This window comes from Cylindrospermopsis sp. CR12 (assembly GCF_001432185.1).
Taxonomy (GTDB): Bacteria; Cyanobacteriota; Cyanobacteriia; order Cyanobacteriales; family Nostocaceae; genus Raphidiopsis; species Raphidiopsis raciborskii.
Genome location: NZ_LMVE01000095.1, coordinates 609 through 111,985, shown reverse-complemented (window position 1 = coordinate 111,985; position 111,377 = coordinate 609). Strand labels below are relative to the sequence as shown.

Here is a 111,377-nt window from a genome sequence, read left to right as displayed (position 1 = left end):
ATCATCTAAAAAAATATTTACTCTTTCCCGTAGAAGAATATGATGGTTTTACTATTTTGGAATCATTAGTTGCCATTTCAACCCTATCTTTATTATTGATGGTGATTACTCCAATATGGATTATGTCCACAGCCATCCGTATGCAATCACGGCGTGTGGAAATGGCTGCTCAAGCAGCAACATCATTTGTTAATGGGGTGAAAATTGGTTCCATTGTCACACCACAAGTAATATCTGAAATTACTCCTAGTCAACAAGCTTCCAGAAATATTTCTACCAGTCCTCAAGATTATTTGATTACCAGCTCGAAAATGCCAGCACCAACATCAGCAAATGGCTTATATTGTTATAACCAAAATGGCATAATTGGTTTTACGGAATGCCAAAATAATTCCAATAATTTGTTTTATATTCAAGCTGGTACAATTGCCACAAGTTCCAAAAATGAGAGTTATCTTTTGTCCATACGAGTTTTTAGAGCGGATATTGATTTTACTCAACAAATCCCAATTAATAAATCCACCCCATCGCCCATAACTCATAATCTTGGCGATAAACAAGTGCCACTAATACAAATGACCACAGAAATAACCAATAATAAAACCTCTTTTTACTCTCTATGTCAGCGTTTAGGTGCGATCGCACCCACCACTTATTCTAGTTCTACCCTATGTCAATAATCTCCTTCCCTACTCCCTCAAAAAATCGTTCATTCTATGGATTTACCATAATGCAACTACTCGTTGGTTTGACCATAGGAGTCATCAGTATTACTCTTTTATTGAGGTTATTAATTAATGTGATGGAAATAAACCAACAGGAACAAGCTAAAATCACTACTGGAGCAGAAATTCAAACTGCTTTGGACTATATTGCCAATGATTTAAAACAGGCAATTTATATTTATGATGCTCAGGGAATAAATGCTATTAGATCCCAATTACCCTCTACTCCTACCGGTATAGATAGGGTTCCTGTGCTGGTTTTTTGGCGACAGGAAACAATAGAAAATGTTTTGCCAGTTCCCGGAAGTTTAATTAAAGATGATGCTTTTGTTTATTCTCTGGTTGTTTACTATTTAATTAGAGATACTACTGCATCCGTATCTGAGTGGTCAAAATCAGCTCGCATTGCTAGATGGAAAATTAGAGATGGTGTTCTGGCTAATACTAGAGATTTTGATCAGATAGTTCTTTGTAATGGATATACAGGAAGAGATTATATTAAGGGTCCTAACAATAACAAAAGAGAGCAAAACCCAGAATTTTGTCCTGAACCTGGTTTTGCTGCTTTTAATCTCAATAATTCGGGTAGTTTGGAACAAATCATGAATAGTTGGAGAAAGCATAGTGCTAAATATACTAATGATCCCATAGTTTTAGTGGATTATATTGACAGCAGAATTAATAATATACCTCCTGCAGTTTGCCCCCCGAATTCTACTAACCCTAAAATTACCTGGTCAAGGGTTACTTCGTCAATTTTTAGTCATACTACCACTGGTCGGATGACTAGTTTTTATGCCTGCGTAGATAGACTAAATGTAACGGCACAAGTATTTATTCGGGGAGATGCTTTAGCTCGCATTCCTAATAATTTAAATACCAATAGTAATCAACTAAGTCACTATTTCCCCACTGTTAGTACTCAGGTTCAAGGAAAGGGTTTTTTCTATAAATAAGTAAGTTGGCGTTAAAAGACCAAACTATGTAAAGATAAATAGGATAAGTGGGTCGGTGGAATTAAATACAAGATTAATGTAGGTTGGGTTGAAGTATGAAACCCAACACCCGCAGGGGTTAACCCATCCTACAAATAATTGTGCCTTTCTACTTAGTAGTTGTTGCTAAAGTCTTTTTCTACCAAAAGGGAACAATATCTATGAATTATCAAAGCTCCAATGAAGGATTTACTTTGTGGGAAAATCTCATAGTTTTAGCGATAATTGGTATTCTATCAGCAATACTAACACCCTCCTGGCTAAGTTTTTTCACAAACTATCGTCTCAATGTGGCCCAAGAACAAGTTTATCAAGCATTGCGTCAAGCCCAAAGTCAGGCTAAAAAAGAAAAATCTACTTGGCAAGCTAGTTTTAAACAAGAAAATGGTATAGTTAAATGGGCTGTTCACCCAATTTTAGTTCACCCTCCTAATGCGGTTTGGCATAGTTTAGATTCTGCTATTCAATTAGATCGGGAAACTACTTTACGAGAGTCTCATGGTATCAAATATATTCAATTCGATGATCTAGGAACTTTCAGAAACCCACCTTGGGGCACAGTTACCCTGTCTATGAAGTCGGGTGGAACCGCAAAACGCTGTGTTATTGTCTCCACTATTTTGGGTTCCCTCAGAACTGCTAGGGAAAATACTGTCCTCAGAAATAATGCTTACTGTTATTAGGTAAGTAGGGAGGCATGATTATTTATAGGATGGGGTGGGGGCGTTGGGTTTCGTTCCTCAACCCAACCTACGTTCTGTTATTAGGTAATACATTAAGTAATACGAGTTTCAGTTTTTAAAAACCATAACCAAGGTGATGGGCCAGTATGATCAGTATGATATATTTTATGGATGATGGTCATTAGACTTAGGAAAATATGGTTAATCGTCCTACCAACTCCAATACTTCCCTCACTCTCAAAGTAGTAGGGATAGTTTGTATTTTATCTTTTTTCATAGACTTTTTGATTTTGATGCTGGGATTCAACTTTACAGATAAAGAAGCACAAGTTGGTCTAACCACAGCATTAGTAGATCGTGGTGTTGTCCCCATGGTAGGTTTAGCAATGATTCTCATTGCCCATTGGTTGGACACCAATGACCAGGGAAAAAATCCGGGTATGGATTTTAAATTTCCTTCCCTAATACTTTCTAGCATTTTTGGTCTAATGTTTTTGTTGATTTTTCCCCTGCACCTGACAAATGTTGACCAGGTTAGCAAAGAAAAGGTTAATCAAATTGCCCAAGATGCTCAACAAGCAGAGTCTCAACTCAATACCCAGTTGGCCCAATTCCAGGGTCAGCTGAATAATGACCAGGGTCGCGCTCAATTACAACAGGCTCAACTTCAAGCGAAGGCACAAATTACTGAATTACTTAAAGATCCACAAAAATATAAACAAGCACTAGAAAACCCCCAACTTCCCCCAGAACAGAAAGAGTTACTCAAGAAACTGCAGGCCAACCCGCAAGACATAGATAAATTTATTGCCCAGCAGACCGATCCCAATGAAATTGCCAAACAAAAAATCGAGCAAATTCGCCAACGCCAAACGGAAGCGGAAAAACAAGCTAGAGAGAATGCTTGGAAGTCTGGACTAAGAATAGGAATTGGCAGTCTGTTGTTATCTATTGGTTATATTATCATTGGCTGGACTGGATTAAAAACTACATCTGGTACACGTAGGGTTTAATAAACCAAAATCTTGGGTGATCATTGGCTACGATTAACGCTAGGATTAATAATACCTCGAAAACCTGCAACAATAATTTACAGGCACTATATTCTTAATTCTTACTTGCCTATTTGCAGGCCTAAAGCAACTGATCATGAGAAATAAGTAATAAATCTTAAACTTAGGACTCATTTATCTGGACTGACAACAAGGATTTGTGGTATGGAAATCAATCACAAACATTCTAGTAGCCAAAAAAAGGAGAATCCGGGCTTGGTCATGGAACGGCTTAAACAGGACTTAAAAAATGACTTGATAGCTGGGTTGTTGGTGGTAATACCCCTAGCAACCACCATTTGGTTAACCATTACGATTGCCAACTGGGTAATTAACTTTCTCACCCAAATCCCTAAACAGCTTAACCCTTTTGATGGACTAAACCCCATATTAGTCAACCTATTGAACTTTTTAGTTGGTTTAGCAGTACCATTAATTAGCATCCTGTTTATTGGTCTGATGGCCCGGAATATCTTTGGCAAATGGTTGCTTGACTTTGGGGAGAGGATATTGCATGCAATTCCCTTAGCTGGTCAAGTCTACAAGACTCTCAAACAATTACTGGAGACTATACTCAAGGATTCCAATGGCAAATTCCGTCGAGTGGTGTTATTGGAATATCCTAGGAGGGGAATATGGTCTATTGGCTTTGTCACCGGTGCAATTGCCAGCGACATTCAGGCAAAATTGAGTCGTCCTATGTTGAGCATTTTTATTCCCACTACCCCTAACCCCACTACTGGTTGGTATGCAGTGGTTCCAGAAGATGAAGCAATCAATCTGACAATGTCTATAGAGGATGCGTTTAAAATCATTGTCTCCGGCGGTATAGTCGCGCCTAGTAATGGTGTAGTTATGTCCCAATTGCCCTTAACAACTCCAACATTAACCAAAGAAGGCAAAAGCCATTTGGTTGGTGTTGAACCTGATTTTTGACATACTGGTGAATCCTCAATTTATTACGGCTACATGTCAAAACCTGTTTGGTGATGATGAGTCTATGAACACAGGAACTACCGGGATAGTGGGAATTAATTTCCTGCAAAAATATCCTGGTTCTAACCTGTAATGATTGTTAATTTCTTATTCGTACCATATCTACCATATTATGTAAGATTATGCAACCTCGTAAACCCCAACAAATAGCTAGAGAACTAGCACTACTAAGTCTTAGTCAGTTGCCAGTTAATCCTAAAAAATTGCAGAAACTACCAGATGACCAACTAATGGCCAAGCTCGTTCTTGGTGCTGTCCGCACTTTAACTGCAGAAGTACAGGATACGTTGAATAGTGCTGCTGCTGAATTACAGCGCAGTAATGACCGATTATTAACTAGTCAAACCCGTGCATCCGACTTAAGTACGGCTAGAACAATGCTTCAAGAAGCCATTGGCTGCACGCAAACAGCTATTAATCAATTGGGTTTAGCTGTTGACTTCCCTGAGTTGATTCAATTAGCTAATCAAGATAAGGAAGTTCGCAATTACGCTAAGGAAATTGTGGTTACTGTTGATGAGAATCGACCTATTTTAGATCAGATTATCTCCCAGGCACTGGTAGACTGGCAAGTAACTAGACTAGCTCAAATAGATAGGGATATACTTCAAATTGCTGTGGCGGAAATGAAATTTATGGAAGTTCCTCCCAGCATTGCCATTAATGAAGCGGTAGAGCTGGCTAAACGTTATAGTGGCGATGATGGACATCGATTTATTAATGGTGTTTTACGTCGGGTCACAGATCAAAAACAACCTGCTTAATTCCATACCTTGGTGGTTCTGAGTTGTCAATCCTCCAAGGATTAAATCACAATAATCATACTTAATAAAGCTAAAATGTCATTTAATTGGTTTCGCCGTCAACATGATGATTCTTCCGCTAGTACGGAAACTCAAGTACAAAGTGAAACTTCGTCTAATCAGGAAGTGTCACCAGAATCAGTTCCGGAAACAATAATCGATCCAGCGGATCTGTTAGCCTATGCCAAAGCTGCTTATAAAAATATTCAGCAAAAACAACAGTCTCAAGATCAAGAAGGTACGACTGTAACTGATGAAGCGTCTTCAGTTACAACTAGTGAAACTTCGGAAATATCAGAAGACAGCTCTGTTATTAAAGATGAGATTCCGGTGACCAGTACGGATGTGGGTGAAGAATTGATTTCAGACACGGATCATACTCCACCGGAAGTGGGAGTTGATGGCCAGCCGCAATTATCCTTTTTAGAGAGAGCAACTGCAGATAGACAGGCTAAACAAGAGAGATTAATTGCTACTGCTGTGGAGGTTCCTGAACCAGAAACCACGGTTATGCCCAACGTTAGTATTATAGCAATTCCTGAATTAGAACCTGAATTAGAATTTGATGATGGCTTTGTTTGGTCAGCAGAAGTTTTAGCCGCCCAGGGTAGACGAGCAGAAGATATTTCCATAGAGGAAATTACTTGGTTGAAAAAACTGCGTCAGGGACTGGATAAGACTAGACGTAATATACTAAACCAGTTAAAAGCTATTGTTGGACAAGGTCCCTTAAATCAAGATGCAGTAGCAGAAATTGAGGGAATACTGCTACAGGCTGATGTAGGTGTTGAAGCCACTGATCTGATTATTCAGTCCCTCCAGAAAAAACTTCGCGATGAGGTTACCGCCCCCGAACAAGCAATTGCCTATCTCAAGCAAATCCTGAGGGATATGCTGGAGAAACCCCTGGAATCATCACCTAGATCGGGTTTTGCTCCAGAAAAAGATAAACTCACTATTTGGTTAATTACAGGGGTGAATGGTGCTGGTAAAACCACAACTATTGGTAAAATCGCTCACCTAGCTCAGAAATCTGGATATAACTGTTTGATTGCTGCTGCTGATACTTTCCGCGCTGCTGCTGTGGAGCAGGTCAAAGTTTGGGGAAGTAGAAGTGGTGTAGAAGTTATTGCTAACCCTGGTAAAAATACTGACCCTGCTGCTATTGTATTTGATGCGATCGCAGCTGCCCAATCACGGAAAACGGAATTACTGTTAGTAGACACAGCAGGGAGACTGCAAAACAAGAAAAACCTGATGGATGAACTGAGCAAGATTCGTCGAATTATTGACAAAAAAGCTGCTGATGCCCGTGTAGAGTCGCTGTTAGTCTTAGATTCCACCTTAGGACAAAACGGACTGCGACAAGCTGAAGTTTTTTCTCAAGCTGCTCAACTTAGTGGTGTGGTTTTAACTAAGTTAGATGGCACAGCTAAAGGGGGAGTGGCTTTAGCGGTGGTGCAACAGTTAGGTTTACCCATTAGGTTTATAGGTGCTGGGGAAGGAATTGAAGATTTACGTCCCTTCTCCAGTTATGAGTTTGTGGAAGCTCTTTTAAACTAAAAAAGAAACTTTTAAACCAAGATAGAGGGAGGTTGGAAATAAAAATTATCAAAAATAATTCTTTTTTTGGTAAAAACTGGACAACTTCTGGTATGATCTCACACTAGAACCGTTTTTTAGTCATCGGAGAGTGAGCACATACACACGATTCAAAATCTCCGCCTGGAATTTCTAGCCTAAAATACCCTAAAAGTTACATATTCGGTTATGATGCCCTTGCTAAAATGACTAATCTTAAAAGCTTGTTCATTTATTCTAAAACTTACAGAAAATAGCAGCCTGTGTCCCAATTTCCTTCTCAATCCACAGAAATCAATAGTAGTGCCACTAGAGATGTCACCCCAATGGTGGCACTAAAAGAGATTGTGGCTAGGTTACATCGGGAACAGAACAAAATTCAAGAGCTGCTGGGTTCTCTGGGATTTGCCTTGAGGAGTTTCAACAATTTAAATCAGTTCCTGGAACTGATTCCGTTTATGGCTGCTAAGGTAACGGATGCGGATGGTAGTGCCCTATTTCTGTATAAGCCCAATGGTCAAGTTACCTTAGAACAGTTACATTGGCAAGATAGTCAGCAAAGGAAAAGCATCCGTAAAGCTCTGGAAACTGCCAGTAGTCAAATTACCCTTTTCCCCAGTTCAGCGCCAGTCACAACTACTGGCATACTAGATGACCAGATGCAAATGTATTTGGGTCCGGATGTACAGGTTTTTGGTACGGCAATTATAGTTAAACACACAGAAAGGGGTTGGCTATATGTTCTAAGTCGGGATCCTGATTACAGTTGGACAGAGACCAGGCAAAAACTAGTGAGACTGGTTGCTGATCAAACTGGAGTAGCTATTGGCAATGATGAATTGTCTGTAGAGCTGCGGAAAAAAGAACTGTTGGATCAAGAACTGGAAATCGCAGCGGAGATCCAACGGAGACTTTTACCCCGTTTATGTCCTAATATTCCTGGTGCTGTCCTAGCTGCACGTTTTAAACCAGCTAATCGGGTGGGAGGAGATTATTATGATTTTATTGCCACCAATCACACCACCAATTACCCTCCCCACCATCTGAGTCAGGAAAACACCTGTTGGGCTCTAGTGATTGCGGATGTGATGGGTAAAGGTGTTCCCGCAGGTTTAATTATGACCATGTTACGAGGAATGCTCAGAGGTGAGGTACTTCATGGTAATTCAGCAGCAGGAATTTTGCAGAATTTAAACCGGGTTATGTATGCTGACTTAGAAAATTCGAACCGCTTTGTTACTATGTTCTATTCTGAATATGACCCAAAAACCCGAGTTTTGTCTTATAGTAATGCCGCCCATAACCCACCTCTGTGGTGGCATGCCAGATCCAAAACTGTGACTAGACTGGACACAATGGGTATGCTTATTGGTCTCGATGCTAACAGTCAATATGAAAATGGACAAGCTCTTTTAGAACCAGGTGACACTGTAATTTATTATACTGATGGTTTAACGGATGCTGCAGCTGCAAGTGGCGATCGCTTTAGTGAAGATAATTTCATTACTTCATTTAGTGCTGCTTGTCGGTATTGTAATGGGCCCCAAGAAATAGCGGATTATTTATTTGATAAGGTGCAGGAATTTATTGGAACTGATAAACAAAATACTGATGATATGACCCTAGTAGTTCTGCAAATTTCCCAGGATGAGGAACCATAATTAAAAGGATTAACAAAACCAGGTATAAACATGACAAGAAACGAGAAAATTAACTTTGCTACTCCCAGTGGGTTTCCCGAATTTCTCCCTGGGGAAAAGCGACTAGAATTATACTTACTAGACACCATTCGTAAAGTATTTGAGAGTTATGGTTTTACACCCATAGAAACACCAGCGGTAGAAAGGCTAGAGGTACTACAAGCCAAAGGAAATCAAGGGGATAATATCATATATGGAATTGAGCCAATTCTACCGCCGAACCGCCAATTAGAAAGAGATAAATCTGGGGAAACTGGTGCGGAAGCTAGGGCTTTAAAATTCGATCAAACTGTTCCTTTAGCTGCTTATATAGCTCGTCATTTAAATGAATTAACTTTCCCCTTTGCCCGGTATCAAATGGATATGGTATTTAGAGGTGAACGGGCAAAAGATGGGCGTTTTCGACAGTTTCGTCAGTGTGACATTGATGTAGTTGGTCGAGACAAGCTAAGTTTGTTATACGATGCCCAAATGCCAGCAATTATCACAGAAATATTTGCAGCCATTAATATTGGTGATTTTGTCATTCGTATTAATAACCGCAAAATTCTCTCGGGCTTTTTTCAATCTCTGGGGATTGCCCAGGAGCAAATTAAAACTTGTATCGGTATTATTGATAACCTAGAAAAAATTGGTGAAGCTCAAGTTCAACAGGAGCTAGAAAAATCCGGTATTTCCTTAGAACAAAGCAGAAAGATAATTGAATTTATCAACATTGATGCCAATGTGGATGATGTTTTAGACAAACTCAAACATCTGGCAGTAAATTTACCCCAAGCAGAAGGATTTAACTTAGGAGTAAGTGAATTAGAAGCAGTAATTGATGGAGTGAAGAATTTAGGAGTACCCGCCCAACGTTTCTGTATTGACTTATCCATTGCGCGTGGGTTAAACTACTACACGGGAACCGTTTATGAAACCACCCTAATTGGACATGAATCCCTCGGTAGTATTTGTTCTGGTGGTAGATATGAAGAACTAGTGGGAATATTTTTGGGTGAAAAAATGCCAGGAGTAGGGATCTCCATAGGACTATCTAGACTAATTAATCGATTATTAAAAGCGGATATTCTACAGAAATTACCACCCACACCCGCTCAAGTAATGGTAGTAAATATCCAAGAAGACCTAATGCCCATTTATTTACAGGTGTCACAACAATTAAGACGAGCGGGAATTAATGTTGTCACTAACTTTGAGAAAAAACAATTAGGTAAGCAATTTCAGTTAGCAGATAAACAGGGAATTAGATTTTGTGTCATCATTGGTAGTCAGGAAGCTGCTAACGCCAAATCATGCTTAAAGGATTTGAGTACGGGAGAGCAAATAGAAGTTCCTTTCTCTAACTTAGCTAAAACCTTGCAACAAATATTACAACCTACGCTATCCCATGGGGGGTAAAACCCCTTATGGGAATAACACTGCATCCTCCATTGTCTGGCGTTGATATACTATTATAAGAATTGATTCCTTTGGCTAGGTGTCAATTATTTAATTGGATAAAAGCGATCATTTCATCATGGTAAAGTTACTATGGGGTTGTGGTCGCTTGTTTTTAGTTTTATAGTGTTTTATGGTTCTGGTCTCCCTTCTCCTGAAAAAATAACTAACTTATTATGAGCAAATTATTAAACGAATCCCTGTCTTTACAGGTTGCTCAAACTATCAAAAGTCAAGCTAAGAAACCTTTTGAAAACGCATATAAAGCATTACTAGTAACAGATGGCGCTAAATATGTTCAGGGCTTTTTAGTCTTGACCGGACACCCCTATCAACCTATAGAACATGCTTGGATAGAATTGGAAGATGTCATTATTGATCCTAGTTTTACCTATTTGCAAAGAAAAGCCGAAAATATTTGGTATTTCCCCGCACAAGTTTTAACCCTGAAGAAATTAAAAGCAATTATCGAAGAATCAGAAGAGGACTATCCAGAAGATAATCCTTTACCAATATATAGTGATGCACCCTATCAGTATTACGGTGATTTAATGTTAGGTGATCAAGATTACTTAGATGCTTATGAGGCAGCTAATGCAAAGTGTCAGGAGCTAAAGCTATAAATCGGGGAATACTTCCTGTACCGCAGGGTGTAAGAGATGATGGTTTTTGATATTTAAACCTTTGGCTAAAGCTGAGTTAACCTCCAAGGCTTCCAATCCTAAGTTGGCTAGTTGTAACACGTATGGCAAAGTACTGTTGTTTAGTGCTTGTGTAGATGTCCAAGGAACAGCTCCTGGCATATTAGGGACACCATAGTGTAGAACACCTTCATCAACATACACTGGGTTGCTGTGAGATGTGGGGTATAAAGTTTCCACACATCCACCCTGGTCTACAGCTACATCCACAATTACAGACCCAGAACGCATTTGTTTGACCAAGTTCCGAGGAACTAAAATTGGGGCTTTTTTTCCTGGGATTAACACTGCACCAATTAGCAAATCAGCTTCTCTAACAACTGCTTCTACTTGAGCAGAATTGCTGTAGAGCAGTTCCACTCTAGAGCCAAATAGGGTTTCTAAATAGGAGAGTCGCTCCACATTTACATCTAAAATTTGTACCCCAGCGCCCATACCCACAGCAATTTTAGCAGCTTCTGTCCCTACTACACCACCGCCTAAAATTACCACTTTACCGGGTTTAACTCCGGGAACACCCCCCAAAAGCACTCCTCTCCCCCCCTGTTGACTTTCCAAAAACCTGGCACCAAATTGTACTGCTAATCTTCCTGCAATAATACTCATTGGTGTCAGTAAGGGGAGTCTATTAGCACCCACCTGCTCCACGGTTTCGTAAGCAATTGCACAAGTTCCCGAATCTATCAAGTGTTCTGTTAGTTCCCTGTTAGCAGCTAAATGTAAATAGGTAAACAGTAGTAAATCCTTTCGTAAAAATTGGTACTCACTTTTTAATGGCTCTTTGACCTTAACAACTAGATCTTGATGCCATGCTGACTCCGCAGATGCTACTATTTTTCCCCCTGCTGCTAGGTAATCTTCATCTGTAAAGCCCGCATGACAACCAGCCATAGTTTCGACAAATACACTATGGTTATTCTCAGTTAAAACACGTACACTAGCAGGGGTTAACCCTACGCGAAATTCCTGATCTTTAGTTTCTTTAGGAACACCGATTTGCATTTATAACCTCTAATTATAGTTGGTTGACTTATAGATTGCAGCATTCCTCCCATTAGTTCCGTATTGGATTAATCAAAATTCCCAAATTGCATCACGCATCTATTTTGGTTGATTTATTCCTAATGGCAATATAATTTAGGAGTATAATTTATAAAACAACATCATTGACACCAAGGAGCTTTTGATTATGACAGAACCACAACCAACCATCACCCCTAAATTGGAAGAACCCAAGTTTGGTTTCAATGAGTATGCTGAACGATTAAATGGAAGAGCAGCAATGATTGGTTTTATTTTAATGGTAGTGATTGAGTATGTGACTAATCAAGGTGTGTTAGCTTGGTTAGGCTTGAAATAGTTAGCCGTTCTAGCTGGGGAAATGGGGACGGTCCATTAATAATTTAGAGTAACACCGGGAAAGTAAGCTGTTATGAACGCTATATTACCTCAATTTTTGAAGTCATTCTATAGAAAAGATCCCATCATTAGTGTGTTAATCACCATGGGTATTATGGATGCACTTATTGGTGGACTGGATGATAGTTGGTCATTATTTGCTTTTGGTTTAGGGACAACAGGAGTAGCTTTGGGTTTGAAACTGGCTTCTAAATTGTCGCGTTCAACTCGGGAGGAAGAAAGGACCTTCCAATATTACCTACCACCCACTTCCTCCAGCTCCTCATTGCCAATTATAAAAGCAACTAAAAATAAACCACACTACTAGTTTTGTGTTGACAAGGTTAATACCTGTGGGGGAGATGCATCCGGGGGATAAAGAAAATCCACATCCACTAAGGAAGAAGCTCCCGGTTTAATGTTTACAGATATGAGAGGAACCCCGACTTGACCTCTGGTTTGAACTAAATGCACGAATTTGGTTGCAGGTTGACCCTTTTCGTTTTGATAGCGTATGCGCACGGTCCCCCTAAAAAAAACTTGCCGTTGGGGAGTGGTAAAAAACCGTAAACCGGGATTTGTGAGCTGATTTTCTTTAATCGGTGTTTGTAAAGCTAGGGTGACATTCTGTTGGGTGGTGGAGTTATTCCACAGAGGTAGTCTTAAACTATATTGAATGCCATAGTTACCATGGGCAAAATAAGCAGTGTCAGCATACCTAACTAACATGGGTGCGCTTTGAATTTGCCCTGTGCCTAATGTGCCACCATGTAGGGTACTTAAAACATAAGAAAAAGCCCGACCTGGTTCGGGAATAGTTAGATATGCGCTCTGGGGAGTGTCTGCTAGGAATCCTCGCCATTGGGAACCACGAGCAACTCCTGCAACCCTACCATAAATGGTTGGTTTAGCAGTTCCCTCAATGGGGGTGGGAACTTTATCCCTAGGAGTGGATAAATCCTCATTATTGAGTAAATCTTCCCATTCCGCTTGGTTTGGAGCCCGTTCACTACCATCAGCATTTAATTTAGCAAACATGGCTAAACTGGCAGCATAAACAGTTTCATTACTCCATAATCGCATATAAGTTGAACGTCCATTGAGGGGGGGTGTCAGTCCCCTCGTGGGAATTGGTAAATTTAATAAAATTCGACTTTCCCCTGGGGGAATGATGATTTGAGGGGGGAATTTTTCTTGTCGTTTCCCTCTTAATATGTCAGACATTACCCGACTACCAGGACCTGCAAAAACCATTCCAGAGTAGTTAGGAAGTAAAGATTCTAAGGGAATGAAGGGTGCATCGGGCTGACTTAAATAACTAGCAGCGTGCAGTATGTTGACAGTGGCGATCTTTTGACTAGGGTTATGTAAAATTATAGCGTGATACAGGGAACGTAGGTTTTCTGGTGGATCCGCTTTAGCCACGTGATGGGAAAAAACATCAAATCGCCCACGAAATGGGAAATTTAAATGGGCCTTGGGATTTTTTTTGTCTTGCGGGGGAAAAGTAGAAAGTAAAATTCCTTCTCTTAACACCAGTTCGGGACTATTGCTATTAAAAACTGGAACGTCATCTAAACTTCCTGGTAAAGACCGCACTTGTTGATTTTGTATCACCTCTGGTGATGCGATGGGATTTGCTTGGGCAAGGATCAGATCCGGTAATACTAACAACATAAGAAACTAGAAAACCAGCAGCAATAGTACAATAACTACACAATTATCTCCCAAATAATTGGATAAATCAATAGTACAATAATAGTACAAACCTGGTCCAAATAATCCTAAATAATAATATCCCTTGATTTGAGTTGATTGATTTTGGAGAGAATACACAGAAGTAGCCAGAACAATATCTACAGGTAATAGCTGCCAAAAAGTGAAATTATCGGCAAAACCAGCCATATTGGCTAGTTAAAGTAAGAACTGGTGGCGCAGAAGGATTTTTCTAGCCAACTGTCAAAAGAAGTTAATAATATTTTTTCCCACATAACAAATATTATCTAGAATTAGAATATAAATGTTTTCCCGAACCAATTTACAAGGAGTCACTAAATGCCAGTCGTTGCAGTCGTGGATTACGATATGGGAAATTTACACTCGGTCTGCAAAGCTTTGGAAAAAGCTGGAGCAATTGCCAGGGTAACTGCTTGTGGCAAGGAATTAGCTCGAGCAGATGCTATAGTTTTACCAGGGGTAGGAGCTTTTGATCCGGCTATGCAAAATTTGCGCTCCCGCAATTTAGAACAGCCTATAAAAGATATCGTCACCTCCGGGAAACCTTTCTTAGGTATTTGTTTAGGACTGCAAATTCTATTTGAATCCAGTGCAGAGGGAAACGAACCAGGACTGGGAATTATTCGAGGAAAGGTACGACGATTCCGCCCAGAAGCTGGTATTGCTATCCCTCAGATGGGTTGGAATCAACTACAACTGACCCAACCTAAAAGCATTTTGTGGGAACACTTGCCATCTCAACCCTGGGTCTATTTTGTCCACTCCTACTATGTTGATCCCCTTGAACCAGAAGTTCAGTCCGCAACGGTTACCCACGGTAGTCAAACTGTCACCGCTGCGATCGCTCGAGAAAATCTTCTGGCGGTTCAATTCCACCCGGAAAAATCCTCTAATATTGGATTGCAGGTTATGTCAAATTTTGTCGCTCAAGTTCGTGAAAAAATTCCTGCTTAATAAAAATTAACAATAAAGACCAAATTAGTAATAATGCCTTGTCAATGAGCTTGAGAATTTACGGGAATCGTCTGTTGAAAACTTTGCCAGGAAAAAACACTAGACCCACTAGTGGAAGAGTGCGCGAAGCAGTTTTTAATATTTGGCAGGGAAAGATTGACCAGTGTTGCTGGTTAGATCTATGTGCTGGCAGTGGTTCTATGGGTGCAGAGGCTTTATGTAGAGGCGCTAAGTTAGTTGTGGGTATTGAAAAGTCTAGTCACGCCTGTGCAGTTATTCAAGAAAACTGGCAACATCTGGTTGCTGAACAGCAGGTATTTCATATTCTGCGAGGAGATGTTCTTCAACAGTTAAAAAAACTATCGGGTCAAACATTTGATCGGATATACTTTGACCCCCCCTACGCAAGTAATTTATATGACCAAGTTTTAAATGCGATCGCAGGATTTAAACTTTTACATAAACATGGAGAAATAGCAGTGGAACATAGCAGTGATTTTAAAGTGCCAATAATACCTATATGGCAGGTTATTCGCCAGAGGAATTATGGTAACACATCATTAACTTTTTATAGCTGTAGAGAAGAGTCTAAAAGTGATGGGGTAGTGTATTATGATATCTCCCCATCACTGGGAACTCACATCAGTTGTGAGGGATTAACCACCTAATCCACTAGGTCGTTTGTACTGCCTGTAAGCAGCATAAAAAAGTCCGCTCAGGGTGACGAAAATCAAACCCAGAACAATTCCGGAAAGTAGGGGTTCAACCACTATAAATCTCCTCTTGAGAAATATTCAAATTAGGTTCTTTTCTGATTTTACCGAAAAACTGGTTAAAACACAGTTCTTGGTGATCGGAGTTATGGATAGGTTTTAATTACCAGATATGAATGAAAGTTTTTTGTCATAATTTAGGTGGTAAGGATTGGGAGTGAAATAAAGCTCCCAAGGGCCGATAAATGATCACTGATCACAGTTTTGTGTAAACCTAGACCTGAAAAACTTTTGGATAAGCAGCTAACAAAAACCGAGATTACCGTTCACTGGATACCCTTATTGGCTTTAGTGATAATAATTGTTATTCCTATAACTATTTTTACGGTTGATATAGTAGTAAATATATCAGATCCTTATGTAAAAAATGTGCTATCTCTAGTAGGAGATCCAGCACGAGGAGAAGCCATTTTTCGAACCAATTGTGCTGGTTGTCACGGTTGGCAAGGAAGTGGACTGGTGGGTCCGAGCTTAAAAGAGGTGTCTAAGCGCAAGTCCACCTATGGCTTGATTCACCAAGTAATTAGTGGGGAAACGCCCCCCATGCCTAAGTTTCAGCCTGGTTTCCAGGAAATGGCAGATCTGTTAAGTTATTTAGAAGCTATTTAAAACAATTTTGATGATTAAGCGTAAAATAAGGGAGACTACAAGTGCCTACACTGGGTGTAAATATTGATCATATAGCTACCATTCGTCAAGCCAGACGCACGATTGAACCAGATCCCATAGTTGCGGCGATGCTGGCGGAGTTAGGGGGTGCAGATGGGATTACGGCCCATTTAAGGGAGGATAGAAGACATATTCAAGATAGAGATGTGCGGTTATTAAGAGAAACGGTGAGAACCCACCTAAATTTAGAAATGGCCGCCACTGATGAAATGTTAGCCATAGCTTTAGACATCAAACCAGATTATGTCACCCTAGTTCCGGAAAAACGTGAGGAAATCACCACGGAAGGTGGCTTGGATATTCTGGGACAGATTGCTAGAATAGGAATGATAGTGGACAAATTGCAAAGTGCTAACATTCCGGTGAGTTTATTTATTGATGCTGAACCTGCACAAATTGCGGCTACTGTCAAGGTGCAGGCGAAGTTTATTGAACTACACACAGGAAAATATGCCGAAGCTAAAGATGAAACTACTCGTCACCAAGAACTAGCTTTGTTAGCCAAGGGATGCGAGCAGGCCATTGCTGCTGGTTTACGTGTTAATGCTGGTCATGGACTCACATATTGGAATGTATTTCCTGTAGCAGCACTTCCAGGGATGGAGGAGTTAAATATTGGTCATACTATTATTAGTCGAGCTGCATTAGTGGGAATGGAAAGAGCAGTACGAGAAATGAAACAGGCCATGGGGAATTAACTGTGTTATCCAGCTTAAAGTCAAATTTATTGCGCAAGGAACTTATGACTTCCAAAGTATCCAATAACTTACCTCTTTGGTTACAAGAACGGGACACAGTAATTGAACATAGTGCGAACGTACAGTGGCGCTATCAAACACCTCCAGACTATACCCGCTCAAAAGAAAATTTGGCGAAAGAAAGCGTCTGTAATCACCTAGAAGGCTCCCTAGAGGCTATTGTACAGAACCTAGTGCGAACTTTTGAGATGGAGGCTTCTTTTAAGAGCAACCATCAAGAATGGTTATCAGTAGTGAAGGACAAGTTTCGGGTTATTACCAATGGAGGTAAAGAATTTACAGCAGCAGATGTGTCTATTCAAGGAACTTATAATACATTTATGGGTGATTCTGAACATTACACAGCCTCCCAAGAAACCTTTGAATCCTCAGCTAAATTGTTTCAAACCACATTTCCCCAAGGTTTTCCCTGGGAACTGCTGGAAGTGTACTCAGGTCCACCAAAGGTGGCATTTAAGTGGAGACACTGGGGACATTTTCGGGGTGCGTATAAGGATTTTGCTCCCACAGGGGAAACTGTGGAAATTATCGGGGTCAGCATAGCTCATGTAACTGATGATTTAAAGATTATTTCCTTAGAACACTATTTTGACAACAACCTGTTCCTGCAAAAACTCACATCAGGTGGTAAGATCAACACATAATTGTCCAGAAATTGTCGAACAGTAGCCAACCCTAAAACCTAAATAAACAGATCAGAGCAAAAATGGGAAAGTATCATTACGTGTTAGCTAGTCAAAAGTTTCTCCTCGAGGAGGAACCACTAGAAGAAGTTTTAAGGGAACGCATCCGTAATTACCACGAGCGGGAAAAAGAAATAGACTTCTGGCTAGTAAAAAATCCTGCTTTTTTGGAAGCGCCCGAAATGTCGGATATTAAGAAAAAATGTCCCCAACTACCAGTAGCTATTATTTCTACCGATTCTCAATTTATTACCTGGTTAAAATTACGCTTAGAACATGTTATAGTGGGGGAATTTACTACTCCTTTGGGAACTGACCCCCTAGCTTCTTTGACTAATGTGTAAAAGGTGAACATATAACCTAAGAATAATTACTTTGGTGCAATTTTACTATGCAAATACGTTTACCCAAAACTAAGCTAAAACTGAACCTACCAAATAATTTATCACTTGCCCTTGTTTCTTTAGGTGCATTTCTAGTTCCGACAGTTATCTATCCTAATTACGTTCTGTCTCAACCTACCCTTGCTGCTTGCCAACCGCCCAATGCGGAGGAGTATTTGTTACTGTTTCTGACCCCGACAGCTAATAATCAAGAACAGTTGCGTACTGTTTTGCCATCGGAACTAAAATCTGTAACTTGTAAATACTTAGACCAGGTAGTAACAAGAGTAGGTGGTTTTAAGAAAGTTGAAGATGCTAATCGCTGGGCGAAATATGTCAGTAACGTTATAGGTTTGGCCTCCATTATTACCCAAGTTACCCAACCGATGGGATCGGAACCGCCGAAACCCAATTACAGTTATAATCCAACCGTATTAGGAGATGGATTTGCGGTCTTGGTAGATTATTTCCGACGCCCGGAATTGGCCAACAATATACAAAAGATAGTCGGGGGTAACGTGGGGTTAGTTTCCTACGGAGAACGTCCCTACTTATTGGCCGTATATACTACTAATCAAACAGAAGCCTACAGAACATTACAAAAGCTGAATGAAAATGGTCTATTTGCCATTTTAGCTGATGGTAAAAAAGTAATGTTACTCCGGTCAGTAGTAACATTAAAATGAGTGTGAGGGCCTGCTCAAATGATAACTGCAGGCCCAAAGGTTTAAGAAGGAGCCTTAGTTAACCAATAACTTGCCAAGCAGGAAATAGTGGCTCCTAGAATCGAGCCAGCTACGACTTGAAGGGGCGTGTGTCCGAGAAGTTCTTTAAGACGGTCTTGAAAGAATTCCGGTTTTTCATGGAAGAGCTGATCAACCATTTGATTGAGGATGCGGGCCTGCTTACCTGCTGCTTGGCGAACCCCTGTAGCATCGTACATAACAATAATAGCTACAACCGCAGCCAAGGCAAAATCTGGAGATGACCAACCTATAGTTTGTCCTACACCAGCTGCTAAAGCTGTAACTAGAGCTGAATGGGCGCTAGGCATACCTCCAGTGGTAACCAAAACACGGAGATCTAATTTACGATGTTTGATAACTTCAAAAATGAGTTTTAATCCTTGTGAAATAAAACAAGCCACAAGTGCGACCAGTAGCACTCGGTTGTAGAAAATATCGCCGATGTCCTGCATGGTATTTTGGTGGGGTGATGGAATTAAGAGCAGCTTGACTGTAGGTGGACAATTTCAAATCCAAAATCTCAATTGCCACCTAGTGATTGCGATTAATAATAAAATGAGCTATTTCCTGTAGAGGGACTGCCTTATCCCCATAAAAATCCAATTGGGCACAAGCTTCTTCCACAAGTTCTTGGGCCTTCAACCTTGACTCTTCAATTCCCCACAAACTAGGATAGGTGAGTTTTGCACTTTCAATATCCTTACCAGCGGTTTTGCCGAGTTGTTCCTTGGTAGCAGTGATATCCAGAATATCATCTATAATTTGGAATGCCAGACCAATATTTTGAGAGTAACGTGTCAATTTTTGTATGTCTTGTGGAGCAGCACCAGCGATAATTCCCCCACAGACCACGGATGCTTCTAATAGTGCTGCTGTTTTGTGGTTATGGATAAAATTGAGGGTTTCCAGTGAAATATTTGACTGACCTTCCGATGCTAAATCTACCACCTGACCACCGACCAACCCAGGAGCCCCAGAAGCACTACCCATTCTGGCAATTACCCGTAAAGTCCTCTCAGGTGGTACGGTTTGAGGTGTTTGGGTGGCTACAAGTTCAAAGGACAAAGCCAACAGACCATCACCAGCTAAAATGGCTACGTCTTCCCCATAGACCTTGTGATTTGTCAACTTACCCCGTCGATAATCATCATTATCCATAGCTGGCAAATCATCATGAATTAGGGACATGGTATGAATCATTTCCATAGCACAAGCGGTTGGCATAGCCATTTCTATAGTGCCACCAATCATTTCACAAGTGGCAAGACACAGAATGGGACGTACACGCTTACCTCCAGCTAGGAGGGAATAGCGCATGGCTTCATAGATTGTTTCTGGATACACTAGCGGAATGGATTTATCCAGAGCTGCATCACAAAGCTGCTGTCGTTCTCCAAGATAGGCATAGAGGTTAAACCGGGCTGGCTGTGATGTTTTTTGAATGTTATCCGTTGCTACCATGCTGGGAGTCCTAAAAGTTTGAGTTGATGGTGATAAACAATAATCAATACTAATTACTGCTGATTAGCTACTTGTAAATAGCTACAAACAGTATTTTGCAGCAACATGGCAACTGTCATGGGGCCAATACCACCAGGAACAGGGGTAATATATTTTGCCACCTGAGCAGTGGAGACAAAGTCAATGTCACCAACTAGGCGACTTTTACCATTGCCATCAGTAATGCGGTTTATTCCCACATCTATCACAACTGCGCCCGGTTTTATCATTTCTGCTGTGATTAATCCGGGAATACCAGCTGCTGCTACCAGAATATCAGCGTTTTGGGTAATAGTTGTTAAGTTTTGGCTGCGAGAATGGGCAATAGTAACTGTAGCATCAGCTTCCAATAACATTAATGCCATGGGCTTACCCACTAAAATACTACGTCCTATTACCACTGCTTGTTTTCCTGCTAGGGGAATTTTATATTCTGCCAACAGTTTCATTACTCCAGCAGGGGTACAACTGCGCATTCCCATTTCTCCCCGGACTAAATGCCCTAAATTAATTGGATGCAGTCCATCAGCGTCTTTGCTAGGCAGAATTCTATGTAGTAGAGCAATAGAGTCTAAATGCTGGGGTAAGGGTAACTGGATTAAAATGCCATCTACCCGCTGATCATCATTGAGTTCCTCTATGATTTGTTCTAGTTCATTTTGGCTAGTTTCCGTGGGAAAATGTCTACCGAAAGTAGCAATTCCCACCTGATGGCAGGCTTTTTCTTTGTTAGCTACATAGGTGGCTGAGGCGGGGTTATTTCCCACCATCAACACTGCTAAACCGGGGGGGCGGCCTATTTTAGGTTGTATTTCTGTGATGGTTTTAGCCAGTTCTTTTTGAACTTTTGCGGCTAGTGTCTTACCATCAAGGATTTTTGCAGTTTTTGTTTCCATTTTTATTCATCTTTTCCCTATCTTAGTGAGAAAATAGGCGTTTATCTCCTAATTAGATTTGTAAAAACTTCTGGGTTTTTAGTAACGAAACATAGATAATATAAATCAAAATGGGCAAAATGGGCAAAATGGGAAAAAGCTTTATGCCACAATTCTCTCCTCTGACTAACTCTAGACTACTTACTAATTTGAGCAATCTCGGTTTTATTTACCAAGTATTAACCTGGGCTTTACTTTTAATGATTGGTAGTTGTGCCAGAGGTAACTTAATAAATTTCCATACTCTGGGAACTAATATTACTCCTATTGCTAAGATTAAACCTATGGGTCAGCCAGAAACTACAGTTTATATCCAAGGAAAGATTGAAAAACATGCTCCCTTGATTGGCCAGCACGCATATCAAATTGCTGACTCTACTGGTAGAATCTGGGTTGTGATAAATCAAAATAAGTTACAATTGGAGCAGGAGGTGGTAATAGGAGGTAAAATAAAGCACAAAAGTATTAAGTTGAATGAGCAAGAGTACGGAGAAGTATATTTAGAAGAGGAATAAGGTCATTATGATTAATCATCAAATACCAGAGGTTTCTATAGTTATTCTCTACCAAAATGACCAGTACCTCATGCAATTAAGAGATAATATTCCCCATATTGCCGCCCCCGGTTGTTGGGGATTATTTGGTGGGCATTTAGAACTGGGTGAAACCCCAGAAGTAGCACTAGTGCGGGAAATCAAGGAGGAAATAGATTATCAATTAGCAACCTTTGCAAAATTCGGCATTTATCCTGATGACAACGTGACTCGTCATGTTTTTCATGCACCATTACTAACAGAGTTATCACAACTCACCTTGTATGAAGGTTGGGACATGGGCTTATTAACAGATCAAGATATTATGGCGGGTAGTTGCTATTCTCACAAAGCTGGTCAGATAAGATACTTAGCACACATTCACCAGAAAATCATGCTGGATTTCATTTATAGCTAATTGGGGATTGGTATGTACTTTTATGGAAATGACAAATAAATTACCTCGTTGGTTAACCTTTGCCTTGGCTTTCCCCATAATTATTCTGAATGGATGGTTGCTCATTCAGGTCATAAAATATTTTCAACCGTTAGTTAGTGTTGTTGTTCTAGCTATTCTACTATCTTTTGTCTTAAATTATCCAATCAAATTTTTTCATAACCTGGGGATTCCCAGAATATTAGCTATTGTGGGTGTTTTACTTCTTACAGTAGTGATGTTGGGAGCCATAGGCGTGATTTTACTACCTTTGATTTTTCAGCAACTGAATGAGTTAATCAATATTCTTCCCGCTTGGATAAGTTCTGGAACTCAACAATTACAAGCATTTTTGGATTGGGCAGCTACCCAACAGGACTTACCTGTTAATATTATTGGTATAGCCACACAATTGTTGGAGAAAATTTCTAATCAAATCCAATCTTTTACCGGTAAAATCCTAACTTTTGCATTTGATACAATTGGGTTTTTGTTAAACTTAATCCTGACTATTGTTTTAACCATTTACCTCGTATTAAACGGGGAGAAATTGTGGGATGGTCTATATGGATGGTTACCCACCTATTTAGGGGTGAAAGCCAGAGCTTTACTAAAAGAAGATTTTCAAAATTACTTCATTGGACAAGCCACCTTGGGAGCGGTTTTGGGAGTGACCGTAACTCTAACATTTATAGCTCTGAAAATTCCCCTAGCCTTATTATTTGGAATTACCATTGGCTTTTTCTCCCTCTTTCCATTTGGCACAGGTATTGGCATTGGGATTGTAAGTTTATTGATAGCTTTAGAAAACTTTTGGCAAGCGGTAGAAGTGGCATTAATAGCAGTAACAATTGACCAAATTAATTCTAATATTGTTGCCCCTAGACTATTGGGAAGTTTGACGGGTTTAAATCCTGTTTGGGTAGTAATTTCTTTATTGGTTGGAGCTAAATTGGGTGGAGTTCTGGGACTGTTAATAGCTATTCCTATTGCCAGTTTTATCAAGGATTTTGCTGATATTTGGCGAGAGGGACAACTACAGACTGATTCTATGCAGGGAAAAATCACCACGCCTACCCCACCCTAACCTTCGGGTCCAAGCTATGAGTTAAAAAACATTAATAAGAAACATTAAATAATCATCAAATTCCCCTACCTAAAGCTATAATGGCAAACAGTGCTAAAAAACTCTGCATCTCCTATGACCACACCAGAAATTCAACCACCCACCATCCCTATTAATGATATCCACCTGGTAGGAGACCGTAGTAAGCTGAGTAAAATGTATCAGCACTACGTAGAAATGAAAGATAAATATCCTCACGCGCTGCTAATGTACCGTGTGGGCGACTTTTTTGAGACTTTCTTCCAAGACGCAATAACCGTATCCAGAGAATTAGAACTAGTTTTAACCAGTAAACATGGTGGTGATGTCGGTCGGATAGCTATGACAGGTGTGCCTCATCATGCTTGGGAGCGTTATGCTACTCAATTGGTAGAAAAGGGTTATGCTGTAGTAATATGTGATCAAGTGGAGGAAGCATCCCAAGCAATAGGTTTGGTAAAACGGGAAGTTACCCGTATACTCACACCAGGAACTGTATTAGAAGAGGGTATGCTTAAAGCTAGTCGCAATAACTATTTAGCAGCTGTGGTAATTGCTGCAAATCATTGGGGTCTAGCATACGCTGATATCTCAACAGGAGAATTTTTGACGACCCAGAGCAGTGAGTTGGAGAATCTCACCCAAGAGCTGATGAGATTACAACCTGCAGAAGTGCTCTTTCCCACCAATGCGCCAGATCTGGGAACTCTACTTAGACCAGGAGAAACTTCACCTTCCCTTCCTCAATGTTTACCACCAACATTTTGTTATAGTTTGCGCTCTCAATTGCCCTTTTCCCAGGGGGAAGCTAGGAGTAAATTATTACAAAAATTTAAATTACGCTCCCTAGAAGGTATTGGTTGTGAGCATCTCCCCCTAGCAGTTCGCGCTGCAGGTGGACTGTTGGAATATATTGAGGACACCCAAAAGCAAAATTCTGTACCTCTCCAGCTATTACGTAGTTATACTCTCAATGACTATCTAATTTTAGACCACCAAACCCGCCGAAATTTGGAAATTTCCCAAACGGTACGCGATGGAACATTTCATGGCTCTCTCTTGTGGGCCCTAAACCATACTACCACCCCTATGGGAGGACGAGCTTTAAGAAGATGGTTGTTACAACCTCTCATTGATATTAAGGGGATTAGGTCACGACAAGATACTATTGAGGAGTTGGTGGAAAACACCCCCCTGCGTCAAGATTTACGGAAATTATTACGGCAAATTTATGATTTGGAACGATTAACGGGCCGCGCAGGTTCTGGAACCGCTAATGCACGAGACTTACTGGCATTGGCTGATTCTTTTTCTCGGTTACCCGAGTTGTCACAACTGGTAGCAGATGCGCGATCGCCATTTCTCAAGGTTTTACAAAAAGTTCCACCGATAGTGGAAGAGCTGGGGAAGAAGATACATGCTTATCTGGTGGAAGCACCGCCAACCCAGTTAAAGGAGGGTGGTTTAATTCGTTCAGGAGTTGATCGTATATTAGATGAGAGGAAAGCTACGGTAGAAGCAGATCAACATTGGATAGCAAACTTAGAAGTTGATGAAAGAGCAAGAACGGGAATTCCCACTTTAAAGGTGGGATTCAATAAGACTTTTGGTTATTATATTAGCATTTCCCGTTCTAAGTCTGACCAAGTTCCTGACAATTACATTCGTAAACAAACACTAACCAATGAAGAACGTTATATTACGCCCGAATTAAAAGAAAGGGAGGCTAGAATATTAACAGCTAGAGATGATTTAAATCAGTTAGAATATGAAGTATTCGCTAACCTACGGGATGAGGTTGGTTCCCATGCAGAAACAATTCGGGATATTTCGCGTGCGGTAGCTGCTGCTGACGTATTATGTGGTTTAGCAGAATTGGCAGTACATCAGGGTTATTGTCGTCCCCAGATGTTACAGGGAAGGGAGTTAGAAATTATTGATGGTCGTCATCCCGTAGTTGAAAAGTCCTTACCTGCAGGATTTTTCGTTCCCAACTCCACTGGACTAGGTGGTGGAACAACTCAGGATTCCCAAGAGCTGTCCTATCCTGACCTAGTCATCTTAACTGGTCCTAATGCTAGTGGCAAAAGTTGTTACCTACGTCAGTTAGGTTTAATTCAGTTAATGGCCCAGATTGGTAGTTTTGTACCCGCTAAATCTGCTCGGTTGGGAATTTGCGATCGCATTTTTACTCGTGTGGGGGCGGTAGATGATCTTTCCACGGGTCAGTCCACATTCATGGTAGAAATGAATGAAACCGCTAACATACTAAATCATGCCACTGCTAATTCTTTAGTGTTATTAGATGAAATTGGTAGGGGAACAGCAACATTTGACGGTTTATCGATTGCATGGGCAGTAGCGGAATACTTAGCAGCAGAGATTAAAGCTAGAACTGTTTTTGCCACCCACTATCATGAATTAAATGAGTTAGCGAGTATTCTTGCTAATGTAGCCAACTATCAAGTAACCGTCAAAGAATTACCAGACCAAATTATCTTTTTGCATCAAGTGCAACCTGGTGGTGCGGATAAGTCTTATGGGATAGAAGCGGGGAGACTAGCGGGTTTACCAGCAGTAGTGATTGAAAGGGCCAAACAAGTAATGGGACAAATTGAAAAACACAGCAAAATTGCCCTAGGATTAAGATTGGGTAACTAGAAACCATTTAACTTTCTAATTGTTTTCTAGCTGCTGCGAGAATCAGTCTTTGTTCAGCACTAGCAATTGTGTGATAAGTTCTTTCCACTGCTTCTGGTTCTACAGAAATAGAATCTATACCCCATTGTATTAGCTGATCAATAATTTCTGGATATAAAACGGGAGCTTGACCACAAATAGAACAGGAAATACCACCAGCTTGAGCCATTTTAATTAACTGAGAAATAGTCCCCATAACAGCAGGATGACGTTGATTAAGTAGGGGGGATAGGTCTCCTGTTTCCCGGTCCACACCTAAAATTAATTGGGTTAAATCATTAGTACCAATGGAAATACCACGCACACCAGACTTAATATATTCCGGTAATAAAAATAAAACGCTAGGAACTTCCGCCATGATCCACAATTGAAACTGGGGATTTTCAGTTAATCCAAACTCTACAACTTTGCGCTGGCAAAATATAAACTCCTCTACTGTTCTTACAAAAGGAAGCATTAAATAAATATTACTGTAGCCATCTTTTTGTAACCTAGCTAGGGCTTTTAATTCTAGTTCAAAGACTCCAGGATTTTTTAAATAACTAGCAGTGCCATGTTCCCCTAAAATGGAAGCAGGTGGATTTTCCCTACCATGATAGGAAGATAAATCTTGATGATACCAATCTAAAGAACGATAAAAAATTGGTCGTGGTGTAAAAGCTTGGACAAACTCCTGAATTTGCTTTGATAACCTGTCTAATAATTCTGTTTCTCTACCATTGGCAATCCAATTGTAGGGATTTTCTCCATGTAGAATATTTAGTAACATTAGTTCAGAGCGTAATAGTCCCACCCCGTCCACTGGCAAATTTCGTACTTTTTCAATCAAATTTGGCTGACTAAGATTCACCAGCAATTTAGTGCCAATCATCGGTAATATTCGATGGTTACTAAACCCATCATGAACATCACTTTTCTCATGGGAAAAATCAGGATCTTCATGGTCACGCTGAGGGATTTTTTCACCATCTCTCAAACTATCTTCTGAACCTGAACTATAATACACCTCCCCCCGATCACCATCCAGCAATATTCTCTCTCCAGTTTGAATTATATTGGTCGCATTCCTAGCGTTGACTATAGCAGGAATCCCCAATTCCCTAGACAAAATTGCCCCATGACTGGTTAACCCACCTTTTTCAGTAATAATACCCATAACATTATGTAAGATAGGAAACCATTCAGTTGTAATTGTTGGGGCGACTAAAATGACATCTTTAGGAATTTGCAAAGGTTTGGGCTGGATGTTACCTATTACGTAAGCACTGGCATTTATTTTTCCTTTAGCTGCACCAATCCCTTTAAGCAATAGATGGGGCGTTACGGATCTAGGAACATTAACTTGAGTTATGTACAGTTTTGGGGAATTGGCAGTAATAGTCCATTTAATAGTTAATTTTCTACCCAATTCCCTAACTAATTGATTGCCTAAAGTAATAATTTCCTCTAAAAATTCATCTGGTAGTGCATACTGCTTCTGCTGTTCTTGGCTTACTGTATAAGAAAATAAACAGTTGTCATTGGTAGTTGCTTTAGATTCATCTACAGAATATGCTAGAACCTTATTTCCCAAATGCTTCTCTTCAATCCCACCCGTATTATGGTTAATGTAATAAACGTCTGGCAAAACCTCTCCCTTGGTAATAGCCATTCCTAATCCGTAAGTAGCTTCTACTTCTAATCCAGAAGTATGAAATTTTGTTGACCCCGATGCGATCGCATTTTCTACCGGTTGTACTAATACTGCCAAATTAATATGTTGTAAACTAACACCTACACTGTGCCAATACAGAATGCTTCGCGCCCCAAATATTTGTCTCCAGGTCTGCTTTAATCCATTTGCAATAGACTGTTCGTTAACGGCACAAAATATTGGTTTAAACAAACCAGAAATATTACCTACAAGATAATTAGCCGATGATATGCTCAAACTAGGACGTAGGATTAAACAATTATCTGTTAGATCTCTACCAGCTTGATAAATTTGGCTAATCCAAGAACTGGGCAGACTAGCACCAATCACTTCTTGTCGTAAACGACTAGCTACTTGTTGAAGTTGTCGCCAATTATTGACATCCAAATGTAAGGAGGAGTTGGGTAAATCCGCAACTAGGGATTCAGAACTGGTGAGATTTACCACAAATTCGCGCCACAGACTTGCGGAAAGCACGAAACCAGGAACAACCGGATAGCCCTTTTGGAAAATTTTGCTCAGGTAAAACGCCTTATCTCCAACCAAGGGACAGTCTTCTGGATTGATTTTTTCTAGCCAGTAGAGGTTTTCCACTCAAACAATCACATATAAGCTGAGTCTGTACTCTCAACACATTTACCCAAAGTGTTTATTTTTGGGCAAAGGTAAACATTTACTATTTTGGGGTGGACTGTGCAAAATGTCAATTTTTTTGGGAATTTTGTTTTCCGTTCTAGGTTTACCTGGGGAAAACTCCAAGAATTATCCATTTTGAAGTTTCTTTAAATATTCCCATCCTCTTTGAGGATAAACATTTCTATTTAATATTTTACTCATCCATTGAGACACTTTAGCGCCATTCCATGCACCCCCATCTTCAGGTTCAGACTGTAAAACTTGCTGTAAATACTGAAGTTGCTCATCGTTCAATAATGGCTTTGTCCCTCGGTTGTTTCTGCGTAGGTCTCCCAGAATCTCTGGACCGTAACGGTTATAACTACGAACTAACTCATAAATCCAGGAAACACCATATCCAGTAACAGTGGACACTTCTAGAGTTGTTTTCCCCAGTGCTAACAACCAGATGATTTGATAATGACCGCGTTCAATGCTATCCTGTGACTGTCGATAACGGTTTTCTAAGTCTCCAGTACTTAAATGAGGTTCTATTACAACACGTTTTGGCATATTCCCACCTAGTAAAGATAATAAGCGTATATTGTGTCCAATGAGTCCACCGTTTTTTATAGGTAGCATGAACCTATCAGGAAGTTATAAGGAAGTTATAAGGAATTTGTGAATAAAAAATATAGCTTTTTTGGTTCAAGAATCTTATTGCACTATTGTTTAGATTTAAATAGTGATAGGCAAGTAGTTATGTTTTTGCATGGTTTCATGGGTAATATTTACGAATTTGACAATGTCATAAAATTACTAAATAACAATTTTTCCTATTTAACTGTGGATTTACCAGGACATGGGAAGACTGAGGTGTTAGGGGGTAGTGATTATTATGGAATGGAAAATACCGCTCAGGCTATTATTAATCTTCTGGATGAACTAAAGATAGAAAAATGCTTTTTAGTAGGTTATTCTATGGGAGGAAGAATAGCATTATATCTCACCATAAATTTCCCGGAGAGATTTATGAAAGTTGTGCTAGAATCTTCCTCACCTGGCTTATCAACTGATTTCCAGAGAATAATGAGAATAAAAAGCGATGCTGGAATTATCCGGAAGTTAACCAGAATTAGCACCAGAAATGAGTTCGGTGTTTTTTTAAATAATTGGTATAGTCAGCCGATTTTCGGTCAGATAAAAAATCATCCAGCATATCCAAAAATGATAGAAACCAGATTAGCAAATAGTCCCTTGAAAATAGCTAAATCCTTACAATTTATGGGTACTGGATATCAACCTTCACTATGGCACAAACTAGAATATAATCAAATTCCCCTACTTTTATTAGTAGGTGAATATGATCAGAAATTTATTGATATTAATACTGTTATATACAATTTAATTCCGGGGAGTAAATTGGTGATAATTAACCGATCTGCACACAATACGCACTTAGAAAATCCCTTAATGTTTGTGGAATACATCATGGAATTTTTTAGAGTTTTTTAAACCTTAGAGAACTTTTACTTTGTTTCCATCCAGTTTTCACCCACATGTACATCCACTACTAGGGGAACGCTTAATTTCATAGCATTCTCCATAACTGACTTAATTTGTAATTGTAGCTCATCCCACTCACTGGGGGGAACTTCAAAAACTAACTCATCGTGTACCTGTAACAGTAGTTTTGTTTGATAAGGCCTTAATACCTGATGTAACCTGACCATAGCAATCTTAATAATATCCGCACTAGAACCTTGAATTGGTGCATTAGCAGCAGAGCGTAATAGTCCTGCATCATAGGGACCTAAATTCTTTAACTTGTTTAGTTCTATTTCTTGTAAATCTTTACCTTTGAACTCCCGTAGGGTTTTATTAGTGAAATCAAAATAACGTCTTCTTCCTAGAATTGTTTCCACATAACCTTGAGAAATAGCCTGTTTCTTAATGGTTTCTAAGTATGTAAAAACTAATGGGTACCTTTGATTAAATTTCTGAATAAATTCATTTGCTATATTCTTGTCTACACCTGTGGAGCGAGAGAATTTTAATACACCCATTCCATAAATCACACCAAAATTAATAGTTTTAGCAAAGCGCCTTTCTTCTGATGTGACATCCTCTTTATCAAAAAGTAGTTTTGCGGTGAGAGTATGAATATCCTGATTGTTGCTATAGGCTTGAAGTAACATTGGTTCTTGACTTAAATGTGCCAATATTCTCAATTCAATTTGGGAGTAATCAGCAGCAACCATTAGCCAACCAGATTCAGGTAAAAAGGCTTTTCTAATTTGTCTACTAAAAGCCGTACGAATGGGAATATTTTGCAAATTAGGATTGGAAGAAGATAATCGACCAGTTGCAGTTGCGGTTTGGTTAAAGCTGGTGTGAATTCGTTGAGTTTTGTGATTTACTAATTCTGGTAAAGCATCCACATAGGTTGATTTTAATTTAGCCAATGTTCGATATTCAATAATCGCGTCTACGAAACCAGTTTCATCAACCTCTTGTAGTTTTTCTAGAGTTGCTGCATCTGTAGAATAACCTGTGGAGATTTTGCGAGAGTATTTGGTACTTAAACCGAGCTTTTCAAATAGAATATAGCTAAGTTGTTTTGGAGATCCTAGGTTAAATTTTTCTCCGGCAATTTTTGTTGCTTTAATTTCTAAGGTAGCTAAATCTGATTCTATATATTGGGACAATTGTTGTAGATAAGCAGAATTTATTATTACTCCCCTATGTTCCATTTCCGCTAAGACTACTTCTAGTGGTTGCTCCACATCTACCAACAACTTAAATAAGGCAGGAATTTTATTTAATTCCTCTCTTAATTTACCTACCAGTTGCCAGGTTGCATAAACCTGTTTGCCACAATAATTGGCAACTGTATGGATACTAATATCAGCAATAGTTTTTTGTGGTTCTTTTTTACCTGACTTTTGCACAATATGATCATATTCTGTCAACTGCAATCCTAAATATCTTAATGCTAGGTCAGTTAAGTTGTGTGTGTGATCGGGATTTAGTAAGTAACTAGCCAACATGGGATCAAATATCACACCATCCAAGGTAACTCCTTGGTATTTAAAAATTAATCTATCAAATTTAGCATTTTGAAATGTTTTAGGATAGTCCCTACTGGCTAAAATTTTATCCAGGGTTGATAATACCGTATTTAGTTGAAGATTCTTCTCTAGGTTAGTTGTTATGTTATGTCCCAAGGGGATATAGGCCACATCATTTTCTCCCATCCCCCAACAACAACCTATTCCCACTAAATTTGCATTTCTTGGATCTAAATCTGTGGTTTCTGTGTCCCAGGCGACGGGATTTTGTGGATCTTTATGCTGTTCTAGTATATTAACTAATTCTCCCAATTTTTCTTCTGTATCTATAATACGGACTTTAATCTCCGAACTACCTTGTTTTAATGTTTGTGATTTTTGTGCATTTACCGTATCTGCTGCACTGAAAAACCATAAATCATCATCTGGTGCTAAGTTATCAGTGTTAGATTTATTAGTCTCCCCGGTCAAGGAAGCTGACTGGGAGTGGCTAAATTTTTTCTCTATTTCTTGAATCCTGTCTAGAAATTTCTTGAATTCTAGCTTCTCCAGAATGGGAATTATCTTAGCAGTATCAAAACCTTTTAAATCACAGTCTTGTATTTTGATTGTTATAGGTACGTCGGTAACTATCTTGGCTAAATATTGGGAATGGAGGGCATTTTCTTGACCTGCAATTAGTTTTTGCTGATTTGTACCGGTGATTTTATTGATATTGGCATAAATTTCCGTCAGGGATTTATAGGTATTTAATAATTTAACCGCCGTTTTTTCTCCAATTCCCTTAACTCCAGGAATGTTATCAGATGTATCACCACAAAGAGCTTTGAAATCTACAACTTGAGTAGGTAAAACCCCTAATTTTTCCTTAACGTCTAGGGTGTGAAATTCTTTGATTCCGTTGGCAGAACTTTTTAATGCTTCCGGGGTAAAGTTTAAAACTGTAATCCCTTTATTTTCATCAATCAGCTGAAATAAATCCCTGTCTCCTGATAGGATTTTCACTCGATAGCCACTACAGACTGCTGTTTCGGCTAAGGTACCTAATATATCATCTGCTTCGTAACCTGGCTGTGTGATAATTTGTATATTTAATGCTTTTAATAAATCATATAAGTTGAATAAGTCGGGAATGAAATCTTCCGGTGTATCTGCCCTATTTGCTTTGTAGTTACTATCTGCTTCATGGCGAAAGGTGGGCGCAGCTAAATCAAATGCTATTGCTATGGCTTGTGGCTGTTCCTTTGCTATTACATCTAATAAGCATTGAATGAAGCCAAAGCAAACATTGGTAGGAATACCTGATTTTGTGCGTAATCCACCTGCTCTACTTTTGGCAAAGGCAAAATAGGAGCGGAAAGCGAGGGAGTGTCCATCTACCAGAATGATGGTAGGATAACTTTGGTCTACAGAATCTAAAATCACTGAGTTGGCCTATGGTTGATAATTTGGTGTTGAGATTGAGAACAATCAATAATGGAAGTATGTTTTATTATGGTATCTATCAACAATCAACCGGTAATTAGTGGGGCGATTAAGCTCCTGGTATTGGACATAGACGGTACAATTGCTGGACATGACAATCAAATTAGTGAAACTGTTAAAATGGCTATTGCCAAAGTTCAAAGTCAGGGAATTCAGGTAGCTATAGCTACTGGAAGGATGTATTGCTCGGCTTTGCGATTTCATCAGGATATTGGGTCTAGCTTACCACTAATGGCTTATCAAGGAGCTTGGATTCAAAATCCTCACACGGGTGAGTTACATCGTCACCTAGCTGTTTCTAAGAGCATTGCTGATCAGTTGTTAGATTACTTTGAACGGCCAGATTTACGCCCTTTGCTTTCTGTTCATTTTTACGTTGGTGATCAACTTTACGTGCGGGAGATGACAACCGAAACCACAATGTATGTGGAGCGTTCTGGAGTTACTCCTTTAGCTATTGGCGATTTACGTCAATTGTTAACTGATGGGGGTTCAGGACCCACTAAGGTTTTGGCTTTATCCCATGATGTGGATTTGATTCAGGAACTTTTGGGTAAGTTACGTCTCCAATATACTCCCGCAGAACTTTATATGACAACTTCTGTTTCCACTTTTTTGGAGGTAACTAACCCTTTTGTTAATAAAGGTACTGCTGTGAGATATTTGGCGGAGGAACTACTTGGATTAACCAGTGATAATGTGATGACTATTGGTGATAATTTCAATGACCTGGAAATGCTGGAATATGCTGGCATTGGTGTGGCCATGGGTGATGCACCTCAACCAGTACAGGCGATCGCCAATTGGGTTACTTCTAGTGTGGAAGAGGATGGGGTAGCAATTGCCATAGAAAAGTTTTTGCTCAAATAGTTACTACAGCTGAGAAATAGCAGTGACATTCAACTTAACCTCCAAAATATACTTTATAACTACCTGAGTCAAAATCAGCATTCCTATTCTCGCTTTAGCTAGTTCCAGATCATGAATTTTTACATATCCCCAAATAGGACAGTTAGACCAAAATTTCTCAAACGCGGAACTTAATTTTTCAGCGACTGCTAACCAATTAATAGAACGCTGAATATGGGGGAATGCCAAATCATCCACAGTTCTCACCAACAGGTGAATGAGATGAATTTCATCTGGTTGATAAAAACGGAGTTTTTGGCAGTGGTCTAACCAAGGTATGAAACTGACTGATAATAACGGTTGACCCTCAGTGTCATTTTCGACAATTTTTATCCAGCCTTCACGTTTTGCTAAATTAATGAGCGAAACACATCTGGCGTAAGCATGTTGAACAGCAAAAATACTCAACGAATTATAGACAGAACAAGCATGGCTTTGAATTTGGGAATTCACCCCCCAGTCTAGAATAGGTTGCCAATTATGATCTTTAATTGTGAGTCTATGTAGCCAAGATGCTATAGTCAAGTCAGTTGGTTGTATATGAATGGAACCAGTTGTGGGGACCTGAACGTCAAAAATATCGGTGTTGCTGGCGGAAAAATGGCTTGCAATCAAATTAACCAGATCAAGCTTATGATCAGTTAGTTTACCAGGTGCTAAAAAATTAGTCCCAGGGAAGACCTGCAAAGCTACATCAGCAATATATAATATTTTTTTACCATTTGTATCTTGGTATAGAGGTAATTTTCCTCGTTCCATCCATAGAATTTTCTCATTCTTAGTATAAACACTTAGAAAATTCACCAAATGGATATATACTAAATGTTTAACTGAGGTATACTTCTGAAATAGTAGCGAGTGTTGCACGTAGTCAAACAGAAAACTCTTAGGGTTATCCCAATTTTATCCTGTTCCATCTGTCTTAAGATAGAAATTTACTCTAAGTGGAGGAAAATGAGGGTAGGATAAAATTTCATGAGTAATCCATGAATAATCGGTAAACTTCACTACTCTCATGGCTAAGAAGTATAACAAAATAGTAGATAGCAACATATACCCGCTGTCTACATTTTGGATGGCTGACACCACAGGGTGTTAGGCCCACCCTGTTAACACCAAGACACTCCTTGCGCCTTTTAATTTAATCTTTGTCTTGAGTTGAACGCTATTTGTGACCTATGCAATCTCAATCATCTTTTTCCGAAGCATCACGCCCATTTTTAACCTGGCAACGAATTCTTGACTGGGCACAAGAACACTACCGCTGTCGCACCTTCAGTAAAGACGAACGCATTCCCGCTAGACCTGGTTTGCTATATTTAGTTCAAAGAGGCGCCATCCGCATGGTGGGAACAGCACAAGTAAGTGCTACTGCTAGTCAACTAACATCCAGACGTATCAACAGAACTCCTGAGGAAGCATTTTTGGGTTTTGTAGGAGCAGGACAACCATTTGAAATAGTTGCCCAGTCCCCATTTACACTCCAAGCTTATGCCCACGTTGACCAAACTGCGGTTCTGTGGATGTACTGGCATGATTTAGATAACTGGCCTCACTTCCGCCGTGAAGTTATGGATGCTTTTAGATACCAACATCAACGCAAGTTGTTATGGTTAAGTGCTTTAGGTCAACGCCGCACCATCGATCGACTCCTCGGATTTCTTACCCTGTTGATTGAGGAATACGGAGAACCAGCAATGAGTGAGACTGATCCTGATGTCATTCGTGGCTATTGTTTACCTTTCCCCCTTACCCATGCCCAAATTGGTAGTGCGATCGGTTCTACCCGGGTCACTGTCACCCGCTTGATGGGTAAGTTACGTCAACGTGGACTAATTCTTACCCAGGGTGATAATTTGATTTGCTTACCAGCAGAATCAATTAACAGAGTTAGTTAAAAGCGCCATCAACACTAAATGCGAAATCCACAGTTCCCTCTGTGAAAATTGTCATCTATAGCAAGCAGGTATGAGTGAAATATAACACCTTTACATGTTTTTATTTCTATACCTGCCCTAACGCATTTAGTGATACCCTGGCTGGAAAATTCAAGGGTTGTGACAACGCTTTTGGTAGTATCCTAGGATCTGCTGAATTCGTTGAGAATCACTATCAGCTTGCCAGGAAATACACAGAGACTTGATTTGACTTTGGTGATAATCAAATTCTGGGGATGTTTGAGTGACTAACTCCACGTGGACACCCTTTACCTGGCATAAATGGGCAGCTATTTCTTTATATACAGCCAAGGGTAAACAGGGGAATTCAATTTCAATTTTGGTTTCGGTTTGTGTTATAGTCAGCATTGTTTCCATATTTTTTGATATATATACGTTATAAACGGAGTTAGAAGCTTAACAAAGTTCACTCCCATTATCTTGTGCACTGATAACTTTCCTGACTTCTACCCCAAACCGTTCTAAAACGACTACTGGGTTGTTGCACAGATTAACTTCTATCCGCTTAACTAAAACACCATTAGCTAATCTTTCCCCAGCTTGCACGTAACGACTGTTTGAATCATCTGGTAGTTTAATAATTGCCTGGGCTTGTTGATTCACTAGAATTACACCACTTACTAAAATGGAATGGGCCAGTTTAGTATCTGGTGGTTTTGGTAGTGAAGGTTTTATAGGCTTTTTATCCCTAATTTCTAGGTCAGCTTGGGGAATTACCAGTGGTTTTTTAGAACTACTAGTATTGTTAGTATTGTTGCTCTTTACCACAGAGGGTAATGGGGAGACTTTTTTAGGGATTGGCTGCGGAACCTGGATAATTTGGGCAAAAGGGTCACGTCTAGTTTTTACCAAGGATGGGACAGACCTGTTTTGGGTGGTTGATGGAATCCCCTGATTTTTTACCGGACTAACCTTAATTTTAGCAGGAACGACAGGATCGGTAAACTGGACAATGGCGGGGGGTTTTTGGCCTTCTCCTCGGGAATTGTTTCCTAAACCGCACCCGCTCATAGCCAAAGTTGAAATAGCTAAGGCTATAATTTTCGCGCTCATTGAGGTTTGATAAGGTTGTAATTAGTTGGGTAAGGGACAAGCCCCGGTTTAGAACTTCTAAATCCAGGGCTTGGATCTGCTTTTTTGGTCAAGTCTTAACTGTTTGTTGATACGCGACCATAGAATAAACCGCGAATCTTCACTTCCTTGGGCTCACCAGCACCCAAATCCGTATCAGAGGGTTGCTCACTCTCGAAAGTGCCAGCTATTTCACCAGTAGAATTGTCCACTCTAGATACTTGTAAAGAAATCTTGCCTTGGAGAATTTCTGTGCGCTTCACATTAGTACGAGTTAAATCATCAGCATCGGATTGAGCTGGTAAAGCCACAGCATTGTCATAGCCACTTACCACCCCACGACCTTTAGGATCAAGGAAAGCAGCTCCACGATAGGAAGGAACCTTAAACTTACCTTCAAAGTCAGTGGAAGTATTGATGTTAGTCGAGTCAGGTTGTGTTTGTGCAACTAAATCTTTAATAGTAAATAGGAAAGGTACTAGTTCGCCACCAGGTAGTTTCACGGTAATAGCTTGGAAGTCAAAACCATCTTTTTCCACAAAAGTCAAACTATTATCTGGATTTATTTTTAGGTCCCCTTGCACTTGGTCAATGGTGGATGTGTATCTAGTCAACAATCTACCAGGTACAAATTCCGCTTCTTGTCGTTTATTAGCTGGTTCTTCTTTGACAAAGTAACTAGTAGGTTCTAAGCAAAGCTCACTAATGGTATAAGACTGGTTACTTTCTAAATTAATAGAGCCACGACTAACCTCTGATAACTGAGGACACTTGTTAGCTAAACCAGTTCCTCTAATTTCTTCATAAGTTAGTAGATCCTTGCTGCTGGATGAGGGAGCATCACTGCAAGCGGTGATCAGACCCAAGCATAAAGCTAAGAAGGCAATTATTAAAGCACGATATCTCATGGTCAACCTCAATGTCGTTAATATCTAAGTTGTAAAACTGCTCTACATTCAAACTACCATTGAGGGGAGCATCAATCAATTGACCAATTAACGATGATAATTAATCAAGTAAGGTTAAACCGGGAGTGTTAGCCCAATCTCTGGGCTAAAAGCGGTTTATCGGCGTTTTAAATAGGCAGTTTGTATGGTGATGTTATCCTGGAGTAAGGTTCTGTTATTCCAGCTCCTGCAAATTTTCGAGGAGCGAGCATAGCAAAAAGTGCCTCAAATGTCAAGCCGTCCACAAGGACGGGGTCTAAAACCCGTAATTTCCGATGAAGAAAGACCAAAATCTGCCGTTGGAAGATTCATCCAGCAGTTTACAAGCAATTAATAATGCAGTTAGGGAAGCAGTTACAGCTTGTCAAGGTGAGACAAAAAACTTACTAAATTTATTAAGAGAATTAGAGTATTTACATAAAGAAATTCGTGATGGAGTTTTTCAGGATAGTCTACCGGAAAATCGTCAAGAACTATATAGCCTTCTGAAAGATATTGAATCTACTGGTGGATGGCCCTATATTGAGCGTATGCGATTGCAATGGTTTTTAGTAAACTTAGCTACTAAAACAAATGGCTGTGATGCGGAAATAGAAATTTCCCATCCTCAACCTCGTACTGATGATACTCAAAGCAATATAGAATAGTAAGCCAATCATGGTTGTGTCTGATACCAAGAATTGCAAAAACTAGAAAGGGGTTGTAATGACAGACATGTTATCGGTTTCTCGTCGGGATTTGCTCAAACGGAGACAAAAATTGCGTCGCCATAGACAGATGAAAATTCTCACAGGTGTTTGGCGAATTCTAGCCACTAGTAGCATTGCAGGGGGAATGTTTTGGATAATATTGGGACCTGTTTGGGTGATCACAACTCCCGGACAAATTTTGATGAGGTCGGGGAATCAACTACTACCCCAGAAAACAGTCCAAAGACTGCTGCAATTTTCTTATCCCCAGTCCCTATGGCGAATTAAACCTGCTGCAATTGCCCAATCCCTGGAAAGACAACCAATTATTGCCCAGGCAATAGTTAACCGTCGTTTGTTTCCACCTGGGTTAAATATTGAGATTCAAGAAAGACTACCGGTAGCAATGATTCAACTTTCGTTAAAAGCTAATGCAACAAATTGTGTCTCCAATTCTCAGGTCTCTTCAAAAAAAGTCACCTCACCCGCAATTCCGTGTTCCCAAAGTCCCAAAGGTGATGATATAAATTTAATAGATGCCAGTGGAAACTTGATCCCCTGGGAAAAATATACCGCCTTCAATCCCCAGGGTAAATTACCTGCTTTGAAAGTATTAGGTTCACCAGAACAATATCGCCCTTACTGGGTTCCGGTGTATCAAGCCATCCAAGACAATTCTTTAAACGTAATGGAAATTGATTTTCGAGATCCGACAAATGTAATTTTCAAAACGGAATTAGGTACTGTACATTTGGGGATTCCTGTGGTGCAATTAGATCAGAAAATACAGAGGCTCAGGGAAATGGGTAATTTAAAAGCAAAATTTAAATCCGGGGAAATAGTGTATATTGATCTCCAAAGTCCTGATTACCCATTAGTACAATTGCATCAATAACCACTAATTTTTCTCAGGGTTGCACATTCGGTATTAGACTGTTTGTGGAATAATTTGTGTCCATAGATGATAATAGTTTTCACAGACTATAGTTAACTCTATGTTTGATTTTCGGATTAAGAACAGCATAAAAAATCGTCCATGTAATTTTGTAAACTATGACACTTGATAATAACCAAGAGCTTACTTATAAAAACTCCCAATCTTTTGGACAACCGGGGTTATCCTTATCAGTTAATTCTAGTAATCCTTTTGGCGGTTCTGGGCTAAACTTAGGACAGGGTAGCGATAATACAAAGATGTTGGAAGCTAAACGGATTGGGGAAATTGTTCCTGGAAGGGTCGCCAATATTAAGGTAATTGGTGTTGGTGGTGGCGGAGGTAATGCAGTGAACCGGATGATTGAGTCTGATGTGACCGGGGTGGAGTTTTGGTCCATTAATACTGATGCTCAGGCTCTAACCTGGGCTAATGCATCAAGTCGTCTGCAAATCGGGCAAAAATTAACTAGGGGTCTAGGTGCTGGGGGTAATCCCTCCATTGGTCAAAAAGCAGCGGAGGAGTCCCGTGATGAAATTGCTACCGCTTTGGAGGGGGCAGATTTGGTATTTATTACTGCTGGTATGGGGGGTGGTACAGGTACGGGTGCTGCTCCCATAGTGGCGGAAGTAGCTAAGGAAATGGGTGCCCTGACAGTGGGGGTGGTTACCAGACCATTCGTCTTTGAGGGACGACGACGGACTAGTCAAGCAGAACAGGGTATTGAAGGATTGAAAAGTCGAGTAGATACTTTAATTATTATCCCCAATAATAAACTTTTGGAGGTAATACCTGAACAAACTCCCGTACAGGAGGCGTTCCGCTACGCTGATGATGTATTGCGTCAGGGGGTGCAGGGTATTTCTGATATTATCACAATCCCAGGTTTAGTCAATGTTGATTTCGCTGATGTGCGGGCAGTTATGGCTGATGCTGGATCTGCTTTGATGGGAATTGGTGTGAGTTCTGGAAAATCCAGGGCCCGGGAAGCAGCAATTGCAGCTATTTCATCACCTTTGCTAGAATCCTCCATTGAGGGTGCGAGGGGGGTAGTGTTTAATATTACCGGTGGCAGCGATCTCACACTTCATGAGGTGAATGCAGCTGCGGAAACTATTTATGAAGTAGTTGATCCCAATGCTAATATTATTTTTGGGGCGGTAATTGATGATAGACTACAAGGAGAGGTAAGAATTACTGTGATTGCCACTGGCTTTACCGGGGAAGCTCCCGTGCCCACCCCCCAGACTACTATTAGTTCTAGAGGGTCTGGTACACCAGCTAAAAAACCAGCACCTCAACCTCCGGTTAATCAACCACCACAACCAACTAACCTAACTCCCCCGCCCTCCAACAAGCTTCCCGACATACCCGACTTTTTACAAAGGAGACGTCCTAATCCCCGCAATAATGAGTGACAACACTTCCCTAGATACATGGGTGCCATTGAGACGGTCTATTTCCCTGATTCCTGTGGGACTGGTAACATTGACTTCCGTCAAATAGCCACCAATGATGTCAATGCCAACAAAAATTAACCCATGCTGACGCAGTTTATGGGCTAATAGTTGACAAATTTCTTCCTCTCTGGTGGTGATTTCTGTTTTTGCTACTGTGCCACCCGCAGCCATGTTATTGCGAAAATCATTGCCACTAGCTAGACGATTGAGCGCCCCCATAGGTTGACCATTAATTAAAATGATTCGCTTGTCCCCATTTTTCGCCTCTGGCAAATAGGTTTGCACCATGACTGGTAATCGCCCCCGCATGGTGCTAATCTCAACTATGGAATTAAAATTGCGATCGCCTGCCTGTACAATTAGTATTCCTTCCCCGGCCTTATTACCTAAGGGCTTAATAACTGTTGTGCCTTTTTTTTCCACAAAGTCCCGAATTACATCTTTATCTGCACTAACAATAGTTTCAGGAATTGCTTCTTTGAATTGTAGTGCATACATTTTTTCATTAGCAGATCTGATACCACTAGGAGAGTTAACCACCAGAGTTTTGCCAGGATCAATGTAGTCTAAAATATAAGTAGCATAGAGGTAGGAATCATTAACTGGGGGATCTGTCCTCATAAATACAGCGTGCATAGATTCCAAGGGAGCAAAAACAGCCTGACCCAAATTATACCAAGGATTTGCTGCTACCCAACGTCCCTGCACCAATTCGACTGGAGTTATTTCTATAGGTTGAAGTAGGGCCCAGGCTTGACCGTGGATAACATTCAGTAGGTTAACCTGAGTTATCCAGACCTCATGTCCTAGGATTTGTGCTGCTTCCATCAAGGCCACACTGGTATCATGACAGGGGTCTAGCTGATGGATAGGATCAATAATAAAAGCTAATTTCACTGCTAGTCCTCAGAATTTTGCAGTAGTGGATCCAGACCCCCTCTACGGTCTAGGGCGTGAATATCATCACAACCACCAATGTGGACGTCATTAATAAAAATTTGGGGTACAGAGCGTTTTCCATTTGCCCGCATAGCCATTTTCCTCCTTGCTTCCTCATTCCCATCAATTTTGTATTCCGTAAATTGCACCCCTTTAGATGTAAGCAAGCCTTTGGCACGTATACAAAATGGACAATCACTCCAAGTATAAATTTCTACTTTTGCAGTCATAACCTTCCTAGATACTCCCTAATTCTAGATAATTTCCCAACTTAACCTTATGAAAATTCTACATCATCAATTTGACATTGCCATGTTTTTAAAATCCTTGTTCTTGTATCATTGGTTCTAGAGCATATTCAATCAACTGTGACAGTCGTAGTCTGAGAGTTTCCAACCCCAAACGCTGACCAGCTGATATAAACACACTCAAAGGAAATTCCTCCCGTGCGGAAACTAGTACTTCATTATTGACCCGATCAATTTTATTAAAAACAACCAAAGCAGGTCCAGGAGTAATAGGCATTTGAGCTAGAATTTCTCGTACTGATCTAATGTGACTTAACCAAGCAGGGTGAGATAAATCCACTAGATGTATTAAGGCATCTGCTTCCGTAACTTCCTCCAAAGTAGCACGAAAGGCATCCATCAAAGAATTGGGCAACTCATGGATAAACCCCACGGTATCCGTAATTAAGGCCTCCCGAACTTGATGGTTTTCCCCTTGGGGAATAACTAAACGACGGGTGGTAGGGTCAAGGGTGGCAAATAGCTGATCAGCTGTATAAACCTGGGCATTAGTTAGGGCGTTAAGTAGAGTAGACTTACCCGCATTAGTATATCCCACCAAAGCCACCGATGGTATTTCCCGATGTTGTCGTTTTTGACGCAAACGGCAACGATGGGCCTGCAATTGGTTAACTTCCTGTTGTAGTCGGGAAATACGTCTTTGAATGGCTCGTCTTTCCGTTTCCAGTTTAGTTTCACCAGGTCCACGAGTTCCTATTCCACCTCCCAACCGTGACATAGACCTCCCCCTACCAGTTAATCGTGGTAGCATATATTCCAGTTGGGCTAGTTCTACTTGTAACTTCCCAGCTCCTGATTGAGCCCGCTGGGCAAATATATCTAATATTACTTCTGTACGGTCAACCACTCTAACACCAATTTGGGACTCTAAATTTCGTACTTGAGCGGGTGATAAATCTCGATCGAAAACGATTAGATTGGCTCCCCGTGTTTGAGCAGTTAAAGCCACCTCCTGAACCTTACCCTCACCAATAACCGTTTGGGGGTGAATGCGGGAGCGCTTTTGCTGGATGCTTTCCAACACCTCTCCCCCTGCTGTATCTACTAACCTAGCCAGCTCAGCTATAGTATCTTGGAATTTTTGGTCACTTACATCATCAGTGAATACTCCTACGACGATGACTCGGTCATGATCGCCATTTACTTCCTGTCCAACATATTCCCGCTCAAATTCTGCCTCTAAACCCTCTACCAAACCCAGAAAATCCATTTGGGCAATTGCATCTAAGCTTAGGGGAGGTGAAACGTGAAAATCAGGAGATCTCGATTCCCCAACAGTCATAACCGATGACGGACTAAAAGACAGTCTTGTACTATTACACACCAAATGAGCTAAGTACACCCCTTTAACATAACCAGTTGCTCCCCCACCTCTTTTTGTAAATCCTGTGCCCGTAAGATTTAAAATGACCAAAGCATCCAATCGCTGTAACAGCATTGCTGTGAGTGCTGCTTCATGGGGAGGTTCTGATTTGAGATTTGTTGCTATGCAGCGAATCCCACTGAGTCTTTCTGAACCATAGCGTGGAATTTCCATGGGAGGAATTTGAGTTTGACGCACAGTGCCTACACCAACTCTAATCACTTTTCCTTTACGATTAATGTAAGAGCAAATAGGTTGGTTTATTTCTGTACTAATTGCTGCCAGCCTTTGAGCAAACTCAGATGTAGTAATCAAATTACCTGGTACGCGCTGATGATACAGTCGTTGTAATTGTCTGAGTTGGCTGGATTTTAAACCCTGTAGATTTCCGAAAATAGTCTCTATAGGCCCATGACCAGTTACCTGGCCCTCCAAATCATGTTTATATTCTAACAAAAAGTTGAAATTTACAAAAGGGTTGCTAGAGCTTCTCTAAATTCCTGGATTCCCTGAATCAGGGGGTGAATATCATACCAGCGCTGTATTTCCCCTTCTTTATCCAAATAGCGATATTCTAATAAGCAACGATTAAACATTAGATTGCGATACTGATCATCATTAAGGATGCGTTTGGAAATGGATACCTCTGCTAATAAATACCATTGATGATTTTCTACAGCACGGCGGTAGGTATCTCTAGCTTGAGTAATAGCTCGTCGAACTGCTCTTTCAGATATGGGTAAATCTTGGGTGCGTCCAATGGCATCCTGGGTCAATAGTAATAGATTTCGGACATGACCTCCGCTCATTAAACAAAGTTTTTCTAAAGTGTCTGGACTGTCAAAAATTTCGGTTTCTATAGATATATTTGGTGCAAATTGCCGAACTCGTCTCCCAATTACCTCGGTTAACCTTTTCAAACCTGGTTGATAAACTTCTCCTTGAGGAGTGCGCACCATCACCATTGGTAAAACTTGGGGATCACCATAAATGTCGCGTAGATCAGTAGCTCTAGTGGAATAAACCATAGCAATGGGAACTGTGTAGATGAGGTGACAGTCCAGAGACTTGAGCTGCTCACACCGGTCTAGAAAAACCTCTTCATAATTAGTCCGATTTCCTTCCTTGACCAGTATCATCCGATCTAAGTTATCAACAATTACTGCTAATTGGTGTTGTTTCGATGGCAATCGTTTCTTCGCGTCTCCAATAAATTCATTTAACACCCTAATTAAAGTTACCGTGTGGGGGTTTACCTTCTCTCGAATCTGTTGACGTAATTCGGGGACTGCTCTTAGGTTAGCTGTTAACTTAGCAAACTGAGTAATTTGCATCTCTATGTTCATATCCTCAAGATGAATTTCTGTCAGTGCTAAATCTTTTAGATCTTGCCAACGCTCTTTCAGCCAGTTTAGTACTGGTTGAGGATTACCTATTTGTTGTAAATCTTTAAGTAACCTGCGGGTACAAGCCAGAAGAATATCGGTATAATGAGCATCCTCTGAATCTATATCCTCTTCATCGGCGGCAAAATAAATTACGTAAAACTGCCTCTCTTCCAGATATTTCTTCAATCTTAGTAATTCAGTAGATTTACCTGCTCCTCTGTGTCCAGAATACAGTTGACAAGTATTTCCCCGTGCCAGCTGAATGCGATTTCCCAATTCCTCTAAAATATCTGCCTCACCTCTGACGTCTTGACAGTCTACATAGTTAGGATCTCCTGCTGACAGAGGTTGGAACGGGTTAAAGGCATTATAAAGGTTTTTGAGCAGTTCCGCATTTTGGGACATAAGTAAACAGCCTGGGTTAATTTGAGGTCAATCGTGAAAAGTTTTATTAATTAGGGCCTGAAAGCGTGCATCTTCTCTAATGCGATCAAAATCAGGATCAGCTTTTGCCATTTGTGTAAATTGTTCAGGTTTAAGACTAACTGCATTTTCTAAGTTTTCTAGTGCTTCTTGAATTTTACCCTGAACTGCATAACAACAGGCTTTGTTATAAAAAGCATATTGATCATCTGGCTTGATTTTCAGAGCTTGATCATAAGAAAAGATAGCTTCTTCTATGTGTCCTAGATCCTCCAATGCATTGCCTCTATTGTTCCAGCTATAGTGGTCATCTGGTTTCAGTTTCAAGGCCTGATCATAAGATAAAAGTGCCGCTTCGTTTTGTTTGAGTTTTTTTAGTGCAACTCCCCGATTATACCAAGCATAGTAGTCATCGGGTTTCAAGCTTAGCGCCTGATCATAACAAAAAACTGCCTCCTGATATCTGCCTAAACTTCTCAAGGCAATGCCTCTATTGTTCCATACATTACTCTCATCGGGTTTAATTTTTATGGCTTGACCATAAGATAAAATTGCCTCCTCATTACACCCTATATTCCTGAGTGCATTACCCCTGTTGTACCAGAAATAGTGATCATCGGTCTTAATTTTTATAGCTTGATTGTAAGATAAAATTGCTTCTTGATCTCGATGTAGTTTACGCTGGCAATTACCTAGTGCATACCAGCAAAACGGGTCATCTCGTCGTAATTTCAGGGCCTGGCGATAGGATACAATGGCGGCTTCATACCTGGATAAACTAAACAGTGCATGTCCGTGATTACACCAAGCACCATGATCATCTGGTTGAAGTTTCAGTTCCTGCTCATAAAATGTAATGGCTGTTTCGTATTCGTTAGCGGAATACAGTAGATTCCCCATTTCAAATAACAATCTAGCTTTGTTACTATCATTTTGGTATTTTTCTGTCAGCAGTTCTTGAATTTCCAACATTGTTTCGATTTTCTGTTGGGGAGTAAGCTCTAAATATTTTTTATAGTCTCCCTCCATAATTAAACGACGAGATTCTTCGTCTACCAATTCTGCTGTGGTTGGTAAATCATACACTCCAGATCGCCAATCAAAAAAGTCTGGGGCGCGATGAATCAAATAATTTAGAGAAAATGACCGTAGTAAGAACACAAAGCAAAATGAGAAATCATCTCTGAATCTTTCTCGCTGTTGATTGAGATGATTTAGTATGGGGGGCACCTTGGTCAAGTTGGTGAACTGTCCCTCCGTAACTTCACCAAAATTCCTTTTCTCATACTTGTATAGGGAGTATTCTAAACCTTTAACTAGGAGGATATCAATAGTTTGTCCCTGCACATAGTTTTTTACATGCTCATAGAACTTCTCTATTGGTTCCCATAAGTTTAGTAAGGCTATTTTTTTGTTAGCTAGGTCACGACTAATATGTTGAGCAAAGTTATCAGCTTCAATAGGTGTGCACTGCACAAAGTACAGACCAAATCCCACTTTTCGTTCCAGAGTGGAAATTAAATCCTGATATATTTCCTGTGGATCTGGTGGTAGATCATCATCCCAGTTAGAATAGTTGGGTTTCATAATTCAATAGTATATGCTATGGAAGAAAACAGGACTTATCTGGGAACCATCTGGTTTTGTGGTTTCACACCTCTCAACAAAAGAGAGTTAGTCACCACGCTAACGGAACTAAAAGCCATAATCGCAGCAGCACTAGAGGGAGTTAGGACAAAATGTAAGCTGGGTAAGAGAACCCCAGCAGCTAAGGGGATGGCAATGGTGTTATAGGCAAAGGCCCAAAATAGGTTTTGACGAATTTTAGTGAAAGTTTTACGAGCAAGTTGGATAGATGCTACCACATCACTCAAGCTGTCACCCATAAGGACAATTTCCGCACTTTCCATAGCTACGTCTGTTCCTGAACTCAGGGCAATTCCCACATCCGCTTGGGATAAAGCGGGTGCATCGTTGATACCATCTCCCACCATAGCTACCACACAGGAATTATCACCTACATTTAAGCTACCCTGCTGGAGAGAACGAATTAGTCCAGCTTTTTGCTCTGGAGTAACGCCAGCAATAACATTGGTACTATCGAGACCAAGCTGTTGGGCAATCACAACTGCTGCTTCTAACCTATCACCGCTGAGGACTATAACATGTAAACCCATTCTTTGCAAGTGGTTTACTGTTAATTTGGCATCGGGTCTAATGGTATCACTAACAGCTATTAAACCTGCCAAAATGTCATCCACAGCAACACCAATGACTGTTTTTCCTTCCTTTGCCAGTTTTTGTCCTTGTTCTTGGGTAGTTGTATTGATAGTAATTCCATGACTGTTTAACCATTCCCAGTTACCCAACAGCACACTTTTCCCCTCTACCATAGCGGAAACTCCCATACCTGGTTCCGTGTAAAAATTCATGGCATGGGGGATGGGTAAATTTAGCTTTTCTCCCGACTGCTGTATGGCTTTCGCTAGGGGATGACAAGTGCCTTTTTCCACCGCTGCTGCTAATTGCATCAAATTGGTAGTGTCTATATCTGTTAGTGGTAGACAGTCTGTAACTATGGGATTACCTGTGGTAAGAGTACCAGTTTTGTCAAATACGATGGTGTTTAAATGGTGAACCTTTTCTAATACATCCCCACCCTTGATTAGTAACCCAGATTCTGCTCCCACACCAGTCCCTACCAAGATAGCTGTGGGTGTGGCTAGTCCTAAAGCACAGGGACAAGCTACTACTAAAACTGCGATCGCCAGTTTTAAACTAATGAGCAGTGCCGAATTTTGATCATTGAGTAGGGGGATAGAATGATTACCCATGACCATTCCAGAAGTAATATACACCTCTGGCCAAACACGAGTTCCTATAAAATACCAGAATGCCCAGGTTAGAAAAGAAGCTGTTAAAACAGCATAAGTAAAATAACCAGCAATGGTATCAGCCAATTTTTGCACAGGAGCTTTACGAGTTTGGGCACTTTCTACCAGAGCAACAATCTGAGCTAGGACAGTATCTTCACCGATTTTCCTAGCTACAATTGAGACAGTTCCTGACTGATTAATAGTTCCCGCTGCAACAGAATCTCCTGGTTGTTTAATTACAGGAACAGCTTCCCCAGTCAACATTGATTCATCAACGGTGGTTTGTCCAAACTGCACCTGACCATCGACGGGAATTTTATCCCCTGGTAGTACTTGTAACCACTCTCCCACTCGTACCTGGTCAGCTGGTATTTCAATAATATTAATGTTGGGACTAACTGCTAATTTCTGGCCATCAGGGTTGACAATTAGTCTAGCAATTTGTGGTCTTAGGGCTAACAATTGATGAAATGCTGATGCAGCGCGCCCTTTAGCTTGTTTCTCCAAGGTTTTACCCAAGAGGATAAAGCCCAACATCATTACTGGTTCATCAAAGAAACAGTCCCAACCCATCCGGGGAAATAAAAGTGCAACTAAACTAGTAATATAAGCAGTTAAAGTTCCTAAAGCGATTAAGGTATTCATATTTGGGGATCCTCGTCGCCAACCCAACCAACCATCTATAATGATTGGACGACCAGGAAACAGGAGTGCAAGGGTTGCCAATGCACAATGAAACCAAATGTTATTTAACCCAATGGTACTCAAAATAGGAAATAAATGACTGCCAAAGTGTCCCAGTCCTGAAAACAGCAACAGTCCAGAAGCAACTATTAACTGCATAAAAGCAGATCTCATTTCTTGGTCTTGCTTTCCAACCCTGCTGAACCCTTGAGAGTTTCGCATTTCTGAGGGGAACCCTTTCGCTGTTAATACCTGTGCCAGCGTATCCCCCTCAACAGCATCTTCTATTTCTACCACAGCAATTTCTGTAGCTAGATTCACACAGGCGCTTTTTACCCCCGGGTGTTGGGTTAACTGTGTTTCTACCGCTTTTACACAGCCAGCACACTTCATACCGCTAACATCGAGTATGACTTTTCTAGTTGTTGCAGCGCTTTCTTCTGTCAATTCATTTTTTTGTGCAAGTTGCATAACAAGCTATATGGCTAAAACTAGTGCCATCTCTAGGATAAACAAAATCTGGAGATTTAAGTGTAAGTAGGGAAGCACAATTATTTCTAGGATGGCCTTATGATTTCAGTGCTTATGGTTCATGTATATTAGAGATACTACTTGTATAGGCAACATCAAAATTATGCTTTTAACAAAATAGTTAGTTTCCCAAGTAGACATAGCTGTAAAATAAGTGACGGACACAATAAATAGTATAAGTGCAGCCAGGTTTTGATGTCTGAGTATCCACATATTTGAAATAATTGGTAACAATAGAAAATAGGGATGATTAGGGCGTATTAAAACCAGCGCTGTTTACCTATAAAATAAGTATCAACAAAATCCTCATGGTTTTTATTCAGGTAAATCATACCTTCAATCAGACCAATCAGTTGCATAATAATCAATGTCAATCCAAAGGTGAGAGAACCCCCAACTACAGAAATAACCAACATAATAAAACCTTCGGGCGCATAACCAAGGATAAATTTATGAATACCAAATCCACCGAAAATAATACCACAGTAACCTGCCAAAAGCTGTTTACTGCCATGGGACGGGTTGAGATTAGCCATATTCAATCACTCCTAGACAGGGTTTGCTGAAAATGTAGATAGGGGAATGGAGAGTTAAATACAATTATTGATGATAATTATTTTGTCTTCAACGCAAAATTGGCACAGAAAATAAAATTTTCGGTAGCAAATGAGCAAGAACCGAGGATGAAAGTATCTTGCCGTGTGCAATATTAAGTAAAGGTGTCGTCAATCTTGGTGTTTAACTAACCACCTTTACGTTTACAATTGAAACTAGATGAAGTCCGGAAATTTTCCAGATCGGTTTTTAAAAACATCTGGCTCTAGAAACTATAACTAAAGTCCTCAACCAACATTCCGGGTACTAAACTACCACCCAATTGACGTTTGGTGTATGTACCTACTTCGGGGATTAGATCTTGAAAGTTGGTAAAATCAACTAATTTTTCTCCCCAAAAGTCATACAAACTTTCATCGAAACGTAGATTTTCTATGGGGGCGACCATCTCTCCATCTTCTACCCAAAAACAAGCATATCGGGTCATTCCGGTGATTCTACCAGTTTGACGGTTGCTCCAGTTTAAATAATGTAAATTGGAAACATATAACCCAGTTCCTAAACTGGCCAGAATATCTCCAAAATCCAAATTGCCCATCTTGATTTCGGGGGAGCGTAATGTTTCTGAACTGTTTGCAGCATTGCTGACTTTATTATATTCCTTAGCAGTGCGGGAATTGACCAAACTATTGACTAAACCCCCATTTTCGATTAGGGTTAATTCCTGTGGTGATATTTCTCCTAAACTGTTAAATCTGGGGGTCAAACCAGCGCTAAAGTTCTCCTTTAAATTAAACTTGGGTGAAAGCTGTTTTTCACCTCTTGACAATGGTGCTAAAGCACTATTACCCTGCTGTATAGAAGATTCACTAATAGCACCCCAAGATAACATATCCAATAGTTCAGCTACCGCACCAGGAGCAAAGTAGGTTCTATATTTACCCCTGGGCAGTTTCCTAGGTTCACGGGATAATAAAGACAATTGTTTTTTGCCATCCGCGATTTTATCAATGTATGCTGATTGTTTCCATTCTCTCCCAGCAAAGGTGGCTTTGACTGCTTTTTTCGGTGCAATAATTAAAGAATAATCTAAATTAAAAGAATTGGTAACAAACCAATGGCTTTTTCCTCTAGAATCTCCATATCCCCTTATAATGATACCCCCAGCATACATACCAGTAAAATCTAAATTTTCTAGGGATGTTAAAATGCTATCGGGCACTTTTTCTGGTGCTAATAATTCACCTCTATGTATTTCCCTAATGCTTCCCTCTCCTCCGGGTAAAACTATGTAGGGATCTACTGGTAACATGGAGATTTCTTCCCTTAGTTCTTCTAAATTTTGACATGCAACTTCCCGATCTATCTCCCAATTACCAGTGAAGGGAAAATGACAAAAACTACTGCGATGATCAGCCATTAAAGTTAAATGCACAGAACCATCATACACTACTCCCGTTTGTCTAAGTTTTCCCTGATTAAACCGGGTAAACTGACTCCTTTCACTGCTAAGATTAAGTGTAAAATCTTCCTGATCTGATTTTTTGCTTAACAGCATTTCCCTAAGATTATGAAAGTTTTTTTCTAATTTGAAACCATCTACTTCCATCTTACCCTCCACCAAAAACTTCTATATTTGTAAACACACAAGGGGGTGAACCATGACCTACCCATATAGCTTGATTTGGCTCTCCCTTCCCACAAAATGGCGTGCCATACATTTGCCAATTCTCAAAATTACCCACCTGGACTAAACTATGCCAAAATTGTGGTGTTGTTGCTCTGTAATTGGGATTTCTTAAAGTTTTTGTCAGTTGACCATTTTCAATTAGTTTGGCATATTCACACCCAAATTGGAACTTATGGCGAAGATCATCTATGGACCAAGAGCGATTGGACTCCATATAAACACCATGTTCTATACCCTCAATCATTTCCCCAAAACTAGTATCCCCTGGCTCTAAATTAAGGTTAGCCATTCTATCAATTGGTGGACGATTCCAAGAGCAAGCGCGAGCACAAGCTACTCCTGGTAAACCAGAACGAGCTTGACTTTCTAAACTGCCCAAACCCCTTTGCAAAATACCATCTTGAATTAGATATTGTTTTGTAGCTTTTGCACCAGTATCATCAAATTGATAACTGGCCGATTCTCCTTCAACAGTGGGATCAAAGGTAATATTCATTAAAGGTGATCCATATTGTAATTTGCCAAAATCCTCTGGGTTCACAAAACTACCACCCGCGTAGTTCCGTTCATCACCTAAAATGCGGTCTATTTCTAAAGGATGTCCCACACTTTCATGAATTTGTAGCATCATTTGATCTGGTGCTAAGACCAAATTTGTCTCTGTATTGGGACATTCTGGAGCATTTAATAATTCTATAGCTTGTTCAGCAACTTGTTGAACCTTATCCCATAATTTATCTTGTTTTAATACTTCCCATCCGCCTTGATAACAATTGGCGTGCATTCCATGATTACTTCGCTGTTGCACCACCCGACCATCCTGGGCTATTACCCCAAAATGATTGCCTACAGAAGTGATTTTTTGGTAAATTTCCGAGCCATTGCTACTAACAAACCAGGTCTCTTTTTCACTTGCATTAATGTGGCCACTGGTTTGGACTATTTGATCACTAATTTTTAGTCCATGACAAATACGGATGAGTAAATCATTTATTTCCCCTGGACTCAGAAAATTTAACGGTTGATCCAGGGGTGTATTATATTCACCAACCATTGCTGGACGGGTGTTTTTTTCCAGTGGATATATCCGAAATTTACTAGCTGCAACTGCCTGTTGGTAAGCTATTTGAGCCGCGTGCTTGAGTGACAATGAGGTTAGGCAATTAGTAGCTGCATAACCGATGCTACCATTAACCATCACTTCTATCATTGCTCCCCTTGTTAAGGATTTACCGTTGCTTCTAGGTAGACCATCTCTCACATAGTAGTCTCTAGCAACTTCTTTAACAGCACGAATTCCCATCCAATCAACGGTGGTATCAAACTGATCAATAGCTTGTGTTAATTCTTTCCACATGTTACTAATATCGGTTTAGTTGATTAATGCGTTAAAAATCCTGTTCCCTTTGCCAACGAGTCCCCTCTTTGCTGTCTATCAGGGTGATACCCTTTGCTTTTAGTTCCTCCCTGATGCGGTCAGATTCAGCAAAGTCTTTGGCTTTTCTTGCTTCCTGTCTTTTCTGTACTAGGTTCTCAATTACTTTGTCACTTAAACTTTCATCTATGGTTTTTTGCTCCTCTGGTTTAGCTATTAAACCTAAAACACTGGTCAAAGTCACTAGTGTTTGCCATTTTGTCAATAGTTTTGCACAGGGGGTTTGTGTTTTTCCTTCATGAACAATAATATTCCCTTCTTTCCTCAGTTCTTTGGCTATTTCAAAAATAACTGCTAACCCACCAGGAAAGTTAAAATCATCATCCACTGTTGTGGTGAATTTCTCAATCTCCACTTGGTCTATATTAGTGTTATCTTTGGCTGATTGCAAATCCCAATCTAATTTTCCACCATGATGATAACCAAATAATAAACCCTCTTTCAGGGTATGCCAACCATTAGTTGCTGCTAAAATGGCCTCCTCGGTAAAATCTAGGGGTTTGCGATATTGGGCCATGAGGACGAATAATCTTAATGCCATGGGGTCAACCCCCCGATCTAATAAATCCCTAATGGTGGTAAAATTCCCTAGGGACTTGGACATTTTCTCCCCATCTACTTTTACCATACCATTATGTAACCAATAATTGGCCAGTGGTTTCCCTGTGACTGCTTCTGATTGGGCAATTTCGTTTTCATGATGGGGAAATATTAAATCCGCACCACCCGCATGAATATCTATCGTATCTCCTAACCTATCTCTCACCATGGCTGAACATTCTATGTGCCATCCTGGACGACCTTTACCCCAGGGCGACTCCCATGCTGGTTCACACGGTTTTGCGGCTTTCCACAGGGCAAAATCAAAGGGATCTTTCTTTTTTTGATATTCTGGATCTTCTATATTAACTCTCTCACTCGCACCCGCTTGTAAATCTGCTAATTTCCTTCCTGAAAGTTTACCATACTCATTAAACTTTCTCACAGCATAATAAACGTCTCCATCAGCAGGATAGGCATAACCTCTTACTTCTAAGTCTTGAATCAACCTTTTGATGCCATTCATGGTGTGTGTCGCCCGGGGATATTCATCTGCTTCCCTTACCCCTAAGCGCCCCATATCCTCAAAATAGGCTTGAATATAGCGCTCTGCTACTGTTTCCATGGTGGAGTTTTCTTTTCTAGCACGGTTGAGGATTTTGTCGTCAATATCTGTAAAGTTTTGGATATAACGTACCCTATAACCAATAAATTCTAAGTAACGCCTTACCACATCCCATACTATACAAGCTCTAGCATGACCCAAGTGACAATAGTCATATACTGTCACACCACAATAATACATCCTAACCTGACCAGGCTCGACGGGTTTAAATTCCTCTTGACGACGGGTGAGAGTATTGTAAATAGATAGGGTCATAATCGAGAATTGGGACAATCTGATGATTGGCAATTATAGCCCACCAGGGGTTAAGTTGGTTGGGTAAATGGCAATTTTTCCTGATTTCTGTCAATTTGCCAAAACTCTTCCTAGTCTCTAAAATGGTTTGTAGGTAAGCTGCATATAACTGGCTATAATTGGCTATAAGTACGAATCTACCTAAACCCTCATTCTCAAATTGATTATTATGACTTCAGCAGTTGCTATTGAATCTCCCAAAATGCCTGTTTCTAAACAGGGTTTACCAGTGACGATTATTACCGGATTTCTGGGAAGTGGTAAGACTACCCTACTTAATCACATTTTGACTAATCAACAAGGTGTAAAAACTGCTGTTCTCGTGAATGAATTTGGTGAGATTGGCATTGATAATGAGTTGATCGTTACTACTGACGATAACATGGTAGAATTGAGCAATGGCTGTATTTGTTGTACTATTAACAATGACTTAGTTGATGCTGTTTACCAGGTCTTAGAACGAGAAGAAAAAATAGATTATTTGGTGGTGGAAACTACCGGTTTAGCAGATCCTTTGCCTGTGGCTATGACCTTTTTAGGCTCAGAACTAAGAGACCTAACTAGACTAGACTCTATTATAACTGTGGTTGACGCTGCAAACTATAGTTTAGATCTATTTAATTCTCAAGCTGCCCACAGTCAAATCGTTTATGGCGATGTAATTTTGCTGAACAAAGTAGATTTGGTTGACGAAGCAACTTTAACAGTCTTGGAAAGGAAGATTCATGATGTTAAGGAAGGTACCAGAATTATTAGAACTAAAAATTCTCAGGTTCCCCTGGCCCTAATTCTCAGTGTGGGCTTATTTGAGTCTGATAAGTATTTTGATACGTCAACTGATAAACATGAGCATCATGATCATTCTAGTTGTGACCATGACCATCATGAACACGAACATCACCACCATTCTCACCATCTAGAAAATGACGGGTTTGTTTCCATTTCTTTCCAGAGTGATAAACCTTTTGCCATTCGTAAATTTCAATATTTTTTGGATAACCAATTGCCAACCAATGTATTTCGCGCCAAGGGTATTATGTGGTTTGAGGAGAGTCCCAACCGTCATATTTTTCACCTCTGTGGTAAGCGCTTCACCATTGATGATGATCAATGGCATGGGGAAAAGAAAAATCAGTTGGTTTTAATAGGTCAAAATTTGGATGAACGGGAGTTACTACAACAAATAGAACACTGTCTTTGTCTCCCCTCCGTAAATAAGGGTAAAGGTTTCAAGGGGGGCTAAAAGCGGTTGTGGATAAAATGTCCCCATGATGGGAAAATATTAAAGATGGGTCACAAAACTTAAAATGATTAATTATGGCAAGCATCCAGTTTTCTAAAGGTACTGATGAGAAAGTAGTTCCAGATGTAAGGTTGACCAGATCCCGCAGTGGTGACCAAGGTACAGCAACTTTCACCTTTGTCAACCCCGATATCCTCCAAGAAGGCAATACTGACGGAATCACTGGAATGTATATGATTGACGAGGAGGGCGAAATTGTTACCCGCGAGGTAAGAGGGAAATTTGTTAATGGTAAACCAGAAGCTGTGGAAGCGGTGTATTTAATCAAAACCTCTCAAGAGTGGGATCGCTTTATGCGTTTTATGAATCGCTACGCTGAAGAAAATGGTTTGGGTTTGAGTAAATCTGAGTAACTACTTCATACCTGGAATCATGGAAATACAACCACACCATGACATGACAGCAATTATTGCCAACTGCGCAGTGATTACTGTTAGTGATACCCGTAACATCCAAACAGATCGCAGTGGTCAACTAATTCAACAACTATTATTGACTGCTAACCATGTTGTTGCTGATTATGTGATCATCCCCGATGATCCTGCAACAATTCAATCCCATCTCAATTACCTCAGTAATAAAACAGAGATTAATGTTGTGATTTGCAATGGTGGTACGGGTGTTGCTCCTAGGGATACCACCTACGATGCGATCGCCAGTTTGTTAGAAAAGACCTTACCGGGGTTTGGTGAGCTATTTCGTTGGTTAAGTTATCAAGAAATTGGTTCCCGGGCGATCGCTTCTCGTGCTGTAGCTGGTACATACAGAAACAAACTAGTTTTTTCCTTACCAGGATCTAGTAATGCAGTGCGTTTAGGGATGGAGGCGTTGATATTGCCTGAAATTGCTCATCTTGTCAAGCAGATGGAACAATAAGCTGGGCGCTTCAGGTGCAGTTACCAAAACAATAAATCTGTTGTGTTTGGAGACAGTCTTGAAGGGATGAGGGTTTAACATCAGAACTAATAAGCTGGCGATCTAACTTTACCTGTAAATTACTCAAAGGGTCACTACCAGATGAGACTAGAAATTCCAACTTATGGATGTATGGTAGCGCAATGAGCTGATCCAAAATCTGACCCAGGGCTTGTAGATAGGGATGACCTTTTTGTTGATACCAATTTACATCAGCCACGTTTGGTTGATCAAATCCCAAATGTACAATCAGTGATACTTGATCAAACAAAGCAATTCCTAAAGGTCTAGCTTCCTCCTGTAAAAGAAGATGATTACTTTTAGCCAGGTATCGTAATTTTTCCAACCTTTCATAGCGTTGGGCGATGGATTCTGGTTCATCTCCCCAGTGCAATGCGACAGTGGCCAGATAAGTTTGTAACAACATGTGTCCTAACTTCTTAGCTTTAGTGGCTAAATAATAGGAATTAAAATCATTGGATTCTATGAGCAAAGGAACGCGGTCAACCACTTCCAACCCATAACCTTTAACTCCAGCAATTTTACGGGGGTTATTAGTAATCAGACGAATTTTCTTAATTCCCAAATCCATTAAAATTTGCGCTCCCATACCATAATCACGCAAATCCGCTGGAAATCCTAATCTTTCGTTAGCTTCCACCGTATCCAGTCCCATATCCTGCAAGGAATAGGCTTTCAGTTTATTAATTAAACCTATACCTCTTCCCTCTTGACGCAAATAAACAACCACCCCCTGACCAGCATTTTCAATCATTTTTAATGCTGCTTGTAATTGCATCCTACAATCACATCGTAGGGAACCCAGAGCATCCCCAGTCAAACACTCCGAGTGCATGCGTACCATAATTGGGCGCTCCCCAAATTCTGCGGGGTCTCCCTTGACAATAGCAACATGATCTGTATTATCCAAAGTGTGACGATAACCATAAATATCAAATTGCCCAAACTGACTGGGTAGTTTAGTCACTATTTCCCTATAGATGAGGCGATCATTTTGTAGTCGGTAACTAATTAGATCTGCAATGCTAATAATTTTCAGGTGATGTAGGGTGGCATATTCCATCAACTGTTGTAATCTAGCCATAGACCCGTCAGGATTTTGAATTTCACAAATCACACCAGCGGGATATAATCCGGCCAATCTTGCTAAGTCTACAGCAGCTTCTGTATGACCTGCCCGTTTTAACACACCTCCTGCTTTGGCTCGAATGGGGAAAATATGACCTGGGCGGCGCAAATCCAGGGGTTTGGTGGCTGGATTGAGGGCCACTTGAATTGTACGTGCCCTATCTTCTGCGGAAATACCCGTGGTCACTCCCAAATGGGGACCAGCATCAATACTTACGGTAAAGGCAGTTTGGTTAGTATCTGTGATATTGCTAACCATTAATGGTAAATCTAATTCATCCAGGCGATCGCCTGTCATGGCTAGGCAAATCAACCCTCTTGCTTCTACCGCCATAAAATTAATCATATCCGGGGTAGCGAATTGAGCAGCACAGATTAAATCGCCTTCATTTTCCCGGTTTTCATCATCTACTACTACAATGGCGCGACCAGACTTGAGATCTGCTAAAGCGGCATTAATAGGGTCAAATTTAAAGGTTTGGTGATTATTGGACTCAGACACGGCAAATTTCTAGCTACCAAAGTGAATTTTGTAAGACCTTCCAATTTCTAATTGTAGACTATTTGTGGTGAGGTAGTTGGCAATAATTTTAGTTTGGGTGTTGAGAAGACTCAACCGTAATATTATTAGGTAGTATTATATGACATTACTGATATTACCGAAACTGGATGAGGATTTTACAAAATGAATAATTTTAGGCGCATACCAGTTGGAATTGTTGGCGCCTCAGGTTACGGGGGAGTGCAACTGGTTAGACTACTGATGGATCATCCACAGATAGAACTGGTATACCTAGGTGGTGAAAGCAGTGCTGGTAAAACATTTTCTGATTTATACCCTCATGTAGGAAGCATACTCAATCTAAACATTGAAGCGGTAGACACAGAAGTGATTGCTAGTCGCTGTGAAGTGGTATTTCTTTCCCTACCTAATGGTTTGGCTTGTGACATTGCACCAAAACTTCTAGAAAAAGGTTGTAAAATACTAGACCTAAGTGCTGATTATCGTTTCACTGATTTGACAACTTATACAACTTGGTATGGTATACAAAGGAGCGATCGCCTGACAGCACAGAAAGCGGTGTATGGACTACCGGAACTATATAGAGACAAAATTGCCGAATCAAGTTTAGTGGGTTGTCCTGGTTGTTATCCCACGGCGAGTTTATTAGCATTAGCTCCCCTATTGAAACAGGGTTTAGTTGTGCCAGAAACAGCAATTATTGATGCTAAATCAGGAACCTCCGGTGGTGGTAGACAGGGCAAAATTAATCTCTTGTTAGCAGAAGCAGATAATTCTCTAGCTGCATACAACATTGCTTGTCATCGTCACACCCCAGAAATTGAGCAAATTTGTAGTGACTTAGCCAGACAGGAGGTGACAGTTCAATTTACCCCCCATTTAATTCCCATGGTTAGGGGAATTCTCGCCACCGTCTACGCTAACCTAAGAGATCCTGGTCTAGTCAGAGATGATTTAAGAACTATTTACACTGCATTTTACCGTAATTCTACTTGGGTTAAAATCTGTGATAGTGGGGTTTATCCGCAAACTAAATGGGCCTGTGGCAGCAACACATGTTATATAGGTATAGAAGTGGATCGGAGAACTAGTCGTGTAATTGTGACATCAGCCATTGACAACTTAATTAAAGGTCAAGCAGGACAGGCAATTCAATGTATGAACATCATGATGGGATGGGACGAGACTGTGGGACTACCCAAGCTAGGGTTTTATCCTTAAAAACAACTGGTTGAGAACAAAGCGAATGGACTGGCAACATTCCAATTCCATTCGCCTTATTGAGTCAAGTCCGAATTTATGCACAGGAGAGTTAAATCAAACAGATAATTTAATCAGCTGCATCCATTGCTGCTGCTACTGTTTCATCATCTTCACCCTTAGATGGTCTTTGTTGGAACCTTCTTTGCATTTTTCCTGTAGTAGTCCGTTTACGAAACTTTCTGGCATAAGCCTGGTTCCGTAGCGCCTTTTCTTTTTTGGGGTTACGGCGCTTGGCCATATTCACCTCATGAATAAACAACAAGAGCAACCACACTTAGGTCATATCCAGCTACCCATGTAATTGATACACCTTGGTACTTAGTGTGGAAAAATCTTTAAACAGTGCTCTAGTATATCCTATGTGAATGGGGGATGTCAAGCCAAATAAAGAATTCTAACCATATTCGGAAACCATATTAAGATGACTGTAATTGATTTTATCCAAATTTTTATGACAATTCCTAAAACATTGGCATAATTGTCAACAAGTACCAGACAAACCTTGAAGAATCAGTAAACAGTGAACTTTTTTAAGTCGTTGATTTATTCCCCGCCTAAGTTGTGGCGTGTTGTAAAAACTATATTAGGCATTATTTTTCGTCACCCCATTCCGGGAACGAGTATTATTGCGACTTTATCCGATGGCAGAATCGTCTTGATTCGTCGGAGTGATGATGGATGTTGGGCGTTACCTGGTGGTATGGTAGATTGGGGAGAAGATATTCCCAGCGTAGTGCGTCGAGAGTTGAGGGAAGAGACGGGACTGGAACTAGTAAGAATTCGACGCTTAGTGGGAGTTTATTCTTCTTGGGAGCGAGATCCTAGAATTCATTCAATTTGTGTTGTAGTGGAAGCAGAAGTAGAAGGAGAAATGAACATTCAAGATCACCTAGAAGTGCTAGAAATTAAAGCCTTTCCTCCCACTTCCCTTCCCCTAACCCCCATGTCCCATGATCACTATCAGCAGTTACAAGATTACCTGAGTGGGTTAACCACATTGGCTTAGTTTAAGCTTATAAACTTTTTAATTAATCTTTTGATTTTACCCAAAATTCAACCTTAGTATTGCTTCAATGGATTATGCCGTATACAACCCCATTCCGCAACTCCCGCATCAAACTTCCCCAAGGACTTCTATTCTGGCATGAAATCGGTGAAGGAATCCCCATAATCTTCTTACACGGACCTTGGAATGATGGTAGTCAGTGGACACAGGTAATGAGTTTAATAGCTGATAAATTCCATTGTTTTGCACCAGACCTATTAGGTTTTGGTACATCCGCAAATCCCAATGTACATCATTCAATCAGCTTACAAGTAGAGTGTTTGAATGAGTTTGTAAAAGCTTTGAAGCTGAAGCGATTCTATTTAGTAGGGGATTCCTTGGGAGCTTGGATTGCCACTAGTTATGCGCTGAAATATCCTGATTATATTATTAGTTTGTTGTTATTACAACCAGAGGGCATAAAGACAGATAAATTAGAACCAACTTGCTCAAGTATGCGGCGTTTAGCTAATACACCGTCCTTATTATTTGCAGTGTTTAAGTGTTTAGATAAGAGATTCAATCCAATAATTAGAATATTAGGTTGGCAAAACAAAATAAATAAATACTTGGAATTACACCGCAAATTCTTGGATCATCCTACAGCGTGCCAATTATTATTCAATAGGCAATTTCGGGAAATTGACAGGGAATTATTAGACAATAATTTAGTTACCCTAGAACTACCTTGTTTGATTTTGCAAGGTGGTCAGGATGAGAGGGAAAATCTGGAGAAGAGTAAGATCTATTCATCCATGATTTCCCAATCCCAGTTAAAAATCATCACCCATGGAACAAACAATTTACCCCAAACCTGTACAACTGCAGTAGCTCAATATATCCTAGACTTTTTCACTTGTTAATGGTTTCTCAGGACTTCTTCAATCCCCCACAGGATGAGATGTGGGTCTGAAATTAACCTTTTTCCTAGGGAGGGAGATAGTTGAACTAAAAGGTCTTTTAATAAAGTTCCATCCCCTCCAGTGATTGCAATGTAAGTGTGGGGGAACGAAGACAACCAATAATCAATAAAATCCTGGATTCCCGCCAACAATGTGTAAATAACTCCACTGAGAATTGCTGTTTTCGTCTCCAGCGCAAAACGTGGTGGTAAATTGAGAATTTCCCCCGTTGTCAATAATGGCAATTGCCCAGTATTTTCTCCCAAACTGGCTAGTTGTAAACCCAGACCCGGTAAAATTGCTCCACCAACTAAAGACTCATTTTCATTTACACCTGTAAAAGTTAAAGCTGTACCTGCATCAATTACTAAAGCTGGGAATCCATACTTTTTACCCGTACCCAATAAAGCTAAAGCGCGATCAATACCCAGGGTAGGATATATTTCTTTCAGGGGGACTTGATTTAAGGTGATCACTTGTATGTTAGGGTAGGATAGCCATGTTTGAGTTTCCTGGGGAACCACGGAAGCTAAAAAAATGGGAAGAGGACAGTAAATAGCTGGGGAGTGAGAGGGAAAAGAAAATTGGGTGGTCAGGGTAATCAGTTCATCCAGGGTTTGACATTGAGGGATCTGCAAGATCACATCTTCCGGTAAATGTTTACTATCCCAGGTGAAGCATAACTTTTTCCCCAGAAATAAACCCCAGTGTAAATGGGAATTGCCAATGGCCAATCCTAGCACAAAATCATCCCTAACTTCTGATCTGCTATTCAGTTTCACAGTTTTAAGTTTCTTAACTCAGCCATAGGTTTTTCAATAAACAGTAACATTAAAACCGTGTCACAATCAAGAGTAGAGGAATTAATGCTCAAAAGAAATTAAGGAGGGGAGTTATGGTATTGCTCACCGATGCTGGACAGGAAAAACAAGCTCCTGTCAAACGTCTGACCACACAGACTGTAGAAATTGCTCAAGACACCACAGCTATCCGCTCCTTAGACTGGGATCGGGACCGTTTTGATATTGAGTTTGGGTTACAAAATGGTACAACCTATAACTCATTTCTGATTCGCGGTGAACAGATAGCTCTAGTTGACACGTCTCATGAAAAGTTCCGTCACCTATATTTTGACGCACTCACTAGCTTAATTAATCTTCAAGATATAAACTATCTCATCATTAGCCACACAGAACCCGATCACAGCGGATTAGTTAAGGATCTGCTGCAAAAAGCTCCTGATATCACCGTGGTTGGATCTAAGGTAGCAATTCAATTTTTAGAAGATTTGGTACATCAACCATTTAAACGTCGGATAGTGAAAAATGGCGATCGCTTGTCTCTGGGAAATGGTCATGAATTGGAATTTGTCATAGCTCCCAATTTACACTGGCCCGACACTATTTTTAGTTTCGATCACCATACAGAAACTTTATATACCTGTGATGCTTTTGGCATGCACTACTGCTCAGATAGCACATTTGATGACAATTTAGCCACCATTGAAGAAGACTTCAAATACTACTATGACTGTCTCATGGGACCCAACTCCCGCTCTGTGTTATCTGCTATAAAGCGGATGGCAGAATTGAAACATATCAAAATGATTGCTACCGGTCATGGACCTCTGTTATACCACAACGTGGAGGAATTAACGGGACGTTATCGCACCTGGAGTCAAAGTCAAACCAAAGCGGAAAGCGTAGTAGGGATATTCTATCTCTCTGAGTATGGTTATAGCGATCGCCTGGCCCAATCCATTGCTAACGGGGTGATGAAGACGGGTCTAGGGGTAGAGATGGTGGATCTAGGTGGAGCAGTAGACCTACAGGAGCTACGGGAACTAGTGGGACGGTGTAAGGGATTAGTTCTAGGAATGTCGCCAGTTTCCACCACTAATTCCAGCATGCAAGCTGCAGTGAGTACGGTTTTGGGGTCAGCTACTGAAAAACAAGCCATTGGTATTTTTGAAACTGGTGGTGGAGATGATGAACCCACCTACCCACTGTTAAATAAATTCCGAGCTGCGGGTTTAATGATTGGTTTCCCTGTGATTGAGATACGAGAAACACCGACAGAAAACACATACAAAAAATGCGAGGAAGCTGGGACTGACCTGGGACAGTTAGTTACCAAAGAGAAAAGCATCAAAGCGATGAAATCCTTGGGTGCTGATTTAGATAAAGCCCTGGGGAGGATTAGTGGTGGGTTATATATCATCACCGCCAAAAAGGGTGATGTTTCCAGTGCTATGTTGGCCTCCTGGGTAAGTCAGTCCAGTTTTAAACCCCTAGGTTTTTCCATTGCGGTAGCTAAAGATCGGGCCATAGAATCTTTGATGCAAGTAGGAGATCGGTTTGTCCTCAATGTTTTAGAAGAAGGTAACTATCAAACATTGATGAAGCACTTTTTAAAGCGATTTGCTCCCGGTGCGGACCGGTTTGAAGGTGTAAAAACCCAACCAGCAGAAAATGGCGCTCCGATTTTAAGTGATGCTTTAGCCTATATGGAATGTGAAGTGGTAAGTCGGATGGACTGTGGTGATCATTGGGCGGTATATAGTACCGTCTATGCGGGAAGAGTATCTAAGCCAGACTCACTCACAGCAGTTCACCATCGTAAAGTCGGTAATCACTACTAATCCCTAGTTCGCCAGTTTTGGGTGCGTTTAACGCACCCCATAAACTTTAAATCACACTTAAAATATTGGAGATACTATGTCAATTACTAAACCCCGTGATGTACAGATAATACCTATTGGTACAAATACCATCATATTACGCTCCCGCAGTTGGACAAGATTGCGGTTTGAAATTGAATATGGTTTAGCCAAGGGGACCACAGCTAATTCCTTTGTCATTAAGAGTGATAAAATTGCCATAATTGACCCCCCAGGGGAAACTTTTACCAAGATTTATTTGGATGCATTACAAGATAGAATTAACCCAAAATCCATTGACTATATAATTCTAGGTCACGTCAATCCTAACCGAGCTGCAACTCTAAAAGCATTAAGAGAAATTGCTCCTCAAATCACTTTTGTTTGCTCTAACCCAGGAGCAAAAAACCTCAAATCAGCACTGGAAAATGACGATTTACCCATTTTGATCATGCGGGGTGATGAAACCCTAGACTTAGGAAAGGGTCATCATCTCCAATTTATTCCCACTCCCAACCCCCGTTACCCAGACCAACTGTGTACCTATGATCCCCAAACAGAAATTCTCTTTTCTGATAAGTTGTTTGGATCTCACTTTTGTGGTGATCAGGTTTTTGATGAGGGTTGGGAGGTTTTTACCGAAGATCGTCGCTATTATTTCGACTGTCTCATGGCCCCCCACCCAAGACAAGTGGAAACCGCTTTGGATAAACTGGCAGATTTACAAATTCGACTATATGCTACCGGTCACGGACCATTAGTAAGATATGGGCTGCAGGAGCTAACGCACTCTTATCGAGAATGGATTAAACAACAAACTAATTCAGAACTTAGTGTAGCATTGATCTATGCTTCCGCCTATGGTAACACCGCTACCCTATCCCAAGCGATCGCTCGTGGTATTACCAAAGCAGGTGTTAGGGTGGAGTCCATTAATTGCGAGTTCGCAGACCCAGAAGAAATTAAAAGTGCGATCGAAAAATGTGCGGGTTTTGTTATTGGTTCCCCCACCCTAGGTGGACACGCACCTACACCGGTACAAACAGCCTTGGGTATTGTTTTATCTACTGCAACTAATACTAAGTTAGCAGGGGTGTTTGGTTCCTTTGGTTGGAGTGGGGAAGCAGTGGATCTGCTGGAAGGTAAACTGAAAGATGCTGGTTTTAGATTTGGTTTTGAACCTATTCGAGTCAAGTTCAAACCTAACGAGTCCACTTTACAAAACTGTGAGGAAGCAGGTACGGATTTTGCCCAAGCGTTAAAACGGTTTACTAAAAAATCCTTAGTAGCAAAACAACCTGCAACTAATGTAGAACAAGCTGTAGGTCGCATCATAGGTTCTTTATGTGTGGTCACAGCAACTCAAGGAGAAATCAAAACTGGGATGTTAGCATCCTGGGTAACCCAAGCCAGTTTTAATCCTCCTGGACTGACTATTGCGGTAGCTAAGGACCGCGCTATGGAAAACCTAACTCATACAAGTAATCCATTTATTGTCAATATTCTAGCTGAAGGACGGGAAATACGTAAACATTTTATGAAGGTTTACGAACCCGGACAGGACAGATTTAAGGGTTTGGACATCACCGAGGGAAATGGGGGTGTAATTTTAAATGGTGCTTTGGCGTACTTGGAATGTACCGTGCAAAGCCGCATGGAAGTGGGAGATCACTGGTTAGTTTATGCGACTGTGAATGATGGTAAGGTACTCAATCAAGATGGTATGACTGCTATCCACCATCGCAAGTCCGCAAGTTTTTATTGAGGGCGAGATCCTGTAACCAACTCAAGGGGATTAATGGGAGACGGCAAATTTTCCTGCTTTTTAAAAAATGTCAGTCCATTTTCTCCCTTGTCTATAACAATTACGTCCCCAGCAACAAAGCTGTTTTCTAATATCTTGGTCGCTAGGGGATTTTCTATTTCCCGCTGGATTGACCTCTTTAATGGACGGGCACCATATACTGGATCGTACCCGATTTCTACTAAATAATCACAGGCATTGTCGGTTATATTTAAACAGATCTTCTGTTCTTTTAATAATTTCTCCACCCTTTGCAATTGAATGCGAATAATCTGACCCATCTCAGAACGATTCAAGGTGTGGAACAAAATTAGGTCGTCAATCCGATTAATAAATTCAGGACGAAAATGCGATCGCAAACTATCCATTACCCTGTTCCGCATCAGTTCGTGCTTATCCCCATTCCCGGAAATATCAATGATATATTCACTACCAATATTACTAGTCATCACTATAACAGTGTTCCGAAAATCCACCACTCTACCCTGACTATCAGTAATTCTTCCGTCGTCTAAGACCTGGAGTAAGATATTAAATACATCGCCATGGGCTTTTTCCACCTCATCCAACAAAACTACAGAATAGGGGTGACGACGAATAGTTTCTGAGAGCTGACCACCCTCTTCATAACCAACATATCCTGGGGGAGCGCCCACCAAACGGGAGACAGAATGCTTTTCCATATATTCGGACATATCCAACCTAACTAAAGCATCCTCGGAATCAAACAGAAATTGAGCCAGGGCACGAGCAAGTTCGGTTTTCCCCACTCCAGTTGGGCCCATAAACAAAAAGGAACCTATGGGACGGGATGGGTCTTTCATACCTGCGCGGGCACGACGAATAGCAGCTGATACTGCGAGTACAGCTTCTTCTTGACCAATCACCCTCTCATGGAGATGATGTTCCAGTTTGAGTAGTTTCTGACGTTCCGATTCCAACAGACGATTAATCGGGATCCCAGTCCATTTAGCGACTGTTTCTGCGATATCCGCTTCCGTGACCTGTTCTCTTAATAGAGTAGAACCCTGATGTTGAATTTCTAATAACTGGGTTTCTTTAATTTCTCGTTCTCTTTGCACCCCTTCCAGTTTGCCGTATTTTAATTGAGCAGCTTTATTTAAATCATAATCTCTTTCCGCTTGCTCAATTTGTACCCTGAGTGCATCTTCTTCTTTCTTCAAACTACTAATGGCTTCTAATAACTGCTTTTCTCCTTGCCATTGTTCATTCAATTTTTGTTGCTTAGTAGTTAAATTAGAGATTTCCTGTTCAATTCTGTCCAATCGTTCCTTGGTAGGAGCGGTAGCTTTTTCTTCTCCCGACAGGGACAATTTTTCCATTTCCAGCTGCATTAAACGTCTGTCAATGGTTTCCAGTTCTGAGGGTTTGGAGGTGATTTCCATTTTTAACTTGGCCGCTGCTTCATCAACTAAATCAATGGCCTTATCAGGTAAAAACCGATCTGCAATATAACGAGCTGATAAAGTAGCTGCAGCAACCAAAGCGGAATCGGCAATTTTCACATTATGATGGACTTCATAGCGTTCTTTAAGACCGCGCAAAATAGAAATAGTGTTTTCTACCGTGGGTTGATCCACAAAAACCTGTTGAAACCTTCGTTCTAAAGCAGCATCTTTTTCTATATATTTGCGATATTCATCTAAAGTAGTTGCGCCAATACATCTAAGTTCACCACGAGCTAACATAGGTTTGAGGAGATTGCTAGCATCCATAGCTCCCTGTTGATTGGAACCAGCTCCCACCACTGTATGTAACTCATCAATAAACAAAACTACCTGACCATTAGATTCAGTAACCTCCCGGAGGACATTTTTTAATCTGTCTTCAAATTCACCTCTATATTTAGCACCAGCAATTAAACTGCCAATATCCAGGGTAATCAACTGACGATTTTTCAGAGATTCAGGAACATCGCCATTAATCATTCTTTGGGCCAGAGCTTCAGCGATCGCCGTTTTACCCACCCCTGGTTCACCAATAAGAACCGGGTTATTTTTACTACGTCTGGATAAGACTTGAATTACCCGTCTAATTTCATCATCACGACCAATAACAGGATCTAATTTTCCAGCTTTTGCTTGTTCAGTTAGATCTTGCCCAAAACGTTTTAGTGCTGGTTCAGAACCATCCCCAGACCCATTGTCTTTTCCAGAAACCTTTTGAGTCACACGGACAGTTTGGACAGCAGATTCTAACTTAGAAATATCAATATTTAAACCTTTAAAGATCCGTCTACCAACCCGTTCATCTTCTGCAAGAGCTAATAAAATATGACCTTCAGAGATTTCCCCATCCTTAATTCTCCCGCGAATTTCCTCTGCTCGGTCCAGGAGTAAATCTAAACTGCGCCCTAAATAGAGTTGATCCGTCTTTCCCACTTTCGGTTGGCGTTTAGTGTAGGCTTCTAATTGTTCTTGTAATCTAATTGGATCAATTTCAGCGCGAGTCAAAATACCCGAAGTAACCGCACTAGAAGTTTCTAGAATGGCTAAAATTAGGTGTTCTACTTCTAATTGTTGTTGTTGATAAGCACGGACTATATCTTGAGATTTAATTACAGCATCCCATGCTGTGTCAGTAAATTTATTTGGATCTGTAGGCTGCATTTTTACGACTTGCAATTTAAGACTTTGAATTTAGGACTTGCTAAATAAATATAACCTCCATATAACTTCCCCAAATCCCCATGTCCATATTAACTCTTGGCCATCTGAATCAACTCCACTTTATACCCATCTGGATCTTCAACAAAGGCTATAACCGTTGAACCATGTTTCATAGGGCCAGGTTGACGTACAACCTTACCACCACGGGTTCCAATGGCTTCACAGGTGGAGTAAATGTCATCAACTCCTAAAGCAATATGACCATATCCAGTACCCAATTCATATTTTTCCACTCCCCAATTATAAGTTAATTCTATAACAGCATTGTCACTTTCATCTCCATATCCCACAAAAGCTAGGGTGAATTCTCCCGTGGGATAGTCCTTGCGACGCAATAATTTCATTCCCAGGATATCACAGTAGAATTCCAAAGATTTGTCTAAATTTCCCACCCGGAGCATGGTGTGTAACAATCTCATAATTGACCTCTTCAATCTGGATTTGTAATGTAAAACAAGTAACAGGATAGCGGATTTGGTAAACTTAGGAGCAACTGCTGCACAATTACCGAAAATATTCCTTAATCTCAACCCATTTTGCCCGATCACCCCATAAACTAATCTGTAAACCAAGGATAATACAGACTGAGGAAAAGGAATGACCAATTATCTGGATACTGCTATCAATGCTATTGTAGCTCGGGAAATTCTTGATTCCCGAGGGAGACCTACCCTAGAAGCAGAATTACATCTAGCTGGGGGTGCGGTGGGACTGGCCCAAGTTCCTAGCGGTGCTTCCACAGGTACTTTTGAAGCTCATGAACTGCGAGATGGGGATAAGAGTCGTTATGGTGGTAAAGGAGTCCTCAAAGCTGTGAAAAATGCCAATGAAATATTGGCTCCCAAGTTGTTGGGGTTGGATGTTCTTAACCAAGAACTTTTAGATAGAACCATGATTGGCATAGACGGATCCCATAACAAGGCTAATTTGGGGGCCAATGCTATTTTAGGAATTTCCCTAGCAGCAGCAAAAGCAGGTGCAGCAGCTTTGGATATTCCCCTCTATCGTTATTTAGGTGGGCCTTTAGCCAATTTATTGCCAGTTCCCCTTATGAATGTGATCAATGGGGGCGCCCATGCAGCTAATAATGTGGACTTTCAAGAATTTATGATTGTTCCTGTGGGGGCTCCCTCATTTAGTGAAGCTTTGCGCTGGGGTGCGGAAGTATTTGCCACCCTCAGTCGGGTTCTGGATGACCAAGGTCTATTGACTGGTGTGGGTGATGAGGGCGGTTTCGCACCTAATTTAGAGTCCAATCAACAAGCTTTGGAGTTGTTGGTTGCTGCGATCGCAAAAGCTGGTTATAAACCCGGTGAGCAGGTCGCTTTGGCTTTAGATGTGGCCGCTAGTGAATTTTACAAAGATGGTCAGTATGTTTATGATGGTGAGTCCCATACTCCAGTAGAGTTTATTGATTATTTAGCACAGTTGGTTGGTCAGTATCCTATCATTTCTATTGAAGATGGTTTACACGAAGAAGACTGGCATAATTGGCAATTACTAACCCAGAAGGTCGGTTCCCAGGTGCAGTTGGTAGGTGATGATTTATTTGTAACTAATGCCAATCGCTTACAAAAGGGTATTGAACAAAAGGCTAGTAACTCAATTTTGATTAAGTTAAATCAAATCGGTTCCCTGACGGAAACTCTGGAAACTATTGATTTGGCCACCCGTAATGGTTTTCGTTCTGTGATCAGTCACCGCTCCGGTGAAACTGAAGATACCACTATTGCCGATCTGGCTGTTGCTACCCGTGCAGGACAAATTAAAACTGGTTCTCTGTGTCGTAGTGAACGAGTAGCTAAGTACAATCGTTTATTGCGAATTGAGCATGAATTGGGCGATCGCGCTATTTATGCTGGCACAGTTGGTTTAGGTCCGAAATAGGGTAGTCCTTGGAGGAAAAGTCAACTTTGTAAAATTTGACTATGGGCACTGGCGATCGCTTGTCTAACTTGCTCAAAGCCAGTGCCGCCATAGCTGTTACGCGCAGCTACTACTTGGCGTGGGGAAATAGCTTCATAGATATCACTCTCAAAGGATGGGTGTACTTGTTGCCATTCTTCCAAGGTTAAATCTTTCAAGAGCTTACCAGCAGAAATACTAGTTTTAACTACTTTACCAACTATGTTATAAGCTTCTCGAAAGGGTACTCCTCGAGCTGCTAAGTAGTCTGCAACATCAGTAGCATTAGCGAAGTCCTCCGTCACTGCTGCAGCCAAACGCTCTTGGCGAAACTCCATACCTTCTCTTAATAGAATTGTCATTGCCTGCAAGCAAGACTTGACAGTGTTTACACTATCAAATATACCTTCTTTGTCTTCTTGTAAGTCTTTGTTATAGGCTAGGGGTAGTCCTTTCATAATCACTAACATAGACTGAAGATGACCAAAGACCCTACCTGTTTTACCTCTAACTAACTCAGGAACATCCGGGTTTTTCTTTTGTGGCATAATACTGGAACCGGTAGCACAGCTATCCTTTAGGTGGATAAAACGGAATTCTTCACAGGCCCATAGAATTACCTCTTCTGACAAGCGACTGAGGTGCACCATAATTGTACTAGCAGCAGCCAGAAACTCTATGGCAAAATCTCGATCACTTACCCCGTCCAAACTGTTAGCATAAATACTGTCAAAATTCAATAGCTGTGCGGTGTACTTCCTGTCAATAGGAAAGGTAGTACCTGCTAGAGCGCCACTACCTAGGGGGCAAATGTTTACCCGTTTGTACACATCCCCTAATCTTTCCCAATCCCTTTGTGCCATTTGAAAATAGGCTAGGAGGTGATGAGCCAAACTTAGGGGTTGGGCCCTTTGTAGGTGGGTGTATCCAGGGATGAGAGTTTCAATATTTTTCTCAGCTAGATCTAATAATACCTGCTGGAACTCCCTTAGGTGTTGACGGATTTGTTGGATTTGCTCCCGTAGGTAGAGTCTCGTGTCAGTTCCTACCTGGTCATTACGAGAACGGGCGGTGTGTAGTTTTTTTCCTACATCACCCACAATTTCCGTAAGTCGTTTTTCTACCGCAAAATGTACATCCTCCGCATCAATACCGGGTTGGAATTTTCCTTGTCGATATTCCTGACGTACCTGTTCTAAACCGGTCACTAATTGCTCTGCTTCCTCTGGAGTAATGATTTGACTGTGACCCAACATTTTCGCATGGGCTTGGGAACCAGTAATATCATATTCTAATAGTTCAATGTCAAAAGTAATACTAGCATTAAAACGGGCGATAGTCGGGTGTAGTGCGGATTCAAACCTTTGGCTCCAAGTTTGTTTTGCGGTCATAAAATCAATTTTAGAAAATCTATTGTTTAGTTGTATTATATGGTTTAAGTTGGTTCTCTCTTCAATTTCTGGGCGGTACGTAGGATTTGACCTGCTAAAACTGCTGCGCCAAATCCATTATCAATATTGACCACTCCCACACCAGCAGCACAAGAGTTGAGCATGGTGAGTAGGGGAGCCAAACCCGCAAAATTTGCCCCGTAACCAATACTGGTGGGCACGGCAATTATGGGACAATCTGCTAAACCAGCTACTACACTGGGTAGGGCACCTTCCATACCTGCTACAACAATTAGGACAGATGCTGAATTGAGCAAATGACGATTATTGAGTAAGCGGTGAATTCCTGCTACACCCACATCCCAGAGACGCTGCACTCTAAAACCATATAGTTCAGCAGTTATAGCAGCTTCTTCAGCTACGGGTAGGTCAGCAGTACCAGCGGAGAGGATTCCTATTTCTCCAGGAAATCGCGGTGGGGTTTCATCGGGAGAAAGGGCACAAATCCTTGCTAGGTCGTAGTATTTTAGTCCCCTTACTTTTTTTTGTAGTATGGAATATATCTCAGGAGTAATTCGGGTAGCCATGACTACGGAAGCGCGTGGACGCATAATTTCCATAATTTGGGCAATTTGGTCAGGGGTTTTACCAGGTCCCCAAATGACTTCTGGAAACCCGGTTCTTAAATGACGATGGTGGTCAATTTTGGCAAATTCACCTACAGATTCGTATGCTAGATTTTTGAGAGATTCTAGGGCTAGATCAGGACTAATTTTACCATTAGCTACAGCTTGTAATAGGGATTGCAAATTTTCTGGTTGAGTCATTAATTTATTCCCTAATTTTAATTTCATGAATATTCCAGAATGGACCACCGAGTGCGGAATATTTAATTCCCGTAAATCGATTACGCACTGCTACCAAGGAGGTGGAATTTATTAGGTAAATAAATGGTAAATACTCCTGGGTTAATTTTTGACTCTGGGCGTAAATTTCTTTCACCTTAGTTTCATCAAATTCCTGGGCTCCTTGAATATATAGTTCATGAATTTTCTTTTCCCAGGGTGCTACTTGCCATCCTTCTATGGGTTTTTGTCCCGGTTGCGGTTTTTGATTAAACATGTGTAATCCTCCCTCAGGAGACCAAACGTTAGCACCATCATTCGGTTCTAAACCACCGGTTAAACCTAATAGGGATGCTTCCCAATCTAGGGTGTTAGATAGTTTGTCTAAAAATGTACTCCATGCTAATGGGGTAAAATCAACTTGAATGCCAATTTTACTCAGATCTTGTTTGATTTGGGCACCCATTGCTTCCCGGATTTTATTACCAGCATTGGTGAGCAAACTAAATCTTACCTTGTTTCCTTGACCATCTTCTAATTGGTTTTGACTGTTGTATTTAAATCCAGCTTCTATCAGTAATTCTTTGGCTTTTTCGGGATTGTAATTATAGACTCTTAATCCCTTTTCTGGTGGGAGATAGTAAGGACTTTGCACGGAAATCGGGGAATTTTGGGTTTGACCTAAACCACGGTAAATATTATTAATCATGGTTTCCCTGTCTACTGCATAGGCGATCGCTTGACGAAATTTTACCTGGTTAAACCACTGGGATTTAATCGGATCCACTAAGGGTTTGTTATTTCTTTTGCCCTGGTTTAAGTTAAAGGAAATAAAACTAGTACCAGTGGAGGGTCCGCCATTATAAATCTGGAAATTTCCTTGTTTTTCCTGGACTTTTAACAATGAGAAATAATCAGGTGTGACTGATATAGCATCCATTCCAGCGGATCTAAATTGGAGCAAAGCTGTATCTGTTGATTCCACAATTTGCCAAATAATCCGTTCAATGTAAGGTTGGGGTTGACCCTGGGAATCTTGACGCCAATAGTAGGGGTTACGACGAAAAATGATTCTTTGACTAGTTTCGTAGCGTTCTAGTTGATAGGGACCGTTAACGATGATTTTTTCTGGAGGAGTGTCCACACCCCAAATACTCAGGAATTTCGGTTTACCATCTTGGTCTTTTGTCACCACTGATTCTTGTAAGATGTGCGCTGGTAATATGGCAGCACCTACGCTTTGTAGGAAGGGTCTAAAGGGTTCGGGAACAGTAAATTCTACTCTCCTATTGTCTATTTTTGTTACTTTAGGTAGTTTTCTTTCTTTACCAATTCTCAAAATATCTCTTATATCTGTGGGTATTTGTTTATTTAGATAAATTTCATTATAAGTGAATACAACATCATCCACGGTGAGGGGTTGACCATCAGACCATTTTAAGTTCTCACGCATGGTGAAGGTAATTTTTAGTTTATCCTCGGAAAGTTCCCAGGATTGGGCTAAATTTGGTTCTATCTCCCCCGTCAGGGGATTTTGGCTAACTAATCCTTCGTAGGTATAACCAAATATATTGGGAGACTCAGAACTTAAAGCGTAGTTAAAAGTTTTTGGATCACTGAGAATACTGGTTACTAATTGGGGCACATCCCTAACATTAGGGTTTTTAAAGTTACTAGGATTGCAACCGGTTAGGGGTGTGGCTATAAAGCAAACTATAATGATAAATAATAGGTTTCGTTTTGCTGATTTGAGATACTTGTTGATTAAGGACATACTATAATATACTATTAAATACTAGGGATTTGCCACCAACAAAACGACCGCATAAGCACAAATACCTTCTTCCCTACCAGTGGGACCCAATTTTTCATTGGTTGTGGCTTTTACCCCAACCTGATGGGGTTGTATTGCTAAAGTAGATGCTAACTGCTCACGCATTTGATGAATATAGGGTTTTAACTTGGGACGTTCAGCTACCACTACAGAATCCACATTGCCCACTTCCCAACCTTGATTGAGAATGAGACCATGAACCTGTTTTAATAATACCAAACTGTTGGCCCCTTTCCACTGAGGATCATTAGGGGGAAAATAATGACCAATATCCCCCAAAGACAGGGCACCCAACATAGCATCCATAATTGCATGGGTTAACACATCAGCATCACTATGTCCTAACAAACCCAATTCATGGGGTATGTGAACACCACCAAGAATTAATGGGCGATCGCTCACCAATTTGTGAATATCATAGCCGTTACCAATTCTGATATTTGTAGTCATTGTCTGTTTATTTATTTGGGTGTTCAGTAAATTAATCCTCTTTCTCCCTGGGGGTGGGATCTAGAGAATCAGAGCGTTCTCGTTGCCATTTTTCCAGCAGATCAGGACGACGAGAAGCAGTCCGTTCAATTTGTTGTTGAAAGCGCCAGCGAGAAATTTCCGCGTGATTACCACTAAGCAAAACATCGGGAACCTTCCAACCTCGAAACTCAGCGGGACGGGTGTATTGGGGGAAATCCAATAAACCCGCTTCAAAACTTTCAGCCTTGAGAGATTCTACCTTACCCACAGTACCCGGTAGAAGACGAACCACACCATTCAATAGGGCCATAGCGGGGATTTCGCCACCTGTCAGAATAAAATCACCCAAAGACACCTCACGGGTAACTAAATTGAGAACACGCTCATCAACGCCCTCATAATGTCCACAAATGACAACTAACTGATCATAGCTAGTAGCCAATTCTCTCAAAAGGGGTTGATTGATAGTTTGTCCCTGGGGACTCATAAGAATGATATCCCGACGAGGTAAAATCGGTAGGGACTCAACCGCAGTAAAAATCGGGTCAGGTTTAAGCAACATACCCACACCCCCACCGTAGGGTTCATCGTCTACTTTACGATGTTTATCCTTGGTGAAATCCCTGGGATTAACCAAATAAACCTCAGCAATACCCCTATTTAGAGCCTTCCCTAAAAGACCAGAACTGAGAATGGAACCAAAACAGTCGGGAAAAAGTGTAACTATATCAAAACGCACAGTATCAAAACGCACAATATTCCAGAGCAGAAGCAGGTAAAATGACCGTGCAAATAAGTCTGGTCATATATCCCTATCAAGTAATCTTTTGAGAGCAGGGTTATTAATTCCCTGCATGTTTTAGATTATCATAAGGGTTGACTAAAAAGTAAGAGAACTATATTTATCATCTAGTTTATGTTTGAATCTATGTTTAAATAATTATCACGACTGAATTTATAACCGTAGCCACCCGGGGGGAGGCGAGCTTGAATCTCTAAGGGCCACCTAAAGTGAAAATGCCCTAAAAAACTAGCGATCGCAAACCTGAAAACACCGTAAAATCTATTTTATTTCAGACAAACAAATAGAAAGGTAAACGGTGATGGTGATGAGGAAAAGTAACGAACATGACAGAAAATAGGCTTCGTGTGCGTTTAAGGAAAAATTAGGGGGTTCGCTCCCAAAAGTTCATTAATGTCCTCTCAAAAAAGCAAAGGTCGGAAATCAAGACGGTAAGAAACCTGATTAAATGAATTCACTTGCCATTCGTCACCAACTAACCGTTTAAGGCGAAGGCCACTGAAGTTGTTGAACCAAGAAACACAATGCAGCAATTAAAAGCTAAAACGCTGGAAATGAGGACACCCCAAGCAACTAAAACTGCCGTTCTAGTGATCGGAGGCGCAGAGGACAAAGTTCACGGACGTGAAATTCTAAGAACTTTTGTTGCTCGTGCTGGCGCTAGTAAGGCTTATATTACAATTGTTCCATCTGCTTCAAGAGAACCAGCCATAATCGGTGGTCGTTACATTCGCTTGTTTGAAGAAATGGGTGCCCAGAAGGTGGAAATTTTGGACATTCGTGAGCGTGAACAATGTGAAAACCCTCAAATTAAAGCATCTCTAGAAAACTGTACTGGGGTGTTTTTAACCGGGGGTGACCAATTGCGACTCTGTGGAGTCCTAGCGGATACACCAGCCATGGACTTAATCCGGCAACGCGTAAGAGCAGGACAATTAACTCTAGCAGGAACAAGTGCAGGAGCAGCCGTTATGGGACACCACATGATTGCTGGTGGGGGAAGCGGGGAAACGCCTAACCGTTCTTTAGTAGATATGGCAACAGGTTTGGGATTTATTCCTGAAGTGATTGTCGATCAGCACTTTCATAATCGAAACCGTATGGGAAGATTAATTAGTGCTATTGCGGCCCATCCAGACCGTCTTGGTATTGGTATTGATGAGGATACTTGTGCCGTGTTTGAAAGGGATGGGTGGTTACAAGTGGTGGGCAAGGGTAGTGTGACCATTGTGGATCCCACTGAACTAACTCATACCAATGAGCCTCATGTTAGTGCCAATGAACCTTTGAACGTCCATAACTTACGCTTGCACATTCTAAGTTATGGAGATCGGTTTCACCTCTACCAACGTACTGTTTTACCAGCAGTGCATCGTCTCCCTAGTTATGGTGACAATGTGTCTTAACCCGCCAGCTATGATTTATCACCAAAAGATCAGCCTATTCCTAAGTAAAGGGAAAAAACCGTTCACCATGAACAGTTTACCGGTTAACTTGAGTAAGAAACTAAAATTTTGGTTCCGAATCTCCATCTACCTACACCCATGAGAATCCTCAAGATCCAGACCTTACGCGGACCAAATTATTGGAGCATTCGACGCCATAAACTAATCGTCATGCGCCTAGATTTGGAGAACTTAGCAGAAACGCCATCCAATCAAATTTCAGGCTTTTATGAAGGATTGGTGGAAGCCCTACCCAGCCTAGAAGGTCATTATTGCTCACCAGGCTGTAGAGGCGGTTTTTTGATGCGTGTACGAGAAGGGACCATGATGGGTCATATCGTAGAACACGTAGCCCTAGAACTCCAGGAATTGGCTGGAATGCAAGTAGGCTTTGGCCGTACTCGTGAAACCGCCACCCCTGGGATTTATCAAGTTGTGATTGAATATCTCAATGAAGAAGCTGGACGCTATGCTTCCCGGGCGGCAGTTAGAATATGTCAAAGTATTGTTGACAGGGGACGCTATCCTAAAGCCGAATTGGAACAAGATATTCAAGATCTAAAAGACTGTTGGCGAGATGCTTCCCTCGGTCCTTCAACGGAGGCCATAGTTAAGGAAGCCCAAAGGCGAGGTATTCCCTGGATGCCATTATCCGCCAGGTTTTTGATCCAGGTGGGCTATGGTGTCCATCAAAAGCGGATGCAAGCCACCATGACTGACAACACTGGCATTCTTGGGGTGGAACTGGCTTGTGACAAGGAAGCTACTAAACGCATTTTGGCTAATAGCGGAGTCCCCGTACCCAAGGGGACTGTAATCAATTTTCTGGACGATTTGGAAGAGGCCATTGACTATGTTGGTGGTTATCCCATCGTCATTAAACCCCTTGATGGTAATCATGGTCGTGGGATTACCATTGATATTAGAAGTTGGGATGATGCTGAAGCTGCATATCACTCCGCTAGGCAAGTTTCTCGCTCAATTATCGTAGAACGTTATTATGTGGGGCGTGACCATCGGGTTTTAGTCGTGGATGGTAAGGTTGTGGCTGTGGCTGAACGTGTTCCCGCTCACGTGGTTGGTGATGGTAAATTAACTATTGCTGAATTAGTTGAAGAAACCAATAAAGATCCTAATCGCGGCGAAGGACATGACAATGTGCTAACCAAAATTGAACTCGACCGCACTAGCTATCAATTATTAGAAAGGCAGGGTTATACCATTAATACTGTGCTTGGTAAAGAACAGATTTGTTATTTACGAGCTACAGCAAATTTGAGTACAGGTGGCGTTGCTGTAGACCGTACGGATGAAATTCATCCGGAAAATATCTGGTTAGCCCAAAGGGTGGTAAAAATTATCGGTTTGGATATCGCTGGTTTAGATGTGGTAACCACGGATATTAGTCGCCCTTTGAGAGAAATGGATGGTGTAATTGTGGAAGTTAATGCCGCCCCTGGTTTTCGGATGCACGTTGCTCCCAGTGTGGGTATTCCCCGCAATGTGGCTGGTGCGGTGATGGATATGCTGTTTCCCAATGAAAAACCTACCCGCATTCCCATCCTTAGTGTTACTGGTACTAATGGTAAAACTACTACCACTCGTCTGTTGGCTCACATTTATAAGCAAACAGGTCAAATTGTGGGTTACACTACTACTGATGGTACTTATATCGGTGATTTTTTGGTGGAAGCTGGAGATAATACTGGTCCCCAGAGCGCCCATCTCATCCTGCAAGACCCAACCGTGGAGGTGGCCGTACTGGAATCCGCCCGTGGGGGTATCCTCCGCTCTGGTTTGGGCTTCGAGTTCGCTAATGTGGGTGTGGTTTTAAATGTGGCCGCAGACCATTTAGGCATTGGTGATATTGATACTATTGAACAGTTGGCTAATCTTAAAAGCGTTGTGTCGGAAGCGGTCTTTCCTGATGGATATGCGGTATTAAATGCTGATGACTATCGGGTAGCTGCTATGGCGGAAAAGACAAAGGCTAATATTGCTTACTTCACTATGAATCCCGATTCTGAGCTTGTGCAACGGCATATTCAAAAGGGAGGAGTGGCAGCAGTATATGAAAATGGTTATCTATCAATTGTCAAAGGTGATTGGACACACCGGATAGAAAAAGCTGAAAGTATACCCTTAACAATGAGTGGTAAAGCACCATTTATGATTGCCAATGCTTTGGCGGCAAGTCTAGCAGCTTTTGTACAAAATGTCACTATTGAACAGATTCGCGCTGGTTTAAGATCTTTTCGGGCTTCTGTAAATCAAACACCAGGTAGAATGAACCTGTTTAATTTGGGTAAATACCATGCCTTAGTGGATTATGCCCATAATCCCGCCAGCTACCAGGCTTTAGGTTCTTTTGTACGCAATTGGACAAGCGGGCAGCGTATAGGAGTGGTTGGAGGACCAGGAGACCGCCGTGATGAGGATTTTGTTACTCTAGGAAAATTAGCAGCTGAGATCTTTGACTACATCATTGTTAAGGAAGATGATGACACCAGGGGAAGACCTAGGGGATCAGGATCGGATTTGATTGTTCAAGGTATCACCCAAACTAAAGCCAATTGTCGTTATGAGTCTATCCTAGACGAGACCCAAGCCATTAATAAAGGTTTGGACATGGCTCCGGATGGTAGTTTAGTGGTAATTTTACCGGAAAGTGTTAGTAGGGCTATTCGGTTAATTAAGGTGCGCGGTGTTCAGGAAGAACCTGTGTCACAACCCGCTGTTAATACTCCCGCCTAATTTTGAGTAGAGACGCTAATTCGTCTCTACTTGTCAATTTTGTTGGTGTTAGGATTTGCGTGCTACCCATTGGGTAACCGGAGACATTGCCTTCCAACCCAAAAATTTGCCCAGGGGTTGGGCCCGTTGAATGGAAATCCGGGTAAAACTACCTCCCACCTGTTCATACCACGTAAATAATGTTTTTTCTCCCTCTAAGGTGACCACATTAGCCATTATTCTCCCCCCAGGAGATAGAGAATTCCAACATTCCTCTAGCAATCCTGGTGTGCTGATTCCTCCACCAATAAAAATGGCATCAGGGGTGGGTAGATCCCCCAGCACCTGGGGTGCTTGACCACGAATAATTTGCAAGTTCGGTGTACCCAAAGCATTGGCATTATCCGCTATGTAGTGCGATCGCATGGAGTTTTGTTCAATAGCTACTGCTGCACATCTAATATTAGTTCGCATCCACTCTATGGAAATAGACCCACAACCTGATCCAATATCCCACAGCAGTTCCCCAGGTAAGGGAGCTAAAGTTGATAGGGTGAGGGATCTGACTTCTCGTTTAGTTAACTGTCCATCATGATGAAAAGCATCATCAGGCAAACCAGGTAGTCTGGATAACCCACATATTCCCCTCTGGGCAATACATTCTACGGCCATGGTGTTTAAATCGGCAATTTCTGTCTCGTGCCAACTTTGAGCTAAACCGGTTAAAATCCTCTCGTTCACACCACCCATCTTTTCTAAAACCGTAATTTTACTACCACCATAACCCCGGGTAGTTAAAATATTAGCCACTATTGCTGGTGTGTGTTTACCCTCACTTAAAATCAGTAGTTTGGCATTAGGGTAAATATAAGATGCCAGTAAGGAAACTGGACGACCACATACACTTACGGTTTCCACTTCTGAGTAGTTCCAGCCTAATCGAGAACAAGCTAAACTAAAAGCTGAGTTGGTGGGAATAATAGTGATTTCTTCTTTAGGAATATACCTAATTAAACTGGCTCCCACTCCATAGCACATAGGGTCTCCACTAGATAGAACACATACTAACTTGTTCTGGTTTCTATATTGTATAACCTGTTGAATAGAATTACCAAAGGGAGAGTTCCAGGAAATTTTTTTCCTCCCATCATCCGAAGGTAACATAGCTAAATGACGCTCCCCACCTACCAAAATCTCAGCTTGATCAACAAATAAAATAGCCGTTTTACTTAATCCAGCAATTCCGTCTTCACCTATACCTATTATTGATAACCACTTGTGCATATTTAAGAGAGAAAATAAAAGTAACAGAGAGTAATAATATACCTAGATATCCACCATAAAAAAATTATAGCCTTAGCCATAACACCATAGACCGGGTAAAAGTGATTGTTGGATAGGCGTTAACTATTTATTTATGAGATTATGAGATTGTTGCTGAAAATGAGTTAAGATCAAATACATTAGGGTGAAAAGTACAACCCATTCCCCAGACTTCCTAGAAATGCCAATGACTACAAGTAGGCAACCTAAACAACCGCAATCAACACTAGCTTTTGAGTGTTATTTGTTACATGATGATAGTAAGGAATCATTACCACACATTCACCTGGTGGGGAGAAAACCAAAAGATGTTGAAATTCTATGAGGTAAATCCCCAACAGAGTCCCTAAATCACCCACAGTCAAGAACTAAATTATTACTGATGGCATCCAACTTTGTTATCACTAAGTTGGGTAGAAACAGATAATAGTTGACAAAACTTGATATTGATTCCCCGGGACTTGAGCCCATGCTCCAATTTTCACAAGTTTAACTACGTAGTTTAAAAAGGTAGAAGTACTACATGCTACACCGCAAGATTTATCAACTGTGTTGCGATGGGCGGGAGGTATGTGTTTTTTTGCGGGATCAGCAACGCTGGATAGAGCGGGCCCGCATTATTGATATAGAGGGTGATCTCGTGACTCTACGTTATGAAACCGACGAAGAGGACGAAGTCTGTTCTTGGGAAGAAATGGTTCGCTTGGAGAGTATTGGCTCTGTAACTCAGAAGTTAGCTTCTGTACCACGCGGAAATGTGGACCCCTTGATGACAGAGGACTGTCCTGAGTCTGAACGTATCCATAACCGATTTACAGATCTCAATCCTGATTCCTAGGATTCATTCTCAGATAAGCGCTCGAAAGCTGGACAGTATCCTTCAAGAGTAACCTTAAAGTTATATAACGGGGCAGCGGCATTCCAACACCGTTGTCCTCTTTGGTGCTTACAAGTTCCACAGCATTCAATTTCAGACCAGTTATATTGGTATTTATTTTTGGCGGTGTCTAAGCTGTTCCTGTTTAATAAATCTCGTTGAGATAAACCTTTTAGAACCAAATCTTCTCCCTGCCAACGGGCTTCTACTAAGCCAGTATCAGCAAAATCCTGCCAACGTGGATCCTCTCTAATTTCTCTGGGCAAGATAATGGTAATAATTGTTTCTAGTTCGGTTAATTCTCCCTGATAATTGGCTTCTGGGACTGGGGATTGTATTAGTGTTTCCCCAATTGGCAATTCAACTAAGGTTCCCCCAGGGGGTGAGTGTACGTGATAACGATTTTGTAGTTCTTCTAGGGTAGTTAGGTCAGCTAAGTAAGTGGGATCACCATGAATAAATACTACATGCTGGGGACGTAAGTTATGTATTAATTGGGTTGTCCCCGGTCCATCACTATGCTGAGCTAAAAGGTATGTTTCCGTTTGAACCAGGGGGTTGTCTAGATCACTGGCCATCTTTTCTGGGAATAGAACTACCCAGGAAGCACCATTCCCATGATTAATATATTTATTTAAATCCGATTTATAATCCGTTAGGACAATGCAGGGTGAACTTCCCAGGGTGTCTAAATCCTCAACCTTTAGTCGTCGCACCCGAGGACGCACTCGCTCATCCCAAAATAAGGGTTGGTGACGAGCAAAATTCTGTACTGATGCAGGTAAATGGGATAAAAGCTCTAAATAAGCATCACAACCAGTTCCTACTTCACCATCAACCCAAATATCTATGTCCTGTCCAGTGAAATTATGGTGGGAGCGTAACAACATCAACAATTCCTGACCTAACCCCAGCGCTGGTGTAGGTAGCAGTACAGAGGACTTATCTATGATGGCCCGATTGATTCTTTCTGCAATTTGATTTTCCTGATGACGACGATGGGGGTGGCGAGATGTTCCATAACTACCCTCAACTAACAGCACATCCAAATTTAAACCCCTGAGTTCTTCTAATCTTAGACCATCTACCAACCGGGAGTTAGAAAGGAAAAAATCCCCTGTGTAGAGCAGTTTGTAGTCTCTTTCTGAACCTTGGTAGGTGAGTAAAATTGCCACAGCACCGGGAAGATGACCCGCAGGGAATAATTCCACCACTAGATTTTCTTCTACTTCAATAGGCGATCGCAAAGGGAGTGCTTGACAAAAGGTGAGATTTTCTGTTGTTTCTAGTTCTGTCCAGTTTAAGGGTAACAACTTACTAGTTACTTCACTAGTGTAAATAGGCAACAGAGGGAAGGCGCGATTTAATGATAGCAGTCCCCGGCAGTGATCTGGGTGTGCATGGCTAATCAAGACCAAATCTGCTGGTGAGTTTTCCTGAGTGATGGAAGAAATATCAGCCGCACCGCAGTCTAAGAGAATGCGGTGGGGGCCCATTCTGACTATGACACACACCCCCTCATCCTCGTGCTGAACACTATAGAGTAAACATTCTAATTCGTTGGTCACTACACTCAAAAGGGGAGGATGAGATTAATGTGCAGAACCGTTGCCATGATAATTTTCCGAATCATAGAATCCATTTTGAGTGCCAAAAAATAGGCAAGCCACGGTAAATATAAACGTTAGTATTACCAGAATTAACTTGACATCCATTATGTTACCCTACTTTAACCTTTAAGCTACACAACTTATGCTGGCATTATATTAGCCTATATTATCGCAAAACTGGGTTTAAAACTCCTTAAAAAATAATTTCTTTATCTCCCTGGGTAAAACGAACATCTTTAATGTTCCACTCTGGTTTACTGGTGAGGGTTTTGCGAATACTACCAAAGAGGGCAAACTGCTCACAACTAGAAAGGGAAGCAATTTGACGACTAGAGTCTGGAGCTACTCGCAGATCAATTGTCGCGATCTCATTAGAGATATCTAAACGATAGCTAACTATGCTAAAATCAGCACTAGTTTGCTGCTCCAGGATTTTGCCTATGCTTTGGTCAATGATCTGGTCTGCTGATAATCTGACCACCTGGGGAATATAATCTTGACATTGGGCATCACTTGTGTATAGAGTAACCTGGATAGTTTTATCAGTGTTACTAAGGGACTGAGAACTGCTATTTGGAGATGGTGGAGGGGAAAAGGGTTGAGAGGTGGGTTTGGCAGGGTCTGGCAAATTTCTGGGAGTACAACTGCTGACCGCGCCAACTACAATTAGTAATATGGGTAATAGCAGTACGGTGAAAATATCACTTGATAAACTGAGCTTCATAGTAGTGATGACCCTTGTTAATTCTTAATTAAACAATAAATGCGTTTGTAAGCACTGGTAATTAATCCATGGTAAGACCACAAAAACAGTTTGCTCAACATTGGTTAAGAAGTGAAAAAGCACTAAACTCCATTGTTAAAGCTGCTGAATGTCAAGTAAATGATAGGATTTTAGAAATTGGTCCGGGAACCGGAATTCTCACTAAGCGGTTGCTACCGTTAGTTGATTCCTTGCTAGCAGTAGAAATTGATCGAGACCTGTGTGAACTACTGGCCAAAAAACTGGGTGCAAGAGAAAACTTTTTACTTCTCCAGGGTGATTTTCTCACTCTTGGTATAGCATCTCAACTGACCGCTTTTCCTAAATTCCAAAGACAAAATAAAGTGGTTGCCAATATTCCCTACAATATTACAGGTCCAATTATCGAAAAACTTTTGGGTACTATTGCTGATCCTAATCCCCAACCCTTTGATTCCATTGTATTACTTATCCAAAAGGAGGTGGCACAAAGACTATATGCTAAACCCGGTTCCAGAAATTTTGGAGCCCTATCTGTGAGAGTACAGTATTTAGCGGAATGCGAGTTCATCTGTACAGTCCCCGCCAGTGCATTTTATCCACCGCCAAAAGTAGATTCTGCGGTAGTGCGTTTATTACCCAGAAATATAGAAATAGGAGCTAATGATCCTAAACTGTTGGAAAATATGGTTAAATTGGGGTTCGGGTGCAAACGAAAAATGCTCAGAAATAATTTGCAATCAGTAATTGACCGTGAGTCCCTGACTAAATTACTGGAGGGATTAAACATTAATCCTCATGTTCGGGCGGAGGAAATCAGCGTATCTCAATGGGTATCACTGGTTAATTCCCTGAATACAACGTCTTTGATGTCTGTTCATACTCAACCGAAATAAAATACTACTAAATAATTATAACATGCGTCAATACAGTTTAATTGCACCTGCAAAAATCAACCTATACTTAGAAATCATTGGTGCTCGTGCTGATGGCTATCATGAGTTAGCAATGATTTTACAAAGCATTAGTTTAGCAGACCAAATAGATTTACATGCAGCCAATACACAAACAATTAGAGTTTTTTGTGACCACCCTCAAATACCTACAGATGAAAGTAATTTAGCACACCGGGCAGCAGTGCTGATGGCCAGTAATTTTCCTACTGCTTTTAGTAACTTTGGTGGAGTTGATATTACAGTGAAAAAAAGGATTCCCGTAGCTGCAGGTTTAGCTGGGGGTTCCACAAATGCAGCAGCGGTGTTAGTAGGTATAGACCTACTTTGGGGTTTAGGATTAACTCAATCTCAATTGGAAGAATTAGGAGCAAACCTGGGTTCAGACATACCTTTTTGTATTGGTGGAGGAACAGCAATTGCTACTGGAAGGGGTGAGCAACTTTCTCCCCTTCCCAGTTTAAATAACATGTATTTAGTCTTAGCCAAATATAAAAGTTTAGCTGTGTCTACCCCCTGGGCCTATCAAACCTATCGTGAGCAATTTGGTGCCGAGTATATAAAAAATCATCAAGACTTTACCCAGCGTACCAAAGCAGTTCATGCAGCAGAAATTGTCCAAGCCATTGCAGTTCAGGATCTAGGGGGAATTAGTCATAACCTGCACAATGATTTAGAAAAGGTTGTCTTACCAGCTTATCCCCAGGTTCTACAACTACGGGAACTATTTGCCAAACAACCAGAGGTTTTAGGAACAATGATGTCAGGCTCAGGACCTTCAGTATTTGCTATTGTAGAATCAAAACAGGATGCTGAAACGGTTAAAGAAAAAATCACAGTAGCTATTAATAATAGTGATTTAGAATTGTTTGTAACCCAAACAATTGGTCATGGCATCCAATTAGAAACCAGACATTAAAATTAGTTTAGAAAAGGAAGAGAATTATGAAAGAACCGTTAAAATCCGCACAGGATACGAACGCTCCACCAACACCATTAAGATGTATAACTGGAGCAACAATTTCCGGAGGACTGGCTTTTGCCATGTATTCCCTAATGATTGCTATAGCTACTACCTTTGCTAGTAAACCCATTCATTCCGATAACCAAATAGTTATTAATATTGCCTCCGCAGTTCGTACCTTAGTGGTAGGTGTGGTAGCTTTGGGAATGGGAATTTTTAGCATAGTGGCCATAGGTTTATTGGCCTTAGCTATCCAGTTACTAATCCAAGGGAAAAATAGTTAAAGATTTGGGTAAGTTGGTGGAACTTATGCCTTTTTGGGTGCAAACATGAGACAATTGGTGTTGTTTTCTCCACATCTTTGGTGATAGACTTTGATACTGACTAAACTGCCTAGAAAAATGACAACAATTTTGATAGCCAATTTTCGTGGCAATCTCTTCAATTGTTAAAGCAGTGTTTTTTAATAAAAAGCAGGCTTGGGTTATTCTACGTTTGACTATCCAGCTATTGACACTATTTCCTGTCTGTTGAGATACTTGGTTGGTCAAATAAGCTGGAGAGTAACCTACAGCTTGTGCAACATCGGATAAAGTAATGCCTAATTGGTAATGACTTTCAATATAGTCAAAAACCTTTTGAAAATGGGGAATATTAGGAAATACTAAAGCTGGATTTTCTGGTTTGTTTGTTATGGGGGAGTTGTTATTGACATACCAGGATTTCATGAGAGACTGTTTTTCTAATCTGATATGGATAGCTTTTAGTAGTTCATCAATTGTGGTAGGTTTAGTCAAATAATCATCAGCACCTAATTCCATAGCCTTTCTCACAGCTGCTTTGGAATTATTGGTGGAAAGAAAAATAAATGGCATGATTGCTAATTGGGAATTTTGACGCAATTTAGTTAAAACGGTATAACCATCCATATCTGGCATGATCAACTCGCAAATAACTATGTCAGGTAGATTTTCCTTAGCCTTGTAAAGACCAAGTTCACCGGTTTCTGCTGCGATAGTGGCAAAACCTTCTGCTTTCAGAGATTCCAATAAAAGATTTTGCATTAAATGGTCATCTTCAATTACCAGAATTTTTTTTGATGATTCAGCTGTCATTTTCAACGAATATAATTTTTTAAAAACTTGTGACTGTGAATAGAATATTAAAAATTGAATTGTCTTGGCAAGGATTGTAAAACAATAGTGAATGTGGTACCCATACCCAATTCACTAGTTATTATGATTTGACCCTCACATAGATCCACCAGAGTCTTAACAATTGATAAACCAAGCCCGGTACCAGAAGTTTGACCAACATTATGACCTCGATAGAATTTTTCAAATAGTCTATCTTGATCCACCTGGGCAATGCCAATACCTTGATCTTTAACTTTCAAAATGATTTGCTCATCTTCATTTTCAATTAAAAGATGGACAATAGTCTTATCAGATGAATATTTAATGGCATTATCTAGTAAGTTGGTCAAAATTGCTTCTATTATGTGGGGATCTATCCATACTTGCTTACAGTCTCCCAGATAATCAAACTGAATTGACCTGCCATTTTTAATTAGGGTCATTTTTTGGACTAAATTCTCACAAAACTCAATCAAATTTACCTGGATCGGTGAGATAATTGCTTGGGAATATTTGGTCTTACTTAAAAATAAAATGTCATCCAATATGTGATCAATTTGTTTTACCGCTGTTTCAATGTGTCCAACAAGCGACAACATTTTTTCTTCTTCCCATTGATGAATATTTCGTTTAAGTAGACTGTTGGAAAAAGAAATAATATTGAGGGGTGTGCGAAATTCATGGCAGAGTATGGGCACTAACTCTTGTGTATTTTCTTTGATAACTCCATAACAAAACTCACTTTCTTGTAATTGAATATAGGCAAAATCTATTGTTGCTACAAATGTTCTTCCCCCCTTGGTGCGATAGCGAGATTTCCAAGACAGACCTTCCACATTTTTGAGATTTTCCCATTTTTGCAACCATTTATTCAGGGAAAAATCTATATCCAAATTACTTAGATTCATAGATAGCAACTCTTGATGCGAATATTCCATAATAGCGGACATGGACTTATTTGTATAAATAAAGTCTCCATTATTTTTGACACAAAAAGCAGCATCTATGATTTGATTAATCAGAAACTCGACAAGTTTATCCTTCATGGAAGGATAGTTTAATTGATAATTGATTTTCTCTAGCATGGAACCCCGACAATTCATCATCTTTATTTACTCCTGAGTCTTTACAGCGTATAAAAGTATATAGACTGCCACAGTTAATTTACAGCTGGTTGTATAGATTTAAATACCCGCAAATACTGAATTTTTGGCATCAATTGTGTACCAAGCGTTCCGATCTAAGTAGGGAGGCACAATTATTTGTAGGATGGGTCGAGTAACAAGACCCATGCGGGTGTTGGGTTTCATACTTCAACCCAACCTACGTTCATCTTATATTTAATTCCATCCATTGTTTGTCATTACCAACTAAGATGGGAAATACCTTATGTATAGACCTCACCAACTTCAATCTTAGGAAGTTTTTGTAGTCTCCCATCAAGGGGATTCAACTATATTTCCAGAAGGTAAATCATCCTACTATTGACATAATTAACCATTAGAAATAGTTTGGGGATCATCCGTCATCTAACTAAAGAAGTATTAGTTGTAAAGATTGTAAGTATTTGGGAATACAATTATTGATTAATGACAGATACCAAGGTAACACCGAAAAAATAGACAAGTCCATCTAAAAATAGTTCATTTATTTCTCAGTTAAATTGAGTATCCTGAAGACATTGATCAATGGGATAATAGATGAAATAAACCTGATGGCGTGTTAAATCATCTCTTCGACCATAGATTGATGTCAGAAATTAGGAGTGCATACTATGAAAGGACAGTTAGATGATTATAATAGGCAGATTAATAAGAAAATCAATACGGATCAAATAGAGCAAATAATCAAGGCAATTATAGCTGGTAAATATTCTTGGGCTTGTGTTTTGCTGCTGAGATTTTCGGGACTTAACCCCATTGACTACATACCATACCGCACTTATATCAGATTGCTGAAAAATAACTATTTACTAGGTGGCTCTGGGCAAAATCAACCAAGCAAAAAAGAAGTGGAAATAATGTGTTAATTCATTCTACCTATGATCATGCTACAGAACACAATGGAACCTATAATCAGAGAAATTATATGGCACAAAAAACTAGAGATTACCCAAATTCAACAGGAAATGTCTCTTGCTTCTCTCCAACGTCAATTAACTGCTGCTCCTAGTGTGAGAGATTTTTTCACTGCTTTGCAACAAAACATTTACAAACCCAGTTTAATTGCAGAAGTGAAAAGGATATTTTCATCCGAGAATATACTTTCATCTGATTTTGATGCTTTGTCTATTGCTAAATCCTATGAACGAACTGGGGCAGCTTGTATATCTGTTGTGACAGATCAGAAATTCTTTCATGGTGGGTTTGATCAGCTACGCATTGTTCGACATAAAGTCACTTTACCTATTCTATGTAAAGATTTTGTTCTGGATCCATGTCAAATTTACTTAGCACGAGCAGCAGGAGCAGATGCAATCTTATTAATTGCCGCCATTCTCACGGATCAGCAAATTAATAACCTTTTACGGGTAATTCATTATTTAGGAATGAATGCTGTGGTCGAAGTTCATAATTTGATGGAGTTAGACCGTGTTATTAGGTTAGAGGATGTGCGTATTATTGCCATTAATAATCGCAGTTTGGAGGATTTAACTGTTAATATCAACACTACTCTGGAGTTAATGGCTGCCAGAAAATCACACCTACATAATTTGGGGATTTTGGTGGTAAGTGAGTCAGGAATTGAGACATCTCAAGATTTATCCTTGATGGCTAATGTTGGTGTCAATGGGGTATTAATAGGAGATTGTTTACTGCGAGAAGAAAATTTAGAGGACGCAGTGAAAGAGTTGTTAAAATCCCAAATTTATGGTTTTGGTGGTCCCAGTTATAAAAGTTAATCAAGCCAGCTCCTAAACTTGCACAAGAGGTGAAGGAGCTTTTTTTACTTAAGAAAGATAAATAAATAGGATAAGTGGGTGAGTGGAATTAAACATGAACGTAGGTTGGGTTGAGGAACGAAACCCAACGCCCCCATGGGTTACCCTACCGCTAACCCATCCTATTTAACAACTTTGAGGGTATGGCAACTTGCATCCAAACAACCTGTAATCACTCCTCCTAAATCCTGCACCTGCTGTAAATAATCTAGGGCTGATTTTGTAATTCTTTCTCCTGGCATTAATATTGGTATTCCTGGAGGATATGGACAAATATTTTCTGCACAAATTCTATCCACCGTCTTTTCTAAAGGTAGAATTTCACTTGTGGCAAAAAAAGCCTCACGGGGAGAAATGCCCAACCTATTATCTGGCTGATAATTAAATATTATCTTAGAGATGATGTTGGAGGTGATCATCTCATATTTTCTAGACCTGGGTATATCATTGATTTTTTTAAAAACTTTTACCAAGGCATTAATATCTGATTCATTATTTCCTAAACTAATAATAAATGTAACATTCTCAAAAGAAGAAACCTCTGGTACAATACCCATTTCAATTAGAAAATTTTCTGCGGCAAAACCCGTGATACCTAATTCTTTTACATTCACGGTTAATCGAGTTTTATCCAGATCAAAAAAGCCTGGTTGCCTAATTTTTGGCAATTCTAAAACTGATAAACCAGGAATTTCTCGAATTTTATTTCTGGCTATATTTGCTAGTTCTAGGGTTTGCTGCATCAAATTTTGACCATCTATAGCCATTTGCTGACGTGCTGCATCAAGAGAAGCTAAAAGTATAAAACTCGGACTTGTGGATTGTACTAATTGTAGAGCTTGATTTAATCTATCAATGTTAATTCTATTTCCCTGAACATGTAACATTGCTGTTTGAGTCATGGACCCCAGGGTTTTATGAATAGATTGTATGGTTAAATCCGCACCTGCGGTTAAGGCGGATATGGGTAAATGATCATGAAAGTTAAGATGGGCACCATGAGCTTCATCAACTATTAAAGGAATATTATGTTCATGAGTAACTTGACAGATGGCTTTTAAATTGCCACACACTCCATTGTAGGTTGGATAAACCACTAATACAGCCTTAGCTTGGGGATGTTGAGCTAAAGCTATTTCTAAGTCTTTAGATGTAATACTACAAGTAATATCCACATCTTGATCATACTGGGGATTGATAAAAATGGGAATAGCACCAGCTATAATCAATCCAGAAACCACAGATAAATGTATATTTCTGGGTAAAAGAATATGCTGATTTGGTCCACAAACGGTCATAATTGCTGCTATAATACCACAACTGGAGCCATTGACTAAAAACCAAGTTCTTTGAGCACCAAAGGCCATGGCGGCTAGTTCTTGTGCTGCTAAAATTGCACTTTCAGGTGCAAACAAATTATCTAATTCTGACAGTTCGGTTAAATCGGCTCTAAATACGTCTTTACCAAGCAAATCGGTTAAAATGGGTGAGACTCCTGCACCCCGTTTATGTCCAGGAGTATAAAAGGGGGTATGGTTTTTGGATATGGAGGATTTTAAGGCATCAATTAGGGGAGTTTGGCTTTGGTTCAACATCGAAGATCTCTCTCAAGTTAAAAAATCAACAAATCGTCAATCTAATCTGGGAAAATAGTGTTAATTTATATGGAGGTATTCCCAATTTTTCTGCATTTGTTCATGAAATCTGCTACATCTTTGATGATAATATCGCCATGAATGCGCATCTAGGATCTGCTGTGCTAAATTCTGCAAGTTTAACCATGCACCCAGTCACCACAGGAGTGACTGACAACCAACGTCTGCGATTATTTTCTGGATCGGCCAATATCCAATTAGCTCAAGAAGTCGCACGCTACTTGGGCCTGGACTTGGGCCCCATGATCCGCAAAAGATTTGCGGATGGTGAGTTGTATATTCAAATTCAAGAGTCTATTCGCGGTTGTGATGTTTATTTAATTCAACCAACTTGTAAGCCAGTTAATGACCATTTAATGGAATTACTAATCATGATTGATGCCTGCCGTCGTGCTTCTGCTAGACAGATTACGGCAGTGGTTCCTTATTATGGTTACGCCCGTGCGGATCGAAAAACCGCCGGGAGAGAGTCCATTACTGCTAAATTGGTTGCTAACCTAATTACCCAAGCAGGGGCTAATCGAGTCCTGGCTATGGATCTACATGCGGCACAAATCCAGGGGTACTTTGATATACCCTTTGATCATGTTTATGGTTCGCCAGTCTTACTGGAGTACCTACAGAATAAAGCACTACAAGATATTGTTGTGGTTTCTCCTGATGTGGGTGGGGTAGCTCGAGCTAGAGCATTTGCTAAAAAACTCAATGATGCTCCCCTGGCAATAATTGATAAACGTCGTCAGGCTCATAATGTAGCTGAAGTTCTGAATGTGATTGGGGATGTGAAGGGCAAAACGGCTGTTTTAGTCGATGATATGATTGATACGGGAGGTACTATTACTCAGGGAGCAAAGTTACTCCGAGAAGAAGGTGCTAGTCAAGTATATGCTTGTGCCACCCATGCAGTATTTTCACCACCAGCTATTGAACGTCTTTCCAGTGGGTTGTTTGAGGAGGTGATAGTTACTAATACCATTCCTATTTCTCCAGCAGATCAATTCCCCCAATTAGTAGTGCTTTCAGTTGCTAATTTGCTTGGGGAGGCCATTTGGCGTATTCATGAGGATACTTCCCTGAGTAGTTTATTCCGTTAACTGAGATAGTTGATAGTAGTATTATCTAAAATAGTAAGTTAGTAGCTTGACTTTCCCGTTTCTATAGTAAGGTATAGGTATAACCATGTCTAAAACTGTTGCCCAGGTGATGACCCATAATCCGATTATGGTTAATCCTCAAACTCCTTTAAAACAGGCAATCCAAATCTTGGCTGAGAAGCAAATTAGCGGGTTGCCTGTGGTTGATGATATGGGTAAGTTGGTCGGGATTATCTCAGAAACGGATCTAATGTGGCAAGAAACAGGAATTACTCCTCCTGCATACATTATGTTTTTGGATAGTGTGATTTACTTACAAAACCCTGCTACTTACGAACGGGATTTACACAAAGCTCTGGGACAAACTGTGGGGGAAGTGATGAGTAACAATCCGATCACTATTAGTCCTGATCAGTCTTTGAAAACAGCAGCAAAAATTATCCAGGACCACAAGGTTCGTCGTCTCCCCGTGGTTGATGATGCTGGTACTGTAATTGGTATTCTGACCCGTGGTGATATTATTCGCACTATGGCATGCGATTGATTGTTGTTTTAATTGTTTGCTTCCAGCAATCGGGAGGTTTGAAATCTATCCATCCACTTTTCCAAGTACACTAGATTGGCTGTCTGTTCGCTGGGATCTTCTGTATCTATGGCATAGGGCATTAATCCTAGAATAGCTGCAGTTGTCACACAAAACATGGACTTTTGAAAGCTGATACAGATTTGCACCAGCAGGTCATCTTCACCTCTCAAACTGTGACGGTAAATCTGATGGAGGTACTCGGGTAGATAATGGCGCATGTCATGCATTAATAATGTGGGTGGAACACCTGAACCACCAATAGGTAGAGGATCCGCATATAAAGCACCATATTCAAATTTGGCCTGGTCTGGGGGAACCTGATATGCTTGAGCGTTTAGGGACACTGTTCCTAAAAAGGGTGTACCTCGGAAAAATACCGCTTCTACGTAAGGAATGGCTGTGTCGGCCAGGAATGTTAATCCCATGGATTTAGGGATAATATCATAAACTTGCTCCCCAATTTTTACTTGGTAAGTGATTGGTTTTAAGGCATCTTTGACTAAACCAGCTTTGATGTGTTCTACTACTTGAGGAATAGATGTGATTTTTCCCAGATCGTACAGATCTGATAAACTGAGAAAGATATCAGCCATGACTCGCCAAAATTGACCGAGACCACTATAATAGGCGGACATCCGCAATTGTTCAATTAAAAAGTCCGGAAACAGCTGGTTAAGACCTATAACCCCTAGGTTGTATTTGAACTTAGCTGATATTACGGCCTGGGCTCTGTGGGCAAATTCAGGGCTATCTAAATAGGAATCTAGCCCCCCACCACCATGCCACATCATGGTTTTCATGCAGTATTCTGCATATTCAAAGTTAATGCGATCGTGCCACCAATGACGGAATAATTGGGGAAGGGAGATTTTGCCGTTAAAATATTTGAAAAATGGGAAGAATACTAAAAATTGATGATCTGCTATGTAGATCAGGTTTTGAGAATAAGCATCTAGTACCACACCATAACTTTTGAGAATCCCTACAACTTCTAAGACATTTTCTGGACTGTCTTTGAGTAGGGCCTTTCCGGTTTGCAATTGCTCGATGAATTCATGTAGGGGATGGACCCTGTTTTCAATCTGTTTCATTTACTTACTTGAGTTAATTGGCTTGCTGGTTTTTGCACACTGACCTGCACTGTTGCTTGACTCCAATGGGTTAACCATGACGGTTGAATTCCCAAAATAATAATTAATCCCGCTAATACTACAGCAGGCAAGCGATCGCTCAGGTATACGCGAGGTAGTCTAACTACTTGTGCTGATAATCTGCCAAAGAAGGCCCGATTTACCAAAATTAGGAAATAAACTGCTGTTAAACCAGTTCCCACCATGGATAATAGGGTTTGTACTGGAAAAACCTCATAGCTACCCCGGAAGATAATAAATTCTGAAATAAAACCTACCATCCCTGGTATACCTGCACTGGCCATAACTCCTAAAATCATTAGTGTGCCAACCACTGGCATTCCCCGTTCCGGATTTAATAACCCCCGCAGCACCTCTAAATCACGACTACCAGCTTTTTTGTATACTACACCTACCAGTAAGAATAACATGGCTGAAATCAGCCCGTGACTCACCATTTGCATAATAGCACCTAGTACACTTAAAGGTGTAGCCGCTGCTGTTGCTAACAGTATATAGCCCATATGTCCAATAGAGCTATAGGCTACCATTTTTTTCATATCCTTCTGAGCGATCGCACAGGATGCTCCAAATAGTACACTAATTACAGCCCATGTTGCCAAGGTAGGTGCTGCATATTCCCAGGCTTGGGGTAATAAGTTCATACCAAATCTAACCAGACCATAGGTTCCCAATTTCAACAGTACTCCCGCTAAAAGTACGGAAATGGGAGTGGATGCTTCCACGTGAGCATCGGGTAACCAGGTATGAAAAGGAACAAGGGGGATTTTAATGCCAAATCCGATGATGATTCCAGCCAATAACAACAGTTGGGTGGTTAAAGGTAGAGTGTGAGCATTGACAGTTTCTAGGGCAAAACTAGGGGAATGACTCAACCAAATCATTCCCAAGAAACTGGCCAGAATTAGGATTCCTGAGAGGGCGGTATAAATGAGAAACTTAGTAGCTGCATAACCTTTTCGTATTCCTCCCCAAATAGCAATTAGTAAGTATAGGGGAATCAGTTCCAATTCATAAAACAGGAAGAACAATAATAGGTCTTGGGCTAAAAAAGCTCCAATTACTCCAGTACTCAGTAAAAAAATTAAGGAATAATAAAACTTGGGACGCTGGATTGACTCATCAGTACTGTAAATGGCAATAACAGTCAAAATTCCGTTCAACAATAGTAAAGGTAAGGATAAACCATCCACACCCAAACGATAGTTTAACCCTAACACATCTATCCAAATCAGGGATTCGGTAAATTGCACAGTCCCCTGGTTAGGGTCAAACTTAATCGTTAACAAAACAGTCCACAAAAAAATCATTCCAGCAATGGCCAGAGAAATTTGACGGGCAGTTTTTCCACTTATCGATGTTGGATAAAAACCAATCACAGCTGCACCAATTAGAGGTAGCAAAATTAGGGTACTTAACATCATTAGTTCATTATTGCTAATTTGGCATTTAGGCGGTTATTCACTACGACTAGAAGGGTAACCTATTTAGTAAACCTAAGTAACCACTAATCAAGAAACCAAGTAGACTGATCACCACCAGAATCGTTAACATATAACCCTGAGACTGACCAGAAACACTATATTTTAGGCTTTGTCCACCAAACATAGCTGCAAATCCCACCAGGTTAACCAGACCATCTACTAAATAGCGATCGCACCAGGAGGATATTTTAGATAAGAGTGCTACTACACCGACTATGGTCAACCGATATATCTTATCAATGTAAAAATCGTATCCTAAGAAATCTTGAACAAATCTCCATGCCAAAATCCTTGATCTCGACCAACCCTTGTGTAGATGTATGGTAGAGCCGATTACCACCCCCAAGACAGTGGAACCTACTAATGCCACAGCTATGTACCAATCAACATCTTCCCAGTCAGGAAGTAAGTACCATTGCTGAAGCATGACTGGCAATATTAGGGTTACAATTGTTAGGGTAACCATGGGGAGAGCCATGGGCCAACCCACTTCCGGGGCGCGACGGGTTTTTTGTTGGGGTTGTCCCCAAAAGATCAGACGAAAAACCCTAGTTAAATTTAGGGCGGTTAGGCCATTGACTAAAATTAACACTACAATCACCCAGGGACTAATCTTCACTAAACCATCAGCCCACGCTAACATGGCCCAAAAACTTCCCAGGGGTAATAAGGTGACCATTCCCGCTGCACCCACTAAAAAAGCCGTTGTTGTTGCTGGCATCTTTGACCACAAACCACCCATTTCCGTCAGATCTTGAGTTTGGGTGGTATATATAACAGAACCAGAACTCATAAATAATAGAGCCTTGGCGATCGCATGGGTTAACAACAGCATCAGAGCCACACCTCCCTGCTCCATTCCCACCGCCAAAAACACTAATCCCATGTAGGCACTTGTAGAATGAGATAGGGCGCGTTTAATATCAATTTGAGCTATTGAAACTAAAGTTGCTCCCACTGCTGTAACAGTACCCATAATGATCAAGGCATTCAAAGCCACGGGCGATAGGCTGAGGATTGGTTGAATTTTATATAGAACATAGGCCCCACCAGCGACCACCAGAGAGTTGCGCATGACAGAGGCTGGGTTTGGGCCTTCCATAGCCTCATCCAACCACAAATGGAGGGGGAATTGGGCGCACTTACCAGCAGGTCCAGCAATTAGGGCTATACCCAGCAAGGTAGAGGTCAGAGGGTTTAAATTTGCCCCTTGTACCCACTCATAAAGGTCCGAAAAGTTGAGGCTATTAGCTTTAGTGGAAAGTATAACCACAGCCATAAGTAGTAATAAATCCCCCACTCGTTTAGTTAAAAAAGCATCTCTCGCTGCTGTTACCACTAGAGGTTGGGCATACCAAAAACCCACCAGTAAATAGGTAGAAAGAGTAAGAACCTCTAAGAGAGCATAACTAAGAAATAAGGAATCACTTACAGCTAATCCACTCAAAGCTGCTTCAAAAAATCCCAAGAGAGCAAAAAAGCGTGCTAGGGACCAGTCTTTTTCCATATAACCCAAAGCATAGGTTTGAGCTAATAGACCTAATCCGCTAATTAACACTAATGCTCCCACACTCACCTGGGATAATTCTAAAGCAAAATTCAACTGAAAATCGCCGAACTCAAACCAGTTAATTACTAAGCTTTGTGAATCCGTACCCCCCAAATTTTTAAATACAAGCAGACTATGGAAAAAAGCCAATATAGTCATTAACAAGTTCAGATAAGCAGCAGGTCTAGGACCCGTACTTTTAACTATTCCCACACACCAAGGTAGGGTGAGAATTGCCCCCAATAGGCTATAAAACGGCACAAACCAACTTGTGAATAATAAGACCTCATTCATCTAAATCATCGGACTCCAATTTTTCTTTCTTAAACAGGCTTAAAACAAATCTCGGTTCAGAGTAAGTCAACCTGACCACAATCAAGTTTTTTTAATATTTTTTTCATCTTTCTTCCCTATTGTTTATACAGTTACCACAATTTGCCATGTCAATCCTAGTACCTGGGAAATTTTTCCGTGAGGATAACTTAGATTATACGCGCCCTTATCAAGTCACTATAGATGTGAATATGTTTATTACGGTTTATAGTATTTTGGGCAGTTAAATTTTGTTAAGTTTTCTAAAACTATTTTATCACAAACTATTATAGTAATTTATGTTGCCAGGGGTGCCCAGGTCTCATATCCTTAGATCTAGAAGTATTTGCTTCGCTCACAATGAGCATCCCCGTCAAAAATTTCTAATCAACCACAGTACAAAAGTCCTATTTAATTTTGAGGAGTTCTGCGATGCCAATTGCAGTAGGAATGATTGAGACAAAAGGGTTTCCAGCAGTAGTAGAAGCCGCTGATGCGATGGTAAAAGCAGCCCGTGTCACCTTAGTAGGGTATGAAAAGATCGGCAGCGCACGCGTTACCGTGATTGTGAGAGGCGACGTATCCGAAGTTCAAGCCTCAGTAGCAGCGGGTATTGAAGCAGCTAGAAGGGTAAATGGCGGAGAAGTATTATCAACTCATATCATCGCCCGTCCCCATGAGAACCTAGAATATGTATTACCCATCAGGTATACAGAGGCAGTAGAGCAGTTCCGAACTTAAACAGGTATCTAGTTCCACAACTTGCCCAACAGTAAAAAGGAATAACTTTTTACTTTTGTATAGTCAACAATGTAAAATCACGATTGTAAGTAAGGATAGAAAAAATGTCAATTGCAGTGGGAATGGTAGAAACCTTAGGGTTTCCCGCAGTGGTAGAAGCTGCTGATGCGATGGTAAAAGCAGCCCGTGTTACCTTAGTAGGATACGAGAAGATCGGCAGTGGTCGCGTAACAGTAATTGTGCGTGGTGACGTATCCGAAGTTCAAGCCTCAGTAGCAGCAGGAGTAGAAAACGTGAAGCGAGTCAATGGTGGACAGGTATTGTCTACCCATATTATTGCTCGCCCTCACGAAAACCTAGAGTACGTACTGCCAATTCGATATACAGAAGACGTAGAACAATTCCGGGAAGGGGTAAGTGGGATTCGCCCCTTTAGGAGACCGTAATTAAGAATGCAAATTGCGAAGGTGCGTGGCACAGTAGTCAGCACCCAAAAAGATCCCAGTCTCAGGGGTGTGAAACTACTCATGGTACAGCTAGTAGATGAGAACGGTAATCTTCTCCCAAAATATGAGGTAGCAGCTGACAGTGTGGGAGCAGGAGTAGATGAGTGGGTACTATTTAGTCGAGGTAGTGCCGCCCGTCAAGTTCTTGGCAATGAACAGCGACCCCTAGATGCGGCAGTGGTGGCGATAATAGATACTATTCACGTCGAAGATCGTTTAGTTTACAGCAAAAAAGACCAGTATAAATAGTCAGGAGGTCACGACCACTGACAACAAGATTATTTCAGGAGGAATCCCACAATGGTAGTCCGCAGCACGGCGGCACCCCCAACCCCGTGGTCAAAGAGTTTAGCCGAACCGGACGTTCATCAAACTGCTTATGTACATCCTTCCTCTAACTTGATTGGGGATGTTCATCTCGGTCAGAATGTGATTATTGCCCCGGGAACATCTATTAGAGCAGATGAAGGAACCCCCTTTCATATCGGTGAAAATACCAATATTCAGGATGGGGTGGTTATTCATGGTTTGGAGCAGGGCCGAGTAGTCGGGGATGACGGCGAGAAATATTCCGTATGGATTGGTAAAAACGCTTCCATCACCCACATGGCGCTGATTCATGGACCAGCTTATGTAGGGGACAACTGTTTTATAGGTTTTCGCTCCACGGTCTTTAATGCCAGAGTCGGAGCGGGTTGCATCGTCATGATGCACGCCTTAATACAAGATGTGGAAATACCCCCGGGTAAATACATAGCTTCCGGTTCAATTATTACAACACAGCAGCAAGCTGATCGCTTACCAGAGGTGCAGGCTCAAGATCAGCAGTTTGCCCACCATGTTGTGGGGATAAATCAGGCTTTACGAGCTGGTTATCGCTGCGCGGAAGATCTCAAATGTATTACCCCCATTCGGGATGAGTTAAAAGATCACGAAGAAAAAACTTATACAAGCATCACAGTTGAAGAGTTAGATAGGAGTAGTGAAGTGGCAGGCAAATTGAGTGCAGATACAGTAGAACAGCTACGGTATCTACTGGAGCAAGGTTATAAAATTGGTACAGAGCATGTGGATCAAAGACGGTTTCGCACAGGATCCTGGCAAAGTTGCCAGCCCATCGAAACCCGCTCCTTGGGACAGGCAATTAGTGCTTTAGAAACTTGTTTAGTGGACCACGCTGGTGAGTACGTGCGTTTATTTGGGATTGATGGTGGTAAGAAGAGGGTTTTGGAAACCATTATTCAACGTCCTGATGGTGTGGTGGTAGCTACTTCCCCTAGCTTTAAGGGACCATCCCCAACCAGCTATAATGGTAATGGCAATGGTAATGGCAAGTTTGGTGGTATTGACACCCAAATCATCAATCAGATTAATCAGCTTTTGAACAATGGTTATAAGATTGCAACAGAGCATGTAGATGAACGAAGATTCCGGACTGGGACTTGGCAAAGCTGTGAACCTATTCATTCTACCTCGACTCAGGAAGTAGTGGCGGCTCTGGAGTCATGCTTAAACTCTCATCAAGGTGAGTATGTTCGACTCATTGGTATTGATACCAAGGCTAAACGCCGAGTGTTGGAAAGTATTGTGCAGCGCCCTAATGGACAGGTAGTCACATCTGGTAACGGCAAAGTTTCCCCCACTGGTGGCACCACAGCTGTTAGTAACCATCTAGGTGGAGAAATTATAGACCATCTCAGACAATTAGTCAACGGTGGACTGAAAATTAGTCTAGAACACGTAGACCAAAGACGCTTCCGGACGGGAACCTGGTCTAGTGCGGGACTCATTGAAGCTAGAAGTGAAAGAGAGGCGATCGCCACTGTAGAATCCTATCTATCTGAGTATCCAGGTGAGTATGTAAGACTAATAGGTATTGATCCCCAAGTGAAGCGTCGGGTACTAGAAGTAATTATCCAACGTCCATAATAGGCGGGTAATAGCTTATAGGCTGGTAGGTTTGGCCAATTATCACTTACCAATTTTTTGTGAAATCATTATTCCGGCTTCCGAGGTAGTAAAAGTCATGTCTTCTGTGCCGTTGCTTCGCCTCAGCGACAAATTTGACCCTTATATTAGTGGCGAGGTGAATATTGATCCTAGTGCTGTAATAGCACCGGGGGTAATACTCCAGGCGGGCCTTAACAGCAAAATTATTATTGGTCCTGGGGTTTGTATTGGCATGGGATCAATTCTCCAGGTGAGTCACGGCATTCTAGAAATCGAAATGGGGGCCAATCTGGGGGCCGGTTTTTTGATGGTTGGGGAAGGTAAAATAGGGGCTAATGCTTGTATTGGTGCGGGCACTACAGTATTTAACGATTCTGTAGCTGCTCAACAAGTAATACCAGCAGGTTCGATTTTGGGAGATAGCAGTCGCCAACAGTCTACTTCCCCACCTTCTCCCACGCCAAAAAGCCAGTCACCCCCGGAAACAGAATCTAGTACTGAGTCGCAAGAGACAAGTGATGGTAAACCCCATAGTAGAGATCCCACTGAGCCCCATCCCTTAGGAACGCAAATCTACGGGCAAGGAAGCATTAACCGACTTTTAAGTACGTTGTTTCCCCATCGGCAGTCTCTGAGTGACCAGGATGCTAACAATGGTGTGGAGTAAATGTTAATTGTTAGTTGTATGGTCAGTCGTCATTTTTGCGATTATGCTGGTGAATAAATATGGAAACATACAGTCAACCTACTCTTAGTACTATTCAATCACCTCGTCGCCACAATAATCTCAAGGATACTGCCTTGGGCTTAGTTTCGACCTTGAGCTTCCCTGCCATAGTGGGGACAGCTGACATGATGTTAAAGTCTGCTGGAGTGCATCTGGTAGGCTATGAGAAAATTGGTAGTGGTCACTGTACAGCTATTGTGCGGGGTAATATTGCGGATGTGCGTCTAGCTGTAGAGGCGGGGGTGCAAACGGCGGAACAGTTTGGACAGTTGGTGTCAAGTCTAGTTATTCCTAGACCCTATCCTAATCTGGACATAGTTTTACCAATTAATCGTCTAACCCAAATTATGGCGGATGGCACTTATAGTCGTCTAAGTAATCAAGCTATAGGTTTAGTAGAAACCCGTGGCTTCCCTGCCATGGTAGGTGCTTGTGATGCTATGCTCAAATCAGCAGAAGTTCATTTAGCTTCTTACGAGAAAATTGGTGCGGGACTCTGCACTGCCATTATTAGAGGCACGGTGGCTAACGTAGCTGTAGCCGTAGAAGCGGGAATGTATGAAGCAGAAAGAATAGGGGAATTAAATGCCGTCATGGTGATTCCTCGTCCCCTAGACGAACTGGAGCAGACCCTACCCATTGCTAGTTGTTGGGTAGAAGAACATCGACCTTTAGATATACCCCTACATGTCAAAGAGAAAATTGTTGACGCCCAAGCCGTAGAGTTACCTGATCTAGCCAAATTGCCGGTTAAAATTAAGGAAGAATTACTGGTGGACGAATAGTGTTTACTAAATATATTAAGAACTGCTGTTAGAGGAGAATCACCTTGAACCAAGCGACACTGCACCAGTTGAAGGTGTTCGAGGCCGCTGCAAGACACGGTAGCTTTACCCGTGCTGCAGAGGAACTATTTCTTACCCAACCTACTGTCTCCATGCAAATCAAACAACTGACTAAATCCGTGGGTCTACCATTGTTTGAACAGGTGGGTAAACGCCTATTTTTGACTGAAGCTGGAAGGGAATTATTTGCTACCTGTCGTGAGATTTTTAATGTTATTTCCCAGTTTGAAATAACTGTAGCAGATCTTAAAGGACTAAAACAAGGTAGCTTACGTTTGGCAGTCATTACTACTGCCAAATACATTATTCCCCGTTTGTTGGGACCTTTTTGTGAACTTTATCCAGGAATTGATGTTTCCCTACAGGTAACAAACCATGAAGGCATCTTGGAACGGATGACTGCCAATTTGGATGACTTGTATATTATGAGTCAACTGCCAGAGCATTTGGATATTCAGTTTCAACCTTTTTTAGAGAATCCCCTAGTGGTTTTTGCACCTGTGAATCATCCTTTGTCTACGGAAACCAACATTTCTTTGGAAAGATTGGCACAGGAACCATTTATTATGCGCGAACCTGGTTCTGGTACTCGCCGTGCCATCCAGAGTTTACTAGAGGAAAATGGTATTAAAGTCAAGGTTAAATTAGAACTGGGTAGTAATGAAGCAATTAAGCAAGCTATTGCTGGAGGTTTAGGCATATCGGTTTTATCCCGTCATACCTTACTGAGTGATGCCCACCAATTTAGTATTTTGGACGCACAACATTTTCCTATCAAACGTACCTGGTATATAGTTCATCCTTCCGGTAAGCAGTTGTCCATCGTCGCTCGTACTTATTATGAATACCTGTTAGAAGCGGCAAAAAGAATTGTCGAAGAGGAAATTATCCAATCATGATAAACCCAGTTTCTGATGATACCTGGTCAAACTTACTCAAACAGCTATTAGACCGCCAATCATTATCCCGCAATCAAGCAGCAATCCTTATGGAAGGGTGGATTCAGGAAAAGATTCCCCCCGAACTGTCCGGGGCAATATTAACCGCACTCCATTTCAAAGGGGTGTCTCCAGAGGAATTGACTGGTATGGCGGGGGTCCTAAAAGGTTTATGTCTGAAAACCAAGCCAGAAAATACCCCCCTTATTGACACTTGTGGTACTGGTGGAGACGGAGCAGCTACCTTTAATATTTCTACAGCGGTGGCTTTTGTCGCTGCTGCTGCTGGTGTACCGGTAGCTAAACACGGCGGACGTTCTGCTTCTAGCTTAACCGGTAGCGCAGATGTTTTAGAAGCTTTAGGAGTGAACCTAAATGCACCTGCTGAAAAAATACAAGCTGCAGTCAGGGAAGTGGGAATTACCTTTCTCTTTGCTCCGGGATGGCATCCGGCCATGAAAGCCGTAGCTCCATTACGACGCAGTTTAAAAATTAGAACTGTATTTAATTTGTTAGGTCCATTAGTTAATCCCATGGCACCCACAGGACAAATCATAGGGGTATTTGATCCTACCTTGATTGGGACTGTGGCCCAAACCCTAAATAATTTGGGGACACAAATGGCAATTGTATTACACGGTAGGGAAAAATTAGATGAAGCAGGATTGGGGGGAATCACCGACCTGGCGGTTTTGAATCAAGGGGAAGTGCAAATTACTACCCTCAACCCCGAGGAAGCAGGAGTTACACCAGCATCCATTACCGCTTTAAAAGGTGGTAGTGTAGCCGAAAATGCTGATATTTTAACTAGGGTGTTACAGGGCAAAGGCACTACAGCTCAACAAGATGTAGTAGCATTAAATGCCTCCCTAGCATTACAAGTCGCTGGTGTGGTTCCCTTGTTCCATCATCATCAGGGAGTAAACATGGCTAGGGAAATTCTGGCAACTGGTAGTCCTTGGGAAAAGTTGGAACAGCTGGTGGAATTTTTACGGGGGTAGGAGCTGTGTTTTGGGGACGGAATTCCACCACATTCCGCTTAATAGTGATGTCATAATTGCCAAAGAAATCATGTCCTAACAAACCAGTTGTTAGTGCTAACCCAGCAATAGCCACAGGCACCCTTTTTGCCATCACCCCCCCCACCTCCATAGAGTCAACATAGGCTATGGGAAATTCTAGTCCTTGGGAACTGACCGTATTAGCCCTGGCCACGCCAACGGGGACAACCCCTAAAGAGCGAGCCATTTCTTGGGTGATTACAGAACCACTGGCACCCGTATCCACAATCATTTCAAAACGACTTTTGCCATTAAAAGTTACTTCCACAATAGGAGTACCACCAATTCGTCGCTTAATGGGTACAATGTATACTTGATCTTGGTCGTTAGTATTCTCCCTTGGAATCTTCTTAGTGGCAATGTCTGGTGAAGGTGATTGGAAATCTGGTATGGTCGGCGTTTCCCTCACGGGGGGGGAATAAAGTATTTTTCTCCCTGGGTTTGACCTGTTTACCACCGGGGAATCTGGTGATAAGGAGGATCCTCTGCTAGGATTACCCTGTTGACGAGCCAGTTGGAGTTGACCCTTATACTCGATAATCTTTTTTTGAGCAAAAGCAAAATTGGGGCTATTGGGTCTGATTTGTTTTAATAGGGCGATCGCTCGGTTAAAATTACTCTCCACCAATTGCCAATCCTCAGCAGATTGGGCCCACTGACCAATCCTGACAGCACTAGCACCTTTGTCTAAAGCCAATTCCAGCACACTGACTTCTTGACTGTGTGGCAGTCTTTTAGGTGGTTGTACTGCTGCTAAATTACCCACGTCCCTGGAGTGGTTTATGCTTTGATTGCTCTGTTGATGACCAGTACAGGCAACTATCAAAGTTGCTAAAGCACTAGTCATGACAATCACAGTTGTGCGTGGCAAAATAGAATCTAACATAGTTTCTTACAGATTAACCACCTGACCATCTCCCATTTTAACCTTTCAACAATTCAAACATACTTGAGATTTAACAATTTCTATCATAACTAACAAAATAGGTCACTAATTACTTATGGCTATATCTGAAACAATACCTGCCCTTTTAGTTCTAGCAGACGGATCCGCATATCGTGGCTGGTCTTTTGGAGCGCTGGGAACAACAGTAGGAGAAGTAGTATTTAACACTGGTATGACTGGATATCAAGAAGTGCTAACCGATCCTAGTTATACAGGACAAATAGTAATTTTTACTTATCCAGAATTGGGAAACACAGGAGTTAATCCCGAGGACGAGGAATCGGTAAGACCTCATATAAAGGGAGTAATTGCCCGCAATATATGTCATCAACCCAGTAACTGGCGTTCAACCCAACCCCTAACAGAGTACTTGAAACAGCAGCAAATTCCTGGTATATTTGGAATAGACACAAGAGCCCTAACCCGGAAAATTAGAATTGATGGAGCAATGAATGGGGGGATTTCCACAACCATTTTAGAGGAAACAGAATTACTAGAGCTAGTACAAGCAGCACCAAGTATGACTGGACTAAACTTAGTGAAGCAGGTAACCACAAAAAAAGTCTATGAATGGTCAGAACCGACCCCGGAAGTATGGGAATTTAATTCCCAGTCCAGCGCCAGCAAAGGGGAAGCCCTAACGGTAGTAGCATTAGATTTTGGGGTAAAAAGAAATATTCTTAGACGTTTGGCCAGTTATGGTTGTAGAGTAATAGTTGTTCCCGCCCACACAACCGCCGAAGAAATTTTGGCATATAATCCAGATGGTATTTTTCTCTCTAACGGTCCTGGGGATCCAGCAGCAGTAACAGAAGGGATCACCACTGCCAAAAGCCTGCTAGGGAGCAAAAAACCCATGTTTGGGATTTGTATGGGTCACCAAATATTAGGTCATGCCCTGGGGGCCCAAACCTTTAAACTAAAATTTGGGCATCGGGGTTTAAATCAACCAGCTGGATTACAAACAAGAGTAGAAATTACCAGCCAGAATCATAGTTTTGCTATTGATCCGGATTCTCTACCATCAGCAGTGGTAGAGGTTAGTCATCTGAACTTAAATGATCAAACGGTTGCTGGAGTGCGTCACAAATCCCTACCTATTTTTTCCGTCCAGTATCACCCCGAGGCCAGTCCCGGTCCCCACGATGCTGATTACTTATTTGAGCAATTTGTGCTAGAAATGCAAACAGCACGTCAAAAGGGGGAAATTTGATCCCCAACAAGCGTTTTATCGTTTAGTTATTTTAGTTAATAGGAACAGGAGGGAGTTATTGCAGAAGTACTAAATTTAACCGTGAGCCTGAGGGGCACTCTGGAAGTTAGGGATAAGGATAACTACCAGCTTTTCCGTCTCACAGGGTTGTTAGATGCCTTTTCGGAGCCAACATTTCGTAAGGTACTAGAGGGTAAAATTGGGGAAGGTCCAAACAATATAATTCTGGATCTGTCACAGATTGACTTTATAGACAGTTCGGGTTTGGGTGCCCTGGTGCAATTAGCCAAGATAGCCAAGTTAGGCGAAAATCAGGGAAGTTTCCAAATTGTCACTAATGCCCGGGTGACTCAAACAGTCAAGCTTGTGCGGTTGGAAAAATTTCTCTCCTTACAAACTTCGGTTGAGAGGGCTCTAGAAAACATTAAATCGTGACAGATCCCCAAAAACATTCCCCAGTTGATGATGAGGAAGTGGAAAAAGTCCCAGTTTTTCCCTTCCTCATCTGACTGAACCTATTTCCCGAGAACACAAAAGCACTGCCAAATTTCAAGCCAAGGAATAATTAACAGGTGAAACCCCAGGAGGAAGATTCCCAAACCGAAGATGAAATTGCCACAGAGCAATCATCTCAAATTCTGGCATTGCCTGGTCAATCTCCCCAGTTTCTATGTGAAGCCCAAGTAAAAAAAATCTCTCCTGCAGCCTTAGCTTATTTAGGTGATGCAATTTATGAACTTTATGTTAGAATGTTTTATCTGTGGCCACAGCAAAGACCGGAGATTTATCATAGCTTGGTAGTAGCGCAAGTGAGAGCAGAAAAACAGGCCTCACATTTACGCTCTTTGATTCCTGAACTGAGGAATCATGAATTAGAAATCGTTCGCAGGGGGCGCAATGCAGCCACAGGGCGTCCCAAACGACTAGATCCCGAAATTTACCAGCAGGCCACCAGTTTAGAAACTTTAGTTGGCTATTTATATCTCACGGATTACCCCCGTTTAACAGAATTGCTACAAAAACTCCCTCTGGAAAAATAATTAACTAGCTTACTTGTGTCATAGCAAAATAGTTATGGTTGATGAAGCCAGATGGAATCGTTTGTTCACATACTTACTACAATAAATAACCATGAGCTACCAACCTAAAAAGAACAATCACACCAGGGAATCGGAACGTCCGCAACCAATAAAGATCAAAGGTAAGCGCGTCCTAAGTCATCCCATTCGCACTCACAAGAAAGCAGAGGTTATACCCCCTAAACCTCGCCTCCTAGACCAACCGGTACAAACTAAAAACTCTGAAGAGCAAGATAATGACCTTATTTATGGACGCCATCCTGTCCTAAGTGCTTTGGAAAGTCATCGTAATCTTAACCGTCTTTGGATTACTTCCCGGTTAAGGTATGATCCCAGATTTCATCATCTAGTTCTCCAAGCCAAAGATAATGGCACTGTAATTGACGAAGTTGACCCCAAGCGTTTAGACCAAATTACCAATGGTGGAAATCACCAAGGTGTAGCTGCTCAAATTGCTCCCTATACCTACACTGAATTAGAGGACTTAATTAGTCAGGCCCAGACTGTATCAGAACCAGTGATAGTTGTTGCTGATGGGATTACCGATCCCCACAACCTGGGAGCAATTATTCGCACTGCTGAGGCCATTGGCGCCCAAGGACTAGTAATTCCTCAAAGAAGAGCTGTTGGCATTACCTCCACCGTAGTGAAAGTCGCTGCTGGGGCTTTAGAAAACTTCTCTGTGGCTAGAGTTGTTAATTTAAGTCGCGCTTTAGAACAGCTAAAAGAGTCCGGATTTTGGATTTATGGAACTGCTGCTACCGGCAGTGAACCTCTACATAGCGTTAGGTTCACAGGCTCTACAGTTTTAGTAGTTGGATCCGAGGGCGAAGGTCTGAGTATGTTGACACAAAAATCCTGTGATGTTCTAGTCTCTATTCCCTTGCAGGGTAAGACCCCTAGCCTCAATGCCTCCGTAGCAACTGGTATGGCACTTTATGAAATTTATCGCCAACGCTTGTCAAATACTCATTATCTTGATAAATTACATACATTTTCTGGGAAAAAACTTTGAAAAAATCAACCTGACAGAGTATAAAGAAATGTAAAACCTAATCTGTTTTAATTTTGTTCTGTGACCTGTTAACACATTTATAAATTGGTGGAAACCATGAAAAATATTTGGCAAAACCTTAAAGAGTCCTTAATCAACCTAAATAACAATTTGGGTTTGGCTTGGTGGGTAGAGATTGTCACTCAGAATCCCCGTTGTACCTATTACTTTGGGCCTTTTTTAAGCGTGACCGAGGCCACATCTGCCAGTAATGGCTATGTAGAGGACTTGGAAGCAGAAGGGGCGCAGGGGATTACAATCAACGTTAAACGTTGCAAACCTGATAATCTGACCATTGAAGACCTGGGGGGAAAGATTGACCGCAAAGTAAAGCCTGTCTTTAGCGGTCAGGTTTAGAAATTATTGGCTGCAAAACTCCTACGCTGGTAAAGCGGGGAGTTATGCTCATTTGTGCTTATTTAATTTCTAGCAGCTGCCAAAAATGTTTCCAGCTCTGATAGCTGGATAGGTCCAGTAAAATTTGGACTAGTGATAATAAAAGAGGGGGTACCAGAAAGGTTGAGATTGTTGACCAAATCTAGGTCTTTTTGGATTGCTTTGTCTGCTAGCTGTCTATCTTGATTAAACTTGCCTAGATCTAATTTGAGACTTTTCGCAGTTTCTATGTATAGACTTTCCCCTAGCTGGTTTTGTTTAGTGAACAAGGTGTCGTGATACTGCCAAAACTTACCTTGTTGATGTGCAGCCCAGGCAGCCCTAGCAGCTGGTAATGCTTGAACATGGGTTTGAAAAAGAGGAAAATGTTTATAAACCAGGGTAAATCGGTTAGGATACTTTTTCAATAAATCCTTGAGGGTTTTATGTGCTTCACTGCAATAAGGGCACTGAAAGTCAGAAAACTCTAAAAGAACAGTTTGTAGTTTTGATGAACCGATAGTAGGGGAGTTACCAATAACATCCTGTGGGTTTTGGCTGAATTTCTTGATAAACTCTTGTCTCCTGGTGATAACTCTTTGCTGTTGTTCCTCTTGGTATGCTTGAACACTTTCGATAATAGTTATCGGGTTACGACGGATAATTTCTAGTACTTGTTGTTCTAGTTTTGGATCTATTTGAGTTTGGGCATAGGTCGGTAGTATGAAAGCAGACCAAAATAAAGTACTCAGTAGAATACTGGAAATACGAACTATCCAATTTTTAAAAACTTGACTCATGACAAAAGAGGAAATGGTTATTAACCAGAGTAGCTGATGGCGACAACTTTGGAGGAATTAAACGCAAGATGAACGTAGGTTGAGAAACGAAACCCCCATGGGTTACACCGCTGGGGTGAGATCTCGCGAAGGACTAGCAACCTGGAGAATGTCTGTGTGGGAGACCAGGAATAAAATCCTGATGATATGAGTCAGGTTTTAGACATTTTTGGGAAAATTGGTAATAGTATTGATTAGAAGCTAAACTAAGTAATAATTACAACAGACACCATGGCTAGAAATTCTAAGGATTTTAAGGATTTGATGAGACAAAAGCAGAGTTCTCGAGGTAAGCATAAAAATGTGGAAGCGCTCATAGAAAAGATGCAACGGGCGGGATTTGGAGAATCGTCTGCAAATATGCTAAGAGAACCCAAGGGACATCCCAAAATGGCGGAAATCAGGGTATCATCTCCAAGAGACAATAGTCAACCCCCCCGATGGAGAAAAAAATGGGCGCGGAGGTAGTTGAAATTAACTGCGATCGCCATTTTATAGGATTTCCGGTGTAATTACCAAAGATGGGAAAAATCCTGCAGGAGATGGAAGGAGTAGCGATCGCTCGCGAATATCAAATA

The 111,377-nt window shown here is 41.0% G+C and carries 108 protein-coding genes; 62 read left to right on the top strand and 46 right to left on the bottom strand.

Going from position 1 to position 111,377, the window contains the following annotated elements:
* From hpsB to ASL19_RS11205, 10 genes are all read left to right on the top strand, one after another.
* Positions 1-680 (top strand): hormogonium polysaccharide secretion pseudopilin HpsB (gene hpsB / locus ASL19_RS11250; protein WP_072149128.1); only part of this gene is annotated, 680 nt, incomplete at its 5' end.
* Positions 671-1,681 carry a hormogonium polysaccharide secretion pseudopilin HpsC gene (gene hpsC, locus ASL19_RS11245; RefSeq protein WP_211942299.1) on the top strand — a complete coding sequence of 337 codons (1,011 nt, stop codon included), beginning with the start codon at positions 671-673 and terminating at the stop codon, positions 1,679-1,681. The genes hpsB and hpsC, both read left to right, overlap by 10 nt.
* Before the next feature lie 200 nt (positions 1,682-1,881).
* On the top strand, positions 1,882-2,403 hold the full coding sequence (locus tag ASL19_RS11240; protein ID WP_057178413.1) for a Tfp pilus assembly protein FimT/FimU: 522 nt from the start codon (positions 1,882-1,884) through the stop codon (positions 2,401-2,403).
* A 197-nt stretch (positions 2,404-2,600) separates the two neighbouring features.
* Positions 2,601-3,416: an HpsJ family protein gene (locus ASL19_RS11235; RefSeq protein WP_057178412.1), complete on the top strand. Its 816-nt coding sequence runs from the start codon at positions 2,601-2,603 to the stop codon at positions 3,414-3,416.
* 204 nt (positions 3,417-3,620) lie between these two features.
* Positions 3,621-4,391 (top strand): DUF502 domain-containing protein, encoded by a 771-nt coding sequence (locus ASL19_RS11230; RefSeq protein WP_006276374.1) that lies wholly within the window; start codon positions 3,621-3,623, stop codon positions 4,389-4,391.
* A 182-nt stretch (positions 4,392-4,573) separates the two neighbouring features.
* On the top strand, positions 4,574-5,215 hold the full coding sequence (nusB, locus tag ASL19_RS11225; protein ID WP_057178411.1) for a transcription antitermination factor NusB: 642 nt from the start codon (positions 4,574-4,576) through the stop codon (positions 5,213-5,215).
* Positions 5,216-5,290: 75 nt separating this feature from the next.
* Positions 5,291-6,817, top strand: a complete 1,527-nt coding sequence (gene ftsY, locus ASL19_RS11220) for a signal recognition particle-docking protein FtsY (RefSeq protein ID WP_057178410.1) — start codon at positions 5,291-5,293, stop codon at positions 6,815-6,817.
* A 281-nt stretch (positions 6,818-7,098) separates the two neighbouring features.
* Complete coding sequence (locus ASL19_RS11215) at positions 7,099-8,496, top strand: PP2C family protein-serine/threonine phosphatase (protein WP_057178409.1); 1,398 nt, start codon at positions 7,099-7,101, stop codon at positions 8,494-8,496.
* Positions 8,497-8,526: 30 nt separating this feature from the next.
* Complete coding sequence (gene hisS / locus ASL19_RS11210) at positions 8,527-9,936, top strand: histidine--tRNA ligase (protein ID WP_057178408.1); 1,410 nt, start codon at positions 8,527-8,529, stop codon at positions 9,934-9,936.
* A 215-nt stretch (positions 9,937-10,151) separates the two neighbouring features.
* Positions 10,152-10,598 (top strand): hypothetical protein, encoded by a 447-nt coding sequence (locus tag ASL19_RS11205; protein WP_057178407.1) that lies wholly within the window; start codon positions 10,152-10,154, stop codon positions 10,596-10,598.
* Here ASL19_RS11205 and ald read toward each other — a convergent pair.
* Positions 10,593-11,678, bottom strand: a complete 1,086-nt coding sequence (gene ald, locus ASL19_RS11200; protein ID WP_006276368.1) for an alanine dehydrogenase — start codon at positions 11,676-11,678, stop codon at positions 10,593-10,595. The two genes, ASL19_RS11205 and ald, sit on opposite strands and share 6 nt — an antisense overlap.
* 187 nt (positions 11,679-11,865) lie before the next feature.
* Here ald and ASL19_RS17600 point away from each other — a divergent pair, with 187 nt between their 5' ends.
* Together ASL19_RS17600 and ASL19_RS11195 are read left to right on the top strand one after the other, a co-directional pair.
* Positions 11,866-12,036, top strand: coding sequence for a chlorophyll a/b-binding protein (locus ASL19_RS17600; protein WP_006276367.1), 171 nt, complete (start codon positions 11,866-11,868; stop codon positions 12,034-12,036).
* A gap of 72 nt (positions 12,037-12,108) precedes the next feature.
* Positions 12,109-12,402 carry a hypothetical protein gene (locus ASL19_RS11195; protein ID WP_057178406.1) on the top strand — a complete coding sequence of 98 codons (294 nt, stop codon included), beginning with the start codon at positions 12,109-12,111 and terminating at the stop codon, positions 12,400-12,402.
* Here the strand turns inward: ASL19_RS11195 and ASL19_RS11190 are convergent.
* Together ASL19_RS11190 and ASL19_RS11185 are read right to left on the bottom strand one after the other, a co-directional pair.
* Positions 12,399-13,751 (bottom strand): DUF3370 domain-containing protein, encoded by a 1,353-nt coding sequence (locus ASL19_RS11190; protein ID WP_057178405.1) that lies wholly within the window; start codon positions 13,749-13,751, stop codon positions 12,399-12,401. The two genes, ASL19_RS11195 and ASL19_RS11190, sit on opposite strands and share 4 nt — an antisense overlap.
* A gap of 6 nt (positions 13,752-13,757) precedes the next feature.
* Positions 13,758-13,979: a hypothetical protein gene (locus ASL19_RS11185; RefSeq protein WP_057178404.1), complete on the bottom strand. Its 222-nt coding sequence runs from the start codon at positions 13,977-13,979 to the stop codon at positions 13,758-13,760.
* Positions 13,980-14,129: 150 nt separating this feature from the next.
* On the opposite strand from ASL19_RS11185, the gene hisH reads away from it, so the two are divergent.
* Positions 14,130-14,765, top strand: a complete 636-nt coding sequence (gene hisH, locus ASL19_RS11180; RefSeq protein ID WP_006276363.1) for an imidazole glycerol phosphate synthase subunit HisH — start codon at positions 14,130-14,132, stop codon at positions 14,763-14,765.
* 44 nt (positions 14,766-14,809) lie between these two features.
* On the top strand, positions 14,810-15,433 hold the full coding sequence (gene rsmD / locus ASL19_RS11175) for a 16S rRNA (guanine(966)-N(2))-methyltransferase RsmD (protein ID WP_057178403.1): 624 nt from the start codon (positions 14,810-14,812) through the stop codon (positions 15,431-15,433).
* Here the strand turns inward: rsmD and petG are convergent.
* The gene (gene petG / locus ASL19_RS11170) at positions 15,422-15,535 is read right to left on the bottom strand and encodes a cytochrome b6-f complex subunit V (RefSeq protein WP_040008399.1); all 114 of its coding nucleotides are present in this window, start codon (positions 15,533-15,535) and stop codon (positions 15,422-15,424) included. The two genes, rsmD and petG, sit on opposite strands and share 12 nt — an antisense overlap.
* 234 nt (positions 15,536-15,769) lie before the next feature.
* On the opposite strand from petG, the gene ASL19_RS11165 reads away from it, so the two are divergent.
* The 5 genes from ASL19_RS11165 (at position 15,770) to ASL19_RS11145 (ending at position 18,717) form a co-directional block, all read left to right on the top strand.
* Positions 15,770-16,147 carry a cytochrome c gene (locus tag ASL19_RS11165; RefSeq protein ID WP_057178402.1) on the top strand — a complete coding sequence of 126 codons (378 nt, stop codon included), beginning with the start codon at positions 15,770-15,772 and terminating at the stop codon, positions 16,145-16,147.
* A 41-nt stretch (positions 16,148-16,188) separates the two neighbouring features.
* Entirely contained in the window at positions 16,189-16,905 is a 717-nt protein-coding gene (locus tag ASL19_RS11160) for a pyridoxine 5'-phosphate synthase (RefSeq protein ID WP_006278692.1), read from the top strand.
* Between the two features lie 44 nt (positions 16,906-16,949).
* Positions 16,950-17,609 (top strand): hypothetical protein, encoded by a 660-nt coding sequence (locus tag ASL19_RS11155; RefSeq protein WP_057178420.1) that lies wholly within the window; start codon positions 16,950-16,952, stop codon positions 17,607-17,609.
* A gap of 62 nt (positions 17,610-17,671) precedes the next feature.
* The gene (locus ASL19_RS11150) at positions 17,672-17,992 is read left to right on the top strand and encodes an MgPME-cyclase complex family protein (protein ID WP_057178401.1); all 321 of its coding nucleotides are present in this window, start codon (positions 17,672-17,674) and stop codon (positions 17,990-17,992) included.
* A gap of 47 nt (positions 17,993-18,039) precedes the next feature.
* A complete protein-coding gene (locus ASL19_RS11145; RefSeq protein ID WP_057178400.1) occupies positions 18,040-18,717 on the top strand; it encodes a hypothetical protein in 678 nt (225 codons plus the stop codon).
* Between the two features lie 41 nt (positions 18,718-18,758).
* Here ASL19_RS11145 and ASL19_RS11140 read toward each other — a convergent pair whose 3' ends face one another.
* From ASL19_RS11140 to folD, 3 genes are all read right to left on the bottom strand, one after another.
* Complete coding sequence (locus ASL19_RS11140) at positions 18,759-19,229, bottom strand: divergent PAP2 family protein (RefSeq protein WP_057178399.1); 471 nt, start codon at positions 19,227-19,229, stop codon at positions 18,759-18,761.
* Between the two features lie 79 nt (positions 19,230-19,308).
* Positions 19,309-20,238 carry a geranylgeranyl diphosphate synthase CrtE gene (crtE, locus tag ASL19_RS11135; RefSeq protein WP_057178398.1) on the bottom strand — a complete coding sequence of 310 codons (930 nt, stop codon included), beginning with the start codon at positions 20,236-20,238 and terminating at the stop codon, positions 19,309-19,311.
* Positions 20,239-20,291: 53 nt separating this feature from the next.
* Positions 20,292-21,173, bottom strand: a complete 882-nt coding sequence (folD, locus tag ASL19_RS11130) for a bifunctional methylenetetrahydrofolate dehydrogenase/methenyltetrahydrofolate cyclohydrolase FolD (RefSeq protein ID WP_057178397.1) — start codon at positions 21,171-21,173, stop codon at positions 20,292-20,294.
* 143 nt (positions 21,174-21,316) lie between these two features.
* On the opposite strand from folD, the gene ASL19_RS11125 reads away from it, so the two are divergent.
* The 4 genes from ASL19_RS11125 to mutS all read left to right on the top strand — a co-directional run bounded on the left by ASL19_RS11125 (position 21,317) and on the right by mutS (position 25,947).
* On the top strand, positions 21,317-21,727 hold the full coding sequence (locus tag ASL19_RS11125; protein ID WP_057178419.1) for a hypothetical protein: 411 nt from the start codon (positions 21,317-21,319) through the stop codon (positions 21,725-21,727).
* 7 nt (positions 21,728-21,734) lie between these two features.
* Positions 21,735-22,163: an NUDIX hydrolase gene (locus ASL19_RS11120; RefSeq protein WP_006278700.1), complete on the top strand. Its 429-nt coding sequence runs from the start codon at positions 21,735-21,737 to the stop codon at positions 22,161-22,163.
* 22 nt (positions 22,164-22,185) lie between these two features.
* Complete coding sequence (locus ASL19_RS11115; protein ID WP_057178396.1) at positions 22,186-23,268, top strand: AI-2E family transporter; 1,083 nt, start codon at positions 22,186-22,188, stop codon at positions 23,266-23,268.
* 114 nt (positions 23,269-23,382) lie between these two features.
* A complete protein-coding gene (mutS, locus tag ASL19_RS11110) occupies positions 23,383-25,947 on the top strand; it encodes a DNA mismatch repair protein MutS (RefSeq protein WP_040010073.1) in 2,565 nt (854 codons plus the stop codon).
* 7 nt (positions 25,948-25,954) lie between these two features.
* Here mutS and ASL19_RS11105 read toward each other — a convergent pair whose 3' ends face one another.
* Complete coding sequence (locus tag ASL19_RS11105) at positions 25,955-28,273, bottom strand: putative PEP-binding protein (protein WP_057178395.1); 2,319 nt, start codon at positions 28,271-28,273, stop codon at positions 25,955-25,957.
* A 168-nt stretch (positions 28,274-28,441) separates the two neighbouring features.
* Positions 28,442-28,867 (bottom strand): helix-turn-helix domain-containing protein, encoded by a 426-nt coding sequence (locus ASL19_RS11100; protein ID WP_057178394.1) that lies wholly within the window; start codon positions 28,865-28,867, stop codon positions 28,442-28,444.
* Positions 28,868-28,975: 108 nt separating this feature from the next.
* Between ASL19_RS11100 and menH the strand changes: the two genes are divergently transcribed.
* On the top strand, positions 28,976-29,809 hold the full coding sequence (gene menH, locus ASL19_RS11095) for a 2-succinyl-6-hydroxy-2,4-cyclohexadiene-1-carboxylate synthase (RefSeq protein WP_082604687.1): 834 nt from the start codon (positions 28,976-28,978) through the stop codon (positions 29,807-29,809).
* Positions 29,810-29,823: 14 nt separating this feature from the next.
* On the opposite strand, the gene polA is transcribed toward menH, so the two are convergent.
* Positions 29,824-32,790, bottom strand: a complete 2,967-nt coding sequence (polA, locus tag ASL19_RS11090) for a DNA polymerase I (protein ID WP_057178393.1) — start codon at positions 32,788-32,790, stop codon at positions 29,824-29,826.
* Positions 32,791-32,841: 51 nt separating this feature from the next.
* On the opposite strand from polA, the gene ASL19_RS11085 reads away from it, so the two are divergent.
* On the top strand, positions 32,842-33,720 hold the full coding sequence (locus ASL19_RS11085) for a Cof-type HAD-IIB family hydrolase (protein ID WP_006278707.1): 879 nt from the start codon (positions 32,842-32,844) through the stop codon (positions 33,718-33,720).
* A 3-nt stretch (positions 33,721-33,723) separates the two neighbouring features.
* On the opposite strand, the gene ASL19_RS11080 is transcribed toward ASL19_RS11085, so the two are convergent.
* Entirely contained in the window at positions 33,724-34,518 is a 795-nt protein-coding gene (locus ASL19_RS11080) for a hypothetical protein (RefSeq protein ID WP_057178392.1), read from the bottom strand.
* Positions 34,519-34,937: 419 nt separating this feature from the next.
* On the opposite strand from ASL19_RS11080, the gene ASL19_RS11075 reads away from it, so the two are divergent.
* Positions 34,938-35,657: a Crp/Fnr family transcriptional regulator gene (locus tag ASL19_RS11075; RefSeq protein ID WP_006278709.1), complete on the top strand. Its 720-nt coding sequence runs from the start codon at positions 34,938-34,940 to the stop codon at positions 35,655-35,657.
* Positions 35,658-35,807: 150 nt separating this feature from the next.
* Here ASL19_RS11075 and ASL19_RS11070 read toward each other — a convergent pair whose 3' ends face one another.
* The 3 genes from ASL19_RS11070 to ASL19_RS11060 form a co-directional block, all read right to left on the bottom strand.
* Complete coding sequence (locus ASL19_RS11070; protein WP_057178391.1) at positions 35,808-36,065, bottom strand: hypothetical protein; 258 nt, start codon at positions 36,063-36,065, stop codon at positions 35,808-35,810.
* A 48-nt stretch (positions 36,066-36,113) separates the two neighbouring features.
* A complete protein-coding gene (locus ASL19_RS11065) occupies positions 36,114-36,770 on the bottom strand; it encodes a hypothetical protein (protein WP_057178390.1) in 657 nt (218 codons plus the stop codon).
* A gap of 95 nt (positions 36,771-36,865) precedes the next feature.
* Positions 36,866-37,696 carry a photosystem II manganese-stabilizing polypeptide gene (locus ASL19_RS11060; RefSeq protein WP_057178389.1) on the bottom strand — a complete coding sequence of 277 codons (831 nt, stop codon included), beginning with the start codon at positions 37,694-37,696 and terminating at the stop codon, positions 36,866-36,868.
* 314 nt (positions 37,697-38,010) lie between these two features.
* Here ASL19_RS11060 and ASL19_RS11055 point away from each other — a divergent pair, with 314 nt between their 5' ends.
* The 3 genes from ASL19_RS11055 (at position 38,011) to ftsZ (ending at position 40,776) form a co-directional block, all read left to right on the top strand.
* Positions 38,011-38,382, top strand: coding sequence for a hypothetical protein (locus tag ASL19_RS11055; protein ID WP_057178388.1), 372 nt, complete (start codon positions 38,011-38,013; stop codon positions 38,380-38,382).
* 58 nt (positions 38,383-38,440) lie between these two features.
* A complete protein-coding gene (locus tag ASL19_RS11050) occupies positions 38,441-39,319 on the top strand; it encodes a cell division protein FtsQ/DivIB (RefSeq protein ID WP_057178387.1) in 879 nt (292 codons plus the stop codon).
* A 158-nt stretch (positions 39,320-39,477) separates the two neighbouring features.
* Positions 39,478-40,776, top strand: coding sequence for a cell division protein FtsZ (gene ftsZ, locus ASL19_RS11045; RefSeq protein ID WP_006278715.1), 1,299 nt, complete (start codon positions 39,478-39,480; stop codon positions 40,774-40,776).
* Here the strand turns inward: ftsZ and gshB are convergent.
* The 10 genes from gshB to cysS all read right to left on the bottom strand — a co-directional run bounded on the left by gshB (position 40,738) and on the right by cysS (position 54,430).
* The gene (gene gshB, locus ASL19_RS11040; RefSeq protein ID WP_057178386.1) at positions 40,738-41,715 is read right to left on the bottom strand and encodes a glutathione synthase; all 978 of its coding nucleotides are present in this window, start codon (positions 41,713-41,715) and stop codon (positions 40,738-40,740) included. The genes ftsZ and gshB overlap by 39 nt on opposite strands.
* A gap of 2 nt (positions 41,716-41,717) precedes the next feature.
* Entirely contained in the window at positions 41,718-41,987 is a 270-nt protein-coding gene (grxC, locus tag ASL19_RS11035; protein WP_057178385.1) for a glutaredoxin 3, read from the bottom strand.
* An 88-nt stretch (positions 41,988-42,075) separates the two neighbouring features.
* Positions 42,076-43,884 (bottom strand): GTPase HflX, encoded by a 1,809-nt coding sequence (gene hflX, locus ASL19_RS11030; RefSeq protein ID WP_057178384.1) that lies wholly within the window; start codon positions 43,882-43,884, stop codon positions 42,076-42,078.
* An 11-nt stretch (positions 43,885-43,895) separates the two neighbouring features.
* Positions 43,896-45,221 carry an ATP-binding protein gene (locus tag ASL19_RS11025; RefSeq protein ID WP_057178383.1) on the bottom strand — a complete coding sequence of 442 codons (1,326 nt, stop codon included), beginning with the start codon at positions 45,219-45,221 and terminating at the stop codon, positions 43,896-43,898.
* Positions 45,222-45,248: 27 nt separating this feature from the next.
* On the bottom strand, positions 45,249-46,826 hold the full coding sequence (locus tag ASL19_RS11020; RefSeq protein WP_057178382.1) for a tetratricopeptide repeat protein: 1,578 nt from the start codon (positions 46,824-46,826) through the stop codon (positions 45,249-45,251).
* Between the two features lie 35 nt (positions 46,827-46,861).
* A complete protein-coding gene (locus ASL19_RS11015; protein WP_057178381.1) occupies positions 46,862-49,270 on the bottom strand; it encodes a cation-translocating P-type ATPase in 2,409 nt (802 codons plus the stop codon).
* A gap of 320 nt (positions 49,271-49,590) precedes the next feature.
* Complete coding sequence (locus ASL19_RS11010) at positions 49,591-49,866, bottom strand: TM2 domain-containing protein (RefSeq protein ID WP_006276570.1); 276 nt, start codon at positions 49,864-49,866, stop codon at positions 49,591-49,593.
* Between the two features lie 284 nt (positions 49,867-50,150).
* Positions 50,151-51,494: a TldD/PmbA family protein gene (locus tag ASL19_RS11005; protein WP_057178380.1), complete on the bottom strand. Its 1,344-nt coding sequence runs from the start codon at positions 51,492-51,494 to the stop codon at positions 50,151-50,153.
* Between the two features lies 1 nt (position 51,495).
* Positions 51,496-52,932, bottom strand: coding sequence for a TldD/PmbA family protein (locus tag ASL19_RS11000; RefSeq protein WP_057178379.1), 1,437 nt, complete (start codon positions 52,930-52,932; stop codon positions 51,496-51,498).
* A 31-nt stretch (positions 52,933-52,963) separates the two neighbouring features.
* Positions 52,964-54,430, bottom strand: coding sequence for a cysteine--tRNA ligase (gene cysS / locus ASL19_RS10995; protein WP_057178378.1), 1,467 nt, complete (start codon positions 54,428-54,430; stop codon positions 52,964-52,966).
* 208 nt (positions 54,431-54,638) lie between these two features.
* Between cysS and ASL19_RS10990 the strand changes: the two genes are divergently transcribed.
* From ASL19_RS10990 to ASL19_RS10980, 3 genes are all read left to right on the top strand, one after another.
* Positions 54,639-55,712, top strand: a complete 1,074-nt coding sequence (locus ASL19_RS10990; protein ID WP_057178377.1) for a GTP-binding protein — start codon at positions 54,639-54,641, stop codon at positions 55,710-55,712.
* A gap of 74 nt (positions 55,713-55,786) precedes the next feature.
* On the top strand, positions 55,787-56,125 hold the full coding sequence (gene psb28, locus ASL19_RS10985; RefSeq protein WP_006276565.1) for a photosystem II reaction center protein Psb28: 339 nt from the start codon (positions 55,787-55,789) through the stop codon (positions 56,123-56,125).
* A 19-nt stretch (positions 56,126-56,144) separates the two neighbouring features.
* Complete coding sequence (locus tag ASL19_RS10980) at positions 56,145-56,648, top strand: molybdenum cofactor biosynthesis protein B (protein WP_057178376.1); 504 nt, start codon at positions 56,145-56,147, stop codon at positions 56,646-56,648.
* A 10-nt stretch (positions 56,649-56,658) separates the two neighbouring features.
* On the opposite strand, the gene ribBA is transcribed toward ASL19_RS10980, so the two are convergent.
* Positions 56,659-58,338 (bottom strand): bifunctional 3,4-dihydroxy-2-butanone-4-phosphate synthase/GTP cyclohydrolase II, encoded by a 1,680-nt coding sequence (gene ribBA, locus ASL19_RS10975; protein ID WP_057178375.1) that lies wholly within the window; start codon positions 58,336-58,338, stop codon positions 56,659-56,661.
* Positions 58,339-58,521: 183 nt separating this feature from the next.
* Between ribBA and argC the strand changes: the two genes are divergently transcribed.
* A complete protein-coding gene (argC, locus tag ASL19_RS10970; protein ID WP_057178374.1) occupies positions 58,522-59,580 on the top strand; it encodes an N-acetyl-gamma-glutamyl-phosphate reductase in 1,059 nt (352 codons plus the stop codon).
* A gap of 109 nt (positions 59,581-59,689) precedes the next feature.
* Here argC and ASL19_RS18285 read toward each other — a convergent pair whose 3' ends face one another.
* Positions 59,690-59,860: a hypothetical protein gene (locus ASL19_RS18285; RefSeq protein ID WP_006276561.1), complete on the bottom strand. Its 171-nt coding sequence runs from the start codon at positions 59,858-59,860 to the stop codon at positions 59,690-59,692.
* 282 nt (positions 59,861-60,142) lie between these two features.
* On the opposite strand from ASL19_RS18285, the gene ASL19_RS10965 reads away from it, so the two are divergent.
* Both ASL19_RS10965 and ASL19_RS10960 read left to right on the top strand, forming a co-directional pair.
* The gene (locus ASL19_RS10965) at positions 60,143-60,628 is read left to right on the top strand and encodes an NUDIX hydrolase (RefSeq protein WP_071985343.1); all 486 of its coding nucleotides are present in this window, start codon (positions 60,143-60,145) and stop codon (positions 60,626-60,628) included.
* Positions 60,629-60,702: 74 nt separating this feature from the next.
* Positions 60,703-61,530 (top strand): alpha/beta fold hydrolase, encoded by an 828-nt coding sequence (locus ASL19_RS10960; RefSeq protein WP_057178373.1) that lies wholly within the window; start codon positions 60,703-60,705, stop codon positions 61,528-61,530.
* Here the strand turns inward: ASL19_RS10960 and ASL19_RS10955 are convergent.
* Positions 61,527-62,351 (bottom strand): pantothenate kinase, encoded by an 825-nt coding sequence (locus tag ASL19_RS10955; RefSeq protein ID WP_057178372.1) that lies wholly within the window; start codon positions 62,349-62,351, stop codon positions 61,527-61,529. The genes ASL19_RS10960 and ASL19_RS10955 overlap by 4 nt on opposite strands.
* Before the next feature lie 113 nt (positions 62,352-62,464).
* Here ASL19_RS10955 and ASL19_RS10950 point away from each other — a divergent pair, with 113 nt between their 5' ends.
* Together ASL19_RS10950 and ASL19_RS10945 are read left to right on the top strand one after the other, a co-directional pair.
* Entirely contained in the window at positions 62,465-64,210 is a 1,746-nt protein-coding gene (locus ASL19_RS10950; protein ID WP_057178371.1) for a diflavin flavoprotein, read from the top strand.
* Between the two features lie 76 nt (positions 64,211-64,286).
* A complete protein-coding gene (locus ASL19_RS10945) occupies positions 64,287-65,993 on the top strand; it encodes a diflavin flavoprotein (RefSeq protein WP_057178370.1) in 1,707 nt (568 codons plus the stop codon).
* On the opposite strand, the gene clpB is transcribed toward ASL19_RS10945, so the two are convergent.
* Both clpB and gloA read right to left on the bottom strand, forming a co-directional pair.
* A complete protein-coding gene (clpB, locus tag ASL19_RS10940) occupies positions 65,987-68,662 on the bottom strand; it encodes an ATP-dependent chaperone ClpB (RefSeq protein ID WP_057178369.1) in 2,676 nt (891 codons plus the stop codon). The genes ASL19_RS10945 and clpB overlap by 7 nt on opposite strands.
* Positions 68,663-68,751: 89 nt before the next feature.
* Positions 68,752-69,141, bottom strand: a complete 390-nt coding sequence (gene gloA / locus ASL19_RS10935; protein ID WP_050784611.1) for a lactoylglutathione lyase — start codon at positions 69,139-69,141, stop codon at positions 68,752-68,754.
* A gap of 178 nt (positions 69,142-69,319) precedes the next feature.
* Here gloA and eno point away from each other — a divergent pair, with 178 nt between their 5' ends.
* Positions 69,320-70,609, top strand: coding sequence for a phosphopyruvate hydratase (eno, locus tag ASL19_RS10930; protein WP_006276553.1), 1,290 nt, complete (start codon positions 69,320-69,322; stop codon positions 70,607-70,609).
* 20 nt (positions 70,610-70,629) lie between these two features.
* Here eno and argH read toward each other — a convergent pair whose 3' ends face one another.
* The 5 genes from argH to trmD are packed head-to-tail and all read right to left on the bottom strand — an operon-like array spanning position 70,630 to position 75,907.
* On the bottom strand, positions 70,630-72,018 hold the full coding sequence (gene argH, locus ASL19_RS10925; protein ID WP_057178368.1) for an argininosuccinate lyase: 1,389 nt from the start codon (positions 72,016-72,018) through the stop codon (positions 70,630-70,632).
* Between the two features lie 44 nt (positions 72,019-72,062).
* Positions 72,063-72,845: a nickel pincer cofactor biosynthesis protein LarB gene (larB, locus tag ASL19_RS10920; RefSeq protein WP_057178417.1), complete on the bottom strand. Its 783-nt coding sequence runs from the start codon at positions 72,843-72,845 to the stop codon at positions 72,063-72,065.
* Positions 72,846-72,849: 4 nt separating this feature from the next.
* Positions 72,850-74,637, bottom strand: coding sequence for an ABC transporter substrate-binding protein (locus ASL19_RS10915; RefSeq protein WP_057178367.1), 1,788 nt, complete (start codon positions 74,635-74,637; stop codon positions 72,850-72,852).
* A 21-nt stretch (positions 74,638-74,658) separates the two neighbouring features.
* Positions 74,659-75,147, bottom strand: a complete 489-nt coding sequence (gene ispF, locus ASL19_RS10910; protein WP_006276549.1) for a 2-C-methyl-D-erythritol 2,4-cyclodiphosphate synthase — start codon at positions 75,145-75,147, stop codon at positions 74,659-74,661.
* A 31-nt stretch (positions 75,148-75,178) separates the two neighbouring features.
* Positions 75,179-75,907 (bottom strand): tRNA (guanosine(37)-N1)-methyltransferase TrmD, encoded by a 729-nt coding sequence (gene trmD, locus ASL19_RS10905; RefSeq protein ID WP_040008604.1) that lies wholly within the window; start codon positions 75,905-75,907, stop codon positions 75,179-75,181.
* Between the two features lie 587 nt (positions 75,908-76,494).
* Between trmD and ASL19_RS10900 the strand changes: the two genes are divergently transcribed.
* Positions 76,495-77,376, top strand: a complete 882-nt coding sequence (locus ASL19_RS10900; protein WP_057178366.1) for a cyanophycinase — start codon at positions 76,495-76,497, stop codon at positions 77,374-77,376.
* A 138-nt stretch (positions 77,377-77,514) separates the two neighbouring features.
* Positions 77,515-80,169, top strand: coding sequence for a cyanophycin synthetase (gene cphA / locus ASL19_RS10895; protein ID WP_057178365.1), 2,655 nt, complete (start codon positions 77,515-77,517; stop codon positions 80,167-80,169).
* Between the two features lie 48 nt (positions 80,170-80,217).
* On the opposite strand, the gene ASL19_RS10890 is transcribed toward cphA, so the two are convergent.
* On the bottom strand, positions 80,218-81,432 hold the full coding sequence (locus ASL19_RS10890) for a bifunctional cobalt-precorrin-7 (C(5))-methyltransferase/cobalt-precorrin-6B (C(15))-methyltransferase (RefSeq protein ID WP_057178364.1): 1,215 nt from the start codon (positions 81,430-81,432) through the stop codon (positions 80,218-80,220).
* Between the two features lie 562 nt (positions 81,433-81,994).
* Here ASL19_RS10890 and ASL19_RS10885 point away from each other — a divergent pair.
* Complete coding sequence (locus ASL19_RS10885) at positions 81,995-82,309, top strand: DUF6679 family protein (protein ID WP_006276544.1); 315 nt, start codon at positions 81,995-81,997, stop codon at positions 82,307-82,309.
* On the opposite strand, the gene ASL19_RS10880 is transcribed toward ASL19_RS10885, so the two are convergent.
* Both ASL19_RS10880 and ASL19_RS10875 read right to left on the bottom strand, forming a co-directional pair.
* Positions 82,306-83,916 carry an MBL fold metallo-hydrolase gene (locus ASL19_RS10880; protein WP_057178363.1) on the bottom strand — a complete coding sequence of 537 codons (1,611 nt, stop codon included), beginning with the start codon at positions 83,914-83,916 and terminating at the stop codon, positions 82,306-82,308. The two genes, ASL19_RS10885 and ASL19_RS10880, sit on opposite strands and share 4 nt — an antisense overlap.
* Before the next feature lie 235 nt (positions 83,917-84,151).
* Positions 84,152-84,682: a hypothetical protein gene (locus tag ASL19_RS10875; RefSeq protein ID WP_057178362.1), complete on the bottom strand. Its 531-nt coding sequence runs from the start codon at positions 84,680-84,682 to the stop codon at positions 84,152-84,154.
* A 68-nt stretch (positions 84,683-84,750) separates the two neighbouring features.
* Here ASL19_RS10875 and rsmA point away from each other — a divergent pair, with 68 nt between their 5' ends.
* Genes rsmA through ASL19_RS10860 form a run of 3 tightly spaced genes read left to right on the top strand, consistent with a single transcriptional unit; the run spans position 84,751 to position 86,901 of the window.
* Positions 84,751-85,596, top strand: a complete 846-nt coding sequence (gene rsmA / locus ASL19_RS10870; RefSeq protein WP_057178361.1) for a 16S rRNA (adenine(1518)-N(6)/adenine(1519)-N(6))-dimethyltransferase RsmA — start codon at positions 84,751-84,753, stop codon at positions 85,594-85,596.
* 22 nt (positions 85,597-85,618) lie between these two features.
* Complete coding sequence (gene ispE / locus ASL19_RS10865; RefSeq protein WP_057178360.1) at positions 85,619-86,572, top strand: 4-(cytidine 5'-diphospho)-2-C-methyl-D-erythritol kinase; 954 nt, start codon at positions 85,619-85,621, stop codon at positions 86,570-86,572.
* A 26-nt stretch (positions 86,573-86,598) separates the two neighbouring features.
* Positions 86,599-86,901 (top strand): DUF3082 domain-containing protein, encoded by a 303-nt coding sequence (locus tag ASL19_RS10860; RefSeq protein WP_006276539.1) that lies wholly within the window; start codon positions 86,599-86,601, stop codon positions 86,899-86,901.
* Here the strand turns inward: ASL19_RS10860 and ASL19_RS10855 are convergent.
* The 3 genes from ASL19_RS10855 to ASL19_RS18825 form a co-directional block, all read right to left on the bottom strand.
* Positions 86,878-87,732, bottom strand: coding sequence for a response regulator (locus ASL19_RS10855; protein WP_057178359.1), 855 nt, complete (start codon positions 87,730-87,732; stop codon positions 86,878-86,880). The genes ASL19_RS10860 and ASL19_RS10855 overlap by 24 nt on opposite strands.
* Positions 87,733-87,779: 47 nt before the next feature.
* Entirely contained in the window at positions 87,780-88,859 is a 1,080-nt protein-coding gene (locus ASL19_RS10850) for a PAS domain-containing sensor histidine kinase (protein WP_057178358.1), read from the bottom strand.
* A gap of 78 nt (positions 88,860-88,937) precedes the next feature.
* Positions 88,938-89,063 (bottom strand): hypothetical protein, encoded by a 126-nt coding sequence (locus ASL19_RS18825; protein ID WP_255356458.1) that lies wholly within the window; start codon positions 89,061-89,063, stop codon positions 88,938-88,940.
* A 464-nt stretch (positions 89,064-89,527) separates the two neighbouring features.
* Here ASL19_RS18825 and ASL19_RS10845 point away from each other — a divergent pair, with 464 nt between their 5' ends.
* Together ASL19_RS10845 and ASL19_RS10840 are read left to right on the top strand one after the other, a co-directional pair.
* Positions 89,528-89,782, top strand: a complete 255-nt coding sequence (locus tag ASL19_RS10845; RefSeq protein ID WP_057178357.1) for a HetP family heterocyst commitment protein — start codon at positions 89,528-89,530, stop codon at positions 89,780-89,782.
* 33 nt (positions 89,783-89,815) lie between these two features.
* Entirely contained in the window at positions 89,816-90,655 is an 840-nt protein-coding gene (locus ASL19_RS10840) for an indole-3-glycerol phosphate synthase TrpC (protein WP_057178416.1), read from the top strand.
* Between the two features lie 161 nt (positions 90,656-90,816).
* On the opposite strand, the gene ASL19_RS10835 is transcribed toward ASL19_RS10840, so the two are convergent.
* Positions 90,817-92,289: an aminotransferase class I/II-fold pyridoxal phosphate-dependent enzyme gene (locus tag ASL19_RS10835; protein ID WP_057178356.1), complete on the bottom strand. Its 1,473-nt coding sequence runs from the start codon at positions 92,287-92,289 to the stop codon at positions 90,817-90,819.
* Between the two features lie 137 nt (positions 92,290-92,426).
* Here ASL19_RS10835 and ASL19_RS10830 point away from each other — a divergent pair, with 137 nt between their 5' ends.
* Together ASL19_RS10830 and ASL19_RS10825 are read left to right on the top strand one after the other, a co-directional pair.
* The gene (locus ASL19_RS10830) at positions 92,427-93,443 is read left to right on the top strand and encodes a ribose-phosphate pyrophosphokinase (protein WP_057178355.1); all 1,017 of its coding nucleotides are present in this window, start codon (positions 92,427-92,429) and stop codon (positions 93,441-93,443) included.
* A gap of 85 nt (positions 93,444-93,528) precedes the next feature.
* Positions 93,529-93,987, top strand: coding sequence for a CBS domain-containing protein (locus ASL19_RS10825; RefSeq protein ID WP_057178354.1), 459 nt, complete (start codon positions 93,529-93,531; stop codon positions 93,985-93,987).
* 8 nt (positions 93,988-93,995) lie between these two features.
* On the opposite strand, the gene ASL19_RS10820 is transcribed toward ASL19_RS10825, so the two are convergent.
* The 3 genes from ASL19_RS10820 to ASL19_RS10810 are packed head-to-tail and all read right to left on the bottom strand — an operon-like array spanning position 93,996 to position 98,507.
* A complete protein-coding gene (locus ASL19_RS10820; protein ID WP_057178353.1) occupies positions 93,996-95,120 on the bottom strand; it encodes a CO2 hydration protein in 1,125 nt (374 codons plus the stop codon).
* Entirely contained in the window at positions 95,117-96,601 is a 1,485-nt protein-coding gene (locus tag ASL19_RS10815; RefSeq protein ID WP_057178352.1) for an NADH-quinone oxidoreductase subunit M, read from the bottom strand. Before ASL19_RS10815 ends, ASL19_RS10820 begins: the two co-directional genes overlap by 4 nt.
* A gap of 49 nt (positions 96,602-96,650) precedes the next feature.
* Positions 96,651-98,507: an NAD(P)H-quinone oxidoreductase subunit F gene (locus ASL19_RS10810; RefSeq protein ID WP_057178351.1), complete on the bottom strand. Its 1,857-nt coding sequence runs from the start codon at positions 98,505-98,507 to the stop codon at positions 96,651-96,653.
* A gap of 450 nt (positions 98,508-98,957) precedes the next feature.
* Between ASL19_RS10810 and ASL19_RS10805 the strand changes: the two genes are divergently transcribed.
* The 8 genes from ASL19_RS10805 (at position 98,958) to trpD (ending at position 105,233) form a co-directional block, all read left to right on the top strand.
* Positions 98,958-99,266, top strand: coding sequence for a carbon dioxide-concentrating mechanism protein CcmK (locus ASL19_RS10805; protein ID WP_006276527.1), 309 nt, complete (start codon positions 98,958-98,960; stop codon positions 99,264-99,266).
* A gap of 104 nt (positions 99,267-99,370) precedes the next feature.
* Complete coding sequence (locus ASL19_RS10800; protein WP_006276526.1) at positions 99,371-99,712, top strand: carbon dioxide-concentrating mechanism protein CcmK; 342 nt, start codon at positions 99,371-99,373, stop codon at positions 99,710-99,712.
* Between the two features lie 6 nt (positions 99,713-99,718).
* On the top strand, positions 99,719-100,021 hold the full coding sequence (locus ASL19_RS10795; protein ID WP_006276525.1) for a EutN/CcmL family microcompartment protein: 303 nt from the start codon (positions 99,719-99,721) through the stop codon (positions 100,019-100,021).
* Positions 100,022-100,072: 51 nt separating this feature from the next.
* Entirely contained in the window at positions 100,073-101,701 is a 1,629-nt protein-coding gene (locus ASL19_RS10790) for a ribulose bisphosphate carboxylase small subunit (RefSeq protein WP_057178350.1), read from the top strand.
* 97 nt (positions 101,702-101,798) lie between these two features.
* Positions 101,799-102,389 carry a hypothetical protein gene (locus ASL19_RS10785; protein ID WP_057178349.1) on the top strand — a complete coding sequence of 197 codons (591 nt, stop codon included), beginning with the start codon at positions 101,799-101,801 and terminating at the stop codon, positions 102,387-102,389.
* A gap of 59 nt (positions 102,390-102,448) precedes the next feature.
* Complete coding sequence (locus tag ASL19_RS10780) at positions 102,449-103,234, top strand: carbon dioxide-concentrating mechanism protein (protein WP_057178348.1); 786 nt, start codon at positions 102,449-102,451, stop codon at positions 103,232-103,234.
* Between the two features lie 44 nt (positions 103,235-103,278).
* The gene (locus ASL19_RS10775) at positions 103,279-104,193 is read left to right on the top strand and encodes a LysR family transcriptional regulator (RefSeq protein WP_006276521.1); all 915 of its coding nucleotides are present in this window, start codon (positions 103,279-103,281) and stop codon (positions 104,191-104,193) included.
* The gene (trpD, locus tag ASL19_RS10770; RefSeq protein WP_057178347.1) at positions 104,190-105,233 is read left to right on the top strand and encodes an anthranilate phosphoribosyltransferase; all 1,044 of its coding nucleotides are present in this window, start codon (positions 104,190-104,192) and stop codon (positions 105,231-105,233) included. Before ASL19_RS10775 ends, trpD begins: the two co-directional genes overlap by 4 nt.
* Here trpD and ASL19_RS10765 read toward each other — a convergent pair.
* Positions 105,163-106,179 (bottom strand): TIGR02281 family clan AA aspartic protease, encoded by a 1,017-nt coding sequence (locus ASL19_RS10765; protein ID WP_057178346.1) that lies wholly within the window; start codon positions 106,177-106,179, stop codon positions 105,163-105,165. The two genes, trpD and ASL19_RS10765, sit on opposite strands and share 71 nt — an antisense overlap.
* A gap of 115 nt (positions 106,180-106,294) precedes the next feature.
* On the opposite strand from ASL19_RS10765, the gene carA reads away from it, so the two are divergent.
* From carA to ASL19_RS10740, 5 genes are all read left to right on the top strand, one after another.
* Positions 106,295-107,452: a glutamine-hydrolyzing carbamoyl-phosphate synthase small subunit gene (gene carA, locus ASL19_RS10760; RefSeq protein WP_057178345.1), complete on the top strand. Its 1,158-nt coding sequence runs from the start codon at positions 106,295-106,297 to the stop codon at positions 107,450-107,452.
* Positions 107,453-107,533: 81 nt separating this feature from the next.
* A complete protein-coding gene (locus ASL19_RS10755; protein ID WP_057178344.1) occupies positions 107,534-107,887 on the top strand; it encodes an STAS domain-containing protein in 354 nt (117 codons plus the stop codon).
* A 137-nt stretch (positions 107,888-108,024) separates the two neighbouring features.
* Positions 108,025-108,492 carry a Mini-ribonuclease 3 gene (locus ASL19_RS10750; protein WP_115538724.1) on the top strand — a complete coding sequence of 156 codons (468 nt, stop codon included), beginning with the start codon at positions 108,025-108,027 and terminating at the stop codon, positions 108,490-108,492.
* A gap of 91 nt (positions 108,493-108,583) precedes the next feature.
* Positions 108,584-109,546: a 23S rRNA (guanosine(2251)-2'-O)-methyltransferase RlmB gene (rlmB, locus tag ASL19_RS10745; RefSeq protein ID WP_006276515.1), complete on the top strand. Its 963-nt coding sequence runs from the start codon at positions 108,584-108,586 to the stop codon at positions 109,544-109,546.
* A 96-nt stretch (positions 109,547-109,642) separates the two neighbouring features.
* Entirely contained in the window at positions 109,643-109,942 is a 300-nt protein-coding gene (locus ASL19_RS10740; RefSeq protein ID WP_057178343.1) for a DUF1816 domain-containing protein, read from the top strand.
* Positions 109,943-110,004: 62 nt separating this feature from the next.
* Here ASL19_RS10740 and ASL19_RS10735 read toward each other — a convergent pair whose 3' ends face one another.
* Positions 110,005-110,760: a DsbA family protein gene (locus tag ASL19_RS10735; protein WP_057178342.1), complete on the bottom strand. Its 756-nt coding sequence runs from the start codon at positions 110,758-110,760 to the stop codon at positions 110,005-110,007.
* Positions 110,761-111,030: 270 nt separating this feature from the next.
* Here ASL19_RS10735 and ASL19_RS10730 point away from each other — a divergent pair, with 270 nt between their 5' ends.
* Positions 111,031-111,267 carry a hypothetical protein gene (locus tag ASL19_RS10730; protein WP_057178341.1) on the top strand — a complete coding sequence of 79 codons (237 nt, stop codon included), beginning with the start codon at positions 111,031-111,033 and terminating at the stop codon, positions 111,265-111,267.
* Positions 111,268-111,377 lie beyond the last annotated feature (110 nt).

Excerpts from the sequence above, each read along its gene's own strand:
- ASL19_RS10820 (WP_057178353.1), bottom strand. The coding sequence starts at position 95,120 with ATGAAACAGATTGAAAACAGGGTCCATCCCCTACATGAATTCATCGAG.
- ispF (WP_006276549.1), bottom strand. The coding sequence starts at position 75,147 with ATGACTACAAATATCAGAATTGGTAACGGCTATGATATTCACAAATTG.
- ASL19_RS10855 (WP_057178359.1), bottom strand. The coding sequence starts at position 87,732 with ATGACAGCTGAATCATCAAAAAAAATTCTGGTAATTGAAGATGACCAT.
- cphA (WP_057178365.1), top strand. The coding sequence starts at position 77,515 with ATGAGAATCCTCAAGATCCAGACCTTACGCGGACCAAATTATTGGAGC.
- ASL19_RS11115 (WP_057178396.1), top strand. The coding sequence starts at position 22,186 with ATGGAAATGACAAATAAATTACCTCGTTGGTTAACCTTTGCCTTGGCT.
- larB (WP_057178417.1), bottom strand. The coding sequence starts at position 72,845 with ATGACTCAACCAGAAAATTTGCAATCCCTATTACAAGCTGTAGCTAAT.
- ASL19_RS11185 (WP_057178404.1), bottom strand. The coding sequence starts at position 13,979 with ATGGCTGGTTTTGCCGATAATTTCACTTTTTGGCAGCTATTACCTGTA.
- gloA (WP_050784611.1), bottom strand. The coding sequence starts at position 69,141 with ATGAGATTGTTACACACCATGCTCCGGGTGGGAAATTTAGACAAATCT.
- ASL19_RS10825 (WP_057178354.1), top strand. The coding sequence starts at position 93,529 with ATGTCTAAAACTGTTGCCCAGGTGATGACCCATAATCCGATTATGGTT.
- ASL19_RS10805 (WP_006276527.1), top strand. The coding sequence starts at position 98,958 with ATGCCAATTGCAGTAGGAATGATTGAGACAAAAGGGTTTCCAGCAGTA.
- ASL19_RS10735 (WP_057178342.1), bottom strand. The coding sequence starts at position 110,760 with ATGAGTCAAGTTTTTAAAAATTGGATAGTTCGTATTTCCAGTATTCTA.
- ASL19_RS10945 (WP_057178370.1), top strand. The coding sequence starts at position 64,287 with ATGTCAATTACTAAACCCCGTGATGTACAGATAATACCTATTGGTACA.
- ASL19_RS11150 (WP_057178401.1), top strand. The coding sequence starts at position 17,672 with ATGGGAAAGTATCATTACGTGTTAGCTAGTCAAAAGTTTCTCCTCGAG.
- ASL19_RS10790 (WP_057178350.1), top strand. The coding sequence starts at position 100,073 with ATGGTAGTCCGCAGCACGGCGGCACCCCCAACCCCGTGGTCAAAGAGT.
- crtE (WP_057178398.1), bottom strand. The coding sequence starts at position 20,238 with ATGGTAGCAACGGATAACATTCAAAAAACATCACAGCCAGCCCGGTTT.
- ASL19_RS10740 (WP_057178343.1), top strand. The coding sequence starts at position 109,643 with ATGAAAAATATTTGGCAAAACCTTAAAGAGTCCTTAATCAACCTAAAT.
- ASL19_RS10730 (WP_057178341.1), top strand. The coding sequence starts at position 111,031 with ATGGCTAGAAATTCTAAGGATTTTAAGGATTTGATGAGACAAAAGCAG.
- ASL19_RS10890 (WP_057178364.1), bottom strand. The coding sequence starts at position 81,432 with ATGCACAAGTGGTTATCAATAATAGGTATAGGTGAAGACGGAATTGCT.
- ASL19_RS10800 (WP_006276526.1), top strand. The coding sequence starts at position 99,371 with ATGTCAATTGCAGTGGGAATGGTAGAAACCTTAGGGTTTCCCGCAGTG.
- ASL19_RS10960 (WP_057178373.1), top strand. The coding sequence starts at position 60,703 with ATGCCGTATACAACCCCATTCCGCAACTCCCGCATCAAACTTCCCCAA.
- ASL19_RS11060 (WP_057178389.1), bottom strand. The coding sequence starts at position 37,696 with ATGAGATATCGTGCTTTAATAATTGCCTTCTTAGCTTTATGCTTGGGT.
- ASL19_RS10885 (WP_006276544.1), top strand. The coding sequence starts at position 81,995 with ATGCTACACCGCAAGATTTATCAACTGTGTTGCGATGGGCGGGAGGTA.
- psb28 (WP_006276565.1), top strand. The coding sequence starts at position 55,787 with ATGGCAAGCATCCAGTTTTCTAAAGGTACTGATGAGAAAGTAGTTCCA.
- ASL19_RS11120 (WP_006278700.1), top strand. The coding sequence starts at position 21,735 with ATGATTAATCATCAAATACCAGAGGTTTCTATAGTTATTCTCTACCAA.
- hisH (WP_006276363.1), top strand. The coding sequence starts at position 14,130 with ATGCCAGTCGTTGCAGTCGTGGATTACGATATGGGAAATTTACACTCG.
- rsmA (WP_057178361.1), top strand. The coding sequence starts at position 84,751 with ATGGTAAGACCACAAAAACAGTTTGCTCAACATTGGTTAAGAAGTGAA.
- ASL19_RS11140 (WP_057178399.1), bottom strand. The coding sequence starts at position 19,229 with ATGCAGGACATCGGCGATATTTTCTACAACCGAGTGCTACTGGTCGCA.
- ASL19_RS11005 (WP_057178380.1), bottom strand. The coding sequence starts at position 51,494 with ATGGAAGTAGATGGTTTCAAATTAGAAAAAAACTTTCATAATCTTAGG.
- ASL19_RS10815 (WP_057178352.1), bottom strand. The coding sequence starts at position 96,601 with ATGTTAAGTACCCTAATTTTGCTACCTCTAATTGGTGCAGCTGTGATT.
- ASL19_RS11015 (WP_057178381.1), bottom strand. The coding sequence starts at position 49,270 with ATGCAACTTGCACAAAAAAATGAATTGACAGAAGAAAGCGCTGCAACA.
- ASL19_RS11075 (WP_006278709.1), top strand. The coding sequence starts at position 34,938 with ATGCAATCTCAATCATCTTTTTCCGAAGCATCACGCCCATTTTTAACC.
- ASL19_RS10765 (WP_057178346.1), bottom strand. The coding sequence starts at position 106,179 with ATGTTAGATTCTATTTTGCCACGCACAACTGTGATTGTCATGACTAGT.
- ASL19_RS11070 (WP_057178391.1), bottom strand. The coding sequence starts at position 36,065 with ATGCTGACTATAACACAAACCGAAACCAAAATTGAAATTGAATTCCCC.
- ASL19_RS11235 (WP_057178412.1), top strand. The coding sequence starts at position 2,601 with ATGGTTAATCGTCCTACCAACTCCAATACTTCCCTCACTCTCAAAGTA.
- rlmB (WP_006276515.1), top strand. The coding sequence starts at position 108,584 with ATGAGCTACCAACCTAAAAAGAACAATCACACCAGGGAATCGGAACGT.
- ASL19_RS10875 (WP_057178362.1), bottom strand. The coding sequence starts at position 84,682 with ATGAAGCTCAGTTTATCAAGTGATATTTTCACCGTACTGCTATTACCC.
- ASL19_RS11025 (WP_057178383.1), bottom strand. The coding sequence starts at position 45,221 with ATGTCCCAAAATGCGGAACTGCTCAAAAACCTTTATAATGCCTTTAAC.
- ald (WP_006276368.1), bottom strand. The coding sequence starts at position 11,678 with ATGCAAATCGGTGTTCCTAAAGAAACTAAAGATCAGGAATTTCGCGTA.
- ASL19_RS11065 (WP_057178390.1), bottom strand. The coding sequence starts at position 36,770 with ATGAGCGCGAAAATTATAGCCTTAGCTATTTCAACTTTGGCTATGAGC.
- ASL19_RS10915 (WP_057178367.1), bottom strand. The coding sequence starts at position 74,637 with ATGTCCTTAATCAACAAGTATCTCAAATCAGCAAAACGAAACCTATTA.
- argC (WP_057178374.1), top strand. The coding sequence starts at position 58,522 with ATGAATAATTTTAGGCGCATACCAGTTGGAATTGTTGGCGCCTCAGGT.
- carA (WP_057178345.1), top strand. The coding sequence starts at position 106,295 with ATGGCTATATCTGAAACAATACCTGCCCTTTTAGTTCTAGCAGACGGA.
- rsmD (WP_057178403.1), top strand. The coding sequence starts at position 14,810 with ATGAGCTTGAGAATTTACGGGAATCGTCTGTTGAAAACTTTGCCAGGA.
- ASL19_RS17600 (WP_006276367.1), top strand. The coding sequence starts at position 11,866 with ATGACAGAACCACAACCAACCATCACCCCTAAATTGGAAGAACCCAAG.
- ASL19_RS11080 (WP_057178392.1), bottom strand. The coding sequence starts at position 34,518 with ATGGAACGAGGAAAATTACCTCTATACCAAGATACAAATGGTAAAAAA.
- nusB (WP_057178411.1), top strand. The coding sequence starts at position 4,574 with ATGCAACCTCGTAAACCCCAACAAATAGCTAGAGAACTAGCACTACTA.
- ASL19_RS11085 (WP_006278707.1), top strand. The coding sequence starts at position 32,842 with ATGGAAGTATGTTTTATTATGGTATCTATCAACAATCAACCGGTAATT.
- trpD (WP_057178347.1), top strand. The coding sequence starts at position 104,190 with ATGATAAACCCAGTTTCTGATGATACCTGGTCAAACTTACTCAAACAG.
- ASL19_RS11000 (WP_057178379.1), bottom strand. The coding sequence starts at position 52,932 with ATGTGGAAAGAATTAACACAAGCTATTGATCAGTTTGATACCACCGTT.
- eno (WP_006276553.1), top strand. The coding sequence starts at position 69,320 with ATGACCAATTATCTGGATACTGCTATCAATGCTATTGTAGCTCGGGAA.
- hpsC (WP_211942299.1), top strand. The coding sequence starts at position 671 with ATGTCAATAATCTCCTTCCCTACTCCCTCAAAAAATCGTTCATTCTAT.
- argH (WP_057178368.1), bottom strand. The coding sequence starts at position 72,018 with ATGACCGCAAAACAAACTTGGAGCCAAAGGTTTGAATCCGCACTACAC.
- ASL19_RS11240 (WP_057178413.1), top strand. The coding sequence starts at position 1,882 with ATGAATTATCAAAGCTCCAATGAAGGATTTACTTTGTGGGAAAATCTC.
- ASL19_RS10835 (WP_057178356.1), bottom strand. The coding sequence starts at position 92,289 with ATGTTGAACCAAAGCCAAACTCCCCTAATTGATGCCTTAAAATCCTCC.
- ASL19_RS10840 (WP_057178416.1), top strand. The coding sequence starts at position 89,816 with ATGGAACCTATAATCAGAGAAATTATATGGCACAAAAAACTAGAGATT.
- ASL19_RS10810 (WP_057178351.1), bottom strand. The coding sequence starts at position 98,507 with ATGAATGAGGTCTTATTATTCACAAGTTGGTTTGTGCCGTTTTATAGC.
- hisS (WP_057178408.1), top strand. The coding sequence starts at position 8,527 with ATGACAAGAAACGAGAAAATTAACTTTGCTACTCCCAGTGGGTTTCCC.
- ASL19_RS11125 (WP_057178419.1), top strand. The coding sequence starts at position 21,317 with ATGCCACAATTCTCTCCTCTGACTAACTCTAGACTACTTACTAATTTG.
- ASL19_RS11230 (WP_006276374.1), top strand. The coding sequence starts at position 3,621 with ATGGAAATCAATCACAAACATTCTAGTAGCCAAAAAAAGGAGAATCCG.
- ASL19_RS10830 (WP_057178355.1), top strand. The coding sequence starts at position 92,427 with ATGAATGCGCATCTAGGATCTGCTGTGCTAAATTCTGCAAGTTTAACC.
- ASL19_RS11145 (WP_057178400.1), top strand. The coding sequence starts at position 18,040 with ATGCAAATACGTTTACCCAAAACTAAGCTAAAACTGAACCTACCAAAT.
- ASL19_RS10980 (WP_057178376.1), top strand. The coding sequence starts at position 56,145 with ATGGAAATACAACCACACCATGACATGACAGCAATTATTGCCAACTGC.
- ASL19_RS10780 (WP_057178348.1), top strand. The coding sequence starts at position 102,449 with ATGGAAACATACAGTCAACCTACTCTTAGTACTATTCAATCACCTCGT.
- ASL19_RS11050 (WP_057178387.1), top strand. The coding sequence starts at position 38,441 with ATGACAGACATGTTATCGGTTTCTCGTCGGGATTTGCTCAAACGGAGA.
- ASL19_RS11190 (WP_057178405.1), bottom strand. The coding sequence starts at position 13,751 with ATGTTGTTAGTATTACCGGATCTGATCCTTGCCCAAGCAAATCCCATC.
- ASL19_RS10950 (WP_057178371.1), top strand. The coding sequence starts at position 62,465 with ATGGTATTGCTCACCGATGCTGGACAGGAAAAACAAGCTCCTGTCAAA.
- ASL19_RS10845 (WP_057178357.1), top strand. The coding sequence starts at position 89,528 with ATGAAAGGACAGTTAGATGATTATAATAGGCAGATTAATAAGAAAATC.
- ftsZ (WP_006278715.1), top strand. The coding sequence starts at position 39,478 with ATGACACTTGATAATAACCAAGAGCTTACTTATAAAAACTCCCAATCT.
- ASL19_RS11055 (WP_057178388.1), top strand. The coding sequence starts at position 38,011 with ATGAAGAAAGACCAAAATCTGCCGTTGGAAGATTCATCCAGCAGTTTA.
- grxC (WP_057178385.1), bottom strand. The coding sequence starts at position 41,987 with ATGACTGCAAAAGTAGAAATTTATACTTGGAGTGATTGTCCATTTTGT.
- ASL19_RS11100 (WP_057178394.1), bottom strand. The coding sequence starts at position 28,867 with ATGCCAAAACGTGTTGTAATAGAACCTCATTTAAGTACTGGAGACTTA.
- ASL19_RS10860 (WP_006276539.1), top strand. The coding sequence starts at position 86,599 with ATGAAAGAACCGTTAAAATCCGCACAGGATACGAACGCTCCACCAACA.
- ASL19_RS11010 (WP_006276570.1), bottom strand. The coding sequence starts at position 49,866 with ATGGCTAATCTCAACCCGTCCCATGGCAGTAAACAGCTTTTGGCAGGT.
- ASL19_RS11195 (WP_057178406.1), top strand. The coding sequence starts at position 12,109 with ATGAACGCTATATTACCTCAATTTTTGAAGTCATTCTATAGAAAAGAT.
- ispE (WP_057178360.1), top strand. The coding sequence starts at position 85,619 with ATGCGTCAATACAGTTTAATTGCACCTGCAAAAATCAACCTATACTTA.
- clpB (WP_057178369.1), bottom strand. The coding sequence starts at position 68,662 with ATGCAGCCTACAGATCCAAATAAATTTACTGACACAGCATGGGATGCT.
- mutS (WP_040010073.1), top strand. The coding sequence starts at position 23,383 with ATGACCACACCAGAAATTCAACCACCCACCATCCCTATTAATGATATC.
- ASL19_RS11020 (WP_057178382.1), bottom strand. The coding sequence starts at position 46,826 with ATGAAACCCAACTATTCTAACTGGGATGATGATCTACCACCAGATCCA.
- ASL19_RS10900 (WP_057178366.1), top strand. The coding sequence starts at position 76,495 with ATGCAGCAATTAAAAGCTAAAACGCTGGAAATGAGGACACCCCAAGCA.
- ASL19_RS10785 (WP_057178349.1), top strand. The coding sequence starts at position 101,799 with ATGTCTTCTGTGCCGTTGCTTCGCCTCAGCGACAAATTTGACCCTTAT.
- ASL19_RS10850 (WP_057178358.1), bottom strand. The coding sequence starts at position 88,859 with ATGATGAATTGTCGGGGTTCCATGCTAGAGAAAATCAATTATCAATTA.
- ASL19_RS11205 (WP_057178407.1), top strand. The coding sequence starts at position 10,152 with ATGAGCAAATTATTAAACGAATCCCTGTCTTTACAGGTTGCTCAAACT.
- ASL19_RS10990 (WP_057178377.1), top strand. The coding sequence starts at position 54,639 with ATGACTTCAGCAGTTGCTATTGAATCTCCCAAAATGCCTGTTTCTAAA.
- ASL19_RS18285 (WP_006276561.1), bottom strand. The coding sequence starts at position 59,860 with ATGGCCAAGCGCCGTAACCCCAAAAAAGAAAAGGCGCTACGGAACCAG.
- ASL19_RS11155 (WP_057178420.1), top strand. The coding sequence starts at position 16,950 with ATGACTTCCAAAGTATCCAATAACTTACCTCTTTGGTTACAAGAACGG.
- folD (WP_057178397.1), bottom strand. The coding sequence starts at position 21,173 with ATGGAAACAAAAACTGCAAAAATCCTTGATGGTAAGACACTAGCCGCA.
- cysS (WP_057178378.1), bottom strand. The coding sequence starts at position 54,430 with ATGACCCTATCTATTTACAATACTCTCACCCGTCGTCAAGAGGAATTT.
- ftsY (WP_057178410.1), top strand. The coding sequence starts at position 5,291 with ATGTCATTTAATTGGTTTCGCCGTCAACATGATGATTCTTCCGCTAGT.
- ASL19_RS10795 (WP_006276525.1), top strand. The coding sequence starts at position 99,719 with ATGCAAATTGCGAAGGTGCGTGGCACAGTAGTCAGCACCCAAAAAGAT.
- ASL19_RS18825 (WP_255356458.1), bottom strand. The coding sequence starts at position 89,063 with ATGAAACCCAACACCCGCATGGGTCTTGTTACTCGACCCATCCTACAA.